Here is a 111,489-nt window from a genome sequence, read left to right on the forward strand (position 1 = left end):
TGCTTGCGCCCACCCGTTCGGGACGCGGCAGGGCGGCATGGGCCGCATGCAGGGCGGTCACCTTGGCCAGCACCTCGCTTGGCATCGGCGCCACGCGCGGTCCCGATTGATCCACATGCAGGGTCAGTGCCTCACCAGTGGCGGCAAGCCACCCATCCTCGTGCCAGATTTCCTGATAGGAATGAAATCGTTTGGCATCAAAATCAATCAGTTGAAAGGTGACGTTGACGGGGTCGTTCACATGCAATTCGCGCAGGTAGGCCACATGAAACTCCGCCACATAGGTCGTGTTGCCAGTGGCCTTGTGGTAATCTGGGCCAAAGCCCATCTGCTCATAAATCTCATCCGCGCACAGATCAAAAAGCACGTTGTAATATGCCATGTTCAGATGGCCGTTATAGTCGATCCACTCCGGTTTCACGGTCAGAGTCGAAGAACGAAAAGGCGCGGTCATGGGCAACTCCCTCAGCATGGTACCACCACGGTACGACAGGCGATGGGCGCGCGAAAGGGACGGATGTCGATTGCGCAGCCGAGCGGGGATGATACCCTGCACCCCGTTGCGCATTCGAAAGACCGCCCCATGACCCAATCCGATGTCCAGGCCCAATACGAGGCCTACCCATACCCCGAGCGCAAGCCCACCGACGAGCGCAAGCGCCTGATCTCCGGCTCCCCCTCGCTGCCCGTTGAAATGGATCACTGGCTGTGGGGGGGCGCGCGCGACTGGTCCCAACCCTTGCACGCGCTGATCGCAGGCGGCGGCACCGGTGACGGGCTGATGCAACTGGCCCAGACCCTCAAAGACGCAGGCCGCCCCTATAATATCACCTATCTCGACATGTCCACCGCCGCCCGGCGCATCGCCGAAAAACGGGCCGCGATCCGCAAGCTGAAAAACATCACCTTCGTCACCGGATCGCTCTTGGACGCAGGCCAATACGGCCCCTTCGACTACATCGACTGCTGCGGCGTGCTGCACCATCTGCCCGACCCGCAGGCGGGGTTCAACGCGCTGGCCCACGCGCTCAAGCCCCAGGGCGGCATCGGTCTCATGGTCTACGCGCCGCACGGGCGCTCCGGCGTCTACCCGCTGCAAGCGGCATTCAACCAGTTGCTGCAAGGGGTGGAGCCGCGCAAACGGCTCAAACGGGCCAAGGCAATCTTTGAGGGGCTGCCCGACGCCCACCCGTTCAAACGCAACACGCGGCTGGTGGACCACAAACAGGGGGACGCGGGGTTTTATGACCTGCTGCTGCACAGCTCTGACCGGCCCTACACGATCACCGAATTGATGGGCGCGCTGGACGGGGCAGGGCTGGAACACGTAGGCAGCCCCGAGCCCATGCTCTACGACCCCACCACGCTGGTGGGCGACGTGACCGGGATGGCGCAAACAGCACAAATGCAATTGGCCGAAAACCTGCGCGGCACGTTCAAAACCCATGTGGCCTATGCGCGGCTCAGGGGGCAGGTAGTCGCCCCCAAGGGCGATGCGCACGCAATCCCCCACCTGCGCATGGTGGCCGCCGCCGACCTCGCGGCCCATGTCAGCAAACGGGGGCAGATTACCATCGACACGGCGGCAGAGGCGTTCACCTTCCCGGTCGATCCTCAGGCCGCCCCCCTGATCGCCCACATCAACGGGCGAAATTCACTGGAGGCGATCCAGCAGACGGCAGAGCAGGACACAACCACATTCGCCCCCCTCTGGACCCAAATCGAAACCGCCCTCTGCGGCGCAGGGATGATGCACTATTCCGGGCTATTGTCGGGGTAGGGATCAGTCCGACAAAGCCTCCAGATCGGCCAGGATAGCGTCGCGCACGCGGGTGGTTTCGACATACTCGAAAGACATGTGCTCCGGGTCAAAAACCTCCAATGCGCGGTTCGCCGCTGCACAGGCGGAGGTCAAATCAGTATGCGGATACGACGCATCAATCCTTGACGCCCGCGAATGTAGCGCAATGGAGAGGTTTTTCTGCGTCATGGCCCACTGCACGGGATGGTCTTCGCGGGTGCGCACCTCAAGCGCCGCGCGATAAGCTGCGACCGCCTCTGTTGACAGTGTTGCCCCTTGCGGCCCGTCGGTGCGGATCGCTTGGTTTTGAAGAGCGTTGCCCAGGTTGTTTTGCGTCATCGCCCAATTTACTGAATGGTCCGCGCGGGAATAAATCTCTAACGCTGCGCGAAAGACGTGTACCGCTTCGGCCAGCAACTTGGCGCCTGTCGGCCCGGTGGTGCTATTGCCTTGGTCTCCAAGGGTGATGCCAAGGTTGTTTTGCGTCATCGCCCAATCCAGCGGATGGTCTGAGCGGGTGCAGATTTCAAGAGCCTCGCGATATGCGTCCACGGCTTCTGAAAAAAGCTGCGCGCCTCTGGGGCCATCGGTGCGGATACCTTGGTTTCTAAGAGCGATGCCAAGGTTGTTTTGCGTTATCGCCCAATCCACCGGGTAATCTGAGCGCGTCAAAACTTGAAGCGCGGCGCGATAAGCGCTCACCGCCTCCGCGAGCCGAGTAGCCCCTTGCGGCCCGTTGGTGCGGTTGCCTTTGTTTTGTAGCGCCAAAGCAAGGTTGTTTTGCCCAACTGCCCATAGCTTCGCATCTTGTTCGCGCAAATCAACAGTGAGAACTTGTTGGATGATTTCTGCCGATTTTGTTAGGCCGTCTCCACCATAACGCAGCCCATGGTCATAAAGCATCGGAAATGCTTTGTTCGCAGCTTGAATACGCCGTCGTGCAGGCTCCAGTGGGTCCACACTCCCAAAACTGTCTGCCGCGGCACACAGAATGCGAAAGGCCTGATTCACCCGCCCGCGCAACAATGCATTGTTGGCCCGCAACTCGGCGGTCTTTGCTGCCTCCTCTAACTCGACCTCCTGTACGCGGCTCAGCAATTCCTCAACCTCGTCGAGATCAACACGCGCTATGGCATCTTGTGCGGCGGCTTTCAGATTCGACAACCGCTTCAACCGATCGTCAATCGAATCCACTTCGGCCTTGAGGACGCGATGCTCATCCGCTTTCAGTGTCAGCAACCGACGCAACTCATCGTCCGGCAAAGAAAACGCACCCTCCAACTCAAACCGCGCCCCAAGGTTCTGCAATTCCTCCCGGCTCAGTGCCGGAATGTTTGCCAACTGCTCCGCAGCAGGCCGCGCTTGCCGGATGTGCTCCGTCTCAGCCGCTGAAATCGCCAATGCGTCACAGAGCTTTTGGATCGTCGCCTCTTGCGGCGTCACCCGGCCATTCTCGATCCGCGAAATATCCGCCTTGCGCGTGGAATCACCAAACACATCGCCCGCCAGCGTTTCCTGCGTCAACCGGGCCTCGCCCCGTTTGCGTTTGATCAGCGCGCCAAAGGCGACCGGGTCCAACAACTTTCCACAACTCCGAACAACTTGGGCCAACGGCCGTTCCGCATCTTTCCCACAACGAAATGTGCAGTCGAATACGGCACCTTATCCCTGCGCATCACAGTAACCACGTCGGGCCCGACGCTCAATCTGAAAGGGAAACAATGTTTGAGCGTTTGAAGAAAGCCATGAAATTCTGCGTCTGTCATCACGGCCTTTACGGAGGGCTCTGTGCCAGCCACAGTTGGGCGGCTTGGGCCACGCAAAAACCCGAAGTCTATCTGCCGATGGTGCTGCTTTATGCGGTGCTTGCGTGGCGGGGGTAAATGAGTAAACGCGGGCAGGGGTTACGCAAAAGTAAACCTGCCCACTCAAACATTAACGCCGCCCGAAAGTTAACGGATCATGACCTGCGCCGACCGGCTCAAAATGTACATTTTGACCGCCAAACCGTACGTTTGCTCCATAAGGCCCGAAAGTCAGCAGTTTGGCGGCCCCTCAAAATGTACATTTTGAGCGCGTAACTGCACGGTTTCGCCAAAACGTCCCACCGAACGCCCCATTAACGGGGGCGCTTTAACCCAGCCCCAGCTTCGCCGCCACCAACGCATTCACCGCCTTGGGGTTCGCCTTGCCGCCCGTCGCTTTCATCACCTGACCTACGAACCAACCCGCCAGTTTCGGATTGGCCTGCGCCTTCTCCACCTGTGCCGGATTGGCGGCGATGATCTCGTCCACAGCCGCCTCGATCGCGCCGGTATCCGTGACCTGTTTCATGCCTTCGGTCTCGACAATCTCGGCCGGGTCGCGCCCGGTTGTGTAAGCGATTTCAAAGACTTCCTTGGCGATCTTGCCCGAGATGGCATCCGAGGCGATCAGGTCCACGATCCCGCCCAGTTGCGCGGGCGTCACCGGGCTGTCGGTGATATCGCGGTCGTCCTTTTTCAACCGGCCAAACAGCTCATTGATGACCCAGTTCGCCGCCTGTTTGCCATCACGCCCCGCCGCCACATCCTCAAAATAGGCCGCCGTGTCCACATCCGCTGTCAGCACGCTCGCATCATATCCGGTCAACCCGAAGTCTTTGATAAAGCGCGCCTTTTTCGCATCCGGCAGCTCCGGCAAAGAGGCGGCAATGTCGTCAACCCAGCCCTGTTCAATCTCCAAAGGCAGCAAATCAGGGTCCGGGAAATAGCGGTAATCATGCGCCTCTTCCTTGCTGCGCATCGACCGCGTTTCACCCTTGTCCGGATCGTACAAACGCGTCTCCTGCTCGACTTCACCGCCGCCTTCAACGATGGCAATCTGACGCCGCGCCTCGACCTCGATCGCCTGCTGGATAAAGCGCATGGAGTTCATATTCTTGATCTCGCAGCGGGTGCCCAGATGGGAAAAATCCTGTGTTTCCTGATACTTCTCGTATTGGCCGGGCAGGCAAATCGACACGTTCACATCCGCCCGCATCGCGCCCGATTGCATGTCTCCATTGCAGGTGCCGAGGTAGCGCAGGATCTGGCGCAGCTTGGTCAGATAAGCCGCCGCCTCCTCAGGCCCGCGAATGTCGGGGCGGCTGACGATTTCCATCAGCGCCACGCCGGTGCGGTTCAGATCGACAAAGGACATGTTCGGATCCATGTCATGGATCGATTTGCCCGCGTCCTGCTCCATGTGAATCCGTTCGATCCGGACAAGGCGCGCCTGGTCGTTCGGCATCTCGACCAGTACTTCGCCTTCGCCCACAATCGGTTGATAAAGCTGGGAAATCTGGTAACCCTGCGGCAGGTCGGGATAGAAATAATTCTTGCGGTCAAAGGCCGATGTCAGGTTGATCGCGGCCTTTAATCCCAACCCCGTGCGCACCGCCTGTTCCACGCAAAACTCGTTGATCACAGGCAGCATCCCAGGCATCGCCGCATCCACAAAGGCCACGTTGGAATTGGGTTCTGCCCCAAAGGTCGTGGAGGCGCCAGAAAACAGTTTCGCGTTCGAGCTGATCTGCGCATGCACTTCCATCCCGATGACCAATTCCCAGTCATGTTTCGCGCCAGCAATCGTTTTGGGCGTCGGGGTCTCGTATGTCAGATCAAGCATTGTCTCACCGCGTCAGTTGGGGCCGGTTTGGGGTGTAGTTCAGGTGGGGGTGCCCCGCAAGAGGGCGCGGCGTTCAGGCCCCTTGGTTTTGCGGGCAAGGCGTGCAAACTGGGCAGATGATCATCGACGAACGCCCGGTGCCCGAGGGCACGCTCATCGCCCCCTTTGCTGTGGCCGAGGGGCATCATGTCGATTGTTTTGAGTGTGCCGTTTCGGCGCCAGTATCGTTACCCGCGTTCATCACCGCCTTCTACACCCAGCCGCTGTTCCGGGCCGAGCGTTTGGTGCTTCGCGTGCTGGCCCGCGCGCCCTCGACCGATGCGGATGTGGCCGCGCTTGCTGCGGGGCAGGCAGACCGCTTTGCCGTGTGGCAGGTTGCGGGGCGCACAGGGGCCGAACTGCTGATGGGCGACCAAAACGGGCGCACGCTGTCGTGGTTGCAGGCAGAGGGGGGGACGCTGCGCTTTGGGTCCGTTGTGGTGCCGGTGCGTGGGCGGCGCGGGAAGCTGACGCTGGGCCCGGTGTTCCTTAGCTTGCTGGGCGCGCACAAAGTCTATTCCCGGGCCCTGTTGTCCGGGGCGGCGCGGCGTCTGAGATAGACGGCAAAAACCCTGACGATGCCATTTCTGCACCGTCAGGGCCAAATTTTCCCGTCGGATCAGGATCTTGCGGGTGCCTCAACACCCGACCATTCCTGCACCATCTCGGGCATCCGTGCGCCCTTGACGGTGATGGCGGCCACGGCGGCGTTCAACTCGGCCAACTCTTCCGGAGTGAAACGCACCGCCGTCGCGCCCGCATTCTGCAGCATATGCGGCATCTGCGTGGTGCCGGGGATCGGCACGACCGAGGGGCCTTGGGCCATCAACCAGGCCAGAGCGATCTGACCGGGGGCGACGTTCTTGCGGGTGCCCCAGGATTTTGCCAGCTCCACCAACGCCATGTTGGCCTCGCGGTTTTCTGGGTCCATCCGCGAGGTATTTGCGCGGAAATCACCGGGGGCAAAGCTGGTGCCCATGTCAATTGCACCGGTCAGAAAGCCGTAGCCCAACGGGCTGAAGGGGACAAAGCCGATACCCAACTCTTCGCAAAGTGCGAGCAAGCCATTCTCGGGCCCGCGCCACAGCATCGAATACTCGTTCTGCACCGCAGCCACGGGCAATTCTGCATGGGCGCGGCGCAAAGTCTCCGGCCCCATTTCGGACAGGCCCCAATGCAGCACCTTGCCCTCATCCATCAGGTCACGCACGGCGCCCGCCACCTCCTCGATTGGCACAGTGGGGTCTACCCGGTGCTGATAGAGCAGCTCGACCCGGTCGGTCCGCAAACGACGCAGCGAGCCTTCGACCGCCTTCTTGATATGGGCGGGGCGACTGATCAATCCCGGTTGCCAGGCCCCGGTTTCGAGGTTGACGTTAAAGCCGAACTTGGTCGCGATCTGCATCTTGTCGCGGATGCCTTGGGACGCCTCGCCCAGAATACGCTCGGACTCGTGCGGGCCATAAACCTCGGCCGTGTCGATGAAGGTCACGCCCTCATCCACTGCGGCGCGGATGATCCTGTGCATCTCGGCCCGGTTGGGGATGGTGGTCTGGAACGTGCGGCTGTGATTCTGCACGCCGAGACCGATGGCGGACACATTGAGCCCGCCCAACATGCGGCGGCCTTCGACCGTCGCCGCCGCGGTGGATTGGGCAGCAGCCCGCTTGGGCGTGACACTGCCCAAGGCAAGGGCGGCGGCCCCTGCAGTCAGAATCGAACGGCGGGTTGGGTTAAGTTGATTGGTCATATCAGTACTCCGATTTTTTCACGTAAAGTCAGATGTGTGGGTTAGCTGCCTGGGGTGTTGCGGACAAAATCGTTGCCCCGCTCTGCCGTGGCGGTAAAGGTCATGGCGTTAACCATCCAACCGGCCTCTGTTTGGGAAAAGCCGTGCACATAGGTGCCCCAGACTTCCCACATGGCATCGCCACCATTTTCCTCCAATGCGCCGCGTTCCATCCGGTTCCAGGCATAGCCGTGCGAGTACATCGTGGCGCTGCCATCATCCTCGAAAGTCACGCGGTGATTGCCGCGCAGGTGGAAGGACGCCTTTTCCGCGGTCAGATTGGCGGACCACCCCGCGATAAGCGCATCGGCCGGGATTGTGGCCGGATCACCGCCAACCAATGAGGTGAAATCCACGTCGATCATGTCGGTGAAAAAGCTGCGGGCCAGCGTCCAGTCCTTGGCATCGACCGCTGCATCCAGCGCATCGGCAATGCGGATCATTTCAGCCTGTGCCACAAGGGTCTCGGCGGTTATCGGCGTGCCGGCCTTGGGGGCCTCGGCCTGCGCGGCAAAGGGCAGGGAAAGTGCTGTGGCGAGCAGGGTGCCGGTCAGTCTGCGTTTCATCGTAGCCTCCATCGTGTTGCTGTGATGGGACTAATCTGGCGATGTCATCGCATAATTAAAAATTCTAATAAGATATGAAGGTGATACCTTCTAGGCATCAATGTCGGCAACCACATTGCGCAGCCGTTCTGTCAGCTTTCCAGGCGTCTTGCCTGTGACAAAGAGAAACTCAATCGGCACCGAGAGCCCGGCCACCCGACGAAACTGCACCTGTTTCGGGGGGCGAGCCATATTGGCCGAGTTGACAAAGGCACAGCCGACGCCTGCGGACACCAGGCTGAGAATCGTGGTTTCGTTTTCCGCCTCTTGCACCACAAGCGGATCAAATCCGATGTGGGCCAAGGCGCCAAACAAGGCGTCATGATAGGCCGGTGCGACGCGGCGCGGAAAGGCCACGACGGGCAGGCCGTCAATGTCGTCGAGGTCCAGCGGCCCGTCCTTGTCAAAGTCCAGATCAGTGGAGGCGGCCAGCACCACATCGTCCACCCGAAGGGACAGGATGTTCAATGTATCCTCGACCAGATTGTCCTGGCGATAGACAAAGGCCGCGTCCAACTCATCCGCCAATAGGGCATCAATCTGGTCAACCGAGCCCATGGGTCGCACGTCGAGCCGGACATTGGGATAGGCGCGGGCATATCGGCTGAGGGCCTGCGGCATGTGCCCGGCCCAAGAGGCACTTTCCAACAGGCCGATCCTCAGGTGGCCTGCCTCGCCCTTGTCGATGCGCCGCGCTTCATCCGCAGCCTTGGTTGAAGCGGCCAGAATTGCGCGCGCCCGGTTGGAAAAGGCGCGACCCGCATCCGTCAGCACCACCCGCCGTCCCTCGCGCAAAAGAAGGTCAACGCCCAATTCCGCCTCGAGGTCGCGGATCTGACGCGACACCGCAGGCTGGGCGATCCGCAAGCGTTCAGCCGCATGGCTGATGCCACCATGATCGGCGACGGCCACGAAATAGCGCAGGTGGCGAAGCTCCATAATCCATGCCTCATGAGTATTGGTTTGGGTATTTATTAGCATTGGAGAGTATCAGTTCAAGGCTTCAATCTAGGGCGACCCTTGGATGGAGACCGAAATGACCCTGAAACATCTGACTGGACCCCTGTTAGGGTTTGCCACGATCCTGTGTTGGTCCAGCTACAATGTTGCCGCGAAACATGGCATCGACACCGGTATTTCGCCTCAGGCGCTAACCTTTTTGCGCTTTGCGGTTCCGGGGGTGATCGCGGTTCCACTGCTGTTGGTCCTGTGGCTGCGGGGGCGGTCTTTGGGCATCACACTGCGGCGCTTGGCTGTACTGGTGCTGCTCGGCGGTCCAGTTTTTGGCCTCGTGGCGGTCAGCGGTTATGTTCACGCGCCTTTGTCCCACGGGCTATTATTTGCGCCGGTGGCGGTCTTTGTCACCACCAGCGTTCTGGGCCGCATCCTGTTGGCGGAACCGCTACGCGCTCGGCGGCTGGCTGGGGCAGGCATTATGTTTACGGGCCTCGGGGTGCTGGTCGGTTTTGGCCTTGGCGATCTGGGGGCAGATTGGGGGCAGGGCGTCGTGCTGTTTGTTGCGGCGGGGGCCATGTGGGGCGGTTATACCGTGTTGCTGCGCCACTGGCGCGTGCCCATGATCCAGGGGACGGTGGCTGTGGCCGCAGGATCGGCCCTGACGGCCATTCCAGCCTTGGGGTGGGTCGCGGCCGAAAGTTTGCTCAGCGCGCCGACCGGGGCTTTGATCCTTCAAGCGGTGATGCAAGGGCTGGTCGGTGGCGTTATCAGCGTCGTCGCCCTGATCGGGGCCGTGCGTCTGATGCCGGTGCAGGTGGCGGGCCTTTTACCGATATTTACGCCCGTGGTGGCACTCGCCCTTGCGGCAGCAGCCTTTGGCACAATGCCCACCGGGGCAGAGATCATCGGCGTGACGATCATCGCTGCGGGCTTTTTGTTCAGCTTTGGCGTCAGGCTGAGCCAGCCATTTTCGTGGTCCCAAACCGGGTCAAAATCGCGCAGACTGCGCTCATGACGACCGCTGACACTGATCCGTTTGCCGCAGAATCTGCGGCGCGCTTGATCCGGGCCGAGCAAAATGGCCTGCGTCTGGCCATCGCCTGCCGGACGCTGGTTACCGGGCTTGCTTTTGCTTGGTATGTGGGCGCACCGATCCTCTTTGACGGGTTTGAACCGCGTCTGGCCGCTGTACTTGTCTTGTTGCTCTTTACCGCCGTGGGGGTGGCGCATTTGGCGGTGATCGGCACGCGCTTTGATCGGTCCTGGATGAAATATGCCGTGTACGCCCTTGATACTCTGTCCATCTGTGCGACTTTTGCTCTGATCCCGATCAGTCGGGCGGACGACGTGCCCCAGATCATCGCCTTTCGGGCCTACGGCATTTACTACCTCTTTCCGCTTGTCGCGATTGCCTGCCTCAGCCTGTCATGGCGTCTGGTGCTGTGGACCGGTGCGCTTTGTGTTGCAGGGTGGTGGGCGGCGTTTGGGTGGGTGATCACGGGGATGCAAACCTACCTGTCTTGGGCCGATATCCCGGCCAATGCCACACGCGCCGATTACGAGCGTGTGTTCTTGTCCATCGACTTTGTCGGGCGGGGCAACCGGATCGAAGAAACCGCGATGCTGATGTTTGGCGCAATGATCCTGGCGGTGGCCGTGTACCGGGCGCGGGGCGTCTTCTTTGCCCAAGTGGCCTCGGACCTTGCAGAGCGACGCGAACGCGATGCGCGCCAGAAAGTCAGCGCGCTCTTGGGAAAATACGTGCCGGCCGAGATTGCGCAAAGGCTGATTGCGAATGATGGCCCGATGCGGCCGCAACGAACGGCGGGCACCGCCCTTGTCATGGATATCGCTGGCTTTACCGCCTTTTCCGCCCAGAATGCGCCGGAACATGTCATCCGCGTTTTGGATGCCTTTTTGTCCGATGCCACGGATGTAGTATCAAAGCATGGCGGCATCGTGATGTCCTATCTTGGGGATGGATTTCTGGTGACGTTCAACGCGCCTATTGGCATTCCGAACCCCGAGCAGGCGGCGATGCAGGCGGCCCGCGCCCTTTTGGGCATTGGGCAGGGACACGGTTTTGACATTCGGGTGGGAATTGCCAGCGGCGATCTGGTCACGGGGACAATCGGCTCGTCTGAACGCCAGTCCTTTACGGTTTATGGGGACGCTGTGAACCTGGCTGCCCGCCTTGAAGGGCAGTGCAAGATCTTGGGCGTATCGGTGTTGGTCGATGCGGCGACGCAAGCGGCCGTGACGGACATCGAACTGGAGGCCTGCGGCGCTCAAAACATCGCAGGGCTTGCATCCCAAGTGCCCGTCTACTGCCTGAGTGGGGAAGGCTGAGCCTGCGTCATACCGCGTGCGTTTCGGCCCCGTTTTCGGTAAAGACCACCCGCTTGCCCGCCGCCAGTTCGCGACGGAAGAGATCCGTCAGATAACGCAGCGCGTCCGCATAGCCCGAGGCGGCAAAACGGTCGGCACAGCGCACCTTGAGCGCATTATCAAACCCGCGTGCGGCATGGGCCCACAACATCGGATGCAACTCGGTCAGGTGGTCCTTGACCACCCATGCCGCGGCAGAGGCGATCTGTGCACGGATGTAATCCGCCTCGTCATGACCCGTGGGCGTGGCGCCCATGGTATTGGCGCAATAGGCCGCGATCAGGTTCACGGTGTACTGGTCCGGCGAGACGCGCAGGATGTCGCGCAATCCGTCGAGGAAAAAGTCGAGGTCAAGGCGGGCGCAGGCCTCCGTATCGGCGGAAATGGCGTCGAACATGACCCACGCATAGGCCCCGGCCCCCCAGACATCGTGGGTCCGCCCGGCGGCACGGCGGGCCTCAAGCTCAAGCCGGTCGTAATCGCCATGCCAGCGGGGCAGCAGGTGGCCACCCAAAGCGCGCAGGGCGCGGGGGTCACGGGGATCAATGTCGATCCAGGCCTCGTAATCAGCAACGATCTTGCGGGCGGGGCCGCCGATGCCACCGATGAGCGCGCACCGGGCTGACGCGAGCAGTGTCAGAGTGTGGTGCTTGGTGTCAAATGCAGCGACAATATCGGCGGCCCGGTCGAAATGGGCGGCGAAGGCTTCGCGGTTGCGCGCGGGTACTTCGATGTCCCAGGCGGTCCCGCGCCAGGCCCAGCCGATGTCCATATGCGCCTTGGCCACGATGGCGGCAATGACCGGATCCTCGGGGTGGTCGGCCAGAACCTCTTCGAGCGCTTCGATACCCGCCAAGAGTGGGGCATCGCGGTCGGGACGGCCCGACAAGAGGGCGTGTTCGGCAGCGCCAACAACATCGGCGCGTGCGCCATAGGCCATGAGTTCGGAGATGGGCATGCCGCCCTGCGTCTTGAGCCGTGCGGCATCCGCCTCTGCGATTGCCTTTGACAGGCCTGCCCAATCTTCTTGCCGGGCCAATCGGAGGCCCCGCAATTGCTGGGCATCGCGGTCGCGGTCTTCGGCCGTGGGGTCGGGGCAGGGGATCGTCAGCGCGCTTTCCAGCGCAGTTGCCATCTGCCTGCGGTTAAACTTCGGTTTCGGTTTCGGCGCAGTTTGCAGAACGCCGTCTAATGCCATGTCGCCAAAAGGGTCCCGCAGTTTGCTGCGGAATTGCGCCAAAGGCGCTAGAATGCGTTCTGCAAATGCCATCGTAAAAACAATCCGTCACTGGTTACTGAGCACGTTGTGGCAGGGAATTGAGACGCAAACAGGGCAGGCTGGCGTCAACAAAGGGCAATTGCCGCGAAGAATTTTTGCACTTACCCGCAGGTGGCGAAACAATGCAATCTGGGGTCGTGGATTGTCCTGATTTGAGCAGGGAATGCCACAGGGCCCGCCAGATTCTATCGTGGACAGCGCGGGCAAGACCCCGCCATATTCGCGGTCATGTTACGTGTTTTGAGCCTTGTTTGCCTGTTCTGGTCTGTTGTGGCCTCTGCCGAAGTGGCAAGCCCCGAACCGGTGCGCCCTGTGGCGCGCGAGGGGGCCTTGCCCCACACCCGCTGGACCCACCAACCGGGACATGCGGTGTGGAACCGTGCGGCGATTTCTGCCCTCAAGACACATGGTCGTGCGCTGGTTGAGATGGTGCCCGGTGACATATCAAACTGGTGCCCGGCATATGATGGCGCGGATGGGGCGGGACGTCGTGCGTTTTGGGTCGGATTTTTGTCGGCTCTGGCCAAACACGAAAGCACGTACCGGCCCGCGGCGATCGGGGGGGGCGGCAAATGGTATGGCCTGCTGCAAATCCTGCCCGCCACGGCCCGGGGATATAAGTGTAACGTCGGTACGGGTGAGGCGCTCAAGAACGGCGCTGCGAACCTCAGCTGTGCCGTGCGTATCATGGCCGTCACTGTGCCCCGTGACGGTGTGATCCACGGCCGTGATCGCAAATGGCGCGGGGTAAGTGCGGATTGGGGCCCCATGCGCTCGCGCGCCAAGCGCGCCGACATTGCAGGCTGGTTGCGCCGCCAGCCCTATTGTCAGGCTTTGGCCCAGACCCGACCCGTCGCCCGTCCGGCTCTATCGGATTGAGCGCCTTTCGGCGCGCACGATGTTTTGCATCTGCCTCCGGCAACTGCGTTTTGTGGGGGCCAGCCCCCACACCCCCGGGATATTTATAGCCAAAAGAAGAACGGGAGTGCCGCGTCAGCCCATGAGCGAGAAGTGGTGTCTTTCGACTTTGATACCGCGCTCGGTCAGTTCGGTCTCAAACAGGTCCGCGGGCGGGGTGGTTTCCAGCGGCAATCTTATTTTACGGCCCGTGATCAGTACCACCGTTGTACGGATCGACAGGTCGAGCCGCGTGTCGAGCCGTAGGTGGCTGATCTGATCCCAGGTGATCGTCCCTTTGCGTCGGCCAGAGAAAAAACTGAGCCCGTCACTGCCCAGCCGCAGCCCGGACCTGCGCGCGCTGATCAGGTCGTAGAGTGCCGGTAGGGTGAAAAGGCCCAAAACCCCCATCAGCCAAGGCGCCGCCTCGAGTTGGGTGACCGCCAGAATAAGCGCCCCCCAGACCAGGATCAGCGTGATCAGGGTGGCCCGGTTTCGGCCAGTGGTTTCAAAAGAATAGGGTTTCATGCCCTCTAGCGCCCACCTGTAACATCCAGCGCGGAACCGGTGATATAGCTCGCCTTGGCGGAGGCGAGCCAGAGGATGGCTTCAGCGACTTCCTCGGCCGTGCCCGCCCGTTTCATGGGCACCATCGGCCCAAGCCGTTCGGCCCTGTCAGGTTGACCGCCCTTGCCGTGAATGTCCGTCAGGATGATTCCGGGGCGCACGGACATGACCCTGATGTTGTCCGGGGCGACCTCGTCCGACAGCCCTTTGGTGAAGGTGTCAATGGCCCCTTTGGAGGCGGCATAGTCCAGGTATTGATTGCCTGATCCCAACCGGGCGGCGGCGGATGACAGATTGATGATTGCACCACCGTCGCCCTGAGCCTGCATGCGGATCACGGCTTCTTTGGCGACCAGTATGGCGCCGATGACGTTGACGTTCATCATCCGCGTCAGACGGGCATGGCCGATCTGAGTCAGAGGGGCGGCATCGGCCACGATCCCTGCATTGTTGATCAGCACGTCGATGCGGCCAAAGCTGTCGTCTGCTGCCTTAAAGATGGTTTGGATATCGTCCGGGTTTGCGACGTCCCCTTGCACGATGACACATTTCGCGCCAGCGGCCTCGACGTCCTTCTGGACCGCTTCGGCATCGGATCGCGAAGCGCGGTAATTCAGCACGAGGTCGTAATCCGGGGCAGCCAGGCGCGCGCAGGCAGCGCCGATCCCGGCAGAACCGCCGGTGATGAGGCAAACGGGGCGTTGGGTCATTTCGGGGCCTTTTTTGATGTCGGTATTTGGTCGGTATAGCGTCGGTGCAAATGTCAGTGTGATACGGTGCCGCGCTGGGCAAAATTTGTGCCGGGACTGTAGACATGAAACCCGTCAAGGTCCCCTTTGCCCACATTTGCTCCTGCGGCGCGCAGCGTGGCATAGCCGAGCGTCAAATGGAACTGCGCGTTGGGAAGAGCATAGAGCAATGCGTAATCCTGGCCTGTCTGCGTCAGTTCGGCCTCGCCCGCGACATGAGTGATCTCACGGGCTTCGGCCCCCTCGAAATTCAATGGCGTGAGAGAGCCGAGCAGAAAGTGCATGTCCTGGGCCAGTGCCACGATGGCCCCCGCCGATGGGTCGAAAGGCAAGTCAGGTACGTCGTCGCCTTGCAGCGGCATGACGGTGCGGGCCACATAGCCTAAAGCGACGCAGAAGTGTTCCCCACCAGTGAAGCCGTCCTCGGCCAGGCGGTGCCCCAAAGGACCCTCATCGTCGAGTTTTCTGATCAGGCGGGGGATGGCCTGGGTCAGCCGTTTCAGCGGGGGGACTGTGACGTCAAAAAGGGTCATGATCTGGCTTTGCTTGAGAGGGTGGGAGCAGGGCAGCAGCCCCGCACCCGCCCCGGGATTTTTTTCGAACAGAGAACAAAGGCGCGCTAGGCTTCTCTGATCCGCGTGATCATTTCGGTAGTGTCGCGGCTCAGGCCCGGGGTGTTTGCAATCCGTTCCAATTCCTTTTGGATCATCGACTGGCGAATGCCATCATAGCGTCGCCAGGTCTGGAATGCCGCGCACATGCGCGCCGTCGTTTGCGGGTTCACCGGGTCAAGCGTGATCAGCCAGTCGGCCAGCAAGGCATAGCCGGAGCCGTCCTTGGCGTGAAAGCCCGCGTGATGCCCGGCCAGTGCGCCCAGAGTGGCCCGGAAGCGATTGGGGTTTTTCCAGTTGAACGCCTTGAGCTTGGTCAGCGCCTTGGCGGTGTCGGCTGCATCGTCAGGGTCGGCGGTGGACACTTGCAGGCCAAACCATTTGTCCATCACCAGCCGGTCGTCTTTCCACTGTGCCTCGAATTGCGACAGGGCCGCGTCGCCGCGCCCGGCACGGATCAAGTTGGCCAGCGCGCTGAGTTGAAGCGTCATGTTGTCGGCGTTGTCATATTGCGCCTGAGCCTGATCGCCGCCGTCCTGCCGGGTCAGCAAGGTCAAAAGGGTACTGCCAAGCGCGCGCATTCCGGATTGGGCGGCGTCGGGCGCGTAGGCCTCTTGGACCTGATTGGCAGCATAGAGAGCGGGCAGGTCATCGGCCATCAAGTCCGAAAGTGCGTATTTCAGCGCGTGCCCTGCGTCCCAGATTGCATCCGGGTCAGGCGTGTGCCCGGTGCGGTGCAATTCGGCGGCCAAGGCCGACTGGCTTGGCAGGTCCAGCATGAGCGACCGATAGGCCGGGTCGAGCGTGTCGTCAGCCAAGAGTTTAGCGATGCCGCTCAACCACGCCTCGTCCGGTGCCTTGCCCTTGGTGATCGTCGAGATCAACGAGGCTCGCGCGAGGTTTTGCGCGGCCTCCCACCGGTTGAACGGGTCCGTATCATGGGCAAGCAGGAACGCGTGATCGGCGGCGTGATCCAGCACCACCGGGGCCGAGAACCCGCGCAGGATCGAGGGCACGGGTTTTGCCGCCATGCCCGGGAACGTGAAGGTTTGGCTCGCATCCGTCAGTTCCAGGATTTGGGTGCCCATCGCCTCGGTTCCGTCCGGGGCAAGCAGGCCCACGGCCAAGGGGATCACTTGCGGTTTTGGGTCGGGCGTTGTGGCGCTGGGCGGCAGGGATTGGGTCACCGTCAGGGTGTAGGTTCCATCCGCGAACCCATCTGTGACGCTGACCGTTGGCGTGCCCGCCTGGCTATACCATCGTTTGAATTGTGTGAGGTCGCGGCCGGTGCTGTCCTCAAACACCCTGAGCCAGTCCTCGATCGTGCAAGCTTGCCCGTCGTGCCGGTCGAAATAGAGGTCCACGGCCTTGGAATATGCATCAGCCCCCACGAGCGTTTGCAGCATCCGGATGACCTCGGCCCCTTTTTCATAGACCGTGGCAGTGTAGAAGTTGTTGATCTCCTGAAAGCTTTCGGGGCGCACCGGGTGCGAGAGCGGCCCTTGATCTTCGGGGAATTGCCGCCCGCGCAGGTCGATCACGTCCGAAATCCGTTTCACCGGCGCGCTGCGCATGTCAGCGGTGAACTGGCTGTCGCGGAAGACCGTCAGCCCTTCCTTGAGGCACAGCTGAAACCAGTCGCGGCAGGTGATCCGGTTGCCCGTCCAGTTGTGGAAATACTCATGCGCGATGATCGCCTCGATCCGCTCAAAGTTCATATCGGTGGAGGTTTCGGGCGAGGCGAGCACCGCAGAGGCGTTGAAGATGTTCAGCCCCTTGTTCTCCATCGCCCCCATGTTGAAATCATCCACTGCCACGATGTTGAACACATCCAGATCATAGGCCCGGCCATAGACCTTTTCGTCCCAGATCATGCTGTCTTTGAGGGCCTGCATGCCAAAGGCACATTTGCCTTCATCGCCGGGGCGGACATAGAGGGCGAGGTCGACCTTGCGCCCCTCGTTCGTGGTAAAGGTGTCGCGGTGGGCGACGAGTTCGCCGGCTACGAGCGCAAAGAGGTAGGCGGGCTTGGGCCATGGGTCATGCCATTCAGCCCAGCCGTCGCCCGAAGCCACGGGGTTGCCGTTGGACAGCAGTGTGCCGTGCGGTCCGTTGATCCGCACGGTGAAGGTGCTCATCACATCCGGACGGTCGGGGTAATAGGTGATCTTGCGAAAGCCCTCGGCCTCGCATTGCGTGCAGTACATACCTCCCGAAAGGTACAACCCTTCCAGCGCCGTATTGGCCTCCGGGTCGATCTGGACCTCGCATTCCCAGGTGAAGGGGATGGAGGGGACGTCACAGGTCAGCCCTTCGGGCGACACGTTGGGCGAAACCGCCTCTCCATCGATCTTGGCGCTGATCAAGGACAGATTCTCACCGTGCAGAAAAAACGTCTGGTCCGTGGCTTGCGCGTTCGGGGCAAAGCGGATCCGGGATGTGACCCGCGTGGCCGACGGGGCCAGATCAAAGGTCAGGTGCACCTCTTCGATCCGAAAGCCGAAGGGGGTGTAGTCAGCAAGAAAGATCGTCTGTGGGCTCGCGTCGCGCATGTGGGAAATACCGCCATTGGGGAAATCAGTTGGGCAGACGTTAGGCGGATGGCTGTCGGGCTGCAAGATCGCTGCGGATGGCTGGCGCGCAGGCGCCTGCGCCCTAGATCGGTCGTTATGACAACGGTTGTTTGGTTCAAACGGGATTTGCGTGTGACAGATCATGCGGCGCTGGCGCGGGCGGCGGCGCTGGGCGACGTCGTGCCGCTCTATATATATGAGCCGGACTATTGGGCACTGCCGGATGTGTCGGGGAGACAGTTCGACTTTGTCGCTGAAAGCGTGGCGGCGTTGGACACGGCATTACAAGGCCTGGGGCTTGGGTTGAGCGTGCGGGTGGGCCGCGTTGTTGACGTGCTGGCCGAATTGCGTCGCGATATCGGATTTGACCGGATGACCAGTCACGAGGAAACCGGCAACGGCTGGACCTATGCCCGCGACCTTGAGGTGGGCGACTGGTGTCGGGCCAATGGGGTCATCTGGGAAGAGTTGGCACAATCGGGCGTCGTGCGCCGCTTGAACGGGCGCGATGGCTGGGCGGTGCAACGCAATGCATTCATGCGCCAGGCGCAGATAGAAATGCCCGGCGCGCTGAGTGGCCCAATCATGACCTCAGACCCGGTCCCGCGCCTGGTCGCGGATGACCCCTGCACTGCGCGGCAGTTCGGTGGGCGGCCCATGGCGCTGTCCCTTCTGGGTAGTTTCCTGACCGAGCGGGGCAAGACCTATCGCCGCGACATGTCCTCGCCTCTGACCGGAGAGCGGGCCTGTTCCCGGTTGTCACCTTACTTGGCCTTTGGGTGCCTGAGCGGGCGCGAGGCGGCCCAAGCCGCAGCGGCGCGCCAGCGCGAGGTCAAAGGCACGCGCGAGGACTGGGGCGGGTCGCTGAAGTCCTTTCAGGCGCGTCTCGCTTGGCGGGACCATTTCATGCAAAAGCTGGAGGATCAGCCGAGCCTTGAGCATCAATGCCTGCATTCCGCCTATGAAGGGCTGCGACCGCTGGACCCGGACGCAGCGCGGCTGGCGGCTTGGGAAAAGGGCGAGACGGGGCTGCCCTTTGTGGATTCATGCATGCGCTATCTGAACGCGACGGGCTGGTTGAATTTTCGGATGCGGTCGATGGTGATGGCGGTGGCATCCTATCACCTTTGGCTGGACTGGCGGGTAACGGGGTTGCATCTGGCGCGGCAATTCACGGATTTTGAGCCGGGCATCCACTGGCCGCAGGTGCAGATGCAATCGGGTACGACCGGGATGAACACCGTGCGGATCTACAACCCGGTCAAACAGGGGCGGGATCAGGACCCGGATGGGGTGTTCACGCGGGCGTGGCTGCCCGAGCTGGCGGCGGTGCCAGATGAGTACCTGCAGGAACCGTGGCGCTGGGCGGGGGCAGGGCAGGTGCTGGGCCGCGTTTATCCTGCACCGATCGTGGATGTGACGGCGGCGGCGCGTGCGGCACGGGACAAGGTTTGGGCCGTGCGCAAGGGCGGGGCGTTCCGGGCCGAGGCGTCGCGGGTGATCGAAAAACATGCCAGCCGCAAAGACCCGCAGCGGCATTTCCTAAACGACCGCGCGCCCAGGCCCCGTAAGGCGGGGGTGTCCGCCGCTCGCGACACCCGCCAGATGGGATTTGATTTCTGATGGGGCGGATGCGGCGCAAGGCAGACCTGCCGCAAAAGATGTGTCCGGTCTGTGCCCGGCCTTTCACTTGGCGGAAAAAGTGGGACAAGGTCTGGGACGAGATCAAATACTGTTCTGACCGCTGCCGTCGCGACGCAAAATCCAGCCGTTAGGCATGGCGCACCAATAGGTACGCCTTACGGGGATTTTGCCGGACTTTGATCGCAAAAATTGAATCGCGTCGAAATCTCATCATTTTGGTAATATTTTCGGACCAATGCTGTTTACGATAGGAAACAGCGGCACTAGGTATGCCCGCGTATACCAAGGACTGGGCGAGGGGCCGACCATGACAAATTACGTTGAACGCGCTGAATTGCAGGTGGCCGATGCCCTTGCAGAGTTCATTGAAACGCGCGCGCTGCCGGGTACGGGTATTGATGTCGCTGACTTCTGGGCCGGGTTTTCCGGCATCGTCCATGATCTTGGTCCCAAGAACCGGGCCCTGTTGGCGGAACGCGCGAGCATGCAGGCAAAGATTGACGCCTGGCATGTGGCCCACCGGGCCGAAGACTTCGACGCCGTTGCCTACCGTGCCTTTCTGAGCGAGATCGGGTATTTGGTGCCGGAGGGGCCGGATTTCGAGATCGAAACCGCCAATGTGGACCCCGAGATCGCGCAAATCCCCGGGCCGCAATTGGTTGTGCCGATCATGAATGCCCGCTTTGCCCTGAATGCGGCCAATGCCCGGTGGGGCAGCCTTTATGATGCTGTGTATGGCACCGATGTGCTGGGCGACCTGCCTGCGGGCAAGGGCTATGACACGGCACGCGGCGCGCGCGTTGTGGCTTGGGCCAAATCGTTCATGGACGATGCTATGCCACTGAGCGGTGCCAAATGGGCCGATGTGGACGGCATTGATCTGGACGGTGACGCGTTGACTTTGACCGCGGGCGGTAATTCGGTCCATTTGGTGGACCCAGCCCAATATGCAGGCCATGCCACCAGCGACGCTGGGCAATGCTATCTCTTTAAACGCAACGGCCTGGGTATCGAGGTGGTGGTGAACCCAAGTGACACCATCGGCGCGACCGACCCGGCTGGTATCGCCACGATCAACCTTGAATCGGCCTTGTCGACGATCATGGATTGCGAAGACAGCGTGGCGGCTGTCGATGCCGAGGACAAAGTTCTGGCTTATGGCAATTGGCTTGGCCTGATGAAGGGCGATCTGAGCGAGACCTTTGAAAAGGGTGGCAAAACGATCACCCGCCAGATGCGTGCAGATGCACCCTATACCGGCCCTGACGGTGCGCCATTTGACGTCAAGGGGCGCAGCCTGATGTTGGTCCGCAATGTGGGCCATCTGATGACCAACCCCGCCATACTGGACCGCGATGGCCTGGAAGTGGGCGAGGGATTGATGGATGCGATGTGCACCACGCTGATCGCCATGCATGATCTGCAAAAAACGGGTGGACTGCGTAACTCCGTCACCCGCTCGGTCTATGTGGTCAAGCCCAAGATGCATGGGCCGACCGAGGTCGCCTTTGCTGACGAGATTTTCACCCGCGTGGAAACTGTGCTGGGCCTGCCTGCCAATACTGTGAAACTGGGGATCATGGATGAGGAACGGCGCACAAGCGCCAACCTAAAGGAATGCATTCGCGCGGCGAAATCCCGCGTCGCCTTTATCAACACCGGTTTCCTGGACCGGACCGGCGATGAAATCCACACCTCTATGGAAGCCGGGCCCATGGTGCCAAAGGGCGAGATGAAAGGGGCTGCCTGGATCGCGTCCTATGAGGATCGCAATGTCGATATCGGTCTGGCCTGTGGCTTGCAGGGGCGCGCACAGATCGGCAAGGGCATGTGGGCCATGCCCGACCTGATGGCCGAGATGCTGGAGGCCAAGATCGGCCATCCCAAATCAGGCGCAAACTGCGCCTGGGTGCCATCGCCCACTGCAGCCACCTTGCACGCCACGCATTATCACCATGTCGACGTGCTGGCCCGGCAGGCCGAGCTGAAGGCTGGGGGGGCGCGCGGCACGCTGGACGATCTGTTGACTATCCCGGTGGCTTTGGGTCGCAATTTCTCGGATCAGGAAATTGCCCGCGAGTTGGAGAACAACGCCCAGGGCATTCTGGGCTATGTGGTGCGTTGGGTCGATCAAGGGGTCGGATGTTCGAAAGTGCCTGACATCAATGATGTGGCCCTCATGGAAGACCGCGCCACCTGCCGCATCAGTGCGCAGGCCATGGCCAACTGGTTGCATCACGGAGTTGTCTCCGAGCAGCAGGTTATGGCGGCGCTGAAAAAGATGGCTGCGGTTGTGGATCAGCAGAATGCAGGTGATGGGGCCTATGTGCCAATGGCGCCGGGCTTTGACGGTGTTGCCTTTCAGGCAGCCTGTGATCTGGTGTTGAAAGGTCGCGTGCAGCCCTCGGGTTACACCGAGCCTGTTCTTCATGCCCGCCGGTTGGAGTTCAAAGCCGCCGGTTGAGTAGGTCGCTCCGTTGGACCGGGGGCAGCCCCCGGACTCCGGGATATATTTGGCCGAGAGAAATGGGGCGCGAGAAGCGCTTGAGGGAAGGAAATAATATGTCGATTTCATTGGAACAGGCGCGGATCATGATTGCGCAGGCTTTGGCAAAAGGCGCTGAGATGGGCCTTAAACCCCTGTCGGTGGTGGTGCTGGACGCTGGCGGTCACTGCAAAGCGTTTGAACGTCAGGACGGCGCGGCCCCCGGTCGGTTCGGGATTGCTCAGGGTAAGGCCTATGGCTCTGTCATGCTGGGCATGGCGGGCACGGCGCAACTGGCCCGGGCTGAACAACAGGGGTTTTTCATGGCGGCCGTCAACGGCGTTTATGGCGGTCAGGTTGTGCCGGTGCCCGGTGGCGTTTTGGTGCGCGACCAGGCGGGTGAGATCGTCGGCGCCGTGGGCGTAACAGGCGACACCTCGGACAATGACGCGGCTGTGGCGGCATTTGGTATCGCTCAGGCGGGGTTTGTGGCGGAAATTTAGGCGATTTGTTCAGTTGCGGCTTTGCGCACAGGCACTTGCGCGCGGGTCGCTCTGTTCACAAATGGCAGCTTTGACTATATCTGCGTCACGCGCAAATTAAGAGGTTGTTCATGGCAAGGCCCATCATCGGCATCATCGCAAATCACCATGTCATCAATGAAGAGTATTGTGTGCAAGCGGCGGGAATGATCAACACCTCCGCTGTTGCGGATGTGGCTGAAGGCCTGCCGCTGCTTGTACCTGCCGAGCCTGACAAAGTGCGCATCGCCGACCTTTTGGAGCATTGTGCAGGCTTTGTCTTTACAGGCGGGCGCGCAAACGTGCATCCCGAGGAATATGGTGAAGAACCGACCGACGCCCACGGGGATTTTGACCGCGCGCGCGATCAGGTCACCTTGCCCTTGATCCGGGCCCTGGTCGAACGCGGCCAGCCTTTTCTGGGCATCTGCCGCGGTTTTCAGGAGGTCAACGTGGCCATGGGCGGTTCGCTCTATCCCGAGATCCGCGAATTGCCGGGCCGCGACAATCACCGGATGCCGCCTGACGGGACGTTGGACGAGAAATTTGCCCTCCGCCATGACGTGACCTTTTCCGAAGGGGGCGTGTTTCACAGGTTGATGGGGCGCCAGTCGGTGCCCACGAACACCTTGCACGGGCAGGGGATCAAGACGGCGGGCCCTCGTGTTGTTGTCGACGGTCATGCCCCGGATGGGACGCCCGAGGCGATCTATATTGACGGCGCGCCGGGCTTTACCCTTTCGGTGCAGTGGCACCCGGAATGGAATGCAAAGGCAGACCCCGTGTCGCGCCCCCTATTCGAGGCTTTTGGTGCGGCGTGCCGCGATTGGTCTAACGGCAAACACGCGCACCCGGTGTTGCGAAGTGCCTGAGATGCGGCTGCGTTAAACAGCGATTAACCTTGGCCCGTTTAGCGTGGGTCCATGCCCAGCTACAATCGCACCGGCCGCGCAGGCGGCCTATATTTTTTCACTGTTCGGTTGGCCGATCACCGGTCTAGCCTGTTGGTGCGCGAAGTCGCGCAGTTGCGTCAGGTGACGCGCCAGACCCGCGATCGCATGCCGTTCGAGATTGTCGACATTGTCGTTCTGCCTGCGGTGATTCACACGATTTGGAAGCTGCCTGTGGACGATTCTGATTTCTCGACCCGCTGGCGGATGTTGAAATCCCTGTTTTCGCGCGGCTTGCCTGCGCCAGAAGTGAGAGAAGGGGTGCGCTTGCGCCCCGGCGAAAAGGGAATCTGGCAGCGTCGGTTTTGGGAGCATGTGATCCGGGATGCGGACGATCTGGCGGCGCACCGCCACATGATCCATAGCGCGCCAGTGCAGGCGGGTTTGGTGAACCGGATGCAGGATTGGCCCTGGTCGTCGGTGCACAGGGCGATTGCGCGGGGCGAAGTGCCGTCGACAAGTCCAATCGGCGACGGATATCACCCCTTGCCACCCGGGTGGCGCACCACAGGTACACCTTACGGGGATGTGGCAAGGGCGCGCCCGGAGCGGCGACAGGCGTAATCCTTGACGCAGTTGTGACATCGCGCCTGAGCTGGCCCTCGGACGTATCCCCGTAAGGCGGAGGTGTCCTCCGCCTCGCGCTATCCATCCTTTACACCGTTTGCCCGCCAGAGATCTGGATGCTTTGTCCGTTGATGCTTTGAGAGCCGGGGCCAACCAGCCAGAGGGCTGCGGCAGCGACCTCTTCCACCTCTAGCAAACGCTTGTGGCGGTTTGCCTCTACCATGACCTGGCGTGCGGCTTCGGCGCTCATGCCTGTGCGCGCGGCGATGGCTGTCTGGTTGCGATCTACAATGGGCGTGTCCACATAGCCCGGGCACAGTGCGTTGAACGTATAGGGCTGGCTCATGTAATCCTCGCTCAGCGACCGGACCAACCCGATCAGCCCGTGTTTTGAGGCCGCATATGCGGCAGCACCCGGCAGGCCCCGCAGCCCCGCGATTGAAGAGACTGCAATGACCCGCCCCCAATCGGTCTGGCGCATACCGCTTAGGCATTCGCGGATCGTCAGGAACGCCCCATCGAGGTTGGTGGCCATCATGTCACGCCAAAATGCCATGTCGGTCTTGTGCAGGCTGCGCCCTTCGGCAACGCCCGCATTGGGCACGCAAATCTGCACCGGGCCGCGCGCCGCCACGGCCGCCGCGATCACATCACAGACAGAGCTTTCGTCGCGCACGTCCATGGCCGCGCCGAACATCCTGTCACCGGCCACCTCGTCCAGCACCGACTGCCGCCGTCCCGTGATGGTGACTTGCGCCCCTTGAGCCGCAAGCGCCTGGGCAATGGCCAGACCAATGCCCGTACCGCCGCCAGTGACCAAAGCGTGTGTGCCGGTAAGTGTCTGTTCCTGAGCCATCGGGCGTTCCTCTGTGTGATGCCATTGAGAGTTGAGCATGGGCTTGCACCGCCCAAGGATCAACCACATCCACGCGGCAGGCCGCCATGTCTGCGCGCAAGGCGTTGACAAAGCGTCAAAATCCCCGTCACCATGCCCGCACCACGGGAACACATATGAAAAGTATTTTGGACATACCGCCGCTTTGGCTGCTGTTTGCGATCCTGATCGCTTGGGTTCAGGCGCGGTTTGCGCCAATGGGGCTGAGCCTTGCGTCCGGGGCGACAGACCTGATGGCAGGCGTTTTCATCGGTGGCGGAGTGCTGTTGATCGCCTTGGCCGCCTTGGAGTTTCGCAGAGCGCGCACAACGATCCTGCCGCATCAGGTTCCGGCCAAGTTGATCACCAGCGGGATTTTCGCGCGCAGCCGCAACCCCATCTATCTAGGCGATGCGTTCATTTTGCTTGGCTTTGTCCTGCGCTTTGATGCGGTGCTGTCTCTGGTCCTGGTGCCGATCTTCATCTGGTGGATCGAACGGCATTTCATCATCCCCGAAGAAGACCGGATGCGTCGTACTTTTCGGTCAGAATTTGCGCGCTATGAACAAAAAGTGCGTCGCTGGGTGTAAATCTTTGCATTAATGTCGCGGTGCGCGCGGCCCCACTCCTTGTAACTCTTCGACGAGGGCGATAGTGGATTTCTGCGCAGCGTGCGCCAAGTTGATCGTTTGGCTTGCCATTCATGACTTTTTAAAGACGGGGGATCTGTTCCCATGAAGATCGGAACACCAAAAGAGACATTTGCCGGAGAGCGCCGCGTCGCAATGACGCCTGAAAGCGCCTTGGCTCTGCAAAAGCTGGGCCATGAATGCCTGGTCGAGACGGGTGCGGGGCTTGAGGCCGGATTTGACGACGCGTCCTACAAGGCTGCAGGCGTCGAGGTGGTCAAGACCGCTGCCGCCCTTTGGAAGGCTGCCGATGTGGTCGCCAAGGTGCGCGCGCCGGACGCGACAGAGATGAAGCGCCTGCGTGACGGTCAAACACTGATCTCGTTCTTCAGCCCCGTTGCGGACGAAGACAAGATGGGCCAGGCCGCCAAGAAGGGTGCCACCGTTGTCGCGATGGAGATGATCCCCCGGATCAGCCGCGCCCAGAAGATGGACGCCCTGTCGTCGATGGCCAATATCGCGGGCTACCGCGCCGTAATTGAGGCGGGCAACAACTTTGGCCGCTTCTTTACCGGTCAGATCACCGCTGCGGGCAAGGTGCCCCCGGCCAAGGTTCTGGTCGTGGGCGCGGGTGTTGCGGGTCTTGCCGCCATCGGCACATCGACCAGCCTGGGTGCCATCACCTACGCCTTTGACGTAAGGCCCGAAGTGGCTGAGCAGGTCGAATCCATGGGCGCCGAGTTTGTCTATCTCGATTTTGAAGAAGAGCAGACAGATGGGGCCGCTACGGGTGGCTATGCTTCGGTCTCGTCGCCCGAGTTCCGCGAGGCACAGCTGGCCAAGTTCCGCGAACTGGCCCCCGAAGTTGATATCGTCATCACCACAGCCCTGATCCCCAACCGCGAAGCGCCCGAGCTTTGGACCGAGGACATGGTTGCCTCGATGAAGCCCGGGTCTGTCATTGTTGACCTGGCGGCTGAAAAGGGTGGCAACTGCAAATTGACCGTCGCGGACGAGAAAATCGTGACCGAGAATGGCGTGACCATCATCGGCTATACGGATTTCCCGAGCCGGATGGCGACGCAAGCCTCGAGCCTTTATGCCACAAATATCCGCCATCTGATGACGGATCTGACACCGGAAAAAGACGGCGTGATCAATCACAACATGGAAGATGACGTGATCCGGGGCGCGACCATTACGCATGCGACCGAAGTCACCTTCCCGCCGCCACCACCCAAGGTGGCCGCGATTGCGGCAGCACCCAAAAAAGAAGCGCCCAAAGAGCTGACGGCCGAGGAAAAACGCGCCAAAGAGGACGCCGCTTTCAAGGCTCAGACGCGCAATCAGTTCACCCTGTTGGGTGTTGGCGGTGCCTTGGTTCTGGGTGTCGGACTGATCCCTGGCATGCCCGCCAGCTTCATGCAGCACTTCATCGTCTTTGTTCTGAGCGTCTTTATCGGGTTCCAGGTGATCTGGAACGTGGCGCACTCGCTGCACACGCCACTGATGGCGGTGACCAACGCGATTTCGTCGATCATCATTCTGGGTGCGTTGATCCAGATCGGATCGACAAGCATGTTGATCACCTTGCTGGGCGCATTGGGTATTTTCATGGCCTCCGTCAACATCTTCGGCGGCTTCCTCGTGACACGGCGCATGCTCGCCATGTTCCAGAAATCTTAAGAGGGCGGGGACAATGGAAAACGCATTCACCATCGCGGCCTATGTGGTCGCAGCCATTCTGTTCATCCTGTCGCTGGGCGGCCTTTCGGGGCAGGAAAGCGCCAAGCGGGCTGTCTGGTACGGCATCGTGGGCATGGGTATCGCCGTTCTGGCGACGCTCGTGGGCCCCGGTTCCGGCCTCTGGTTTGCCTCGCTGGTTCTGATCTCGGGCGGCGCGGCTGTGGGTTATCAGCTGGCCACCAAGGTCGAGATGACGCAGATGCCCGAACTTGTGGCCATCATGCACTCGCTTGTGGGTCTGGCGGCTGTCTTTGTTGGCTTTAACGCCGATCTGATGATCAATTACATCGCTGACATTTATGCAGCCGAAGGGCTCGTGATGGGCGCTGTGGGCATTGATGGCGTGACGGCCGTTGGCCTGCCCAAAGAGGTCTATGATGGTCTGTCGGCCTTTGGTCAGCTGATCGCCAAGAAGTCCAGCGTGGAGATCGGGATTTTGCGGGTTGAACTGGTGCTGGGTATCTGGATCGGCGCGGTCACCTTTACCGGCTCCGTCATCGCCTATGCCAAGCTGGCGGGCGGGTCGTCCAAACTGCCGTTCGAGATTGATACAGGCGCCAAGAAACTGCCCGGCGGGCATTTCCTGAACGCGGCGGCGGCGGGCTTGTCGGTCCTGCTTTTGATCCTCTATCTGAGCGGCAGCGGCTCTTGGGCGCTGGTGCTGTTGACGCTGGCGGGTCTGTTCATCGGCTATCACCTGATCATGGGGATCGGCGGCGCGGACATGCCTGTGGTTGTGTCCATGCTGAACAGCTATTCAGGCTGGGCTGCGGCGGCCATCGGCTTCTCGCTTGGCAATGATCTGTTGATCGTGGTGGGCGCGCTTGTGGGCTCCTCCGGTGCGATCCTGTCTTACATCATGTGTAAGGCGATGAACCGGTCGTTCGTATCTGTGATCCTGGGCGGATTTGGCGGCCCAGCGGGGGAGCAGATGGCGGTTGAAGGCGAACAGATAGCGATCGAGGCCGACGGCGTTGCCACGGCCCTGAATGAGGCGGACAGCATCGTGATCATCCCGGGCTACGGCATGGCGGTGGCGCAGGCACAGCAGGGTGTGGCCGAGTTGACGCGCAAATTGCGCGCGGCGGGCAAAACAGTTCGTTTTGCGATCCACCCCGTTGCGGGGCGTTTGCCAGGGCACATGAACGTGCTCTTGGCCGAGGCCAAAGTGCCTTACGACATCGTGCTGGAGATGGATGAGATCAACGATGACTTCCCGGATACGGATGTGGCCATCGTCATCGGCTCGAACGACATCGTGAACCCGGCGGCACAAGACGATCCGAACTCTCCCATTGCCGGTATGCCGGTTCTGGAATGCTGGAAGGCCAAACAGGTTTTCGTGTCCAAGCGAGGGCAAGGGACCGGCTACTCCGGCATCGAGAACCCGCTGTTCTTCAAGGACAACACACGGATGTTCTATGGCGATGCCAAAGCGTCGATCGACAAGCTCTTGCCCATGATCGACTGACCTTTGGTTGGATATGGAATTTCGGAAGGGCGGGCCAACCAGGTCCGCCCTTTTGCATTGTGATGCGGGCAATGGCGCGCACGGAAGTGTGCCTTGCGCAGATGCGAATGCGGCACGCGGCAATGATCCCTGTAAGCCCAAACTGTCCTGCGTCACGCGCGAAGCTGCTGATTTGCTTGTGACTTTGCTCAATCCACGTCGCTCAAGACGTTCGGCATACCATTGCATTCTTTTAACACGTTGAAATACATGTGAAATTTTGTTTGCTTTGCAAATGTGTTGCGTTATGTCTGTCCCATCAGGCACGGAGCAGATCATGGCCCCCATCGAAGACCACCCGCTGCGTTATAAGCTGGCCAATGAGTTGCACGCGCGCCCTTTCCCGTCCATGCGCGCGCCCTGTGCCGCGGCTTATGTAGCGTTCAAACAGCCCGAAATGGCAGCGAACCGGGACAGGGATGCTGATGTGCAGCACTTGTTTCAACTGCTCGACCGCCACGGTGCGCCACATCCGCAACCCGGTGCCACCCATTATTATGGCCAGATCGGGCGCCATTGGCTCAAGTGGGAGCAGCACACCGAATTCGTAACCTACACGATCTTTTCGGAAGGGGTGCAGGACACTCCTTTTGATCCGCGCGCCTTTGATCCCTTTCCCCAAGACTGGCTGGAAACGGCCCCGGGGCAGCGCATCACCTCGATCCTGTTGCGGGTGGAGGAGCGTCCCAAGGTTGACGCGATTCGCGCCAAACTCCGCGACTGGTTTGTGCCCGAAAGCCTCGCTGTCAGTGCGGTGCTGGATGATGCTGCGGTAATGGCGGGCGATTTTCGGATCGATCAGAACGGGCACATGCGCTTTGCCGTTTTTGCCTCTGAGACGACGGGCCAGCGTCGGGTTGGACGCATCGTGCAGCGTCTGTGCGAGATCGAGACCTATAAATCCATGTCCATGCTTGGCTTTGCCCGGGTGCGCGGGATGGGGTCGCAACTGGGCTCGCTGGACACGCGGTTGACCGAACTGGTCGGCATGATGTCAGAGCCGGGTTCCAAGGCGGAGGAAACGCTGGAATCCCTCCTCGCGATCTCGGCTGAGTTGGAGACGCTTTCGGCGCAATCCTCGTTTCGCTTTGGGGCTACGTGGGCCTATGAGGCGCTGGTGAACCAGCGCATCACCTCGCTGCGCGAGGAACGCTATGACGGCCGCCAAAGCTTTGGTGAGTTCATGATGCGCCGCTACCAACCCGCCATGCGAACGGTTAAATCGGCCCAAGAGCGTCTGGATGCGATGTCGAGCCGGGGCGTGCGCGCGGCGAATTTGCTGCGGACCCGCGTCGACGTGGAACGTTCTGCCGAGAACCAGGCGCTGCTGGAAAGCATGGACCGCCGGTCGGACCTGCAACTGCGCTTGCAGCGCACCGTTGAGGGCCTGTCGGTCGTGGCGATCAGCTACTATGCGGTCTCGCTTGCGGGCTACCTGATCTATCCGCTTGAGGCCCCCACTGGCCTGTCCAAGAACTACCTCACGGCGCTTGTGACCCTGCCGGTGGTCTTTGCCGTGTGGTGGCTCGTCCGGCGCCTACGCCAGTCGGTCGAGAAATAGGGTAGGGCGCGGGCGTACCAACAGGTACGCCTTACGGGGGTTTTTGAAACGTCAGTCTCTTGCCCGTAAGGCGGATCTTGATCCGCCACCACGCCTCAGCGACCGCGGATACGGGGATCAAGAGCGTCGCGCAGGCCGTCGCCAAGGTAGTTCACACCAAGCACCGTCAGCGAGATCAGGATACCGGGCAGAACGACACGCTCGGGATACTGCTCCATCCGTTGCACGGCATCCGCCAGCAGTTTGCCCCATGTTGGGAAGTCCGAGGGAAAGCCCACACCCAAAAAGCTGAGCGCGCTTTCGGTGATGATCGCGGTGGCGAGGCCCAAAGTGGCCGACACCATGATGGGAGATACGACGTTGGGCAGCAGGTGCCGAGCGATGATCTTGCCCGGCGTGGTTCCGATGGACCGCGCGGCAAGGATGAACTCGCGTTCTTTCAGCGCCAGAATATCGCCGCGCACGATCCGTGCCGTCTGCATCCAACTGGTGAGGCCTATGACGCTGACGATCAGGACAAACATGCCGCCCTCAGGCCCGAACGCCTCGTTCAGCGGTTGCCGGAACAGGGTGACAGCCACCAGCAGCAAGGGCAGGATCGGCAGCGACAAGACCAGATCGGTAAAGCGCATCAGCCAGAAGTCGGCTTTCTTGAAATAGCCAGAGACGACACCGACGCCCGCGCCAATGACCAACGCCAGGACCATCGCGGCCCAGCCCACAGCCATGGAGGCGCGGCCGCCTGCGATCAACTGTGCGAGAATATCGCGCCCAAGTTGGTCCGAGCCCAGCGGCTTGTTCCAGCCCACTTTGGCCGAACTGTCCCAAAGTCCCACATAGATCGGGCGCATGTCCTTGTTGCGGATGTCGATCTGGGTCGCGTCCACGGTATAAATGTAGGGACCAAAGAGCACCGCGAGGGTGATGAAAATCAGGAACCCACCGCCGAACATCGCACCCTTGTGGTGCTTGAGTTGATCCCACACGTCGATCCATTGGGATCGGGGCGGCTTGGACGGTTCCTTGTCCTGCAGGGCGGCGAGCGGATCTGTCACTTGATCAGTCATAGCGGATCCTTGGGTCGAGGACGCCGTAGAGGACGTCGGCAATCAGGTTGAAAAACACGATCAGGATCGCAAAGATGAAGGTTAGCGTCATGACCATTGGAATGTCGCTGGCAAATAGCGCCGTTAGCAAAAGTTGCCCGATCCCGTTCACCTTGAACACGTTCTCGGTGATGATCGCGCCGCCAAAGATTGCGGGCACGCCCAGAGCAATGACAGTGATCACCGGGATCATCGAGTTGCGCAGGACGTGCTGCATGACCACGACACCCTCGCGCAGGCCTTTGGCGCGGGCGGTGCGTACATAATCCTGGCCCAGATTGTCGAGCATCGAGGACCGCATGTAGCGGCTGAGCTGGGCAGTGGTTTGCAGGGCCAGCACCATCACGGGCATGATCATCTGCATGAACTGGACTTTGAAGCTGGCCCAATCGGTGACAACGTGGGTGGTGTCATAGATCGACGGGAACCAGCCCAGTTGGACCGAAAAGATCACGATCAACAACGGCCCGGTGAAGAAGGGGGGGATCGAAAATCCGATCATCGTGATGAACGTGCCCGACTGATCAAAGACGGAATATTGCCGATAGGCGGAGTAAATCCCGATGGGCAGGGCGATCAGGATGCCGACCACATAGGACAGGCCCACCACCCAGAGAGTCTGGGGAATACGCTGCACTACGATGTCCATGACGGGGCTGCGGGTCTGCCAGGAGATCACGCGTTGCTTGCCTTCGGCAAAGCTGGTGCCGAACCAGTGGTCAATCAGCACCTGCGGCTCGATCCAGAAGAACTGCACCATCCACTTGTAATATTGAACCATGATGGGTTCGCCCAGGCCAAGCGCTTCGCGCATCTTCTCTTTGACTTCGGGCGGGACTGTCAGTGGCACCTGGCTCATGGGGTCGCCAGGGGCCAGCTGCAACAGCATGAAAATGGCAAAACTAATGAACAAAAGCGTCGGAATGGAGAGGACCAATCGTCGGATGATATAGGTCTGCATCGACACCTCGGGGCATTGGTTTCAGGACAAGTAAAGGGTGGTCAGGCACATGCGCGCACGCGCCTGACCGGAAATGAAAAGGGCGACAGGATTACTCCTGCCGCCGCGTCATCAGTTCGACTTGATGCGATACCAGTCTGCGATGTTCCACAGTTCGGAATCCCAGACGTTCAGGTCCACACCGCCCAGCGTGACGGCATGGGCCGCGTTCCGACCACGGTGCGTCAGCGGGATGATGACATATTCCTGCATCAGGATGTCGTTCATCGCCTTGGCCAGCTCAGCGCGCTTTTCAAGCTCGCCTGTGACGGCCATTTCAGCAATCAGCGCCTCGTATTCCTCCGAGCAGAAGCGCATCATGTTGGTGCCCTGCCATTGTGTTTCAGGACGTGGCCGCTTGTCACAAGCCCAACCTGCCATATACGATTCAGGGTCGGTGCCATCGAAGTTGTTGGTGTACATTTCAACGTCGGCATAGAACTTCTGGAACGTGTCAGGCGAACCGGGGTCAGAGCCAAAGAAGACCGACGCGTCGATGTTGCGCAATTCGGTTTCGATGCCGATCTGGCTCCACCAGTCTTTGACAAGCGCCTGATAGTCCTGACGGACGGCGTTGGTCGATGTTTGGTACAGAACCGACAATTCGATGCCGTCCTTTTCGCGGATGCCGTCGCCGTTGCTGTCAACCCAACCGGCAGCGTCCAGCACCGCGTTGGCACCTGCGATGTCCTGGGTTTTGCAGCTTTCGTTCGCCGTGGACGCGTAGATCGCCGGCGCAGGCAGCACGTTGCAGGTCAGTCGGCCAAAATCGCCATAGCCGATCTCTGTCAGCAGAGCCACGTCAATGGCCATCGACATTGCTTGGCGGACCGCCTTGTCGGTCAGGAAGGGATGCGGATGCGCAATTGTCGCGCGCTCGCCTTCGGGCAAGTCGGGCGATGGGTTGGTCAGGTTGATGTGAATACGCTCGACCGATGTGCCAAAGGACACAACGTTCTTGCCACGGCCTGCTTCTTCCATGCGGGTCAGTACGTCAGGCGCGAGTTGCAGGTTCCAGGCATAATCGTACTCGCCCGTTTCATGCACGGCGCGGCCTGCTGCTGCGGCATCGCCACCACCTTTGAAGGTCACGGTCGCAAAGGCGGGTTTGCTTGGATCGCGGTAGTTTTCGTTGGCCGCGAAGGTGATCACGTCATTTGGACGGAATTCCGTTACGGTGAAGGGGCCTGTGCCGATCGGGCCAAAGTTGGCCTCGGTGCACTCGGGCGCCTTGGGTCCGAGGCATTCGGCAAACTGCGCTTTTTGGATGATCGGCGCCTGGGCACCGACAAATGGGCCGTAGGGGAAGGGCTTGGGTACGCCAAAGGTCACGACAACTGTCTGTGCGTCCGGCGTGTCCACAGAAACCACGTCGTTGTATTTTTCGGCCTGGGCACAACCGCCGCCTTCAGCGGTGCAGTACTCCCACGAGAACTTGACGTCTTCGGATGTCACCGGCGTGCCATCGGACCACAGTAGCCCATCGGACAGAACCCATGTGATCTGTGTCAGGTCTTCGCTCACGCCGCCGTTTTCGACGGTGGGCACTTCGTCAACCAGCCAAGGTACAAGTGCACCTTCGGTGTCGTAGCGTGCCAGGGGCTCGATCACGAGGCTGGATGATTCCAGTTCCTTGGTGCCGCCGGACAGATACGGGTTCAAAATGGATGGCGCTTGCCAATAAATGATCTTCAGCTCGCCATCGCGGCCACGGTCGCCGGAATGACCATCGGCATAGGCGAACGGCGCACATGCGACGCTTGCGGCTGCGCCGAGCAGCAGGGTTTTCAGTTTCATGTTTCACTCCTTGTTGGACGCCAGGCCAAGGCCTGATGCCGGTCTTGCGCCGCATTCACTGCGATCGCGTTTCGTTTCCGGCGGGATCGTGAGCGCACTCTTGCCGCGTAAACCTGTGGTTTCACTTCGGTTTTCAAACAGTCCCCCGGATGAACACCTGCCATCGAAACAGAACTTGATGAAAATGCAAGCCTCGGTTGCTCGAATTACTAAGAAAACCGTATGCGGGGTTTGACAGTGCTGCAAGCTTGGCCATAGCCTCAATCAACGGCCCTCGCGGGGCCCTTTCGGGGATAGTTCAGAATGCTTGACGAGACGGGTAGCACGCCCATTGCAGATATCCGTGGCCTGCGGGTCGAATTCCAGACCAAGGATGGCCCGGTTGTCGGCGTCGAGGATGTGTCATTCACCGTCAACGCAGGCGAAACCGTTTGTATTGTTGGCGAATCCGGGTCGGGCAAGTCGGTATCTTCGCTATCGCTGATGCGTTTGGTCGAGTTTGGCGGGGGCGAAATCGCGGGCGGCCAACTGATCTTTGACCGCAAGGATGCCGATAACATCGACCTCGCCCAGACCGATCAGGACCTGATGCGCACTATTCGCGGCAACGAGATTGGGATGATCTTTCAAGAGCCGATGACCGCCCTGAACCCCGTCTTTACCGTGGGGCGCCAACTCACCGAAGGGTTGCGCTTGCATCGCGGTATGTCCAAGGCGCAGGCCGAGGAACGCGCGCTTGAACTGATGAACCAGGTCCGCATCCCCGAGCCTGAGCGCCGCTTGGTTCAGTACCCGCACGAGTTGTCAGGCGGCATGCGTCAGCGTGTAGTCATTGCCATGGCGCTGGCGTGCAAACCGCGGCTTTTGATTGCGGACGAACCTACCACCGCCTTGGATGTGACCATCCAGGCCGAGATTCTGGCGTTGATGGACCGCCTCAAGCGTGAAACGGGCACGGCCGTGATGTTCATCACCCACGACATGGCCGTCGTTGCCCAGATGGCGGACCGCGTCGTTGTCATGTTCCGCGGCAAAAAGGTCGAGGAAGGCCCCGTCGCCGAGATTTTCGAGAACCCTCAGCACCCCTACACCAAGGCGCTGCTGGCCGCCGTCCCCAAATTGGGCGAGATGAGCGGCAAGGCCTATCCTGAACCGATGAAGCTGATGGGCCGCGACCAAAAGGCCATTATGCCGATCCCCGGCACCGAAGAACCGCTCTTGGTGGTCAAGGGTCTGACAACGCGCTTTCCGGTCAAGGGCGGCTTTTTCCGCCGTCTGGTGGCCAATGTGCATGCGGTCGAGGATCTGTCCTTTACCATCAACAAGGGCCAGACCCTGAGTCTGGTGGGCGAAAGTGGTTGCGGCAAATCCACGGCAGGTCGGTCGATCCTGCGCCTTGTAGACCCTCAAGAGGGTCAGATCATGCTGGACGGCAAGGACATCATGGCGCTCAGCGATCGTGATCTGCGCACCGCGCGGTTGGACATGCAAATGATCTTTCAAGATCCCTTTGCCTCGCTGAACCCCCAGATGCAGTTGGCCGATCAGGTGGCCGAACCGATGCATAACTATGGCATGTTCAAAGGGGAGGAAGGGCGAAAACGGGTCGAAATGCTTTTTGACCGGGTTGAGCTGCCGCGCAGTTTCATGCGCCGTTTTCCCCATGAATTGTCGGGTGGGCAGCGTCAGCGGGTGGCCATCGCACGCGCACTTGCGTTGAACCCCAAGCTGATCATCGCGGACGAGGCTGTATCAGCCCTCGACGTGTCGGTGCAGGCGCAGGTATTGAACCTTATGATGGAGTTGCAGGCCGAAATGGGGCTGTCCTTCCTGTTTATCAGCCACGATATGGCGGTGGTCGAAAGGGTCAGCCATCATGTGGGCGTCATGTATCTGGGCCGCATCGTGGAGCTGGGCCCGCGCGCCCGCGTCTTCGAAAACCCGCAACACCCCTATACCCAAGCCTTGATGAAGGCGGTGCCCATTGCCGACCCGCGCAGGCGCAAGGAAGAAAAAGATCTGAATTTCAAGCCGATCCCGTCGCCGATTCACCCCGCAGGCTATGATCCGGCCCCGTCAGAATATGACGAGGTCGAGCCGGGCCATTTCGTGCTCACCACTGATAGCGGTTATTGAGGCGGCGCTGGCCGTGACGCAACCGCATGCGCAAAAGGTGGCCCTGATCACCGGTGCGGCCCGGGGGATCGGGCGAGCCATGGCTTTGGACATGTCCCGGGACCACGGCGTCGCGATCACCTATCGAAATACGCTGCCAGATGGGCTCAGTGACGATATTCTTGCAGTACACTGCGATCTGACGGACGCCGCGCACCCGGCGGCGGTTGTAGAGGCAGTTATAGATCATTTTGGCCGGATTGACGTGCTGATCAACAACGCAGGCAGTGCTGTGGCCTCGCCGGTTGATACCTTTGACATGACAGGTGCCCGCGCCATGATGGACGTGAATGTGCTCGCCCCTCATGGCCTGTTGGTCGCGGCCCTGCCGCATTTGCAGGCAGGTGCCGCCGTGATCAACATTTCATCCGTCAATGCCGTCTTGCCGCCCGGCGGTGCCAGCCTATTTGGCGCCAGCAAGGCGGCACTAGAGCTGTGGACGCGTGGCATTGCCAAGGAATTGGGGCCGCGCGGCATTCGCGTGAATGCCATTGCCCCCGGGGCCATAGACGTCGAGGATGCAGACCGCCCCGAGGCGCTGCGCCAACTCTTTATCGACGCCACCGCCCTGGGCCGCCTTGGCACGCCCAAAGACATCGCCGCCACTGTCCGCTTTCTGGCCAGTGAACATGCGGCCTTTATCACCGGTGAAGTTCTCACCGTGTCCGGAGGATACAGACTGTGACTGCCCGCCTTACCCCGCTTGAGCTGATGACCAAGCTGATCAGCTTTCCCACGGTGAGCCGCGATACGAATCTGCCCTTGGTGGAGTGGGTTGAAGACTACCTGAACAGCCACGGCATCACATCGCATCGCTATCCGCATCCCGATCAACCCAAAGCAGCGCTGTTTGCTCATGTGGGGCCTGAGGTCGAGGGGGCGGTTGTCCTTTCGGGGCACACGGACGTGGTGCCGGTGGATGGCCAACCTTGGGATACGGACCCGTTTGTGGTGACCGAACGGGATGGCAAATATTTCGGGCGCGGAACCTGCGACATGAAAGGGTTTGATGCGCTGGCCCTTTGGGCGCTGGTCGAGGCACATTATGCAGGCGTGTCCAAACCCTTGCAGCTGGCGTTCAGCTTTGACGAGGAAATCGGCTGTCTGGGCGCCCCGCCCATGATTGCCGCCATGCAGGGGGTGGTTCCCAAGGGTGGCCCGGTAATCGTGGGCGAGCCGTCGATGATGCAGGCCGTGACCGGGCACAAAGGCGGGCAGGGGTTTGACACGCGAGTTGTGGGTTTCGAGGTGCACTCCTCGATAATGCACACCGGCGTCAGCGCCATCCTCGAAGGGGTGAAGATCATCGATTTTGCCAATCAGCGCAATGCCGCGGTCTTTGCCTCGGAGCCGACGACGCTGGGGGCGATGTTTGATCCGCCCTATACCACATGGCATGTCGGCCAGGTCTCGGGTGGGACGGCGCATAATATCACGGCCAAAGAGTGTAGGTTTTCCATGGACTTCCGCGCGGTGCCTGGGGACAACACCGAAGCACTCAAAAAGGCGTATCTGGATCACGTTTCGGCCATTGAGGCAAACATGCAGGCCGTGCACCCGGATACGCGGGTGGAGATCGACATTCGCTTTGCCGTACCGCCACTGGAGCCGGAAGAAAACGGCGTTGCCGAAGCCTTGGTGCGCCAGATTACCGGTGATAACGCGAGCCATGTTGTAAGCTACGGTACAGAGGCGGGGCAGTTCCAGCAGGCGGGTTATTCTGCCGTTGTTTGCGGGCCTGGTGATATTGCGCAGGCGCACCAACCCAATGAGTTTATCACGGTTGCGCAGTTCGAGGCAGGGCATGCCTTTATGCGTGATCTGGTTGGACGGCTTGCCTGAGAAAGCGTTTTCCGACACGGAAAACGGGCCGGAAAACGGCTCATTTTCCGATGGCGCCCAGCGGTGGTGGTGGCGCGTGACCTCTGTCGCTCGCGCCATTTTCTGCGTGGGGAAATGGGCCAAAGACCGCGTCGGTCTCCGATGAGCTTCCCGATTTCCAATACCTCGCCCGTGACCTATCCAGGTGCGCCACCGCCCGAGACCGATGTGGTCGTTATAGGTGGTGGCGTCATCGGGGTTTGCACGGCCCTTTATCTCGCCCGCGCGGGTCGTCGCGTCGTCCTTTTGGAAAAGGGGCGTATAGCCGGGGAACAATCCAGCCGAAACTGGGGCTGGATCCGTCAAACGGGCCGCGATCCGGATGAACTGCCGATTATGGTCGAGGCGAACCACCTTTGGCGGGCATTGGCGGATGAAACCAATGTTGACATTGGTTTGCGGCAAAGTGGCGTCACCTATCTTGCCCGAACGGAAGCAGAGTTGGCAGGTTACGCCGGTTGGTTGCCCCATGCTCAGGCACTGAACATCGATAGCTGCCTTCTCAGCCGAAGAGAAACGGCGCACCTCATCCCTGCCATGTCTCAAAGCTATGCCGGTGCCTTGCACACGCCGAGTGACATGCGCGCCGAACCTTGGGTCGCCGTTCCGGCCCTGGCGGGGATCGCCACCCGGGCGGGCGCGCAAATTGTCGAAAACTGTGCCGCCCGGACGTTGGACATACAAGACGGGCGCGTCGCAGGTGTTGTAACCGAGGCAGGCCGCATTGCTGCTGGGGAGGTTGTTGTGGCAGGCGGTGCCTGGTCGGCGCTGTTCCTGCGCCGCCATGGTGTAGCATTGCCGCAATTGTCCGTGCGCGCCACAGTGGCCGCAACAGCGCCCATGCCCAAGGTCCATCTCGGTGCAGCTGCCGACAGCCGTATTGCCTTTCGTCGTCGGCAGGATGGCGGCTACACCCTCGCTGCAGGTGGCTTTCACGAGCTTTTTGTCGGACCCGATGCCTTTCGCGCATTTCCCAAATTTATCGCACAGCTCAGGGCTGATCCATTTGGCACGCGATTTCTGCCCGCAGCACCTGCCGGCTACCCCGATGCATGGGGCACGCCACGCCACTGGGCTGCAGATCAAGAATCGCCCTTTGAGCGGATGCGGGTGCTGGACCCGACACCCAATCGGGGCAAGCTCAAGGCGCTGGCCCGCGACTTTGGCGCATTGTTTCCCGGTCTTGGGCCGGTGCAAATTGCCAGCGCGTGGGCAGGGATGATCGACACGATGCCCGATACCGTTCCAGTGGTGGACCGTGTGACCGCCCTTCCGGGTCTGTCCATTGGCACGGGGATGAGCGGTCACGGCTTTGGCATCGGCCCAGGCATGGGCCGGGTGCTGGCCGCTCTGGTCACCGGCGGCGATGTGGGTCATGATCTGACGCGGTTCCGTCTGAGCCGATTTTCCGATGGAACTGCCGTTCACATCGGCCCCTCTCTCTGAGCGACCAAAAGGAGTGCGCTGATGCCGATCAAGAACCGCCTGGCCGAGACCCATGCCGAGATTACCGGCTGGCGTCATCATCTGCATGCGCATCCCGAACTGGACTTTGATGTGCATGAAACAGCGGCCTTTGTCGTGGACAAGCTGCGAGCGATGGGCGTCGATGACATCACCACCGGCATCGGCCGAACCGGCGTGGTCGCCGTGATCAAGGGGCGAACGGACACCAAGGGCCGGGTCATTGGCCTGCGGGCGGATATGGACGCGCTGCCGATCATGGAGGCGTCAGGCGTCGAATTTGCCTCGACCGTTCCCGGCAAGATGCATGCGTGCGGCCATGACGGGCATACCTCGATGTTGTTGGGAGCGGCCCAATACCTCGCTGAGACCCGCAATTTCGACGGCACTGCCGTGATGATCTTTCAACCCGCCGAAGAGGGCGGCGGCGGTGGCCGCGAAATGGTCAATGACGGCATGCTAGACCGCTGGAACATCCAAGAGGTTTACGGACTGCACAATATGCCCGGCCTGCCCACCGGGCAATTCGCGATCCGGCCCGGGCCCATCATGGCCGCAGCCGATGAGTTCGAGATTACTGTCACGGGCCTTGGCGGCCATGCCGCGGCGCCCCACACCGCAATCGACCCAAACGTGGCGGCGGCCCATATTATCCTCGGATTGCAAAGTATCGCCAGCCGCAACGTGGACCCGTTAGAGGCGTCGGTTGTGTCGGTGTGCGCGCTGCATTCGGATGTGGACACACACAATATCATCCCGCAAACGACGCGGATGACGGGTACGGTGCGCGCCCTCAAACCCGAGATCCGCGACCAGGTCGAGGCGCGGGTGATCAAGATCGCGACAGCCACGGCAGAGGCCTATGATTGCGTGGCGGAGGTAGAATACCGTCTTGGCTATCCCGTGACCATCAATGACGACACACATACCGATTATGCAGCGGCGGCCGCGCGGGCGGTTGCTGGGGATGTGATCACCGACATGCCGCCCATTATGGCGGCGGAAGATTTTTCCTTTATGCTGAACGAGCGCCCCGGGGCCTATATCATGCTGGGCAACGGTGAAGGTGCGACGCTGCATCACCCCGAATACCGCTTTGATGATGATGCAATACCGGCCGGATGCAGCTGGTTTGTCGAAGTGATCGAACAACGGATGCCCGCACAATAATTGCCCGCGCGCCAGACAAAGGAACAGTTTATGCCGATCAAGAACCGATTTGCCGAAATGCAGGCCGATATCACCGCCTGGCGCCGCGACATTCACCAACATCCCGAGATCTTGTTCGAAACCCATCGTACCAGCGCATTGGTGGCGGATAAGCTGCGGGAATTTGGCTGTGATGAGGTGGTCGAAGGCATCGGACGCACGGGCGTTGTCGGTTTGATCAAGGGCCGGACGGATGCGTCGGGAAAGGTGATTGGGCTCCGCGCGGATATGGACGCACTGCCGATCCACGAGGAAACCGGTGTGGACTATGCCTCCAAAACCGACGGGGCAATGCATGCCTGCGGGCATGACGGGCATACGGCGATGCTGCTGGGCGCTGCGCGTTATCTGGCGGAGACGCGGAATTTCGACGGTACGGCGGTGGTAATCTTTCAACCCGCCGAAGAGGGCGGCGGCGGCGGTCGCGAGATGTGCGACGATGGCATGATGGACCGTTGGAACATCGACGAGGTCTATGGCATGCACAATTGGCCGGGGATGCCAGTGGGTACTTTTTCGATCCGCCCGGGCGTGTTTTTTGCGGCGACCGACCTTTTGAAAATCGAATTTGAGGGTTTGGGCGGGCACGCAGCCAAACCGCATGAGACGGTAGATACGACCCTGATGGCGGCCCATGCGGTTACCGCTCTGCAAAGTATCGTCAGCCGCAACGCAGACCCCATCGAGCGGATTGTGGTATCGATCACCGCGTTCGAAACTTCGTCCAAAGCCTTCAACGTGATCCCGCAAAAGGTACAAATCATGGGCACCGTGCGTACTATGTCGCCGGAGATTCGGGACTTGGCCGAAAAGCGGGTCACCGAGATTTGCGAAGGCACGGCCGCCATGTTCGGTGGTGTGGCCCGTGTCGATTACAATCGGAACTACCCTGCGATGGTCAATCATGACGAGCAGACAGCCTTTGCGGCGGATGTGGCCCGCTCGATTTCAGGGCAATGCGATGAAGCGCCTTTGGTCATGGGCGGCGAGGATTTCGCCTTTATGCTCGAAGAACGGCCCGGGGCCTATATTCTGGTCGGGAATGGCGACACGGCGATGGTACATCATCCAAAGTATAACTTTAATGACGAGGCGATCCCGGCAGGCTGTTCCTGGTGGGCAGAGATAGTCGAGCAGCGTCTGCCTGCGGCATCCTGACTTCGTTTGGGGCGGCGGGTGACGCTCCTGCCATTCGGCAGGTCGCCCCACCCACCGTCCCTCAGGCGCTCCGCAATTGCAGGTAAATCGCCGTGATCGCGTCCGCTTCCTGCTGCAATTGGAAATTCTGCACCATGTGCTTGCGCGCGTTGTCGGACCATTGGGCCAACATCTCTGGGTTTGAGAGGATGGCATCGGCGGCCTCTGCCATCTGGGTCACATCGCCTGCGTCGATCAACGTGCCTGTTTTGCCGTCCACGATTAATTCTTCGAACGCGCCGACGCGCGTTGCGATGCTGGGCGCGCCACAAGCCATCGCCTCAAGCGGGGTTAACCCGAACCCTTCCCAGCGTTGCGGCGCGATATACAGATCAAGCGCCTGGTAGAAACGCGGCGTCTCCCAAACCGGCACTTCTGGCAAAAAGAGAATCCGGTCGCCGAGACCCGCTGCGGAGACCCGTTTTTTGAGGTCGTCCAGAAAGCCCTGGTCCTTGTCCACCGCGCGCCCCATGACAATGCCAGTCACAGTGGGATGTCGCGGCAATAGCGCAATCATCGCCTCCACAAACACATCCGTGCCCTTTTGTGCGCGGATCCGTCCGAAACAGCCTATGAGCGCCCCTTGGGGCAAGCCAAGTTCGGCGCGCAGCGCAGTCTTGTCGGGATGGGGCGCAAAGGTTTCGGTGTCTATCCCATGGTGAATGACGGTCGAGGTCCGTTCGAGGTATCCTGCCGTTTTGGCAGAGGTCGAAATCACCGCGTCCATCCGCGCAATGAGCGCTTTGGTCAGGCCCGAATGGTGCCGCTGGCTGGCAGAGGTGAAAAGCAGTTTGAGCTGTTTGCCCAAGAGCCATTTGAGCGCGAGACCCGCGATCATTTCCACATTGCGGCGGGCATGCCAGACTCGTGCTCCCGAGGGACCCTTGCGCGACATGGTCAAAAGCTTGATCCAACCCACGTTGGGCACGTGCTCGGGCATGTCCGGTGCGCAGGCGGTGATCGCGATGGATCGTGCTTGCAAGGGCACCAGCCGGATCACGGTCGACGTCACTCCGGACAGACGCCGTTTGAAATTGGGCGCGATCACGTCGATGTCGTTGAGGTCAGCCATGCGTCTCTTTGGCCTCAATGCCTGCCAGAGACAAGAGTTGGTCACTGATGTCAGCCAATGCCGCATCTCCGGCCTGTGCCAAGGGGCGCGCATTGGCGGCCAGTTGTGCGGCGCGGCTGGGATGGATTAACAGGGTGTCGATTTCAGATGCCAGGGCTGTCGCATCGGCCACTTCCACGCTTGCATCTTTTAAGCGGAAAACGGCGTATGCTTCGGAAAAGTTGACGTATTTCGGGCCGTGCAGGATGGCGGAATGGGCGGCGGCCGGCTCAAAGGGCGTGTGGCCGCCTACTGCGCTCCACGAGCCGCCAAGAAAGACGATCGGGCTGAGCGCATACCACAAATCAGTCTCGCCCATTGTGTCGGCCAGATAGACTTGTGCCTTGTCTGACAGTGTACCGCCAGTGCTGCGCTGCGCGACGCTCAGGTCCTTGCCCTCGATCAGGCCCATCACCTCCGGGGCGCGCTCGGGATGGCGTGGCACCAGTATCAGGCACAGGTTCGGGTGATCTTGCAACAGGCGCTTGTGCGCATCCAAAACCCCCTCTTCTTCGCCCGGATGGGTCGAGGCGGCGACCCAAACAGAGCGCCCGCCGAGTTCGGTATGTGCCGTATCCAGAGCCTTGGGACCAAGTGTCGATGGACCAGGCATCGCCTTGAGGTTCTGGCCCTGCTCGGCGATGTCCAGGCCCATTTCGCGGAGGTGATCACGGCTGCGCCGATCCTGGCAATGGGCAAATCGGACGCCACGCAGAACATAGCGCGCGGTGCCCGCAAACCGTTTCCAGCCTTGTGCGCTTTTGTCCGACAGCCGCGCGTTCAGCAAAGCCACCGGCAGGTCGCGCCGTGCGCAGGCGTCAAGCAGGTTCGGCCAAAGCTCTGATTCGACCAACACACACAAATCCGGCCGCCAATGATCCAGAAATCGGTTCAGCGGTCCGACGCCATCCAACGGGCTGAACTGGTGCACAGCATCTTGGGGCAGTCGGCTTGCCACGGCTTGGGCCGAGGTGGCCGTGCCAGACGTTAGCAAGAGCCGCAGTTCGGGATGGGCTTGGGCCATATAGGCCATCAAAGGAAGGACCGATTTCGCCTCACCGACGCTTGCCCCATGCAGCCAGATCAGGGGGCCAAGCCTGCGCGATTCCGTTGCATGGCCAAGACGCTCATGGGCGCGCTCAACGGGCACGCCTGCGCCGCGCAGCTTAGACACGGCGCTGCGTGCGGCAAAGGGCAGGGCCAAGGCCGACAGCGCACGATAGAGCACAAACAGGGCCGTGGGCCGCACGAGGCTCAGCCGCCCGTGTGGCTCATATGGCGTGGCATCTGGCCGTCCAGCCGCTGGCGGGAGTAGTCAAAGTCGTGCCCCTTGGGTTTGAGGTTGATGGCCGCGCGAATTGCGTCCTCCAACGGGCCGTCCGACTCAGATGAGCGCAACGGGGCGCGCAGGTCAGCCATGTCTTCTTGGCCCAGACACATGTAAATCTCACCGGTGCAGGTCACGCGGACGCGGTTGCAGCTTTCGCAGAAATTGTGGCTGAGCGGGGTGATGAACCCGATCTTTTGCCCGGTTTCCTCAAGGCGGACATAGCGGGCGGGTCCGCCGGTGCGTTCGTCCAGTTGAGTGACACTGAAATGGTTCGCATAAGCCGCCTCCACCTCTTTCAAGGACCAGTATTGGCCAAGCCGGTCCTCATTGCCGATGTCGCCCATGGGCATGACTTCGATCCAGGTCAGGTCCATCCCACGCTCGGCGCACCATTGGGTAATGGTGGGCAATTCGTCCTCGTTGAAGCCTTTGAGGGCGACAGCGTTGATTTTGACTTTGAGACCTGCGGCAAGGGCGGCGTCGACACCGCGCAACACCTGGGGCAAGCGGCCCCAACGCGTGATATCGGCGAATTTCTGTTCGTCCAGCGTGTCGAGGGAAATGTTCACCCTGCGCACGCCCGCCGCATAAAGATCGGTGGCAAATCGTTCCAGCTGGCTGCCATTTGTTGTCAGTGTCAGCTCTTTGAGCGCGCCGCTCTCCAGATGCCGTCCCATGGAGTTGAAGAACGTCATGATATCCCGGCGTACCAACGGCTCGCCGCCGGTGATCCGCAGTTTTTCCACGCCCAAGCGAACAAAAGTGGAGCACATGCGATCCAGCTCTTCGAGCGTCAAAAGCTCTTTTTTGGGCAGAAAAGTCATGTTTTCGGACATGCAATAGACGCAACGGAAATCGCAGCGGTCTGTCACAGAGACGCGCAGGTACGTGATGGCGCGTTGAAACGGGTCAATCAAAGGGGCTGTCATGGTTCAATTGGTAGGCATGCGCGGGGCGCACCGCAAGGGGCATTGCGTGTCAAATCGGGTGCACTATGCTGCCGTCATGCGTTGGATGATGATCACGGCTGTAAGTTTGACGGGTTGCGGGTTGGTGCCTGAGCGGTGGACGGCGGACCCTGCAGATCCGGTGGGCGAAGCACGCGGCGGCGTCAGTGCAGACGTATTGGTGCGCCCACAAGCACGTCCGGCGGTGCCGCCTGTTGCGCCAGTGTTGGCGGATGGCGCCTTGGGACGCACCATTGCAACCTTGGGCAATGCAGGTGAGCCGGGCCTGTGGTTGCGGACCCCATTGGTGCCTGTTGAAAGTGCGGGGCGAGTAAAGGATGCAGGGACGGGGGCGGAAGTCTCTGTCACGCTGATCCCGATTGATGGGCCTGCCACGGCGGGCAGTCGGATGTCATTGCAGGCCATGCAGGCGCTTGGCGTGGGCTTGACCGATCTTGTTGAAATCGATGTATTTGTGGACAGCTAGAGCCGCTTTCCGATCCCCGCCCTTGGCAAAGAGACCGGAACGTCGCCACTGGCGCGCCGCGCTTTTCTTTTCGGAAGTCAGTTGAATATCGGATCGATATCCGACACCCCTCAAGGCTTTGACAGATATTTTGCCGCCACTTTGGCTGCAAAAGGTTTCATTGCCGCCCCATAAGTCTTTAGAAACGCCTGCGCACGATCCGCATCATGTTTGCTGAGGTCGCGCACCCACCAGGCGATGGCTTTTTGAATAAACCACTGCTTATCGTCCACATAAGTGGCCGCCCAGCCCAGTACACGTTCGCGTACCGCCTCTTCTTCGGGTTTGGGAAAGTTCTGTTTCGTCCAGGGCAGAGTGATGACCAACGCCGCGCGCCGCGTCCACATGTGCTCCGATCTGGTCCAGGCCTCGACCGTCTCCAGACGCGACGGGTCAGTGATCAAGCGCTTTTGCCCTGCAATACAGGCGTGATCGGCGATGGCCCAACTGTCGAAATCAGGCACCCAGGACGTGATCAACTCCCAGACTTCGACGTCGGGGCGCATCCGGGCCTGGGTCAACAATTTGGCCGCCGCCAGTCGCGCCTCAAAAATATCGCTGTCCCAAAGTGCGCGCGCCAAGGTGACGCGTGCCGAGACGTCAAGGTTCTGGCGCCAGGTCTTGGCCAGATCGTTAAGGATGGGGTTCGCGACGCCGAGGTGAACACGGTTTGACTTGTGATAGGCCTTGGCCCCAAGCGCGCGCTCTGGATCGGCATGGGCTTGGATCGCCTCTAGTGCGGCTTCGGGCTTCATGATGAGCAGCAGAACGATGGCGTGGGCATCCGCACTTATTCCACCGTCACAGACTTGGCCAGGTTGCGCGGCTGATCCACATCCGTGCCTTTGGCAACTGCGGTGTGATAGGCCAGCAATTGGGCGGGCACAGCATAAAGTATCGGGGCAACGATGTCCGGACAAACCGGCATTTCAATCTGTTCCCAGACACCATCACCGGCCTCTGACAGGCCCGCCGCATCAGAGATCAAGACGACCTTGCCCTTGCGCGCCATCACCTCCTGCATGTTCGACACGGTTTTTTCAAACAGCGGGTCCTTGGGAGCCATGACAACCACAGGCACGTGCTTGTCGATCAGTGCAATGGGACCATGCTTTAGCTCACCTGATGCATAAGCTTCGGCATGTATATAACTGATTTCCTTTAATTTTAACGCCCCTTCATGGGCTAGCGGATACATGATCCCGCGCCCCAGAAACAGGATATCACGCGCTTCCGCGAGCTTGCGTGCCGTGCGTTGCATCGCGCCGCTCTGCTCGATCCCGAGGTTTATCAAGGCGGGTACGCTGCGCACGGCAGAAACGTGATCGGCCATCGTGTCCGCATTGATCACGCCACGCGTGGAAGCCGCGCGCAACGCCAGCATCAACAAGACCGTCAATTGACAGGTGAACGCTTTGGTCGAGGCGACGCCGACCTCAACGCCCGCGTAGATCGGCAAAACCAGATCGCTTTCGCGGGCGATGGAGCTTTCGGGAACATTCACTACCGATACGATCTTGTCCGCCTTTCCCTGGCAATAGCGCAGGGCGGCGAGGGTATCGGCTGTCTCGCCCGATTGGCTGACAAAGATGGCCAGGGTGCGCGTCGGAATGGGCGGCTCACGGTAGCGGAATTCCGAGGCCACGTCGATTTCAACGGGCAGGCGCGCGATCTGTTCGAACCAGTACTTGGCGGTCATGCATGCATAAAATGCCGTACCGCAGGCAACCATTGTGACCCGGTCGAAGGCGGTGAAATCGATGCCCAGGTCGGGCAGGTTGATCTGACCGTCAACGCCCAGATAGTGCGTCAATGTGTTGCCCAGCACGGCGGGCTGCTCTGCAATTTCCTTGGCCATGAAGTGCTTGTGGCCTGCCTTGTCGACACGGGTCGCATCGATCTGGATCTGGCGTATAGCGCGGTTTGCCAGAGACCCGTTGGCATCAGTGATCACGACGCTTTGGCGGGTCACAACCGCGCGGTCGCCTTCTTCAAGATAGGTGATCCGGTCTGTGAGCGGTGCCAGAGCAATCGCATCAGAGCCGACGAACATCTCGCCATCTCCATGCCCGATGGCGAGGGGGGAGCCCTTGCGCGCGGCAACGATCAGATCGTCCTCTCCGTGAAACAGAAAGGCGAGCGCAAAGGCTCCGTGTAGCCGGTCAAGCGTAGCATAGGCCGCATCGACCGGTGCCTGACCCTGGTTCATATGGTGTTGGGTCAGCAGGGCGACGGTTTCGGTATCAGTCTCGGTCTGAAAGTTGATCCCAGCAGCCGCCAGTTCGGCACGCAATTCGCGGAAGTTTTCGATAATTCCGTTATGGACCACTGCCACCGGCCCTGCCTGATGCGGGTGGGCGTTGGTTTCGGTTGGGGCACCATGGGTGGCCCAGCGGGTGTGACCGATGCCAGCTTTGCCTGCCAGCGGTTCGTGAACCAGTCGGTCACTGAGATTTGCCAGTTTGCCAACGGCACGCCTGCGGTCCAGGACACCACCATTTACTGTGGCGATGCCCGCGCTGTCGTAACCGCGATATTCCAGCCGTTTGAGGGCTTCAACAAGGATCGGCGCGGCTTCATGATTGCCCAGCACCCCTACAATTCCGCACATTTTAACTGCCTCTGCTCTGTCTGGCCTTTTTGGCCTTTAACATTTCGAACAATTTGCGGGCCATGCCCGGTTTTTCGACTTGTGGAGCGCGGGCCAGGGCCAAGGCGCCTGCATCCACGTCTGATGTGATGACAGAGCCAGAGCCCGTCATTGCCTCGTCCCCCACGGAAACCGGGGCGACGAGCATTGTGTTTGATCCGATGAATGCCCGCGCCCCAATCTCGGTCCGATGCTTCATCACGCCATCATAGTTGCAGGTGATGGTGCCCGCGCCGATGTTGCTGGCCTCGCCGATCGATGCGTCCCCGATATAGCTGAGGTGGTTAACTTTGGCCCCCGCCGCCAGGGTTGCATTTTTGATCTCGACAAAGTTGCCGACGCGTACGTCTTCGGCCAGTTCGGTGCCCGGGCGCAGGCGCGCATAGGGGCCAATGATTGCACCCTGTGACACATGGCAGCCCTCCAGATGGGAAAAGGCGCGAATGGTGGCGCCCGATTCGACCGTGACACCGGGGCCAAAGACGACGTTGGGTTCAATCAGTGCATCGCGCCCGATGATGGTGTCGAGTGACAGATAGACACTGTCAGGTGCCATCATGGTTACCCCATCCTCCATCATCTGGATGCGCGCGCTGCGTTGAAACTGGGCGTCGGCCGCGGCCAGTTCGGCGCGCGAGTTGATGCCGAGTGTTTCCGCCTCGTCGCACTGGACAACCGTGACGCTCAGGTCGCGGGCGCGGGCAAGGCGGGGCAGGTCGGTGAGGTAGTATTCGCCTTGCGCGTTGTCATTATCCAGCGCATCGATCAGGTCGAACATGAGCGGAGCCGGAGCCGCCACGACACCTGAGTTGCAAAGTGTGATGGCCCGCTCTGCCTCAGAGGCATCCTTGAACTCGACGATCCGGGCCAACTGATCCGCTTCCATCACCAAGCGGCCATATCGGCCAGGGTCAGCGGCCTCGAAGCCCAGAACGGTGACGTCCGCGGTGCTAGCTGCGATGGCCTCAAGTGTCTCCGGCCGCAAGAAAGGTGTGTCGCCGAAAAGGACGATAGCCAGACCGTCAAAACCTTTCAGTGCATCCTTGGCCTGTGCCGTAGCATGGCCTGTGCCCAACTGTTCTTTTTGCAGAACGACCCTCGCCGTAGGGTCAAACGCATTGGCCGAGGCGGTCACCAGGTCTGCGCCAAACCCTGCAACGACAACCACATGGGCAGGGTCCAAAACGGTGCCGGTGGCCATGGCGTGGTGCAGCATGGGCGCGCCTGCGATGGGGTGTAAAACCTTGGGAAGGTCGGAGTTCATCCGGGTGCCTTTGCCTGCGGCCAGGATGATAAGTGCGACGCTCATGCTGTTTCTCTTTGTTTTTTGCTTCTGCCCTGTTTATCCGCTGGGAAACCACGCGCAAGCGGGCGGCACATCAAACAAAATTGCGGGTTGCAACACGGATCGGCGGTTCATCGCCTTTGCGCACCCGGTCAGAGGCAGGGCATGACGGCAGTAATTTTCGACCTGGATGGAACTTTGGCGGACACCAGCGGTGACTTGCTGGCCGCGGCGAACCATTGTTTTCGCGATATGGGCTTGGGCGATGTCTTGGGTCCAGCGGATGCGGGGGTCGCCTTGCGGGGCGGGCGGGCGATGCTGCGAGCCGGGCTCGCGCGGGTGGACCAAATGGATGAGGCCATTGTGGATCGCTATTACGGTGTGCTGCTTGAGGCATATGGTGCTGCCATTTCTGTCCATACGCGGATGTATGACGGGGCCATGGATGCGGTCGAAGTGCTGAAGTCACAAGGCTACGGTGTGGGCATCTGCACCAACAAGCCCGAAGGTCTGGCCGAGCAATTGTTGCGCAACCTGGGTGTGCGCGATGCTTTTGGTAGCCTTGTCGGCGCAGATACACTGCCTGTGCGCAAACCGGACCCCGAACCGCTGTTCGAGGCAACGCGCCGTTTGGGACATGACCCGCGCGCCTGCATCCTGATTGGTGACAGCGACACGGATCGTAACACCGCCAGGGCGGCAGGCGTGCCGTCGGTTCTGGTAACCTTTGGCCCGGCAGGGGGCGACATGGCAGCGTTGGAGCCCGAGGCGCTGCTCGATGATTTTGCGGCCTTGCCATCGGTGGCCGCAACGCTTTTGCCCCGCTGATCGGCAAAGACCCGATTTCGAGTTGTGGAATGGGTGCGCTCCATCTTGACGTGATGCAGGCGGGACACCACAACTTTGCCCATGACAGAGACTTTTACCGGCAGCTTCACCCAGCAAGACCCGATCCCTGAAACCGGGATCGAAGCCGCATTGGCCGTTTTGCGCCACGGCCGCTTGCACCGCTATAACACCGCCCCCGGCGAGGTGTCGGAAACGGCCCTGCTGGAGCAGGAGTTTGCCGCAAGCGTCGGCGCGCAATATTGCCTTGCGGTTGCCTCTGGCGGGTATGCGATGGCTACGGCATTGCGGGCTGTAGGCGTGAAACCGGGCGATCACGTGCTCAGCAACGCCTTTACCCTGGCCCCTGTGCCAGGAGCGATTGCAGCGGTGGGGGCGGTTCCGGTCTTTGTCGGCGTGACCGAAAGCCTGACAATTGATCTGGATGATCTTGAGGCCAAGCTGGATCAGGCCCGCGTTTTGCTGCTCAGCCATATGCGTGGGCATATCTGCGATATGGATCGGTTGATGGCGATGTGCGATGCGGCGAGCGTCACCGTAATCGAGGATTGCGCACATACGATGGGGGCCGCCTGGAACGGAGTGCCTTCGGGGCGGCATGGGGCCATCGGTTGCTATTCCTGCCAGACCTATAAACATGTGAATTCGGGCGAGGGCGGCTTTCTGGTCACGGACGATCCGCATCTGGCGGCGAAATCCGTGATGCTGTCGGGCAGCTATATGCTGTTTGAGCGGCACTTGGCGGCCCCGCCCAAAGAGGCCTTTGCCGATCTGAAATACGACACGCCCAACATCTCGGGCCGGATGGATAACCTGCGCGCGGCGATCCTGCGCCCGCAAGTGGCGGATCTGGCGGCGCAATGCGCCCGTTGGAACGAACGGTATTATGCGCTTGAGGCTGGGTTGCGCGATACGCCCGGCCTGAAGGTCATTGACCGCCCTGCCCAGGAAACGATTGTGGGGTCGTCCATCCAATTCCTGCTGCTCGATTGGACGGCTGCGGCCGTTCAGGAGGTGATCAAGCGGTGCCTTGCCCGCGGGGTCGAGCTGAAATGGTTTGGCGCTGCTGAACCGGTTGCCTTCACCAGTCGCTATGACAGCTGGCGGTATGCGCCGTCCACGCCTATGGCCGCGAGCGACCGCATTCTGGCAGGCGTGGTCGACATGCGCGTACCCCTGACTTTCAGCCTGGACGACTGCGCACTGATCGCGCGGATCATCCGGGGCGAGGTATCGGCGGTCTATCAGGCGACGGCCTAGCGGGCAGAGCCCTCCTTGCGTTTCTTTTTCGCGGGCTTCAGCGACACGTGATCGACGAACAGTCCGATCTGGGTGAGGAAGAAGACAAGGATTATGACCGGCATCACTACGGTCTCGAATATCACCCAGACCGTTTCGGATTGCGTGCGCCAAACCAGTTCGTTTGCACCTGCGGACAGAAAAAACAGAAGCGTCACGCGCTTGGTCAGGATCATCCAACCCTTGCGCTTGAGTGGTATCATGTCCTCCATAATGTATTTCAGCCAGGATTGCCCGCGCAACAGCCCGATGGACAGCAGGATCGCGAGGGTCAGGTAAATCGCGGTCGGCTTCACCTTGAACAGCCGGGGATCGTTGAGCCAGACGCTGAGACCGCCAAAGACGAGCACCATCGCCGCCGTTGCCACCTGGATCCGGGCGATCTGCCCTGTCAGATACCCGAGCGTCGCAATGGCGATTACAAAGACGGGGAGAAACGCGGCTATGACGACGACCAAACCGGAATACTCCGTGTTCGCCACAACAAAGCTGTCATTGCGAAAAACCAGATAGGCCAGGACAAAGCCTATGATCGGGCCGAACTCCAACACAGTCTTGAGCCCCGCGCGCAACGGTTTTGATGTCATTGTTTGGGTCTTACCTTCGTGGCTGATCTCTCAAGCGTCCATGTAGCGCACCCATCAAGGTTTGCCGAGCATATCCGCGATGTCGCTGACGGCGCCTTTGCGGTTGATCTAGATACTGGACAGACTGCGCAGTATTCCATATAAATTGAACAAGCGTTCATTAAATCGGGGAGGCGCGCCATGTTCACTCAATCCATGCAGTTTGATTTGGGCGAGGACGTCAATGCATTGCGGGATATGGTGCATCGTTGGGCGCAAGAACGGGTCAAGCCGATGGCGGCCGAGATTGACGCCAGCAACAGCTTCCCGCCCGAACTCTGGCCCGAAATGGGCGAACTGGGCCTTTTGGGCATTACCGTTGAGGAAGAGTTTGGCGGGTCGGGCTTGTCCTACCTTGCCCACACCGTCGCGGTTGAGGAACTCGCGCGCGCCAGCGCATCTGTCTCGCTGTCTTATGGCGCGCATTCGAACCTGTGCGTAAACCAGATCAAACTGAACGGAACCCCCGAACAAAAGGCGAAATACCTGCCCGGTTTGGTCAGTGGTCAGCATGTGGGCGCGCTGGCCATGTCCGAAGCGGGCGCCGGGTCTGACGTGGTGTCGATGAAGCTGTCGGCTGAAAAACGCAACGATCGGTATATTCTGAACGGCAACAAATACTGGATCACCAATGGCCCTGACGCCGACACGCTGGTGGTTTATGCCAAGACGGACGCCGACGCGGGTTCCAAGGGCATCACGGCCTTCCTCATTGAAAAGTCCATGAAAGGTTTCACCACGTCACCCCATTTCGACAAGCTTGGGATGCGGGGGTCGAACACGGCTGAGCTGATCTTTGACGACGTTGAGGTGCCTTTCGAGAACGTGCTGGGCGAGGAAGGACGCGGTGTTGCGGTCCTGATGTCGGGACTGGATTACGAGCGCGTCGTGCTGGCGGGCATTGGCCTAGGGATCATGGCCGCCTGCCTGGACGAGATCATGCCCTACATGGCCGAGCGCCGCCAATTCGGCCAACCCATCGGGTCGTTCCAACTGATGCAGGGCAAAATTGCGGATATGTATACCGCTATGAACTCCGCCCGCGCCTACGTCTACGAAGTCGCGAAGGCCTGTGATCGGGGCGATGTGACGCGGCAGGACGCGGCGGCCTGCTGTCTTTATGCCTCCGAGGAGGCGATGAAGCAGGCGCATCAGGCGGTGCAAGCGATGGGAGGTGCCGGGTTCCTGAACGACGCCCCAGTGGCCCGCATATTCCGCGACGCCAAACTGATGGAAATCGGTGCCGGCACGTCGGAAATCCGGCGCATGCTTGTGGGCCGCGAATTGGTTACGGCGATGGGCTGATGCCACGCTCCGTGCTCATCACCACCTCGACACTGGTTCTTTTGGCGGCTCTTGGCGGCTATTGGCTGGGCCAACGACAGCTCACGCTGGAGGCCAGCGGTGTGATCGAAGCTGTGGCAACACTTCATGCCCAGATGCACGGTGTGGACACCGCAGACTGTGCCGGTTGGCCGGGCGAGGGCGGCGCCGTGTTTCAAGTGCGCTGTGGCGTGACCTTGTATCAAGTGGACAGGATGGGCCGTACTTCGGTGGTTGAGGATGGCGGGATATGAAGCTTCCACGTCCATGGCAGTCCACCGTACCGCAACAGGTGCAGCCATGAACATGGCCGCCCAAGCACTCGATCATCCCGCTGACCAGACTGCGATTATCGATCTGTCAAGCGGCGCACGTCGTGACGTGACCTACGGCGATCTATCCGAAAAAGTTGACAGTTTGGCCCGGTTTTTGCGGACCAAAGTGGCAGCAGGTGACCGCGTCGGTGTGCTGTTGGGTCAAACGACCTGGTGTGCAGCGGCACATCTTGCGATCTGGAAAATTGGTGCGATTTCAGTACCTTTGTTCAAACTCTTCAAGCATGATGCATTGGCCTCGCGGATCGGTGACGCGGGGATCACATTCGTGCTGACGGACGAGGATGGGGTGGATTTGGTGGGCGATCTGGCAAAGCCTTTGCGGGCTGATCAGCTAGGTATTTCGGGCGACCCGCTGCCGTTCACGTCGGCGACCTCGCAAACGCCTGCTGTGCTGATCTACACGTCTGGTACCACCGGGACGCCCAAGGGCGCGCTGCATGGCCATGGGGTTCTCGGCGGGCACCTTCCGGGCGTCGTGCTGAGTCATGATGATCTGGGCCGACCGGGCGATTGTCTCTGGACGCCTGCGGATTGGGCGTGGATCGGCGGGCTCTTTGATGTGCTGATGCCGGGTCTTGCCTTGGGCGTACCTGTCGTGGCGGCGCGGATGCCGAAGTTTAGCGTCGAGAATTGCGTGAAAATCATCGCACAAGGCAATGTAAAAAATGTATTTTTTCCACCAACAGCCTTGCGGATGCTCAAGGCGGCGGATGCCCGGATCGACGGCTTGCGATCTGTCGCCAGCGGTGGTGAGCCTCTGGGGGCCGAGATGCTGGCCTGGGGGCGCGACGCATTGGGTCTAACGATCAACGAATTCTACGGCCAGACCGAATGCAACATGGTGGTGTCGAGCTGCGGGGCCAGGTTCGCGGCGCGGCCCGGGTTTATGGGGCGGCCAGTGCCCGGCTTTGACGTGCAAGTCATTGATTCCGAAGGACACGTGACCATGGACGAAGGCGATATTGCAGTGCGTCGTGGCGCACCCTCCATGATGTTGGGGTATTGGCAGCGGCCCGATGAAACGGCTGCGAAATTCCGCGGAGACTGGATGCTGACCGGCGATCGGGGGCAACGCGATGGGCAGGACATCCGCTTTTTTGGCCGAGAGGATGATGTGATCACATCCGCTGGCTACCGTATCGGGCCGGCCGAGATTGAGGATTGCCTGATGACTCATCCGGATGTGGCCACGGTGGGGGTTGTAGGTAAGCCAGACCCGCTGCGCACGCAGATTGTCAAAGCCTATGTTGTCCGTAAACCGGAGGCGACAGCGACGGTTGAGGAACTTAAGGTATATGTTCAGGAACGTCTCGCAACGTATTCATATCCTAGAGAAATAGAGTTCTTGAACGAATTGCCGATGACCGTACCGGGCAAGGTAATCCGCAAGGCACTAAAAGCCCGCGCCGAAGAAGAAATCGGAGAGAGTACATGAAACTGACATCTCAGGCCCTGATCGGATCCGAGAGCTTTCGCGCCAATCGGTTGGCCCATCTTGATGCGCTGGCTCAAGTGCGAGCGGCGGCTGAGCTGGCAGCGCATGGCGGCGGGGAACGATCGCGTGCGCGCCATGTTAGCCGCGGCAAAATGTTGCCGCGTGACAGGGTGGCAAATTTGCTTGACCCCGGCTCGTCCTTTCTTGAGGTGGGCGCGACCGCTGCGCATGGCTTGTATGATGGCGCAGCCCCTTGCGCAGGCGTCATTGCGGGCATTGGGCAGGTGATGGGCCATGACGTTATGGTCATTTGCAATGACGCCACAGTCAAAGGCGGCACCTACTACCCGATGACCGTCAAAAAGCATCTGCGCGCTCAGGAGATCGCCGAACAGAACCACCTGCCATGCATCTATCTTGTGGACAGCGGTGGGGCGAACTTGCCCAACCAGGACGAAGTGTTCCCCGACCGCGATCACTTTGGCCGCATCTTCTTCAACCAGGCGCAAATGAGCGCAAAGGGCATTCCGCAGATTGCCGTTGTCATGGGGTCTTGTACGGCAGGCGGGGCCTATGTGCCTGCGATGTCGGATGTGACGATTATCGTTAAAGAACAAGGCACTATCTTTCTTGCGGGTCCCCCTTTGGTCAAGGCAGCCACGGGTGAGGTGGTCAGCGCCGAGGACCTCGGCGGCGGCGATGTGCACACCCGCCTGTCTGGCGTGGCGGATTATCTGGCTCGGGATGATGCACATGCTTTGGCCTTGGCACGCAGAAGTGTCGCAAACCTTAACCTTTGCAAACCCAGTACTGTCACTTTGCAAAGTTCCGAAGAGCCGGCCTTTGACCCTGACGAAATCCTGGGCGTCGTTCCGGCTGATTTGCGCACCCCTTACGACATTCACGAGGTCATCGCCCGCATCGTTGACGGGTCACGTTTCGACGCGTTCAAGGCCCGCTTTGGCGAAACGCTGGTTTGCGGGTTTGCGCATATCAAGGGGTGTCCAGTGGGCATCATCGCCAACAATGGCGTGCTTTTCTCCGAAGCCGCCCAGAAGGGCGCGCATTTTATCGAATTGTGCAGTCAACGCCGTATCCCATTGGTTTTCCTGCAAAACATTACTGGTTTTATGGTGGGGCGCAAATACGAGAATGAGGGTATCGCGCGGCATGGCGCCAAGATGGTGACGGCCGTCGCGACGACGTCCGTGCCCAAGGTTACGATGCTCGTCGGCGGATCTTTTGGCGCTGGCAATTACGGCATGGCCGGTCGGGCCTACAGCCCCCGTTTTTTGTGGTCCTGGCCAAACTCTCGGATCAGCGTGATGGGGGGCGCGCAAGCGGCTGGCGTTTTGGCAACGGTCAAACGCGACGGGATTGAGCGGGCGGGCGGCACGTGGTCGGCCGAGGAAGAGGCCGCCTTCAAGCAGCCAACCATCGACATGTTCGAAGAACAGGCCCATCCACTCTATGCATCGGCCCGATTGTGGGACGATGGTGTCATCGACCCGCGCAAGGCGCGCGACGTGCTGCATTTGAGCCTGAGTGCCGCCCTGAATGCCCCGATTGAGGAGACACGCTTTGGCGTGTTTCGGATGTGAAAATGGCCTGTCTGTATCACGTCGGTTTTTTGTCGGTATTGCGTCGGTGTTTGCGCCGCCCCAGCGAGGTCGCCCATGTTTGACACTATTCTGATCGCCAACCGGGGCGAAATTGCCTGCCGGGTCATGCAAACCGCCCAAGCCATGGGGGTGAGATGCGTCGCCGTCTATTCGGATGCCGATGCGCAAGCCAAACATGTCGCGATGGCCGATGCGGCGGTTCATATCGGCGGATCGGCCCCTGCCGACAGTTACTTGCGCGGCGATGTGATCGTTCAGGCGGCCCTTGATACGGGTGCGCAGGCGATCCATCCGGGCTATGGATTTCTGTCCGAAAACCCGGACTTTGTCGACGTGGTCACGGGGGCGGGTTTGACATTCATCGGCCCGTCAGCCAACGCGATCCGCGCCATGGGCCTCAAGGATGCCGCCAAGGCGCTCATGGTCGAGGCCGGCGTGCCGGTTGTGCCAGGCTATCACGGGTCGGATCAGTCGGATGATCTGTTGGCCGCCGAGGCGGACAAGATCGGGTATCCGGTGCTGATCAAGGCCGTGGCAGGTGGCGGCGGCAAGGGCATGCGCCTGGTCGAAGACGCCGCCGGTTTTGCCGCAGCACTGGACAGCGCCCGCAGCGAGGCGCGCACAGCGTTCGGCAATGCCGATGTGCTGGTTGAAAAATTCGTGAGCCAACCGCGCCATATCGAGGTGCAGGTCTTTGGCGATGGCACCCGCGCTGTGCATCTGTTTGAACGCGACTGTTCCCTGCAACGGCGCCACCAAAAGGTGATCGAAGAAGCCCCGGCACCTGGAATGACCGACCAGATGCGCGCAGCGATGGGCGACGCCGCGGTCAAGGCGGCGCAAGCTATCGGCTATGCAGGGGCAGGGACTGTAGAGTTCATCGTGGATGGCTCGGGCCCGCTGCGCCCCGACGGTTTTTTCTTCATGGAGATGAACACGCGGTTGCAGGTCGAACACCCGGTGACCGAAGCGATCACCGGCGTCGATCTGGTCGAATGGCAATTGCGGGTGGCGGCAGGCGAAGCATTGCCCGCAACTCAGGACGATCTGTCCATCACCGGCCATGCGTTTGAGGCGCGGCTTTACGCCGAAGATGTGCCCGCGGGCTTTTTGCCCGCCACTGGCACGCTGAGCCATCTGCATTTTCCCGCCTTTGCGCGGGCCGATAGCGGTGTGCGTGCAGGTGACGAGATCAGTCCATTTTATGACCCCATGATTGCCAAAGTGATCGTGCACGGGCCTACGCGGGCGGTTGCCCTTTCGCGCCTGTCTCAGGCCCTCGTGGGCACGCAAGTGGCAGGCACTGTGACCAATTTGGCGTTTCTCGGGGCGCTGGCGGAGCATGATGGTTTTAGCAAGGGTCACGTCGATACCGGGCTGATCGCGCGCGATCTTGAAGTGTTGACAACACCCGCACCCGTCTTGCCGCGCCATGCGGTTGCGGCGGCGATGGCTGTCGCGGGCTTGACGACGACTGCACCCCTGTCGGGCTTTCATCTTTGGCAACCCTTGCGCCGCGCGGTGCCATTGGCGCGCGAGGGCGAAGCGCTTGATATTGTCGTCGAAGTGCTGGCGCCTGATCAACACTGCTGGACTGTGGACGGGGATCAAGTATCGGCTGAATGCCGTCAGGGTCGTTGGTTGATTGATGGGGTGCCCGCGTCGGACGTCGCGGTTGCGGGTGGGGTCGTAACCGTCTTTGACGGCTATGGCATCCGCTTTGACGTCGTGGACCCGCTGGATGTGGCCGCCGGGGCCGTAGGCGATGGCAATGTCATCGAAGCGCCCATGCCGGGCCTCGTCAAAGCGATGTTTGCAAACCCGGGCGACACAGTTTGCAAAGGGGATCGGTTGGCCATTCTGGAAGCCATGAAGATGGAGCACGCCTTGCTGGCCGCCCGTGACGGGATCGTGGCCGAAGTCATGGCGCAAGAGGGGGATCAGGTGAGCGCAGGCGCGGCCCTTGTTCGGCTCGAAGATTCAGGGGACGGGGCATGATCAGGCTGCATCATTGTCCGCAATCACGCTCTATGCGGACGCTTTGGCTGCTGCACGAGCTGGACGTCGATTTCCGCGTTGTCATACACCCGTTCGACAAGTCCCTCCGCCGTCCCGAATACCTGAGCCTTAGTCCTGCGGGGCGTGTGCCCGCTCTTGAGATCGAGGGCGAGCGGATGTTCGAGACCGGTGCAATCACCGAATATCTTTGCGAAAGGTTTAGCCCCGACCGGTTGGGCCGCAGCACTGGCAGCCCGGACCGGATGGCCTGGCTGGTCTGGGTGCATTTTGCCGAAACCATCAGCCAACACGCCGCAGCCCTGACCCAGCAACATGTGGTCCTTTACACGGATGAAATGCGCAGCCCGACGGTGATGAAGCTGGAAGCCGCACGCCTCGCCAAATGCTATGATGCGCTGGAGGCGCGGCTGTCGACGCCGGTGGAAAACCGGGATTATTTGCTGACGTCGGGGTTTTCTGCTGCGGATGTCTCAGTGGGGCAGGCAGTCTATATGGCGCGTCATTTTCGCGGGTTGGACGGCCACCCGGAGGTCGCCAAATGGTACACCCGCATCACCGAACGGCCGGCCTTTCAGGCCAGTTTGCCGATGGACAGCGAGCGCCTTTATGCCCAAGACTTCTATCCAGCATGGGAGGATTGAATGGCAGGTGCAGTCGAGATTTTCGAAGTGGGTCCGCGCGACGGCCTGCAAAACGAGCCGGGTGAGATATCGGTGGCCGACAAGGTTGCGCTTGTCGATGTGCTGAGCGATGCGGGTTTTGGCCGGATCGAATGTGCCAGTTTCGTGAACCCCAAACGGGTGCCCCAGATGGCAGGCAGCGCAGAGGTGCTGGCGGGTATCACACGTGCGCCCGGCGTGCGCTATGCCGCTCTGACGCCCAATATGCGCGGGTTCGAGGACGCGCGGGCGGCTGGAGCGGATGAGATTTCCGTCTTTGGATCCGCGAGCGAAGGGTTTTCCAAGGCCAATATCAACGCCTCCATCGAGGAATCGCTTGAGCGGTTTGCGCCCGTGATCGAAGCGGCGCGGGCCATTGATCTGCCGGTGCGGGGCTATGTGTCTTGCGTGGTCGAGTGTCCCTATGACGGGGTCGTTGATCCGACAGCCGTTGCGCGGGTGGCAGACAGGCTCTTTGCCATGGGATGCTACGAGATCAGTCTGGGTGACACGCTGGGACGCGGAACACCTGATGCTATCGCACGGATGCTGTTGGCCGTGCGCGACGTGGTACCTGTTGGACGGTTGGCGGGCCATTACCATGACACCGATGGCAGAGCCCTAGATAATATAGATGCCTCGCTCAGCCTTGGTATGCGGGTGTTTGACGCCGCTGTGGGCGGTCTGGGCGGATGCCCGTTTGCGCCGGGAGCTGCGGGCAATGTGGCGACCGAGGCGGTTGACGAACATTTGACGCGGCTGGGCTATGAGACGGGCCTCTCACCGGAAAAGATCGCGAAGGCCGCTGATATAGCGCGGGCGCTACGACACTGAGCGGGCGGAAACCGACACGGTTTCCGGGCCGATTTCCGCGCCGGAAATCGCCACCGCCCGCAGGAAAGGGAGCGTTATGTTCGACACGATTTCTATCTCGACCGATGCACGTGGCGTGGCGACGCTCACTTTGAATCGCCCTGAAAAACACAATGCGCTCAGCGCCCAGATGTTGGCAGAGCTGACCCAGGCCGCCGCTGATCTGGGGGCGAATGATGGTGTGCGCGTTGTGGTTCTGACAGGGGCGGGCAAAAGTTTTTGCGCCGGTGGCGATCTGGGTTGGATGCGCGAACAGATGCATGCGGATGCAGAGACCCGCGCCCGCGAGGCGGCAAAACTGGCCCATATGCTGCAAGCCCTCAACACAATGCCCAAGCCGCTGATCGGGGCACTACAAGGCAACGCCTTTGGCGGTGGTGTCGGCATGGCCTCGATTTGCGACGTGGCCATTGGCGTGGATCATCTGCGCATGGGTCTGACCGAAACGCGACTGGGCATCATCCCGGCAACCATTGGCCCCTACGTCTTGGCCCGAATGGGCGAGGGACGCGCGCGCCGGATCTTCATGTCGGCCCGCTTGTTCGATGCGTCAGAGGCTGTCGATCTGGGCCTCTTGGCCCGTTCCGTGCCCGGCGACGCGTTGGCCGAGGCGATCGAGGCAGAGGTTGCGCCCTATCTGACCTGCGCGCCCGGTGCCGTGGCAGCCGCCAAGGCTTTGGCCCGCCAGTTGGGTCCGCGCATAGATGCTGAAACGATTGAAATGACAATTCAGGCCCTCAAATCCCGCTGGGAAACAGAAGAGGCCGCCGAGGGCATCGGCGCGTTTTTTGACAAACGCAAAGCGGCTTGGATGCCCTAATCCCCCAGAAACGCAGGCCGCATTGACCGCATCGCCGTCCACACAAAATCTGTGAAGGCTGCAATGCGTGGAACATGCCGCATGTCGGAATGGGTCAGAATCCAGATCGGCGTATAGGGCTGTAGTGGAATGCCCGGCACGCGGATCAGCTCGGAGTCGCTATCCCCCAAAAAACAAGGCAGGCGAGACGCCCCGATGCCCGCCCGCAGCGCACCGAGCATCGCCACCATATCGTCAAGATGCATTGCGATACGCATGTTGGGATAGGCCGCTTCGACCGCAGCACCTGGCCTTTGCCAATGCAGGAACCGAATCCATTCCAACCTTTGATCAGGATCTGCCTGCAACTGTGCGACATAGCTATGACTTGCATAAACGGCCGCGCGCTGTTCAGCGACCTTGCGGCCAAAAAGGTCCGGGTCGGGATCGTTTGAAATGCGAATGGCCACATCTGCTTCGCGGTGGGCCAGGTTCAACGGCGCGTTTGCCCCAAGCGCGGTGACCTGCACATCCGGATAGGCGGCGGCAAAGTCGCGCAGGACAGGTGCGAGCGTATACTGAATCAGCAATTGCGGTGCCGTGATTGTCAACGGACCACTGATCATGGCGTCACGTGCGGCGATGGCGCGGGTCAGGGCGGCGTGACGCGCTTCGATATCTTCGGCGGCGCGGGCCGCGTCTTGGCCCGCCTCGGTCGGCACGTACCCGGTCAATCGGCGGTCAAAGAGCGGGGTGCCAAGGCTGTCTTCTGCGGCCGTAATCCGGCGCGCGACCGTAGCGTGGTTCACCCCCAAGGCCCGGGCCGCACCACTCAACCCGCCTTGGCGCACAGTTTCGAGCACATATCGCAGATCGTCCCAGTTCATTGCGTACCCTGATCGTTTTTGCACAGCCAGCCCGCATCTATCATCAGTTATCGCTCAGGGATAGAGCCAGTACATTTGCCTCAGCACGTCAGAAAGGACCCTGCGATGACCACTCATGCTGTTGTACTGCTCAAAGTGAGCAATCCCGAAACCCTTGCGCTGTATCGTGAAAAGGCCGCCGAAGCATTGGCCCGCCACGGTGGTTCGGTTGTGCAAGCCTCGCCAGAGCCAAGCGTGTTGGAAGGCACCGCGCCCACACCCGATATGATGGCGCTTTTGCAATTCCCGGACAGAGCGGCGGCGCAAGCCTGGAAGGCTGATCCGGATTTGCAGGATATCCATGCCTTGCGGATGGGGATCGGTGCGTCAGACATTTTGTTGCTTTGAGCCAGGCACACACTTCCCTGATGCGTCGTGCGAATGTCGTGCGGCGTTTTTTTGTGTCTGGATTCAACTTGTGGCGGGATATTTCGCTAAAATGAAAGGGCTTTGGTAATTTAATTTTGATTTTTGATCCCCTGGGGTTATTTTATTTCGTATATAATTTGTTTCTGTTTCTCAGTCGGTACAAACAGCGCGCTTTATGGGACCGGACGGATGACGCATTATTCAATTGATTTCAGCAATATGGCTGAGTTCTCAGCTCTTGCGCACTCGGTTCAGGCCGCATTGAATTGCAAAGGTTGCCTGATCAGCATCGTGCACGAGGATGCATTGGTCGCTCTGGGACGCCCGCCAGAGGTCAATACCGCCGCCAACCGCGCCGTATCGGCCCGCGACCTGATTTGTGCCCATACGGTCCGCCAAGGCGCGCCCGTGCGCGTGGCCGACATTGCAAAAGACCTCGCCCTGCGAAACACCCCCGCTGTCGCCGCGCTGGGGATCGGGGCCTATGTCGGTGTACCCTTGCGGCTGGAAAGTGGCGAGGTCGTGGGCGCGATGTGCGGCCTGTCTTCTGAGCCGCGATTGTGGACCCAGGGCGAGGTGGAATACATGCTGGCGGTTGCCGACCTGGCCGAAAGCAAGATCGAACGCCACATCCTGCGTTTCGAACAAAGGGCGCTCAGTGCGGCATTGGCTGAAACCGATGCGATATTGTCCGTGCTTGCGGAATTGCGCGACCGCGCGTTGACGGTACAAAATACAGATGGCGACCTGGTCTTTGCCAATCTGGCAGTGCGCAGCCAACTGGGCCTGAGTTACCTCGACGTTATGCGTTTGCCGCCGCGTGTCGCGGCTGTGCTGGAAGAGGGCCATCCAGAGGCCGAAATGACACTAACTGTGCCGGGACGGGGGGCAATCCGCGTGCTTGTACGGGTGTCGCCGGTCAAGAGCGGGTTGATATTGGCAGACTGGACTGTGCTCAATTCCTGAGCGGGTGACAAAGCTGCGTCAAAAACAACCATGTTTTTGCGTCACTTCCGGCCTTTGCCTTTATTGACCCTGCCGGGTCAGAGGCGTAAACCGGTGCGCAGTCAGCCTTGCCAGTTGACCGCATGCGCGGGCCTGCCGCGCAACACTGAAGGAGCCATCATGGAAGAGATGCTGCGGGAGTACCTCCCCATTCTCGTTTTTCTGGCCGTCGCCATCGGCCTCGGCCTTGTCCTGATCCTTGCCGCTGTGATCGTTGCGGTCCGCAATCCGGACCCCGAAAAAGTCAGCGCCTATGAATGCGGGTTCAACGCCTTTGACGATGCCCGGATGAAGTTTGATGTTCGGTTTTATCTGGTGTCGATCCTGTTCATCATCTTTGACCTCGAAATTGCTTTCCTGTTCCCTTGGGCCGTCGCCTTTCAGGACATCAGCATGGTTGGGTTCTGGTCGATGATGGTCTTTCTTGGGGTCCTGACCATCGGCTTTGCCTATGAGTGGAAGAAGGGGGCACTGGAATGGCAGTAACAGACGCAGGGTCCTTTGGTCCCGCCGTTGCAGGCGGTGACAAGGACCACGCCACGCAGGCCCTGAATGCGGAGTTGCAGGACAAGGGTTTCCTGCTGACCTCGACCGATGACATCATCAACTGGGCGCGCACAGGGTCGCTGCACTGGATGACCTTTGGTCTGGCCTGCTGCGCGGTCGAAATGATGCACACCGCCATGCCCCGCTATGACATGGAGCGGTTCGGCACAGCGCCCCGCGCCTCCCCCCGTCAGTCCGACCTGATGATTGTTGCGGGCACGCTGACCAACAAAATGGCGCCCGCCCTGCGCAAGGTCTACGACCAGATGCCGGAGCCGCGCTACGTGATCTCGATGGGGTCCTGCGCCAATGGCGGCGGGTACTATCACTACAGCTATTCCGTGGTGCGCGGCTGCGACCGCATCGTGCCGGTGGACGTCTATGTGCCGGGTTGCCCGCCCACGGCCGAGGCGCTGCTTTATGGCATCATGCAATTGCAGCGCAAAATGCGCCGGACCGGGACGATTGTCCGTTAAGCGCCGCGCGCAAGAATAGTCCTACAAGGAGCGACTATGACCGAAGCACTAAACGAACTCGGCACTTACGTCGAAGCCAAGCGCCCCGATTGCGTGCTGGCCTGGGATGTGAGTCAAGGCGAGCTGAACGTGGATGTGGCGCCTTCCAGCATCACGGGGCTGGTTGAGTTTTTGAAGACGGACGCGACCTGCAAATTCTCGACCCTCGTGGATATCACGGCGGTGGACTACACCGGCCGGGCCAAGCGCTTTGACGTCGTTTACCATTTCCTGTCGATGTACCAGAACCATCGCATCCGCCTGCGTGTGTCGATCCGCGAGGATGAAATGGTGCCCTCGATCACCGACGTACACCCTTCGGCCAACTGGTTTGAGCGGGAAGTGTTCGATATGTTCGGCATCCTGTTTTCCGGTCACCCGGACCTGCGCCGCATCCTCACCGATTACGGCTTTCGCGGCCATCCGCTGCGCAAGGATTTCCCGACCACGGGCTATACCGAAGTGCGCTATGACGAGGTGGAAAAGCGGGTGGTTTATGAACCCGTTTCGCTGGTCCAGGAATACCGCCAGTTCGACTTCATGTCTCCCTGGGAAGGGGCCGAATATATCCTGCCCGGCGATGAGAAAGACGCGGGGAAAAGCTGATGGACGGTGTGCTTTGGTGGGTTTTGATCGCAGCAGCGAGCATCATCCCGATGTTCAAGCTGTTACCGCATTTCGGGTTCCACAAGTATTACGCAGTGTTCTGCATTCTGCCGGTCGGGACGATCATTCTGCTGTGGCTCATGGCGATCAAGCTGCAAGAGATGGAGAAGCGGTGATGCCTGGTTTCGCCAATTTCCCGACAGCGTTTTTCGATGGTTTTTACGCGGCTGAAGCATGGATTCTGATGTTCTTGGCCGTTGGAGCTTTATTTGCTTTGGCGCACTTCTGTGATGAACGCTATTCAAAAGGGACCCGCCTAAAGTGTCGGCTCTGGGGTTATGGTTTGTTGGGTTTGATCAGCATGACGAGCATCTCAAAGGGCGGCCCTCTGCAACTCAACGAAGTCTCTGCCGGTTTTTTGATGTCCCCAATCGCATACGTTATGGGTGTGGCTCTTGTCGGCTGCGCAATCGCTTATTGCGGGGGGATGCTCATGCGATCAATACTCTCCAACTTTCCGCCCGAAGCCGAACGAAACGACTCTGACGGCATACCGTGTGCCGGTCTCACAACGAAGAAGTGGAGAAGCTAATGGACGGTTCCAAAGGTTTCGAAGACGCCCTGACGGGCGAACAGAAAATCCGCAACTTTAACATCAACTTTGGCCCGCAACACCCTGCGGCGCATGGGGTTTTGCGGCTGGTGCTAGAGCTTGACGGCGAGATCGTGGAACGCTGCGACCCGCATATCGGCCTGTTGCACCGTGGCACCGAAAAGCTGATGGAAAGCCGGACGTATCTGCAAAACCTGCCCTATTTCGACCGGCTCGACTACGTTGCCCCGATGAACCAGGAACATGCCTGGTGTCTGGCCATTGAAAAGCTGACAGGCGTGCAAGTGCCCCGCCGCGCCTCACTGATCCGCGTGCTCTACTGCGAAATCGGGCGCATTCTGAACCACATTCTGAACGTGACCACGCAGGCCCTCGATGTGGGCGCGCTGACCCCGCCGCTCTGGGGCTTTGAAGAGCGTGAAAAGCTGATGATCTTTTACGAGCGGGCCTGCGGTGCGCGTCTGCACGCGGCGTATTTCCGCCCCGGTGGCGTGCATCAGGACCTGCCGGATGACCTGATCGACGATATCGAACAATGGGCCCACGAGTTTCCGAACGTGCTGGCCGATATCGACGGGCTGCTGACCGAAAACCGCATCTTTAAACAGCGTAACGCCGACATCGGCGTGGTGACCGAGGAAGACATTCAAAACTATGCCTTCTCTGGTGTGATGGTGCGCGGATCGGGCCTGGCCTGGGACTTGCGCCGTGCGCAACCCTATGAATGCTATGACGAATTCGACTTCCAGATCCCTGTGGGCAAGAATGGCGACTGCTATGACCGCTACCTGTGCCGCATGGAAGAAATGCGCCAATCGGTGAGCATCATCAAACAGGCCATTGCCAAGCTGCGCGATTGTCCTGGTGACGTTCTGGCCCGGGGCAAGATCACGCCGCCGTCGCGCTCGGACATGAAAACCTCGATGGAAAGCCTAATCCACCACTTCAAGCTTTATACCGAAGGGTTCCACGTGCCTGCGGGCGAGGTCTATGTCGCTGTCGAGGCCCCCAAGGGTGAGTTCGGTGTCTATCTGGTGGCGGACGGGTCGAACAAACCCTACCGCTGTAAGATCCGTGCCCCCGGCTTCCCGCATTTGCAAGCCATGGACTACATCAGCACCGGCCACCAACTGGCTGATGTTGCTGCCATTATCGGCACCATGGACGTTGTCTTCGGGGAGATTGACCGGTGAAACGGTTGACAGCATCCTTGGTGGTTCTTTTGGCTGGCACCGTGCACGCGGCTGCCAGTGAACCGGCTTGCGGTCCGTCCCCGTTTTCTGACGAATACCGCGCCTATTCCGCCTGCACGATCGACAGCGATTGCGACGCCTCTGCGAAATACCCGGTCATCGACGCCCGCAATGCGTTCTTGCGTGCGCAGGCCACAGCCGTCTTGTGCACCTTGTTCGATGGGCAAGAGCGCCGGTTCGACGACATGGTCGGGGATTTGCAGCGCAGCGTGACCGAATGTCGGAAAGACGAGGCGCTCAACACTCTGATACCATTGACCTATTCCTATCTGGGATTGAGGGCGTTGTCCGTTGAAGACCGCAGGTTTGAGCGCAGAAACGGGCTTGTTGGTCTGGGTGAGCGCACGGACCGTCTGGAACGCCGATGCTGATCCTGCGCGCCAAACATACATACTTCCAAGAGGCGGGACATTGGCACGCCTCACCAAAAGGGTTCAACTGATCCATGCTACGTCGACTTCACGCTGAACAACCCGACAGCTTTGCCTTTACCCCCGCCAACCAGGCCTGGGCCGAAGCGCAGATCACCAAATATCCCGAAGGCCGTCAGGCGTCGGCCATCATCCCGCTGCTGTGGCGTGCCCAAGAGCAGGAGGGGTGGTTGACACGCCCGGCAATCGAGGCCGTTTGCACCATGCTCGATATGGCGTTCATCCGGGGCCTTGAGGTGGCGTCTTTCTACTTCATGTTCCAACTGCAACCTGTTGGCTCTGTTGCCCATATTCAGGTCTGTGGAACCACGTCCTGCATGATCTGCGGGGCCGAAGATCTGGTGGCCGTCTGCAAGGAAAAGATCGCCAAGAAGCCGCATCAGTTGAGCGCAGATGGCAAGTTCAGCTGGGAAGAAGTGGAGTGCCTGGGGTCTTGCACCAACGCGCCCATGGCCCAGATCGGCAAGGATTATTATGAAGATCTGACCGCTGCGCGCATGGGCGAGCTGATCGATGCGCTTGCTGCTGGCGAGGTGCCGACGCCGGGGCCTCAGAATGGCCGGTATGCGGCGGAGCCTTTGGGCGGTCTGACGACCCTCAAGGATTTCGACAGCGGGCACACGAAATATAACGCCTCCGTCCAACTGGCGACGGATATTGGCGACACGGTCAAGCGCATCGACGGCACCGAAGTGCCCCTGATCGCGCCATGGCAGGGCAAAGCTGCCAATGCATCGGCCAAGCCCAAAGCCTCTGCAAAAAGCAAAAAGCCGGTCAACAAGACACCCCCGACTGATGCGGTTTCCGCAGCCAAACCAGACACCCCTGTGGTTGCCGACGGGCCGGGCACCAAGCCTGAGACTCTGGACGCGGCCCGCGGTGGCAAGGCGGATGATCTCAAGATGATCAAAGGCGTCGGCCCCAAGATGGAAAACCTGCTGCATGAACTTGGCTTTTTCCACTTTGATCAGGTCGCGGCCTGGACGGCGGACGAAGTTGCATGGGTCGATCAGAACCTCAAAGGTTTCAAGGGGCGCGTCAGCCGTGACAATTGGGTCACGCAGGCCAAGGCCCTCGCCACCGGTGCCGAGACAGAATTTTCCAAACGTGCGAAAAAAGACGGTATGTATGACGAGTAAGTGATCGTGAACACGGGAGAGGGACACGAGATGGACAACAATCAAGGAATGATGAGCTGCGCAATCGGCACCTGGGCCGTGGCATTGCTCGCGGGCGTGTTGGCGGCGGTGTTGCTGATGGTGCTTGGCGGCTGGAGCTTTATGCAGGCGGCGTTCATCGGCGCGGTTCTTTTCGTCGTTGCAGGTGCTCTGATCAGTTTCATCCTGTGTCGTCCCTTGCCCCCGATCGGTACGGCAACCATTGGCACGGCTGAGGAGGAAACACCCGCGCCGAAGCCTGCCGCAGCAAAGCCAGCGGCGGCGTCCGCACCGGCCGTCACAGAGGCCGAAGTCAAACCGTCCAAACCGCTACCCGGGCAAGAGGACCTTGCCGCGCGCAAAGGCGAGTGGAAATACGAGGGTGAGGCTGCAACACCGGCCCCAGCCAAGAAACCACCTGCGAAAAAGGCACCCGCCAAATCGGCCGCACCTGCGCCTGCAGCCGAAGGCCCCGGCACCAAGCCCGAAACACTGAGCGCGGCCCGTGACGGTGGCCCGGACGATCTGAAACAGATCAAGGGCGTGGGGCCCAAGCTTGAGGCGCTGTTGCATTCGATGGGTTTTTACCACTTTGATCAGGTCGGCAACTGGGGTGCGGACGAGGTCGCGTGGGTCGATCAGAACCTGCAAGGCTTCAAGGGCCGCGTGAGCCGCGACAACTGGGTCGAACAGGCGAAAATTCTGGCCGAAGGCGGAACCACCGAGTTCTCGTCCAAGGTCAAGAAAGGCGGCGTTTACTAACGCCGACACATGATGACGCAAGATCCGGGTTCATCCAACAAGGCAGGCCAGCGACTGGCGCTGGTCATTGCCGGGGTTGGGCTGCTCTGGGTTTGTGCGAATATTGCGGGGTCTTATCTGGGCTGGTCCAATCGGACGCGCGCCCTGTTTGATCTTGCGGCCCTGGCCGGTTTCGCCTGGGCGTTTTGGATTGCAATTGGGATCTGGCGGGACCGCCAGAGTGACAAGGATTAAGTGCGCATGCTTGCTGACAAGGATCGGATCTTTACCAACCTTTATGGGATGCACGACCGGACGCTGAAGGGCGCCCAGGCCCGTGGCCATTGGGATGGCACCGACAAGTTGATCCAGAAGGGCCGCGATTGGGTCGTTCAGGAGATGAAAGACAGCGGGCTGCGTGGCCGTGGCGGCGCGGGCTTTCCCACTGGTCTGAAGTGGTCTTTCATGCCCAAGGAAAGCGATGGGCGTCCTGCGTATCTCGTTGTGAATGCCGACGAATCGGAGCCGGGCACCTGCAAGGATCGCGAGATCATGCGCCACGATCCCCATACACTGATCGAGGGGTGCCTGATTGCGTCCTTCGCGATGAATGCGCATGCCTGCTACATCTACATTCGTGGCGAATACATCCGCGAGAAAGAGGCGCTGCAGGCGGCCATCGACGAGGCCTATGATGCCGGTCTGGTTGGCCCGAATGCGGCTGGTTCCGGCTGGGATTTCGACATCTACCTGCACCACGGGGCAGGGGCCTATATCTGCGGTGAAGAGACGGCGTTGCTAGAATCGCTTGAGGGCAAAAAAGGCATGCCTCGGATGAAGCCGCCGTTTCCGGCGGGCGCGGGCCTTTATGGCTGCCCGACCACAGTGAACAATGTGGAATCCATTGCTGTCGTCCCTACGATCCTGCGGCGCGGTGCGTCCTGGTTTTCCGGCTTTGGCCGTCCGAACAATGCGGGCACGAAACTCTTTGCCGTCTCGGGTCATGTGAACAACCCGTGTGTCGTCGAAGAGGCCATGTCGATTTCCTTTGAAGAGCTGATCGACAAGCATTGTGGCGGAATCAGGGGCGGTTGGGATAACCTCAAGGCCGTGATCCCCGGCGGATCGTCGGTGCCTTGTGTGACGGGCGAGAACATGCGCGACGCGATCATGGATTTCGATGCGTTGAAGGAAAAAGGGTCAAGCCTCGGCACCGCCGCGGTCATCGTGATGGACGAAAGCACCGACATCATCAAAGCGATCTGGCGGTTGTCCAAGTTCTACAAGCACGAGTCTTGCGGTCAATGTACGCCTTGCCGCGAGGGCACAGGCTGGATGATGCGCGTGATGGACCGTCTGGTGCGCGGCGAGGCAGAGGTCGAGGAGATCGACATGCTGCTGGACGTCACCAAGCAGGTCGAAGGGCATACAATCTGTGCTTTGGGCGATGCGGCCGCCTGGCCAATCCAGGGTTTGATCAAGAATTTCCGGGGCGAGATCGAGGATCGGATCAGGCACAAGCGGATCGCTGCGGAGTAAACGTTGGTTTCCAAAGCACCGATGCCGCCGCACCATGGAACATGTTCCATCTGTGGGCACGAAAACGGTCTGACCTTTGGCGAGGCTGTGCGGTGTGCGCGATGCAAGGTGTCTTTCCGTGCGGACGGGTCTGTTAAACCGGACCCTCGACCTGCGACCGTTCCGTTTGTGATGTCGATTGTTTTGCTTGCGATTGCTGCGATCACTCTTTTGACGTTTCTCGATCTAAAAGGCCTCCTTTAGTGTGACGCCCTCAGTTTCGATCCGGGAGAATGCAATTGGATAGCTTTTACCTCCTTGCCACCGCTATTCTGTTTGGCCTGTCCCTCTATACCCTTGCGCGCGCGGATGGGTGGGGCAAGGCTGCCAGCATCGGTCTGGCGATTTGCGTATTCGCGTTGCCCGCATTTATCCTGATCTTGTTCTTTCGCTTTGGGGTGTCGGGCTTTGTTGCGCAAACGCTGCTGGGGGTCGCCTCTATTGGCGTCATGGTTGTGCTCTTTGCGCTGGCTAAATCCGTGGCCAACAGGCTGCGCACGAAAGACGACGTTTGATGCCCCTCGCTGAATTCAACATCGGCACCCTGAAATACGACTGGGACGATCCGCGGGTGGCGGACTTTCAGAACAACCTTGATCGCGTCTATGACATTGCGCGCCGCAGCCCCGGTTACATCTGGCATATGGAAACCGAGGATATGGAGGCGGCGCAGCTTGATCTGGGTGGCCCGTTGGGAGGCAATCCTCGCACCGCCTCGACTTTGTCAGTCTGGCAGGATGTCGCCAGCTTTCGCCACTTTGTCTTTCAGACCGTGCACAAGCAGTTTTATGATCGCAAGGCCGAGTGGTACGATCTGGACCAGCAAGGCACGCGGCTGGTGATGTGGTGGGTGCCGAAGGGGCATATCCCAACTGTGGCTGAGGCGATGGAGCGCTTTCATCATCTTGGGAACCATGGCAATAGTGACCACGCCTTTGGCTGGGCCCACTTGCAAGATGCGCCGAACTGACGCATCCAAGGGCCACGCGGCGCAAGAACGGCGGTGGAGAAGACCAAGATGACCAAGACCAAATCCCTCACCCTGAACGACGCGCGGCCGGCCTTGCTGACCGGCGCGTTGCTGATCGCGGCCCTGCTGCTGACCGCCTGTGCCGAACGGCGGGCGGACAAGGTGGCCTTTGACGGGGTGTTCTTCCGCTCGACCGCAAGCAAGGTGGACAAGCAGCGCGACGTGTTCGAGGTGACGGTGTCACCCGCGTCTTCTTCCATCGAAGGCGCGCGCGAGGCGGGTCGCTATGAGGCGACGCGCTACTGTATCGAGAACTTCGGAACCTCCGCCGTGGACTGGACTGAAGGGCCTGATGCCGAGGATGGAACCCTGCGCATCGCCAATGATCGCCTGATTTTGACCGGCACCTGCACCCCCTGACCTGAACACGATGTGCAATCGCGGCATTTTGGTGCTGGCGTGCCCGGGAACGGCTTGATATTGCATATCAGAACAATGCTTTCCCACATAACGCGGCAATGGCGTACAAGGTGGAGAGATGTGATGCGCGCAATGACTATGGCAATTCTTCTTGGCATGACGGCAGGGGCAGCCCTGGCCAAACCGCATTTGCGGGATGTGCCCGAGATTGACGGCACCATTTTGGCTGTCGGCATCGCGGACGAAATCCGCAACAATTGCCCCAGCATATCGGCCCGGATGGTCAAGGCGGTACTGTTGGTCAACGGCCTCAAGGGGCGTGCCCGTGATCTGGGTTATTCCGACGACGAGATAGACGCTTACCGCAAATCCGATGTGGAAAAGAGCCGCCTTTTGGCCAAGCGTGCCGCCTATTTGGCGGCTGCGGGTGTGCAAAGTGACGCGCCCGAAACCTATTGCTTGCTTGGCCAGGCAGAGATTGAAAAAGAGAGCCAGATTGGCGCTTTATTGAGGATGAACTGACGCAATGAGCAACACCCGCAAGATCATCATCGACGACAAAGAGGTAGAGGTCGATCCGGCCCTGACCCTGATCCAGGCTTGTGAAGAAGCCGGGATCGAAATCCCGCGCTTTTGCTATCACGAGCGTCTGTCGATTGCGGGTAACTGCCGTATGTGTCTGGTCGAGGTTGTGGGCGGTCCGCCAAAACCCGCCGCCTCGTGCGCCATGCAGGTCAAGGATTTGCGCCCCGGTCCCGAGGGCGCGCCCCCGGTTGTCAAAACGAACTCGCCCATGGTCAAAAAGGCCCGTGAGGGGGTCATGGAATTCCTGCTCATCAACCACCCGCTGGATTGCCCGATTTGCGATCAGGGCGGCGAATGTGACTTGCAGGATCAGGCAATGGCCTACGGGGTGGATTTCTCGCGCTTCCGCGAGCCCAAACGCGCCGTGGATGATCTGGACCTTGGCCCCCTTGTCGAGACCCACATGACCCGCTGCATCTCCTGCACCCGTTGTGTGCGCTTCACGACCGAAGTCGCAGGGATCACACAGATGGGCCAGACCGGTCGGGGTGAAGACAGCGAGATCACGTCCTACTTGGGTGAAACCCTCGATTCGAACCTGCAAGGCAACATCATTGATCTTTGCCCGGTGGGTGCGCTGGTGTCGAAACCCTATGCTTTCACGGCCCGTCCGTGGGAGCTGACCAAGACCGAAAGCGTGGATGTGATGGATGCCCTTGGCTCCTCCATCCGCGTGGACACCAAGGGCCGCGAAGTCATGCGGTTCCTGCCGCTGAACCATGACGGCACCAACGAGGAATGGATTTCGGACAAGACCCGGTTCGTCTGGGACGGCTTGCGCCGCCAGCGTCTGGACAAGCCCTATGTCCGCGAAAATGGCAAGCTGCGCCCCGCCACATGGCCCGAAGCTTTGGGCAAGGCGGCGGAGGCTATCAAAGGTGCGTCGAACCTGGCCGGTCTCGTTGGCGATCTGGCCCCGGTCGAGGCCGCCTTTGCACTGAAGCAACTGATCGAAGGGCAGGGCGGGATCGTCGAGTGCCGGACCGATGGGGCCAAACTGCCGTCGGGCAACCGCGCGGCCTACGTCGGCACGGCGGCAATTGAAGATATCGACACCGCCGAGGCCATCATGCTGATTGGCTCCAATCCTCGCGTCGAAGCGCCCGTGTTGAACGCCCGCATCCGCAAGGCATGGACGCAAGGGGCGAATGTGGGCGTGATCGGCGAGGCGGTCGACCTGACTTATGAGTACAACCACATCGGCACTGGCAGCGACACGATCACCGAGCTGTTGGGCCGTGACCATTCTGCCGTGGCGGAAAAGCCGTCGCTGATCATCGTCGGCCAGGGCGCATTGACGCGTGGCGACGGCGCCGCCGTGCTGGCCGCGGCACAGGCGCTGGCCGAAAGCACCAAGTCGGGGCTGTTGATCCTGCACACCGCTGCGGGCCGCGTGGGCGCGATGGATGTGGGGGCCACAAACCCAGATGCGATGGCAGCCGTGGATGGCGCTGACGTCATATATAACCTCGGCGCAGACGAGATTGACATCGCGGCGGGCGCTTTCGTGATCTACCAGGGCAGCCATGGCGACCGTGGCGCGCACCGCGCCGACGTGATCCTGCCTGGGGCCGCCTATACCGAAGAGCCTGGCCTGTTCGTCAACACCGAAGGACGTCCGCAGCTGGCTGCCCGTGCCAGCTTTGCCCCCGGCGAGGCCAAGGAAAACTGGGCCATCCTGCGCGCGCTGTCGGGTGAAATGGGCGCGACATTGCCTTTCGACAATATCGGCGCGTTGCGCAGTGCCATTGTGGCAGCACACCCCCATCTGGGCGATATCGATATCGTGGCGGAAAATGCGGGCGAAGCGCTGGAGCAGGGCAAGATGGAAGGCGGCACGCTGACCACCACCATCACAGACTTTTATCTGACCAACCCCATCGCGCGGTCCAGCGAACTTATGGCCGAACTGAGTGCTGGCGTCAAAGCACGCGCAAACGGAGCCTTGGCCGCTGAATGAAGGCCGCATGGCTCATAACCTGCATGCCTTTGATGGCCTGTGAACCTGTGCCCACGGCAGAGCAGTTCATCCCCGATTACCGAGGCGTGGATACCACGTTGCTGTCTGACGATCTGGTGCAGTTCAACGTGGAAATGACCAATGCGCTCAGTGCGCAGGACGTGTCGAATTATGCGGAATGTGCCGCAGCAGGCTACACCCTGATCCGGGGGTGGGGATTTGCGCGTCATTTGCGCACAAATGTAGACGAAGAGGCTGGCGTGTGGAAAGCAGATGCTGTTTACACCATCTCGCCAGCCCTGCCGCGTGGATTGCGGACCATTGACGCCGAAGTCGTGGCCGCAGCCTGTGCGGAGAAGGGAATACCGACGGTGTGAGGACTTATGGCTGATTTCTTTACCACTCCTGGCGGCATTGCCGTCCTGATCCTCGCCCAGGTGCTCGCGGTTGTGGCGTTTGTCATGATTTCGCTGCTGTTCCTGGTCTATGGCGATCGCAAAATCTGGGCCGCTGTGCAGATGCGCCGGGGCCCCAACGTGGTGGGCACCTTTGGCCTGCTGCAAACCGTAGCGGACGCTCTGAAATATGTGGTCAAAGAGGTGGTGGTGCCCGCAGGCGCTGACAAGACCGTCTTTATGCTCGCGCCCATGACCAGTTTCGTGCTGGCGATGGTCGCCTGGGCCGTGATCCCCTTCAACGAAGGCTGGGTCCTTTCGGACATTAACGTGGCCATTCTGTACGTTTTCGCCATTTCCTCGCTTGAGGTTTACGGCGTGATCATGGGCGGATGGGCCTCGAACTCCAAATATCCGTTCCTTGGGTCTTTGCGCTCCGCTGCGCAAATGATCTCCTATGAGGTCAGCATTGGCTTGATCATCATCGGTGTTATCCTGTCCACAGGGTCCATGAATTTTGGTGCCATCGTGAATGCCCAAGACACCGGATACGGGTTCTTTGGCTGGTATTGGCTGCCGCATCTGCCGATGGTCTTCTTGTTCTTTATCAGTGCCTTGGCGGAAACCAACCGGCCCCCGTTCGACTTGCCAGAGGCGGAGAGCGAACTGGTGGCGGGTTATCAGGTCGAATATTCCTCCACGCCCTTCCTGCTGTTCATGGCCGGTGAATATATTGCCATCTTCCTGATGTGTGCGCTGATGAGCCTGTTGTTCTTTGGTGGCTGGCTGTCGCCTATCCCGGGCCTGCCTGACGGCGTGCTTTGGATGGTGGCCAAGATGGCGTTCTTCTTCTTCCTCTTTGCGATGGTGAAGGCGATCACGCCCCGCTACCGCTATGACCAGCTTATGCGTCTGGGGTGGAAAGTGTTCTTGCCCTTCTCGCTCTTCTGGGTCGTGTTCGTGGCCTTTGCGGCCAAGTTCGACTGGTTCGGTGGCATCTATGCCCGTTGGGCGTTGGGGGGCTGAGATGAAACTGGCCGACGCTATCAAAACGACAAGCGCCCACGATCTGGCGGATCTGACGGCCTTTGTGGTGTCTGAATGCGAGATGGTCACCCAGGACACTGATGGCAAAATGGTCGACATCAATAATGACGACGTGGTGCGGGCGATCAAGGCCTGGGCCTATATGAACCTCAATGATGGCAAGCAGGGGGACTGACATGACACAGATCGACTATGGACGTGCCGCGAAATATTTTCTGCTTCATGACTTCTGGGTCGGGATGAAGCTGGGGATGAAATATTTCTTTGCCCCCAAGGCCACGTTGAACTACCCCCATGAAAAGGGGCCTTTGTCGCCACGCTTTCGCGGTGAACACGCGCTTCGCCGGTATCCCAATGGTGAAGAGCGGTGCATCGCATGCAAGCTGTGCGAAGCGGTCTGCCCGGCGCAGGCCATCACCATCGATGCCGAACCCCGCGAGGACGGCAGCCGCCGCACCACGCGCTATGACATTGATATGACCAAGTGCATCTATTGCGGCTTCTGCCAGGAGGCGTGTCCGGTAGATGCGATCGTGGAAGGTCCGAATTTCGAATTCAGCACCGAGACCCGCGAAGAGTTGTATTACGATAAAGATAAACTGCTGGCCAATGGCGAGCGATGGGAAGCCGAGATTGCGCGCAATCTCGAAATTGATGCCCCGTATCGGTAAGGGCAGGGAACCAAGGCAATGGGCGCGAGTGGCGTAGGCATATTTGAGGACGATAGCTGTCTCGACTGGATCGAGGAAGACTATGCGACAGGCGGCGTAGAAGCAGTGCGCAGCGCGTTGTCGGATGCGGCTGACGCCTCTGCGGGTGACTATATCGAAGTTGACCAGGGCGGAGCCGCCCGCGCGGCGGCCGAAGTCGTCGCCACCAGCTTTGATGCGGGTCCCGAGTTGGACGAGGATGACCTTGATCGCTTGCGCGAACATGCTGAAGATGTGGAGCAAGACCGCGATCTGATCCCACTTGCCTTGAAAGCCGTGCGTCGGATCAGCGCCGAAAATTCCGAAATTGCCGAGCTTTGGGCCGAAAATCCCGATTTCGGGGGCTTGTGGTCTGCTGAAATGGACGGACTTGAAACCCGTTTGAGGGGGCTTTTGTGACTGACACGCCGCAAAACCCCTTTGCCGCCATGATGGCCCAGATGCAGGAGCAGATGCAGGAAATGGCCAAGGCCTTTCCGCAGATGGCGGCTTTTGATCCGGCCAAGGGCTTTGACCCCAAGGCGATGGAGGCCATGTGGCCGACCATGCCCAAGGAGATCATGGAAGCCTGGTTCGGCAACGCACTGAATGAAAACGGGCTGGACGCCAAGACGCGTCTATTGATCACGCTGGCGGGTTTGACCATGCAGGGCGCGCAGGCCGACAGTGCCGTGCGCCAGACCGTGCGTCACGCCCGTGCGGCAGGAGCCACCGATCAACAAATTTCCGAGACTTTGGGCATGATGGCGATGTTCGCCGGCGTGCCCGCCATGACCCGCGCCATGGAATTGGCCCAAGAGGTCATGAATGATGCTGACGAGGACAAGACATGACCGTATTTGCCTTCTACCTGTTTGCCATATCCGTGATCACAGGGGGCCTGTTCACAGTGATCAGCCGTAACCCGGTCCACTCGGTTCTGTGGTTGATCCTGTCCTTCTTGTCGGCGGCGGGCCTGTTCGTGTTGCTGGGCGCGGAATTCGTCGCGATGCTGTTGATCATCGTCTATGTGGGCGCGGTTGCAGTGCTGTTTCTGTTTGTCGTGATGATGCTGGATGTGGATTTTGCGGAACTCAAGGCTGAGATGGCCAAGTATCTGCCCCTTGCCCTGCTGATTGCTGTTGTGATCCTGATGCAATTCGTGATGGCCTTTGGGGCATGGGAAAGCGCGTCGGCAGCCGAGGGCCTGCGTGCGCAGGTCATCCCGGTAGATCGCCACAATACCGAAGCCTTGGGAATGGTCCTCTATGACCAGTATTTCCTGCTGTTCCAGCTGTCGGGTCTGATTCTGCTGGTTGCGATGGTGGGTGCCATCGTGCTGACCCTGCGCCACCGTTCGGATGTGAAGCGTCAGGACGTGGTTGCGCAAATGATGCGCGATCCAGCAGTGGCGATGGAGCTGAAAGACGTCAAACCGGGGCAGGGCCTCTGATGTCGTTTTCTTACAAAGAAAACGGCTCGGAATTTTTGAAAAATTCCGCCTGCACGCTGGTGGCAGCGATGGTTCTATCCGGGCCTGTTTCGGCAGTGACCCTGACAGATTGTGACCGCACCACGCATATTTCTCATGGGGGCGAGGCTGATCATGTGGATATGGGCGAAGGCCGTGTGATGTGGCGCGATTGGTGGAGCCAGGAAGGCACGTCGACCTCGTTCACTCTGGTGGATTGTGCGCCGGGCACCGCGCTGCGCTTTCGCAGCCAGGAAGAGAACATGAGCGCGCGTTTGCCTTTTGATCGGACCAAAAAGGCGTTGGCCATCATCGACCGTCACGAGGCGGGTGCCCGCACCTTTGCCACTTTTGATCGTATTGCCGCCGATCTGGACGGCATCGCCAAAGATATCGAACTGACCACCCTGACGGCAGAGCCTTGTGCTTGCGCCGCACTCTACCCCGACGCACGGGGCGACAAGACAGAATTCGTGTTGGGCGGCTAACGCCCGGCATCAGACCAAGAAACGGGGGTACACCCCCGGAGGGACGACATGATTGGACTTGAGCATTATCTGACGGTGGCAGCGACGCTGTTCGTGATTGGCATCTTTGGCCTCTTTCTCAACCGCAAGAACATCATCATCCTGCTGATGAGCATCGAGTTGATGCTGCTGGCGGTGAATATCAATCTGGTGGCCTTCTCAAGCTTTCTGGGTGATCTGGTTGGGCAGGTGTTTACCCTCTTTGTCCTGACTGTTGCGGCGGCAGAGGCGGCTATCGGTCTGGCCATTCTGGTCTGTTTCTTCCGTAATCGCGGCACCATCGCCGTCGAAGACGTCAACGTGATGAAGGGCTAAGGCACATGGAAACTATCATCCTCTTTGCCCCACTGGTTGGCGCGCTGCTCTGTGGCTTTGGCTGGCGCATCTTTGGCGAGACGGCGGCCATGTGGATCGCCACCGGCATGCTGTTCCTAAGCGCGGCACTGTCCTGGATCGTGTTCCTGACCTTTGACGGCACGACCCAGAGCATTCAGATCCTGCGTTGGATAGAAAGTGGTAGCCTGTCCACCGATTGGGCCATCCGCCTGGATCGTCTGACGGCCATCATGCTGATCGTGATCACCACCGTGTCGGCCCTCGTGCACCTCTATTCCTTTGGCTACATGGACAAAGACCCGCAGTGGAAAGAGGGTGAAACGTATAAGCCCCGTTTCTTTGCTTACCTGTCCTTCTTCACCTTTGCGATGCTGATGCTGGTGACCGCCGACAACCTGGTTCAGATGTTCTTTGGTTGGGAAGGGGTCGGCGTTGCCTCTTACCTCTTGATCGGCTTCTATTACCGCAAACCAAGCGCCAATGCGGCGGCCATCAAGGCTTTTGTGGTCAACCGGGTGGGCGACTTCGGCTTTGCCCTGGGCATATTTGCCCTGTTTTTCCTCACGGACAGCATCCGCTTTGACGACATCTTTGCCGCTGTGCCGACGATTGCCGAGACGCAATTGACCTTTCTGTGGGCCGAGTGGAATGCGGCCAACCTGATTGCCATTCTGCTCTTTATCGGGGCCATGGGGAAATCAGCGCAGTTGATCCTGCACACCTGGTTGCCGGACGCGATGGAAGGGCCGACGCCCGTATCCGCCCTGATCCATGCAGCGACCATGGTCACCGCCGGTGTGTTCCTGGTGTGCCGCATGTCACCGTTGATGGAGTTTGCACCTGAGGCGACGGCATTCATCACCATTTTGGGTGCGGCCACAGCCTTTTTTGCCGCGACCGTGGGGTTGGTCCAGACCGACATCAAGCGCGTCATCGCCTATTCGACCTGTTCGCAACTGGGTTACATGTTCGTGGCCGCAGGCGTGGGTGTCTATTCTGTCGCGATGTTCCACCTGTTCACGCACGCGTTCTTCAAGGCGATGCTGTTTCTGGGTGCCGGTTCGGTCATTCACGCGATGCACCATGAGCAGGACATGATGAATTACGGTGGTCTGCGCAAAAAAATCCCCTACACCTTCTGGGCCATGATGATAGGCACGCTTGCGATCACAGGCGTGGGGATTCCGCTGACCGGCTGGATCGGCTTTGCCGGCTTTGCATCCAAGGACGCCGTGATCGAAAGCGCCTTTGCATCGGGCAACGGGTTTGCCTTCTGGGCGCTGGTGATTGCGGCCCTGTTCACGTCCTTCTATTCGTGGCGGCTGATGTTCCTGACCTTCTACGGCACGCCGCGCGGCGACAAACATACCCATGAGCACGCGCATGAAAGCCCGATGGTCATGCTGATCCCGCTGGGCGTTCTTTCGCTTGGCGCCGTATTTGCCGGTGCGATCTGGTATTCGTCTTTCTTTGGCAAGACCAACGAGGTGATCAAATTCTTTGGTGGTCATTATGAGGCCCCGGCAGAAGAGTTGAAGAAGGCCGTCGCCGAGCGCAGCCCGAAAGCCTCAGAGCTGAAATACGTGATGGAAGATGGACCAGGTGAGGCGGGTATCTATATCGCGCCCGAAAACACGATCCTGCACGAGGCGCATTACGTGCCGACCTGGGTCAAGCTGTCGCCCTTTGTCGCAATGCTGATCGGGTTCATCGTGGCCTTCTGGTTCTATATCAAAAACCCCTCGCTGCCCGGTCGTTTGGCCGAAAATCAGCGGCCCTTGTATTTGTTCCTCAAGAACAAGTGGTACTTTGACGAGCTCTATGACGTCATATTCGTCAAACCGGCCATGTGGATCGGCAAGCAGCTTTGGAAAAAGGGCGATGGCAACGTCATTGATGGGTCGCTGAACGGGGTGGCCATGGGCATCGTGCCCTTTATCACCCGGCTCGCGGGACGGGCGCAGTCCGGTTATATCTTTACCTACGCCTTTGCCATGGTGATCGGGATCGCTGTTCTGGTCACGTGGATGACGCTTTCCGGAGGGGCAAACTGATGCTTGCGGCGCTTCCGTTTGAGTTCTGGCTTTTGACAGGCGCGTGCGTGTTGCTCATGGCCGCTGCGGCCTTTTTTCTCGGCGCGCCGCACTGGTGGCAGCGTGGCCTGGCGCGATCTGCGCTTGTGATCGGGGGCGGAGGTCTCTTTGTATGCACGACGGCCTACCTGTCCGTTTTTGTGGCCATTTTGATCACAGTGTTGCCCTTCGTACTCGTCATCGCCTTCTTCACTGACTTTTTCGGGGGACTGTTCTGATGGACAACCTTCTTTCCATCGTCACCTTCATCCCCGCACTGGCAGCCCTGATCCTGGGTGTATTCCTGCGAGGCGAGGATGAGGCGGCACAGCGCAATGCCAAATGGGTAGCGATGTTTGCCACATCTGCAACTTTCCTGGTGTCGCTCTTTATTCTGTTTGAGTTCGATCCCAACAACACCGGTTTCCAGTTCGTGGAAGAGACCGAGTGGCTGTTGGGCCTGCAATATAAAATGGGCGTGGACGGGATTTCGGTTCTGTTTGTGATGCTGACCACCTTCATGATGCCGCTGGTGATCGCCGCGTCGTGGAACGTGACGGACCGCGTCAAGGAATACATGATTGCCTTCCTGCTCTTGGAAACGCTCATGCTGGGCGTGTTCATGGCGTTGGATCTGGTGCTGTTTTACCTCTTCTTTGAGGCGGGCCTGATCCCGATGTTCCTGATCATCGGAATCTGGGGCGGGGCGAATCGCATTTATGCGAGCTTCAAGTTCTTCCTCTATACCTTCCTCGGGTCGGTCCTGATGCTGGTGGCCATGGTCGGCATGTTTGCCGATGCGGGCACCACCGATATCGAGCAGTTGTTGACCCACAATTTCGCGTCCGAGACATTCAGCTTGCTCGGTGTGCAGATCATTGGTGGAATGCAGACGCTTCTCTTCATCGCGTTCTTTGCCAGCTTTGCGGTCAAGATGCCGATGTGGCCAGTACACACCTGGTTGCCTGATGCACACGTACAAGCCCCCACGGCCGGTTCTGTGGTGCTGGCGGCGATCCTGTTGAAAATGGGCGGCTATGGCTTTTTGCGCTTCTCGATCCCGATGTTCCCTGTGGGGTCCGAGGTTCTGACGCCACTGGTGCTTTGGATGTCGGCGATTGCGATTGTTTATACCTCGCTTGTGGCGCTGGTGCAGGAGGACATGAAAAAGCTGATTGCCTATAGTTCCGTCGCTCACATGGGCTTTGTGACAATGGGGATCTTCGCGGCGAACCAGCAGGGCATTGACGGGGCGATCTTCCAGATGCTGTCGCACGGCTTTATCTCGGGCGCGCTCTTCCTTTGTGTGGGCGTGATCTATGACCGGATGCACACGCGGGATATTGACGCCTATGGCGGTCTCGTAACCCGAATGCCGGCCTATGCGCTGATCTTTATGCTCTTCACCATGGCCAATGTGGGATTGCCGGGAACCTCTGGGTTTGTGGGTGAGTTCCTGACGCTGATGGCGGTCTTCCAGGTTAACACCTGGGTTGCGGCTGTGGCCACAACGGGCGTGATTTTCTCCGCCGCTTATGCGCTGTGGCTTTACCGTCGGGTCGTGATGGGTGATCTGATCAAGGAAAGCCTGAAGTCGATCACAGACATGAGCCGCCGCGAGCGTGCGATCTTTGCCCCTCTGGTGGTTATGACGATCCTGTTGGGCGTGTATCCCGCCCTGATCCTCGACATCATCGGGCCGTCGGTCGCCGCCCTTGTAACACAATACGATACGGCCCTGGCCGCGGCAGAGGCCGCGACCCAGTTGGCTGCGAATTAAGGACCTGAACCATGGCTGCTGATCTTACAATCATCCTGCCGGAAATCCTGCTGGCGATCTTTGCCATGCTGGGCCTTTTGGGCGCGGTCTATACGGCGAAGGACGGGCTGGCGTCAGCCTTGCTTTGGTCGACGGCGGCGGTGTTCATTGCTTTGGCGGCCTGGATCGGGCTCACGGGAGAGGGGACCAACATCGCCTTCAATGGCATGTTCGTCGATGACGGGTTTTCCCGCTTTGCCAAGGTTGTGATCCTGCTGTCTGCCGCCGCTGTGCTGTTGATGAGCGAAGGGTATATGCAGGCGCGAGGGCTGTTGCGTTTTGAATATCCGATGCTTGTAGCACTGAGCGCTGTGGGCATGATGATGATGGTATCGGCGGGCGACCTGATGGCGCTTTACATGGGGCTTGAGCTGCAATCGCTAGCTTTGTATGTCGTCGCCTCGCTGCGACGCGACAGTGTCAAATCGACCGAAGCAGGTTTGAAATACTTTGTTCTGGGTGCATTGTCGTCCGGTCTTCTGCTCTACGGCGCATCGCTGGTTTATGGCTATGCGGGCACGACGCTGTTCTCAGGTATTGTGCAGGTGGCCCAAGACGACATGTCGCTAGGGCTGCTGTTTGGCCTAGTGTTCCTTATGTCTGGCTTTGCCTTCAAGGTCTCGGCCGTGCCTTTCCACATGTGGACGCCAGACGTTTATGAAGGTTCGCCCACACCGGTTACCGCCTTTTTCGCGACAGCGCCCAAGGTTGCGGCCATGGCGCTTTTTGCACGCGTGATGCATGACGCCTTTGGCGATGCAGTGTCGAACTGGCAGCAGGTCATGGCTCTGCTTTCGGTCCTGTCCATGTTCCTTGGCGCCTTTGCCGCCATCGGTCAAAGCAATATCAAACGTCTGATGGCGTTCTCGTCCATTGCCCATATGGGCTATGCCCTGATGGGTCTTGCGGCGGGCACCGTGTTGGGCGTGCAGGCGATGCTGGTCTATATGGCGATTTATGTGACGATGAACGTCGGCACCTTTGCGTTCATCCTGATGATGGAGAAGGATGGCCAGCCCGTGGTCGAAATTTCGTCGCTCAACATGTATGCCAAGCGTGAGCCGGGCAAAGCCCTGGCGATGCTCGTACTGCTGTTCTCGCTGGCGGGCGTGCCCCCCATGCTGGGCTTTTTCGGCAAGTTCTATGTGTTGCGGGCCGCCTACGAAGGCGGTTTGGCCTGGCTTGCTGTAGCCGGTGTGATCGCGTCGGTGATTGGGGCCTATTACTATCTGCGTATCGTCTTCTTCATGTATTTTGGCGATGCCAAGGAAGAAGGGCTGAACGGTGGCAAGTCACCCGTGCTCTGGGCCTTCCTAATGGGATCGGCTGTGATCATGGTTCTGGGCATCGTGAACATGTTCGGTGTGGAGGGCGCGGCGGCGGCAGCGGCGGCAGCGCTGGTGCTCTGAGCAGCGCCGCTTCGACCACGTCGGCACGCCGTCATGCATGAGCTGGGAAAAACCGATTTCGACCAGCCTTGGCCGCAGGCTTATGATTGCATTGTGCTGGACGAGGTCGACAGCACGATGGACGAGGCCCGCAGACGTTTGCCTGAATTGACAAGGCCCACGTGGATTTTCGCGCGAAATCAGTCAGCGCCGCGTGGGCGGCGTGGTCGTGTGTGGCACATGCCAGAGGGTAACTTTTCCGCAACCCTGGTGATGCGACCGGACGAACCCATCGCCCATGCGGCCTTGCGCGCATTTACTGCTGGACTTGCGATGTTATCCGCGCTGTCGCCTTATTCTGCGGTAGGCGAGTTTGCGTTGAAATGGCCGAACGACGTATTGCTGTACAAAAGGAAAATTGCGGGCATTTTGCTGGAAAGCGAGAGCCTGAAGGACAAATGCCAGTGGTTGAGCATTGGATTCGGTGCAAACCTGCGCGGCGCCCCCGCGTCGTCTGACCTTGAGCCGCAAGCCATACCCGCCACAAGTTTGCGCCAAGACGGTCACACCGTGCCGCGCCCCGAAGATGTGTTGCATCGTCTTGCCTGTTCGTTTGCGGATTGGGAACGTATTTTCCGGGACTACGGCTTTGAAAGCGTGGGCAAGATGTGGATCGGCTACGCCTATGGCCTGGATCAGCCCGTGGTGGCGCGGATGGGCAAGCGTGAAGTGCGCGGGATATTCCGCACCATTGATCTCGACGGCAACTTGATTCTGAAAATGGACGACGGGTCGTTCGAACGGATCGCTGCGGCGGACCTGTTTTTCTGACGAGGAGGGCAATGCATGCTTTTGGCGATTGATTGCGGCAACACCAACACCGTGTTTTCCATCTGGGACGGTGAGGGGTTCATCGGCACCTGGCGCACCTCGACCGAATGGCAGCGCACGGCGGACCAGTACTATGTCTGGCTGTCCACGCTTATGAAGTTCCAGAATATCGACGTGACCATCACCGACATGATCATTTCGTCCACTGTGCCGCGGGTTGTGTTCAATCTGCGCGTACTGGCGGATCGTTATTTCAACACGCGACCTTACGTGGTGGGCAAGGCTGATTGCATGTTGCCTGTTGGCGTGCGCGTGGATGAGGGGACCCAAGTCGGCCCTGACCGGTTGGTGAACACAGTTGCGGGCTTTGACCTTTATGGCGGTGACCTGATCATGGTGGATTTTGGGACCGCCACCACCTTTGACGTGGTGGACACGGATGGGGCCTATATCGGCGGTGTCATCGCGCCGGGCGTGAACCTGAGCCTTGAGGCGCTGCACAATGCCGCTGCGGCCTTGCCTCATGTGGACATCACCAAACCGCAGGCGGTCATCGGCACCAATACTGTGGCCTGTATGCAATCTGGCGTCTTTTGGGGTTACGTGGGCCTCGTCCGTGAGATATGTGCCCGGATTAAGGCGGAACGCGCCCGCGACATGCGCGTGATCTCGACCGGTGGACTGGCACCTTTGTTCCAGCAGACCGAGAGACTTTTTGACGACTATCAAGACGATTTGACGATGCATGGCCTGACGGTCATCTATCGCTATAACAAGGAAAATAACTGATCTCATGAGCAGTGAACGATTGATCTATCTGCCCCTTGGTGGGGCGGGTGAAATTGGCATGAATGCCTATGTGTATGGCTATGGCGCCCCGGATCAGGAACGCCTGATCGTGGTGGACCTTGGCGTGACCTTTCCCGATATGGACGGCTCGCCCGGGGTGGACCTGATCCTGCCCGACATCACATGGCTGGCAGAGCGCAAAGACCGCATTGACGGGGTGTTTATCACCCACGCCCACGAGGACCATGTGGGGGCCGTGTCGCACACCTATGAACAATTGGGCGCGCCGGTTTATGCGCGGCCGTTCACGGCCAATATCGCGCGGCGCAAGCTGAGCGAATATGGCCATCCGGACAAGGCAGTGACCGTTGCAGGCACCTGGCCCGAAACCGTGACGGCGGGGCCCTTTACCGTGGGCTTTTTGCCCATGTCCCACTCGATCCCCGAAAGTGCGGCCCTGATCATCGACACCCCTGAGGGCCGCGTGATCCATTCCGGGGATTTCAAGCTGGACGAGACACCGCTTGTCGGTGAACCCTTTGACCCCGACCTTTGGGCTGATGTCAGCAAGGATGGCGTCAAGGCGCTGGTCTGCGACAGCACCAACATCTTTTCGCCCCATGCCGGCCGGTCCGAGGCGACCCTTGGCCCGGAGATTGAAAAGCTGATCCGGGGCCATACCGAAGGGGTGGTGGTTGCGACCACGTTTGCGTCGAACGTGGCGCGGGTGAAAACCCTGGCCGAGGCGGGCGAGCGGGCAGGGCGGTCGATTGTCTTGCTGGGTAGGGCCATGCGCCGGATGATCGAGGCATCGATCGAGACGGGCGTGTTGAAAGACTTCCCGCCAGTGATCAGCCCTGAGGATGCGCGCAATGTTCCGCGCGAAAACCTGATGCTTCTGGTCACGGGTTCGCAGGGCGAGCGTCGCGCTGCGTCCGCCCAACTGGCCAATGGCAAGTATATGGGGCTTGAGTTGAAAGAGGGTGATCTGTTCCTGTTTTCCTCAAAAACCATCCCCGGTAACGAGCGTGGTGTGATCCGCATCATGAATCAACTGTCTGAAAAAGGTGTCGATGTGGTTGATGATTCCTCAGGTCTCTATCATGTGTCGGGCCATGCCAACCGCCCCGATCTGGAGCGGTTACAGGATATCGTGAACCCGCAGATCGTGGTGCCCATGCACGGCGAACACCGTCACCTGCGCGAGCATGTGAAGCTGACAGAGGCCAAGGGCCGTCGCGGAGTGTTGGCAGTCAACGGGATGATGATTGACCTGTCGGGCAACGCGCCCACAGTTGCGGAGTATATCGAGACAGGGCGCACGTACCTGGACGGCTCGGTGCAGATCGGAGCGCTGGACGGTGTCGTGCGTGATCGGATCCGCATGGCGCTGAACGGGCATGTTCTGGTCACGCTGATCCTGGACGAGGCGGATGAGCCGCTGGGGGAGCCGTGGTGTGAAACCATGGGTCTGCCCGAAACTGGCCGGTCCAAGGCAGCGCTGGTCGAAGTGCTGGAGGCGGATCTCAGCCAGTTTCTCGGTCGGGCCGATGCCAAGACATTGCGCGACGATGGCCCGCTGGAGGAAGCGTTGCGCCGGATCGTGCGCAAGACGGGCCAGGACGAGATTGGAAAGAAACCCGAAGTAACGGTTGTGATCAGCCGGATGCACTAAGGTTCCGGTGTTATGAAATGAAAAAGGCGGGCCATGGCCCGCCTTTTTTGTATCTCACAACAGGTCCTTAGCTGGCCCGCCGCTCCTCGAAGCTGAGTTCGATAAAGCTGGGCGTGTGATCGCCCAGGCCCACGACCTTGTTGCCGCCACGTTCATCTCGGCTGGAGGAAGACCGGCTCCGACTGGACGAGGAAGACCGGCTCCGGCTGGATGTGGATTTGGGTTTTTCGGCGACAGGCTCAGGCGCTGTCGTGGTTTCTGCGGGTGCAGGCTCCGCCTTGGGGGTGCGGGGGGCACGTGGTGCGCGCGTCGCCTTTGGCTTTTCCTCGGCGGCGTCCTTGGGGGCCTCTGCGGCCTCCGATCTGCCCTTGGCCAGCGGATTGTCGATGCGCGGAATAGCCTTTTGGATCAGCTTTTCGATGTCCTCAAAATTCCGCTCGTCCCGGGGCACGCAGATCATGATTGCTTTGCCATCGCGCCCGGCGCGACCGGTGCGGCCAATGCGGTGCACATAGTCTTCGGCGTGGCTGGGCACATCGAAGTTGAACACGTGGCTGACCGACGGCACGTCCAGACCGCGTGCCGCCACATCAGAAGCCACAAGGAAGCGCAAATCGCCATTACGGAACCCTTCGAGGGTGCGCGTCCGTTGGGACTGGTCCAGATCGCCGTGGATAGGGGCCGCATCATATTTGTATTTTGTCAAAGACTTAGCGACGATGTCCACATCGGTCTTGCGGTTGCAAAAGATGATCGCGTTGGTACATTTCTCGCCTTCGGCGTCGATCAGCATGCGCAGCACTTTACGCTTTTCCGATGCTTCACGATCCTTGCGCGATCCTTTGAACATGACAACGCCCTGTTCGATGGTCTCGGAGGCCGTGGCTTGACGCGCCACCTCAATCCGCTCGGGATTGCTGAGGAAGGTGTTGGTGATCCGCTCGATCTCTGGCGCCATGGTGGCAGAGAAGAAGAGGGTCTGGCGGGTGAAAGGTGTGAGGCCGAAAATCCGTTCAATATCAGGGATAAAGCCCATATCGAGCATCCGGTCCGCTTCATCCACGACCATGACTTTTACATCATTCAGGATCAGCTTGCCACGCTCGAAATGGTCGAGCAGGCGACCGGGTGTGGCGATGAGGACGTCGACGCCCTTGTCGATCAGGATATCCTGTTCCTTGAACGAAACGCCGCCGATCAGCAATGCTTTGGTCAGCTTCACATGCTTGGCATAGGTGTCGAAGTTTTCGGCGACCTGGGCGGCCAGTTCGCGTGTGGGGCACAGCACAAGGCTGCGCGGCATCCGGGCGCGCGCACGACCACGGGCGAGCATGGTGATGAGGGGCAGGGTGAAGCTGGCGGTTTTGCCGGTGCCGGTCTGGGCGATACCCAAAACGTCACGCCCCTCAAGGGCGGGGGGAATCGCGCCTGCCTGGATCGGAGTGGGGGTTTCGTACCCCGCCTCTTCGATCGCTTTGAGGACTTTGGAATTCAGATTCAGATCAGAGAATTTTGTCATGTATATCCGTGGGTTGCGGACACTGACTTGGCCCGCGGCGTCTGCTCATGTCGGCCCGACTGGCCCAAGAGGGGGCACCGTGCCCCAACATGTTGCGCGTCCATAACAAAGGCGCTGCTTGGCGTCAAACGAACGCGTCCGGGAAGTGTTTTTGGGCCACAGTGTCGAGGTCCAGATCGACCTCTCGCAACAGGCCGTGTTTGTCGAGACGGGCGCGCATGTCGGGGCTGTCCCCGACCACTTCGTCGTAGAAATGGCGCAGCCCTTCTTCTCCCGCATCGGCTATGATCGCGAGAAACAGATCATGCAGGTTCATGCCCCCCTTTTCCGGGGCTTTGACGCCTTTCAACTCCGCCCGGTACGAGCCTTTGTCCAACCGGTAGTCAAAGGAGGCGCGCCATGCTTCCCACGACTTGGCGTGACAATGGGCAAGGTCGATCTGTGTCAATTCGGCCGCGTCCGGGATCATGACGTTGGCTTGAAACGCGTTGTGAATTCTGACGGTGATATCCGGTAATCCACTGCGCACAAAGAGTTTTCCCGCAAGGTGGCTGAGAAACCCGCCGCGAATGTGCATGCCGAAATTGGGATAGATCTGTTCCACAATGCCCTGCCGTTTGCTGTTGGCGGGAACGAACCCCTTGAAGGCGGTGGTTGACCCGCCCAACAACTCCATCGGGCGAACACGAGCCGAGGTCTGGTTCGCAGGCAATGCTGCCAGAACCTCGGAGATGGGCTGTTGCGGCACTAGGAATTCGTCGACGTCCATGTGGATCAGCCAATCGACCTCGGCCCGCCGGTTATAGGCGTGTGTGGCGTTATAGGTCTGGCGTACCTGGTGGCGTTTCGGGCGCGGGCAGCCCAGTTTTTGCCAATGCGCGCTGTCGCAGGTCTGTACCCGAATTTTTGGGTGGGCTTTCAACGGCTTGAACGCTTCCGCGTTGTCCTCATCCAGGAAAATATAGAGCCGATGTGCGCCCTGTTCGAGGTGATAGGCCGCAAAGCGCAGGATGTCGCTTGCGGGCGCAAGGATCGTCGCAGTCAGGCCCCAACGTGTCATTCATTTCCCTTCGATGTCGCCGAAATGGCGGGCGACCTTGGCATCCAGATCAAGTGTCGCGGTGACCAGCATGTCATGGGCGTCCAGCAGGTCAAGGCGTTCGGGGCTCGCCACGGACATCTCGGTGTGGAAGTGGCGCAAGGCCGGGATGCCTCCATCCTCCAGCAGGGTTTTTATCAGACCGCCCAATGGGTTAAATCGCCCCTTGCGGTTGCGATAACTGCCCTTGTCCAGACGGTACATGATGTGGCGGTGGAAGGTTTCCCAGTCGGGGGCGTGGGCGTGGCCGATCTCCAGCCCTGGAACGTGCGTGCCGGTGTTCACGACTTTGCCGTGATGGCGCAAAGCATGTATGCCAAGACGGACACCATCGAGGCCCGTGCGGGCGATGTTCTTGGGGCTTTGCGTGCTGATGAAGCCACCCGCGACATGCTCACCATAGGTGGGATAGATCTGGCGCAGGGCGGCCTTGGGTCCTGTGCGTTTGAAGTGGTGAGGGTCGCCTGCAGTATCGAGCATTTCAACAGGCGCCATGGCGATGTGGGTGGCACTGGGGTCAGCTGCGGCGAGTAGGGGCTTTATCGGGCCGGGCGCCAGAACGAATTCATCGACATCAATATGGGCGAGCCAGTCCAGGGTGCTGATCCGGTAGATGCGAGTTGCATTAAAAGCTTGACGTAACTGATGGCTTTCCCTCAGCTTCTCCGGTTTACCCGCCCAATAGGCATCGTTGCATTGATGCACGCGCACGCGGGGATGCGAGAGCCGTTCGGCCAGTGCCGGATCGGGCAAATCCAGATGCAGATGGACCCGGTGCGCACCCATATCAAGGTAAAATGCTGCGAAACGTGCCACCTGTTCCAGCGGTGCCTTTACCGTCGAAACAATGCCCCAGCGCAGTTTGTCGGGGTCGGTTTGCACCGGTCCGGGCACGGCCAAGGCGACGCCACCCGCCACGGCCTAGACCATCATTTCCTTGGTCGCCGTCAGCTTTACGTCCGGGTAGTCGCGGTCGACGCGGTCGATATCCCATTGCAGCCGGGTGAGGTAGACAACGTCGCCATCATGATCATGGGCGATGTGCTGTTTGTTGGCTTCGGTAAACTTATCAACGGCTTGTCGGTCGCCATTCACCCAGCGGGCCGAGGTGAATTGTGAGGCTTCGAACCGTACGGGCAACCCGTATTCCAGTTCGATCCTGCTTGCCAATACCTCAAACTGCAATGCGCCCACGACGCCCACGATGAACCCCGAGCCGATGGAGGGTTTGAAGACTTTCGCGGCGCCTTCCTCCGCAAATTGCATCAGCGCTTTTTCCAGATGTTTCGCCTTAAGCGGATCACCGGCCCGCACCCCTTGCAGCAACTCGGGGGCAAAGGAGGGAATACCGGTCACGCGCAGCGCTTCGCCTTCGGTCAACGTGTCACCGATGCGCAGTTGGCCGTGGTTCGGGATGCCGATAATGTCGCCGGCCCAAGCTTCTTCAGCCAATTCACGGTCAGAGGCGAGGAACATGACCGGGTTGGAAATCGCCATCGGTTTTTTCGTGCGCACATGGGTCAGTTTCATGCCGCGTTTGAAGTGGCCGGAGGCCATGCGGACAAAGGCGACACGGTCGCGGTGCTTGGGATCCATGTTGGCCTGAACCTTGAAAACAAAGCCAGAGACCTTTGTTTCTTCTGGTAAAATCTGGCGTGGCTGCGCTTTTTGTACCTGCGGTTCGGGGCCATAGGTCGCGATGCCATCCATCAGTTCCTTGACCCCGAAGGAGTTGATGGCAGAACCAAACCAGATGGGTGTCAGCGACCCTTCGGCCATCAGTGCCGGGTCCAGCGGCGGCATCAGCTCGCGCACCATCTCCAGGTCTTCTTGCAGCTTCTCCAGCAGTTCAGCCGGCACATATTTTGCCAACTGTGGATCGTCCAAGCCATTGATTTCGATGGACTCCGCAACCTTGTTGCGATCCGCTCGGTCCATCAGTTCAAGCCGGTCGCGCAAGATGTCGTAGCAGCCAATGAAATCACGGCCGACGCCGATCGGCCAGGAGGCGGGGGTCACGTCGATGGCCAGGTTTTCTTGAATTTCGTCAATGATCTCAAAGACGTCGCGGCTTTCGCGGTCCATCTTATTGCAAAAGGTCAGGATCGGCAGGTCGCGCATACGGCAGACCTCGAACAGCTTTTGGGTCTGGCTTTCGACGCCCTTGGCACCATCGATTACCATGATTGCCGCGTCAACGGCCGTAAGGGTCCGGTAGGTGTCTTCTGAGAAGTCGGAGTGACCGGGTGTATCCACAAGGTTAAAGCGGAACGTGTTGGCTTTGCTGGTAAAATCAAAGGACATGGCCGATGCCGAGACAGAGATACCTCTGTCTTTCTCCATTGCCATAAAGTCGGAACGGGTGCGCCGTGCCTCGCCCTTGGCGCGGACTTGACCAGCCATTTGAATGGCCCCGCCAAAGAGCAGGAATTTCTCGGTCAGTGTCGTCTTGCCCGCATCGGGGTGCGAAATGATCGCAAAGGTGCGGCGACGGGCGATTTCGGGGGGCAGTTCGGGGCGATTGTCCAGCATTCCTGCCCTATAACTCTGCCGCCGCGAGGGGGCAAGGCGGACTGGGACAAGGTATTGCGCCGGTTGCGCAATGCACAAAGTTCGATGCGATGCCGCAAGAGACGTCCTGACAAAAATTGACATGAGTGCCGGTTAGCCATGGACTATCAAACCAAGCGAGGACGCTGATATGACTTTGAATGAAATTGCCAACGAATTGGTTGCAGGATGCCGTTCGGACCAGACCTTTGCGAACCTGGACAAGCTTTATGCCCCCGACGCTGTATCGGTCGAGCCGATTGATCATGGCGAGGGTCGTGAGGCGGTGGGCCTGGATGCGATCAAGGCCAAGCATGAGTGGTGGGACAGCACGTTTGAAATGCTGGGCGGCGAGATTTCCGACCCTATGCCACATGGCGACGACCGTTTCGCAGTGATCTTCGAGGTCAAGGCCAAGATGATCGCCACCGGCGAAGTGAGCGACATGAAAGAAGTCGCGGTGTATCACGTGGCCGATGGCAAGATCACCCGCGAGGAGTTCTTCTACTCTGAATAGGTTATCGTGTGGAGGCCCGGCGCAGCAACTCGGCGGCGTCGGGTCGGTCCAGCAGCGTTTCCTTGACGTCGAGGCCAGAAAGTCCGGCATCCGTTCCTTCGGTCAAACGCGCGCTGACCTCATCGGGTACAACCGGTTTGGTGCGCGTGTCGATCAGCATGGATTCCGCCGCAATCCCTTCGGCATAGATGATCTGATGCGTGTCAAAGAGCAGTTCGAAATAGTCGACAAATCCGCCATCCTGGACCGTCACGCTGTCACCGTTGACCAGATGCCGTGCCTTGACCAGCAGTTCGGAGCGTCCGGCGCCAAGCCGGTCCTCGCGCTGATAGATGAACAGTCGGTGGTCGGGCGACACGATCAGGTCGTGCAGATTGTTGAGGGTTCCAGCCCGAATGCGGATAGGGGCGAAGTCGCCGACGGCGCGCACAGTGGATTGGCCAATCCAACGCACTTCCTGGACCCCGTCATTGCGGGTCAGGACACGGTCGCCAACGCGCAGCTTTTCGATCGGGGTCTGCAAGCCGGAAGCCATGGTTATGTGCGTGCCCCGCGTGAAACGGGCGCAAGACAGGTGCGCAAACTTGGCCCGCGCACCCTCGCGGTCAATCCCGACCAGAGCATAGGGCGCGCGTGGCAAAAGCCCTGCCAAAGGCAGCAGATAGATGGCGTCGATATCGCCTGCGCCGTCCACTTCGACCAAGACCAGCGCATCGGTGATCTGCCCATCAGGCGACATCAGCGTCAGGGCGCAATCGAGGTGAATGGCGGCCCCCGTCGTGCCAAGCGCGCTGCCCTCAGCCACGGTCAGATGCGTTTCGTCTGTGGCGTGCAGGGTGAGCCGTTCGGGCACAGCCGCAGGCGTCAGTTGATAGACATCGTCCAACATCAGCTCGGCCGCATAGGACAAGGGATCGCCCAGGTTGGCGCCTTGTGTCACCACAAAGCTGTCTGCGGCATAGACAGGCAAGCTTTGGGCGGGGCTGTTGTTTGGTGCGTGTTTCATGGTCCGATGCGCCTGGGAATGCCAAGGCAGTAGCGTAGAATTGTGGCAGGTTGGGGTCAACGGTTCGGTCTTTTGCTGGCGCAAGTCGTGATGGACCGTTACCTCTGGGCCAAGCAACATGAGAGAGGGAGATTTGGAATGGATCTGGGAATTGCAGGGAAACGGGCGGTGGTTTGTGCCTCATCCAAGGGGTTGGGGCTGGGCTGTGCCGAGGCGTTGGCAGAGGCCGGGTGCAATCTGGTGATGAACGCGCGTGGTGCGGAGGCGCTAGAGGCGTCGGCGTCAGCCCTTCGGGCCAAATACAGCGTGGATGTGGTCACCGTAGCCGCCGATGTCTCCACGGCCGAAGGGCAGGCGCAGCTTGTGGAGGCGGCGGGTGACGCGGATATTCTGGTCAACAACGCGGGAGGCCCCCCGCCGGGCATGTGGACCGATTGGGACCGCGACGATTTCATCAAGGCACTGGATGCCAATATGCTGGCCCCCATTGCGCTGATCAAAGCGTTGGTGCCCGGCATGATGGAGCGTGGGTGGGGCCGGGTGGTCAACATCACCTCGCAATCCGTCAAAGCCCCGATCCCTGTGCTTGGGCTGTCGAATTCGGCGCGTACGGGGCTGACCGGGTATGTTGCGGGCACCTCGCGGCAGGTGGCAGGTAAGGGCGTGACCATCAACAACCTGCTGCCCGGCATTCATGCAACCGACCGTGCCGATGCGTTGGATGGCGGTGTCGTCAAGGCGCAGGGCATCACGATTGAAGAGGCTCGTGCAAGCCGCGCGGCGACGATTCCGGCAGGCCGCTATGGCACGCGCGAAGAGTTCGGCGCGGCCTGTGCTTTCCTGTGCTCGACCCATGCAGGCTTTATCGTGGGGCAGAACCTGCTTTTGGACGGCGGCGCCACGGTGGCAACAATCTGATGGCCAAAGCAGCCCCCACATTTTCATTGAAAGATCAGCTCTTTAACGCCGATTCTCTTGGGGATTTGGCGGGTGAATATGCGGGGGCTGTGCCAGGTTTCGACCGGGACGCGTTTCACCGCGCCGCTTTGGGCGGCGTGGCGGAGCGTTCGTTGCTGGAGTGTCTGGATTGGTTTGCCGACTGTCTGGAGCCTTATCTGGCCTCGGATTTTCCGGCCATGGCGGAGCAGATCGAGGCGGCGATGCCCGCGCCACTGGACCCGACGCTGCGCGATGACGACTTTGGCCGCTTCATCCATGCAGTGCCGGGGGTTCTGGCGGTGCGCCATGGGCTGGAGGCTCACCGGGACCGGGCGTTGGACCTTTTGCATGCGGCCACGCAGCGCTTTTCGATGGAGTTTTACATCCGCCCGTTCTTGAACCGGTGGCCGAAGGAGACCCTGGCCCGGTTGGAAGCTTGGGCTGGCGACGACAATTACCATGTGCGACGCTTGGTGAGCGAGGGGACAAGGCCTAAACTGCCTTGGGCCCGCAAAGTGGATTTGACCTTGGCGCAGACTTTGCCTTTGCTGGACCGGTTGCAAGGGGATAGCACGCGTTTTGTGACCCGCTCGGTCGCCAATCACCTCAATGACATTGCCAAGACGGACCCGGAAGCGGTTTTGGGCCGGTTGGCGGCCTGGTCGGGGGGGACACAAACAGCCAAAGAGCATGAGTGGATGCGCCGCCACGCGTTGCGCACCTTGATCAAGGACGGACATCCGGGTGCGATGGAGATGTTGGGCTATGCTGCAGATGCGGAGGTGGATGTATGCGTGGACGTGGACCGCGCCGTCATCGCGATGGGCGAACCCCTTGAATTTGAGGTGAGGGTCGAGGGTGCGGCCCCGGTGATTGTGGATTACCGTATCCTGTTTGCGCGACCGGGCGGCAAGCGAGGCGAAAAGGTGTTCAAGCTGAAGGCGGGCAGGGTGAGCCGGGTCAAGCCGCTGATCCTCAAGAAGGTGCACAAGCTGAAGGCAAACGCGACCACTTTTCAGCTTTATCCCGGGATCCATGGCCTGATCGTGCAGGTCAATGGTGTAGACCGGGCGAGGACGACGTTTGCAATCGTTTGATCGGTGGGCGGGACTGTTTTGACGCTGCGCTTTCAAAATGCGCCCACCCACCGACCCATGTTGGCGCACTTGATGACGGGTCTTCACGAAGCTGTGCAGCTGGTGGAGCGAACAGGATCGCACTGTTAATCCTCGCGGAAATTCTTTGCGGAAAGACCTGCCATGACGCCCCTGACCTTCATCGCCCTCTTTGCAATCGTGATTGGGGCCAGCGTTCTGGCTGCCCCACGCAGGGCCACGGTCGAGGGGTTCTTTGGCGGTAAGACCGCAGGTGCCGCGCCGGGGTTGTGGACACTGGTTCTGAGCCAGGTGACCACGTGGATCTTTGCTCGCAGCTTGATGAACGCGGCGATTCTTGGCTACTTTTACGGCATCGCAGGCACGCTGGCCTATGCCGCTTATTACGGCAGCTTTTTGACCGGTGCTTTCATCATTGCTCATCTGCGTCATGCTGATGCCGGGTCGGTGCAGGATTGGTTGAACGCGCGTTTCGGGTCGGTGGGCACGGGGGCCTATAACCTGGTGGTGGCGCTACGCCTTTTGTCCGAAGTCTTTGCCAATCTGCTCGTTGTCGGCCTGATTGCGGGGGCTGTATCTGAGGGCAATGGGACGGCGGCGATCCTTGTGGTCGCTGTGGTGGGGCTGGCCTATTCCGCCTGGGGCGGTTTGAGTGCCGCACTTCGCACGGATGTGGTACAGATGGCGCTGTTTCTGGCCGTTTTTATTGTGGCATTCGCCTATCTGATCCTGAGCCCGGGGTTTTCCTGGGTCGCCGTTCTGACGGCACCGGGGACGGCGGGATCCTATAACGGTTGGGTTTTGATGGCCGTTGCCTTGCTTCAGGTGTTCTCATATCCCGCCCATGATCCGGTGATGATGGATCGCGGATTTTTAGCCGACGTGCGCACCACGCGGGCCTCGTTTTTACATGCGTTCTGGCTTTCGACCTTATGCATCGTCGGGTTCGGATTTTTTGGGATTCAGGCGAGCCTCGTGGGCGCGGATTATGAACGCGAGTTGATTGGCACCTGGGGGATGATGTTTCCGCCTTGGGTTTTCGCACTCTTGATTTTGTCGCTGTTGGTGTCGGCCCTGTCGACGCTTGATTCCGCCCTGTCGTCCGCGGCACGGTTGGTGGTGGAGGAGCTTGCTTGGGCGCCGCGTTCATTGAGCGGGGGGCGGATGGTGATGGTTGTGTTCATGACGCTTGGTGCGCTCTTGACGCTATGGGGCAATGCGACGCTGTTTGATGCCGTGGCGGTCAGCGGGACGGCGTCGATGTTCCTGGCTCCGGTTTTAGTCGTGGGATTGGTGCGCGGCCGACGCGTGGCGCTATGGGCTTTTCTGGTGGCCTTTGCCACGGCTGTTCTTGGGGCGGTGACCTATTTCGGGCGCGGTTGGTCCAGTGTGGCGGCGATCCTGCCAGAGGGGCACAAATACGAACAGCTTTTGGTGATATGTGTTGTCGTTCTGGGCGTTGGCTTTGCCGCGGTGCTTGCGGGTTCGCGGCGGGCCTGATACCTCCCGACTGTTTTGATCGGGAATATGCGGCGTGACGGCACCAAGGCTGGAAATTCGGAACCTTGTGCGCAGCTTTGGCGGGCGCACTGTCGTGGACGGCGTGAGCCTGAGCATTCAGCCGGGGCAGGTGACCTGCCTTTTGGGGCCCTCGGGTTGTGGCAAGTCGACCACCTTGCGGATGATCGCAGGCGTGGAGATGCAGGACAGCGGCGAGATTTATGTCGACGGCAGCCTGATTTGCGACACGGTGTTTCGCGTGCCGCCCGAACGCCGCGAGATTGGCCTGATGTTTCAGGACTTTGCGCTCTTTCCACACCTCAGCGTGGCTGGGAACGTGGCCTATGGGCTGTCCGGGCCCAAGGACGAACGCCGTGTCCGTGTTGAAGAGATGCTGGAGCGGGTCCACATGAGCCGGTTCATCGACATGTTTCCCCATCAGCTGTCGGGGGGCGAACAACAGCGTGTGGCGCTGGCCCGTGCGCTTGCCCCACGTCCCCGCATCATGCTGATGGATGAGCCCTTTTCCGGTTTGGACAACCGTCTGCGCGACGGTATCCGCGACGAGACCCTCGCGATTTTGAAACAGGAAGACACCGGCGTCTTGCTCGTCACCCATGAACCGGATGAAGCGATGCGCATGGCCGATGAGATTGCGTTGATGCGCGATGGTCGGATCGTGCAGCGGGGCGCGCCCTATAACGTCTATACCCGGCCAGTGGATCGTGCATCGGTCGCGTTCTTCAGTGATGCCAACCGGTTGCGCGCCACGGTCGAGGGTGCATTGGCCATGACCCCCTTTGGGCGCTTTTTAGCGCCGGGTGTGCCGGATGGGACAGATGTGGATATTGTCTTTCGCCCGCAACATGTGCGCATTGACTTTGACCGGGCGGGTGTGGGGCCGGGGCCGACTGCGGCCGAGGGCACAGCCGCAAAGGCGATGGTGACCCGTGCACGGTTCATGGGCAATGAGAGCTTGGTCGAGTTCCGCCTGGATCACGATGGGTCGATCATGAAAGTAACAGTGCCGGGTGTGTTTTTGCCGCAGTCCGGGACGGCCATGTGGCTGCGCATTCGGCGCGACAAGTGTTTTGTATTTCCAGCGGAGGTGAGCGCATGAGCGGTCCGATGATTGTGGAATTTGGTCTAGGAACGTCCTTGCGTCGGGGCAGCTATACCGAGGCCGCCGCGCGCGCGGTGCGCGCCGCGCTGTGGCGCAATTCCATCAACTTGGCGGAATATATGGGCGTGAGCAAAGAGGATATGCGCATTGAAGTGAGCATTGGTTGCGCCAAGCCTGAGGTGGTAGATGTTGCCGTTCTGGCTGAGGTGTTTCCCTATGGCGAGGCGTCTTTTGTTGTGGAGCATGGCGGGCTGGATGTGGCCCGTCCGGAAGGGGTTGGTAATCCGACCGTGATGGCACAGGCGGCCCTGGTTGTGTCGGTGGAGGTGCCGTCATGAACGAGCAACGTTTGATCATCGAGATGGCCCAAGGGGTCGACCTGCATGGCCGTGACGACACCAAGGCCGCGCGGCGGGCCGTTGAGCAGGCGCTGCAGGGCGCGTCTTTGCCGATCTTTGACACTTTGGGGCAGGAACGGGACGTGATGCGTGTTGTTGTGCACATCGGAGTGCCCCGGCCGGAGGCTGTGGATGTGTCAGTTATTTCGGCGTTGCTGCCTTATGGGACTGTCGAGGTTGTGGTCGAGAAGGGTGGGCTGGATGTGCCTGTGGCGGGTGACGTGGCTCTGATGGCGGTTGCTGCACTTGAGGTGTTCCTGCCGGTTCGTTCAGAATAGCCCCGTATGATCACAGATGGCGTATGCCGTCGGGCGGCTCTGTTTGCTGGCGCAAAGGCGCCCGCCCGCCGCCCCCGGCGATTTTCACAAGTTTGGATCGTAGTCGCGCAGCCGTTTGCCGGGTTCATCTACGAACATCTCTGGCAAGGCCTCGGCCGATTGGATCAGGTCGACCCGGAACACTCTGAAACCGTTTCGTAATTCGCACCAGGTCGTCAGCGTCCAGACCCGCCCCCAATATTCCATGTGCAGGGGACGAACCGTGCGGCTGGTGATGCGGTCGCCTTTGGAATGATAGGTCAGCCGCAGTTTCTGTTTGGCCCGTATCGCGGCGCGCAGGATCGGCATCTGGCCAAAGCCGCGAACCGCATCGGCAAAGGGGTAGACCGCGAATTTCCATTTGTCTGCCTCAGCCACGGTCCGTTCAGGCAGCACTGCGTCGATCTTGTCCGCAAGGCTGCGGGCGGCGGATTTGAGCGTGTCGTCGGCGGCCTCGGCCACAATTGCCATGCCGAGATTGAGTGCCTCAAGCTCTTCGGTTGTGAGCGTCAAGGGTGGCAGACTGATTGCCTCGGTGATCATATAACCCACGCCGCGTTCGCCCTGGACCGGCACGCCGGACGCGACCAGCGTGTCCATATCCCGGTAGATGGTGCGCACCGACACCTCACAAGTATCCGCAATCTCCTGCGCAGTGTGCAATTTGGCGTCGCGCAGGATCTGGATGATATCAAAGAGGCGGTCGGTGCGACGCATGTTACTCCTGTTGCATTTGGACGGCGGCGTAACGCAGATTGACACCGTCTTCTTTCATGAAGGCCAAAAAGGGCTTCGCTTCGGGTTGGTCGAACATCAGTTGCGAGGCGCGTGTTGCCCCGGCTTGGGAAGACCACAGGATGTGATCCGTCCACACGCCCGTCTCGTCTACAGACAGCGTGCGGCTCACAAAGTCATCATTGCTGCGCAAAAACGGACCAAGGGCATTGGCGGCTTTGACAAAGGCGACCGGGTCCGCGCCGTCGATCAAGCGGAAGGTCACGATTTCGGCCACAGGTGGTACATGACCTGTGCCTTCGGCGGCGGTGCTTTGCGCTAGGGTCAGTGCAAAGAGGGCAGTTGTCAGGGGTCGCATCAGGATACTCCTTTTATTGAACGATGGATGTGACCCGTTTAGCCATCTTCAACTGACACTAACCTGTCAGTTGATCGCAAGCCAAACGAAAAAATCATAGGAAAGACAGAGCTGGATGGCCTGGACTCTGCCATCGGCCTTTTCGCAAACGCAGCAAGGGCGTAGAACATCACCCGACAGACGGGCACCGGTCCGTCCACTTTTTGGGAGAAACACCATGTTGAACAATATTGGCCTGCCCGGCATCCTTTTGATCGCGGTTGTGGTCCTTGTCCTGTTTGGACGCGGCAAAATCTCGAGCCTGATGGGTGAGGTCGGCAAAGGTATCACCAGCTTCAAGAAGGGTGTGAGCGAAGGCCAGAAAGAGCTGGAAGAGGCGTCCGCCGAAGAGGCCAAGGACGTCACACCCGCAGCCGAGACCCCCAAAGACAAGGTCTGATCCATGCTGGACCTCGGCTGGACCGAGCTGCTGGTGATTGGGATTGTGGCGTTGATCGTCGTGGGCCCCAAGGACCTGCCCGTGCTGTTTCGCAATGTCGGCAAGTTTGTCGGCAAGGCCAAGGGAATGGCGCGTGAATTTTCCAGCGCCATGAACCAAGCCGCCGACGATGTGGGCGTCAAAGACATACAAAAGACGTTGAACACGGCGACCAATCCGGTTGGGTCCGCGATGGACGGGTTCAAGGATGCGGCCAAAGACGTGACATCGAGCCTGACCGATCTGGACCCCGAAAGCGAGACCGGCAAGATGGCTGCGGAAAAGGCCGAACGCGCCAAGAATGCGGCCAAGATTCACGCGGCCACCGCCCGCGCGGCAGCTGAGCGCAAGGCTCGCGAGGCCGAAGAAGCCCTCAAGAAGGCCGAAGAGTACGAGGCGGCACTCGCCCCTGATCCGACAAAAGAAAGCTGACATGAGCCAAACCGATAATGTGGACGACAGCACTGCGCCGCTGATCGAACATCTGGCCGAGCTGCGCACGCGGCTGATCCGGGCGGTGCTGGCCTTTCTGGTTGGCATCATCCTGGCGTTCACCGTGGCCGAACCGATCTTGCAGTTCCTGCTGGGCCCGATCGAGGAAACCCTGCGCGAGCTGGGTGATCCGTCGCCCACGATGCAATACACCAGCCCTCAGGAATACCTGTTCACGCTCTTTCGGATTTCGATGGTCTTTGGCTTTGCGTTGGCTTTTCCGGTCATCGGCTTTCAGCTGTGGCGGTTCGTGGCGCCTGGCCTATACAAGCAGGAAAAGAACGCGTTCCTGCCCTTTCTGATCGCCTCACCGGTGATGTTCTTCCTCGGTGCGTCTTTTGCCCATTTCGTGGTGACGCCTCTGGCCATGGCCTTTTTCCTAGGCTTTGCTGATGTGCCGTCGATCATTGCAGGCCTCATGAGCGGATTTGTCAGCGGTGATGTTCCGGTTGAGGCGGTGACGGGCACCGAAACTGACAGCGGTATTCGCATCACCTTTTTCGGCAAGGTCAATGAGAGCCTTGATATCACTTTGAAATTCATCATGGCCTTTGGCCTGTGCTTCCAACTGCCCGTACTGTTGACCCTGATGGGCAAGGCCGGATTGGTCAGTGCCGAGGGGCTGAGCAACGTGCGCAAATACGCGATGGTGGGTATTTTGGTGCTGGCCGCTTTGGTCACACCCCCCGATGTCATCACACAAGGTATCCTCTTTGTGGTCGTCTATGGCCTTTACGAGGTGTCGATTTTCCTGGTCCGCCGGGTCGAGACCAAGCGCGAGGCGAAGCTGCGTGCCGAAGGGTATTATGACGATGAGGACGATCTGGGTGATGTGCCCGAGGATGAGCCCAAGTAACAGACCCTGATCCGGGAGCGCGTATAGATGATTGACGACCCAATGGACCGCATCGCGGCGGCGCTGGAACGTATGTCTCCAGCCCCCCTTGCAGCCCCTGACTTTGGTGCAGCCGGAGCATTTGTCTGGCAAACCGGCCCCGACCGCCTGGAGCTTGTGCACAACGTGGCTCGCGTTCCGCTGGATCTGCTTTTGGGGGTAGAGCGGTCGCGCGATACGCTTTTGGCCAATACCCGCCAATTTGCTCAAGGCCTGGCCGCGAATAACGCGCTGCTTTGGGGTGCACGAGGCATGGGAAAATCAAGCCTTGTCAAGGCAATACATGGCGCACTTCATCCAGAATTTCCTGATTTAAAGATCGTGGAGTTGCACCGGGAGGATCTGCCTTCGGTGGGCCGCTTGCTGAACGTTTTGCGGCAGGCGGACACCGCCCGCTTTGTCCTATATTGCGATGATCTGTCGTTCAGCCATGATGATCAGCACTATAAGTCTCTCAAGGCGGTGCTGGATGGCGGGATTGAGGGACGGCCAGAGAATGTGATTCTGTATGCCACGTCGAACCGCCGCCATCTGATGCCCCGAGACATGATCGAGAACGAGCGCGGCAGCGCCATCAACCCGTCAGAGGCAGTCGAAGAAAAGGTGTCGCTGTCGGATCGCTTTGGTTTGTGGCTGGGCTTTCATGCCTGCGATCAGGACCAATATCTGGCGATGATCCGTGGCTATTGCGGGGCATATGGCGTCGAAATAGACGATGATACCCTGTGGGCCGAGGCGATTGAGTGGCAGGCAACCCGCGGGTCGCGGTCGGGTCGGGTCGCGTGGCAGTATTTCTGTGATTTGGCCGGGCGGCGCGGCGTCCGCCTTTAGGCTGCGAGCAGGCGCGCCTCGAAACTGCGCAGCCGTGGTGCGGCAGTGGGGCCATAGCTGCTGAGATCGGGCAAGAGAGCCTCGATCTCTGCCATGGCTGCGGGGCCGACCGCTCCCATTGCGACGGAACCAGGATAGAGCGTCTCGCTCCAGATCCCGTGGGCCGACACAACCTGATGCTTTTCCATCAGGATATGGCAGTAGGTGACCATGCCGCCTGTGTGGCGGTAAACCCCGTCCATGTTCAGCAGGTCCACGGCGCGCACCAGCACTTCGTCCTGACCGTAAAGCAACTCTGCGCGCCAATCACTGAGCAAGATGCAATGCTGGGGGGAGACAACCAAATCGGTGTCATTGCCCAGGGTTCCTGCCGTGATGATAATCGGGGCGGCATCGCCTTGAGCCGCGACAGTCGTTGCACCTGCCCACTGAACCGGTTGCGGGCCGTCATGCGCGGTCAGCACCAGATCGCCGGAGGCGAGGTGTTCCACCGGGACAGGGCCATCGGGCGTGTCGATCTGGCTGCCTGCGGCAAAACATACAACCGTCGCGCCGAGGCCCACATGTGGTGTGCTGTCATCATTTTCGACAATGCCGCCGGTGGTCAGGTCCGTGTTGGGCGGGGGCAGACCGTCAGGAAAGACAAGAAAGAACCCATCCTCGCTTTGGCCGCCGACCGTGTCGTTGAGATCGTTGTCGTTGTTCAGATCCACATCAATGACGCCGATGCGCCAAGTGTTCGTGCCATCAGTGACGGTAAAGGTATAGTCCCAGATGATCTGACGCTCGACCCCGTCGACAAAGGCCGTCTGTTCCCAGGCTCCTCCGAACCGTTCATTGGTATCTACAAATTCGTTAACGTCACCGTCGCCGTTGAAGACGGTCGCGCCATCGTTCTCTTCGACCACAAAATAGGTGGTATCGCCGCTATAGCTCCAGGTGCCGTTGGGGGCAAAAGCATAGTCAACAGGCGCGCCGTTGATCGTCGTTTGTGTGCCCTGGAGGGCAAAGGTGTAGGCATAAAATACAGCCATCTTCGGAAACCAATCCACATCATGTCGTTGGATTGTTTCTGAATGCGCAAGAGGGCGCAGTTAGGGCCATACGGTGCCGTTTTAGTTAAATTCGAGGTCATTTTTCGGCAATTGCGGCAGGTTTACCCTTCAAGGTAAGCGAAATGCCCCAATTGCCCGCGCTTTGCCTTATTCGAGATAAGGGCTTGGATCGACACTGTCGAACCCATCGCGCACCTCAAAATGGACATAGGCCTCGTCCGCACTGTCGCGCAGGCGCGCGATGGCTTGGCCGCGCCGCACACTGTCGCCTTTGGCGACCTGCACCTGATCTACATTGGCGTAGACCGTCAGCAGATTGCCGGGATGGCGCACCACGATAATGGGCACCCCGTCGGCGCTTTTCGTGATGGCAGCAACAGTACCTGCCGTAGCGGCCTTGACCGGTGTGCCGGGCGCCGCCTTGATGTCGATGCCCTCGTTGCGGCCCTTGGCATAGCCGCGAATGATGCTGCCCTGGACGGGCAACGCCATCTCGGTGGTTTTGGCGGGGGCCGTTGTTTCGCCCACATCGGCGACGGGTTTATCAGAAGGTGGTGGTGCGGGCGGGTTGGCGGTGTCGTCCTCGGGCAAGGGCCGCGTAGCGCTGGGAGGCGTCGGGGTCGGGGATCCGGCACCCGGTTGCGTGGTGTTTGTGCTGTCGCGGCGCGGTGCGGCCACACGCGCCACAGGGATCAGCAAGAACTGTCCTTCACGCACAGAAAAGTCAGCGCCTAGCCCATTCCATTCAGCCAATGACTTGGCGGGAACCTGATAAAGCCGCGCGATGGTAAAGGCGGTTTCACCCCGTTCCACCTGGTGGCGGATCGGTTCCTGGCCCGTTTGCGGCAATGGCGTTCGGGGGGCGGATGCCACGGGCGTGGGTGCGGCGTTGTTGATGGCGTTGCCTGCCAGCGTCGTCACATCCACGGCTGAAGGTTGGATGGGCCCTGTACCAATGGCCCCGGTCGAAGGCGAAGGTTCGGCCACGCGGCGGGGAAGGGCGATCACCTCGCCCTGACGCAAGGGCACATCCGTTTCAATCCCGTTAAAGCTGGCGAGATCGGCAGCAGGCAGACCGATCCGGTTTGCCACATCCGCGAGCGTATCGCCCCGCTCGGCCACGGCCACCTGATAGCTGGGATAGGAAATCACGCCCCGACTGTCGGGGCGAGGCCTGTCCGCAGTGGCGGTTTGCGCGGCCTGGGATGTGGTAAATCCGCCGCCCAGACCACGCAGGTCAAAATCAAGCGGGTCATCGCACCCTGCGAGCACTGCCATGCCACACGTGGCCAGAATAAGCGGCGCGCGCCGCGCGTTTTGCGTCAGGATCATCTGCATCGTCCTCTGCCGAACCCCTCTGAGCGGGGGCATTGTCGGGATGGCAGAGTTTTACACCACTTTTACTCTTTACCCAAGCCTTCGAGCAGGGGGACAAAGCGCACATCGCGCATTTCGTCATATTCGAGGCCGGTTTCGGTTTTGTGCACGCGGATCAGGCTTTGCACCGTGTCGGATTGGCCCACAGGCAGAACCATGATGCCCCCCACTTTGAGCTGTTTCAGCAATGGGCCAGGGGGGTCTTCGGCCGCAGCCGTCACGATGATCCGGTCAAAAGGGGCCTGATCCGGCAAGCCGAACGAGCCATCGCCAGTGATCGCCGTAATCGTGTGCAGGCCCAGTTCGTCAAAGATCGCGCGCGCCTCGTGCACCAGCCTGCGGTGTCGGTCAACGGTGTAGACGCGCCGCGCCAGTTTCGCCAGGATCGCCGCCTGATAGCCCGAGCCTGTGCCCACTTCGAGAACCTTGTCGCGGGGGCTGAGATTCAGCGCTTGTGTCATCAACCCCACCACCGATGGCTGGCTGATCGTCTGCCCGCAGGCAATAGGCAAAGGCATGTCCTCATAGGCGCGTTCGGCGAAAAGCCCACGAATAAAGGGGCCTCGGTCGATTTCTTCCATCGCTTGCAGTACCCGTTTGTCCGTCACCCCTTTGGAGCGCAGGGAATAAAGGAACTGCATCTTGCGGGTGGCGAGATCGTCGTCGTCGCTCATATGGCAATCGCGCTCAACTGATCGAGCATGTCATGCGCCGTGAAATCCGCGCGCATGGGCGTGACCGATATGTATCCATCCAGGTTGACCGCTGCATCCGTGCCCGGCGCGGTCGGGCGTTGCTGGTCGCCGCCCTTGATCCAAAGGAACTGCCGACCTGATGGGGCAGTGGCAGCCTCAGTGTGAAAGCCAAGACCGGGGCGCAGGCCCTGGGGCACGATCTTGACCCCTTTGACCTCGGCGGCGGGCACAGGCGGGACGTTGACATTGTAAAACAGCCCATAGCCGTCACTGGCGGTGGGCGTGGCGGCGACAATCCGCTCAATCACTGCTTTGATGTGCTCTTGGGAGGCTTCGAAGGTGTTGTCGAGGTCGCGATTGCGCGGGCCATAGTATTGCGAGATCGCGATTGAGAGAACGCCTTGCAATGCCCCTTCGATCGCGGCCCCCAGCGTGCCGGAATAGAGTGCGTTTTCTGCCGAGTTGTTGCCCCGGTTCACGCCAGAAAGGATCAGGTCGGGTTTTTCGTCATGTAGAACATCGTGCAGGCCAGCCAGGACGCAGTCGGCAGGGCTGCCTTCGACTGCAAAGCGTTTGTCGTCGAGTTTCTGGATCATCATGGGCCGCGTGTAGCTGATGCAATGGCCGACACCCGATTGCTCGAACGCGGGGGCTACTGTCCAGACCTCGCCATGGGGGCCTGCAAGATCGCGGGCGATCTGGTCCAGCACGGCCAGGCCCGGTGCCGAGATGCCGTCGTCATTGGTGATGAGAATGCGCATGTGTCGCCCCTTTGCGCCTTATTAGGCCAGCCGCGTGACAGTGGGCAACCGGAGGAGCCTCCGGCGCGGACTTTTTTGGAACACAGATGTGGGACCGTTGCGTCGGGGGCGCAGTTCAGAGCGGGCGGCGGGCGGTGTAGCCACAAGAGACACGCGCAGGCGGGCCACCGGGGAAGCGGTGAGGGGTGATGTCCTGCAAGCCTGCCGCGCGCAGCATCTGCGTGGCTTGGGTGGGCGTGTAGGCGGCATTGCCCCAACGCCAGCGGACCAGTGCGGTGCACCAATGGGGTCGCGACATGGCCAGTACCAGAGTGCCGCCTGGCGTGAGCCGGTCGAATAGCCACGTGAGTGCCAAAGATGGATCATCCAGATGTTCGATCACATGGGCGCATAGGACCACATCTTGGGGCGGGGTTTGTACTTTGTCCCCCAAGGCGTTGGCCTGCGTGTCGGCATATGGCAAACGCGCGGCTGCTATGTCGAGCATGGCGGGCGAGATATCCATCAAAGTGAGGTGCTTGGGCTGTCCGTGATGCGCGGTCCAGGCAGTGGCAAAAGCGCCCGTACCAGTGCCGACATCCAGCACCCGCTGTGCGGGACGCGCCAGGTCCACCTGTGCCATCAGATGATCATAGGCCGCGAGAAAGCCAAGCTGCGCGATACCGTCCTGCCAGCCAGAGGCCGCCCGGTCATAGACCCGCTGCATGACGCCCGTGGCAGCGGTGCGGGGGCGGTCAAAGCGAGCGAGGCGGTGCAGCATCGGATCTAGGCGTCGCGCCCAAGCTCGGCCAGGATCCGTTTGGCTTGGCTCGTTGGGTCGGCCAACGGCGCGCGGTCTTCGCCGGGGAAGAAGCGGGCGCGCGTCGCGGTGGGCATCGGATCGGGCGTTGCGATATGGACTTTCGGGCCGGTCTTGGCGGTTTCGGACTGCCAGCTGCGCGCAAGTGCGATTTGGGCGGCCTTGGTGGCCCCGTAGCTGCCAAAAAACGGCTGCCCTGCGCGGAGGTCGTCCAAGAACAGCGCGGTACCCGACTGGCCCAGAAGCGGTGCGATATAGGTGATGAGCGTGCCAGTGGCCGTCACATTCGTCGCCACCGATTTGCTCATGTCCTTGGTGTCAATCATGTTCGCCGGCGCCAAGGGGGGCGCGTGTACGGCGGCATGAACCCAAAGATCAAGGTTGCCCCAACGTTCAAAGATGCCACGGCAGAGCGTGGCCATTGCCGCCTCAGTTGTGATGTCCATAGGGGCGAGCGTGGCAGCCCCGCCAAGCGCCGTGATCTGATCGTCCAGCTCTTCCAATGCGCCAGTGGTCTTGGCCACGGCGATGATGTGATGGGTGGGCGCCAGTTCCAGCGCCAGCGCCGCGCCAAGGCCGCGCGAGGCGCCGGTGATGAGTGCAGTTTGTGTCATGTCGCTCTGATGCCTGCGCGCACGCCGGGCGTCAAGCGGCGGCGGCGGGGCGCGGGGCCTCTGGGATCGTCAGCCGCGTCGGGCCGCGTGTGCCGTCGATCATCACCGCATCCTCGGAAATGGCTGTGATTGTGCCGCGCCCGAGCGTGTCGCCCACACTCAGCGTCTCGATGTCGCCGCCTGCGTGGCGGATCAGGGCGCGGCGCTCATCTGGGGTGCCCACGATGCCGATCAGGGCCAGTTTGTTCAGGCGCAGGGCGCTGCGTATGGTAGCGAGGTCTGCGGTGATCAGGTTGGTTTCAATGCTCATGGTTGCCTTCGATTTTCTTGGTCGAAAGCTTGCGCTAGCATGTGGGTGATGCGCCTGCCATGCGCGGTTTTGGCATCGGCGGTCGGGTGCCGATTGCCCTTTGGTCAACGGGCCGCCGCCTGCCTGGCTCTGTGATAGGTGAAGGTGAGATAAGCCAGTTGCCAGATGGCATCCGCGTGGTCTTGATCCAGCGCAAGCCGTATCTCGCGCCGACCGTCCGTGGGAATTTCGGGAAATCGCGTCTGCATTTGTTGGGCCAGATTGGTTTTACAATCCACGAAAGCGATCAGCGATTTTGGGGAGCCCTCGGACCAGTGGAGCCGCAACGTGCTGCCCATACGCGCGCGTCTTGGACGCCAAGCGGGGTGGCCCCATTTCAAACTTTCATCAAGTGGCCCGACATCTGCGGCTTGGGCCACATCGTGGAACATGGCGCGCATGGATTGAAGACGTATTTGCGCCGGATCAGGCCAGCGGCTGATGCGGTCAAGGAGGGGGGCGGGCATCGGGTCCATGACGTCATGTTGCCCCGACCTGCTGACAGTTTCCGGCCAGAGCCGCTATTCTGCCGCCTTCATCTCAAAACCCTTTTCGATCATGTCGGCAGGTTCCACCGGGTATTCGCCGCTAAAGCAGGCGTCGCAATATTGCGGTTGCTTTGCGTTGCGCCCCTTGGCCTCTCCGACAGCACGATAGAGCCCGTCGAGCGATATGAACTTGAGGCTGTCGACGCCCAGGTGATCGCGCATTTCTTCCTCTGACATGGTGGCGGCGAGCAGCTTTTCGCGCTGCGGCGTGTCCACGCCGTAGAAACAGGGCCATGCGGTGGGCGGCGAGGCGATGCGAAAATGGACCTCTGCCGCACCGGCGTCCAGGATCATCTCTTTGATCTTGCGGCTTGTCGTGCCGCGCACGACGGAATCGTCCACCAAGATCACCCGCTTGCCCTTGATCAGGGCACGGTTCACGTTGAGCTTGAGGCGCACACCCATGTTGCGGATGCTTTCCGTCGGTTCAATGAATGTGCGGCCCATATACTGGTTGCGGATGATACCCATTGCGTAGGGAATGCCCGATTGCAGCGAAAACCCAATGGCGGCAGGTGTGCCACTGTCTGGAACGGGGCAGACCAGATCGGCATCGATCGGCGCCTCTTTGGCCAACTCGCGCCCGATGTTTTCTCGTGTTTCATATACGGAACGACCGCCCAGTATACTGTCGGGGCGGCTGAAATAGACGTGTTCAAAGATACAGAAACGGGATTTCTTCGGACGGAAGGGGAAGCGGCTGTCGACGCCTTTGTCTGTGATGACGACCATCTCGCCCGGTTCAATCTCGCGCACGAACTCGGCCCCGATGATGTCGAGGGCACAGGTTTCGGAGCT

117 protein-coding genes (2 of these 117 running past the window's edge) are annotated in these 111,489 nt (G+C 60.1%); 78 read left to right on the forward strand and 39 right to left on the reverse strand.

The window, feature by feature from the left end:
• Positions 1 to 454: the 5' portion of a thioesterase family protein gene (locus Q1A44_RS12630; RefSeq protein WP_299625399.1), read on the reverse strand. Its footprint begins 20 nt before the window's first position; 454 of the gene's 474 nt are visible here — the first part of the coding sequence; the start codon lies at positions 452 to 454; its stop codon lies off the left edge, out of view.
• Between the two features lie 129 nt (positions 455 to 583).
• Between Q1A44_RS12630 and Q1A44_RS12635 the strand changes: the two genes are divergently transcribed.
• A complete protein-coding gene (locus Q1A44_RS12635; RefSeq protein WP_299625402.1) occupies positions 584 to 1,780 on the forward strand; it encodes a class I SAM-dependent methyltransferase in 1,197 nt (398 codons plus the stop codon).
• Between the two features lie 3 nt (positions 1,781 to 1,783).
• Here Q1A44_RS12635 and Q1A44_RS12640 read toward each other — a convergent pair whose 3' ends face one another.
• On the reverse strand, positions 1,784 to 3,382 hold the full coding sequence (locus tag Q1A44_RS12640; RefSeq protein ID WP_299625405.1) for a helix-turn-helix domain-containing protein: 1,599 nt from the start codon (positions 3,380 to 3,382) through the stop codon (positions 1,784 to 1,786).
• A 164-nt stretch (positions 3,383 to 3,546) separates the two neighbouring features.
• Here Q1A44_RS12640 and Q1A44_RS12645 point away from each other — a divergent pair, with 164 nt between their 5' ends.
• Positions 3,547 to 3,684: a hypothetical protein gene (locus Q1A44_RS12645; RefSeq protein ID WP_299625408.1), complete on the forward strand. Its 138-nt coding sequence runs from the start codon at positions 3,547 to 3,549 to the stop codon at positions 3,682 to 3,684.
• Between the two features lie 250 nt (positions 3,685 to 3,934).
• On the opposite strand, the gene gatB is transcribed toward Q1A44_RS12645, so the two are convergent.
• Positions 3,935 to 5,449 carry an Asp-tRNA(Asn)/Glu-tRNA(Gln) amidotransferase subunit GatB gene (gene gatB / locus Q1A44_RS12650; RefSeq protein WP_299625411.1) on the reverse strand — a complete coding sequence of 505 codons (1,515 nt, stop codon included), beginning with the start codon at positions 5,447 to 5,449 and terminating at the stop codon, positions 3,935 to 3,937.
• Between the two features lie 116 nt (positions 5,450 to 5,565).
• On the opposite strand from gatB, the gene Q1A44_RS12655 reads away from it, so the two are divergent.
• Positions 5,566 to 6,048 carry a hypothetical protein gene (locus Q1A44_RS12655; protein WP_299625415.1) on the forward strand — a complete coding sequence of 161 codons (483 nt, stop codon included), beginning with the start codon at positions 5,566 to 5,568 and terminating at the stop codon, positions 6,046 to 6,048.
• A 59-nt stretch (positions 6,049 to 6,107) separates the two neighbouring features.
• On the opposite strand, the gene Q1A44_RS12660 is transcribed toward Q1A44_RS12655, so the two are convergent.
• From Q1A44_RS12660 to Q1A44_RS12670, 3 genes are all read right to left on the reverse strand, one after another.
• Entirely contained in the window at positions 6,108 to 7,238 is a 1,131-nt protein-coding gene (locus tag Q1A44_RS12660; protein ID WP_299625418.1) for an aldo/keto reductase, read from the reverse strand.
• Between the two features lie 41 nt (positions 7,239 to 7,279).
• Entirely contained in the window at positions 7,280 to 7,843 is a 564-nt protein-coding gene (locus Q1A44_RS12665; RefSeq protein WP_299625421.1) for a nuclear transport factor 2 family protein, read from the reverse strand.
• A 90-nt stretch (positions 7,844 to 7,933) separates the two neighbouring features.
• On the reverse strand, positions 7,934 to 8,821 hold the full coding sequence (locus Q1A44_RS12670; RefSeq protein ID WP_299625424.1) for a LysR family transcriptional regulator: 888 nt from the start codon (positions 8,819 to 8,821) through the stop codon (positions 7,934 to 7,936).
• A gap of 97 nt (positions 8,822 to 8,918) precedes the next feature.
• Between Q1A44_RS12670 and Q1A44_RS12675 the strand changes: the two genes are divergently transcribed.
• Positions 8,919 to 9,854: a DMT family transporter gene (locus Q1A44_RS12675; RefSeq protein ID WP_299625427.1), complete on the forward strand. Its 936-nt coding sequence runs from the start codon at positions 8,919 to 8,921 to the stop codon at positions 9,852 to 9,854.
• Positions 9,851 to 11,188 carry an adenylate/guanylate cyclase domain-containing protein gene (locus Q1A44_RS12680; protein WP_299625430.1) on the forward strand — a complete coding sequence of 446 codons (1,338 nt, stop codon included), beginning with the start codon at positions 9,851 to 9,853 and terminating at the stop codon, positions 11,186 to 11,188. The genes Q1A44_RS12675 and Q1A44_RS12680 overlap by 4 nt, the downstream gene beginning before the upstream one ends.
• 7 nt (positions 11,189 to 11,195) lie before the next feature.
• Here the strand turns inward: Q1A44_RS12680 and Q1A44_RS12685 are convergent, their stop codons facing one another.
• On the reverse strand, positions 11,196 to 12,362 hold the full coding sequence (locus Q1A44_RS12685; RefSeq protein ID WP_299625433.1) for a hypothetical protein: 1,167 nt from the start codon (positions 12,360 to 12,362) through the stop codon (positions 11,196 to 11,198).
• Positions 12,363 to 12,734: 372 nt separating this feature from the next.
• On the opposite strand from Q1A44_RS12685, the gene Q1A44_RS12690 reads away from it, so the two are divergent.
• The gene (locus Q1A44_RS12690; protein ID WP_299625436.1) at positions 12,735 to 13,385 is read left to right on the forward strand and encodes a transglycosylase SLT domain-containing protein; all 651 of its coding nucleotides are present in this window, start codon (positions 12,735 to 12,737) and stop codon (positions 13,383 to 13,385) included.
• A gap of 114 nt (positions 13,386 to 13,499) precedes the next feature.
• On the opposite strand, the gene Q1A44_RS12695 is transcribed toward Q1A44_RS12690, so the two are convergent.
• From Q1A44_RS12695 to pepN, 4 genes are all read right to left on the reverse strand, one after another.
• Positions 13,500 to 13,931, reverse strand: a complete 432-nt coding sequence (locus Q1A44_RS12695; RefSeq protein WP_299625439.1) for a hypothetical protein — start codon at positions 13,929 to 13,931, stop codon at positions 13,500 to 13,502.
• Positions 13,932 to 13,936: 5 nt separating this feature from the next.
• Positions 13,937 to 14,680 (reverse strand): SDR family oxidoreductase, encoded by a 744-nt coding sequence (locus Q1A44_RS12700; protein ID WP_299625443.1) that lies wholly within the window; start codon positions 14,678 to 14,680, stop codon positions 13,937 to 13,939.
• 53 nt (positions 14,681 to 14,733) lie between these two features.
• The gene (locus tag Q1A44_RS12705; RefSeq protein ID WP_299625446.1) at positions 14,734 to 15,252 is read right to left on the reverse strand and encodes a DUF1993 family protein; all 519 of its coding nucleotides are present in this window, start codon (positions 15,250 to 15,252) and stop codon (positions 14,734 to 14,736) included.
• An 86-nt stretch (positions 15,253 to 15,338) separates the two neighbouring features.
• Positions 15,339 to 17,882: an aminopeptidase N gene (gene pepN, locus Q1A44_RS12710; RefSeq protein ID WP_299625450.1), complete on the reverse strand. Its 2,544-nt coding sequence runs from the start codon at positions 17,880 to 17,882 to the stop codon at positions 15,339 to 15,341.
• Between the two features lie 117 nt (positions 17,883 to 17,999).
• Here pepN and Q1A44_RS12715 point away from each other — a divergent pair, with 117 nt between their 5' ends.
• The 6 genes from Q1A44_RS12715 to Q1A44_RS12740 all read left to right on the forward strand — a co-directional run bounded on the left by Q1A44_RS12715 (position 18,000) and on the right by Q1A44_RS12740 (position 24,067).
• Complete coding sequence (locus Q1A44_RS12715) at positions 18,000 to 19,526, forward strand: cryptochrome/deoxyribodipyrimidine photo-lyase family protein (protein ID WP_299625453.1); 1,527 nt, start codon at positions 18,000 to 18,002, stop codon at positions 19,524 to 19,526.
• On the forward strand, positions 19,526 to 19,678 hold the full coding sequence (locus Q1A44_RS12720; RefSeq protein WP_299625456.1) for a DUF2256 domain-containing protein: 153 nt from the start codon (positions 19,526 to 19,528) through the stop codon (positions 19,676 to 19,678). The genes Q1A44_RS12715 and Q1A44_RS12720 overlap by 1 nt, the downstream gene beginning before the upstream one ends.
• Before the next feature lie 176 nt (positions 19,679 to 19,854).
• Positions 19,855 to 22,011, forward strand: a complete 2,157-nt coding sequence (locus tag Q1A44_RS12725) for a malate synthase G (protein ID WP_299625459.1) — start codon at positions 19,855 to 19,857, stop codon at positions 22,009 to 22,011.
• 98 nt (positions 22,012 to 22,109) lie between these two features.
• Positions 22,110 to 22,535: a heme-binding protein gene (locus Q1A44_RS12730; protein WP_299625462.1), complete on the forward strand. Its 426-nt coding sequence runs from the start codon at positions 22,110 to 22,112 to the stop codon at positions 22,533 to 22,535.
• Positions 22,536 to 22,645: 110 nt separating this feature from the next.
• Positions 22,646 to 23,425, forward strand: coding sequence for a gamma-glutamyl-gamma-aminobutyrate hydrolase family protein (locus Q1A44_RS12735; protein WP_299625465.1), 780 nt, complete (start codon positions 22,646 to 22,648; stop codon positions 23,423 to 23,425).
• A gap of 51 nt (positions 23,426 to 23,476) precedes the next feature.
• Positions 23,477 to 24,067, forward strand: coding sequence for a transposase (locus Q1A44_RS12740; protein ID WP_299625468.1), 591 nt, complete (start codon positions 23,477 to 23,479; stop codon positions 24,065 to 24,067).
• A 91-nt stretch (positions 24,068 to 24,158) separates the two neighbouring features.
• Here the strand turns inward: Q1A44_RS12740 and Q1A44_RS12745 are convergent, their stop codons facing one another.
• The gene (locus Q1A44_RS12745; RefSeq protein ID WP_299625471.1) at positions 24,159 to 24,926 is read right to left on the reverse strand and encodes an SDR family NAD(P)-dependent oxidoreductase; all 768 of its coding nucleotides are present in this window, start codon (positions 24,924 to 24,926) and stop codon (positions 24,159 to 24,161) included.
• Between the two features lie 155 nt (positions 24,927 to 25,081).
• Between Q1A44_RS12745 and Q1A44_RS12750 the strand changes: the two genes are divergently transcribed.
• From Q1A44_RS12750 to Q1A44_RS12765, 4 genes are all read left to right on the forward strand, one after another.
• Positions 25,082 to 25,534 (forward strand): isoprenylcysteine carboxylmethyltransferase family protein, encoded by a 453-nt coding sequence (locus Q1A44_RS12750; protein WP_299625474.1) that lies wholly within the window; start codon positions 25,082 to 25,084, stop codon positions 25,532 to 25,534.
• 144 nt (positions 25,535 to 25,678) lie between these two features.
• A complete protein-coding gene (locus Q1A44_RS12755) occupies positions 25,679 to 27,259 on the forward strand; it encodes a Re/Si-specific NAD(P)(+) transhydrogenase subunit alpha (protein ID WP_299625477.1) in 1,581 nt (526 codons plus the stop codon).
• A gap of 13 nt (positions 27,260 to 27,272) precedes the next feature.
• The gene (locus Q1A44_RS12760) at positions 27,273 to 28,790 is read left to right on the forward strand and encodes an NAD(P)(+) transhydrogenase (Re/Si-specific) subunit beta (RefSeq protein ID WP_299625480.1); all 1,518 of its coding nucleotides are present in this window, start codon (positions 27,273 to 27,275) and stop codon (positions 28,788 to 28,790) included.
• A 316-nt stretch (positions 28,791 to 29,106) separates the two neighbouring features.
• Positions 29,107 to 30,390, forward strand: a complete 1,284-nt coding sequence (locus Q1A44_RS12765) for a DUF3422 family protein (RefSeq protein ID WP_299626155.1) — start codon at positions 29,107 to 29,109, stop codon at positions 30,388 to 30,390.
• A gap of 95 nt (positions 30,391 to 30,485) precedes the next feature.
• Here Q1A44_RS12765 and Q1A44_RS12770 read toward each other — a convergent pair whose 3' ends face one another.
• From Q1A44_RS12770 to Q1A44_RS12780, 3 genes are all read right to left on the reverse strand, one after another.
• A complete protein-coding gene (locus Q1A44_RS12770) occupies positions 30,486 to 31,457 on the reverse strand; it encodes an ABC transporter permease (protein ID WP_299625483.1) in 972 nt (323 codons plus the stop codon).
• Positions 31,450 to 32,457 carry an ABC transporter permease gene (locus Q1A44_RS12775; RefSeq protein WP_299625486.1) on the reverse strand — a complete coding sequence of 336 codons (1,008 nt, stop codon included), beginning with the start codon at positions 32,455 to 32,457 and terminating at the stop codon, positions 31,450 to 31,452. The genes Q1A44_RS12770 and Q1A44_RS12775 overlap by 8 nt, the downstream gene beginning before the upstream one ends.
• A gap of 111 nt (positions 32,458 to 32,568) precedes the next feature.
• Entirely contained in the window at positions 32,569 to 34,293 is a 1,725-nt protein-coding gene (locus tag Q1A44_RS12780; protein ID WP_299625489.1) for a peptide ABC transporter substrate-binding protein, read from the reverse strand.
• A 303-nt stretch (positions 34,294 to 34,596) separates the two neighbouring features.
• Here Q1A44_RS12780 and Q1A44_RS12785 point away from each other — a divergent pair, with 303 nt between their 5' ends.
• The 6 genes from Q1A44_RS12785 to Q1A44_RS12810 all read left to right on the forward strand — a co-directional run bounded on the left by Q1A44_RS12785 (position 34,597) and on the right by Q1A44_RS12810 (position 42,180).
• Entirely contained in the window at positions 34,597 to 36,429 is a 1,833-nt protein-coding gene (locus Q1A44_RS12785; RefSeq protein ID WP_299625492.1) for an ABC transporter ATP-binding protein, read from the forward strand.
• 13 nt (positions 36,430 to 36,442) lie between these two features.
• A complete protein-coding gene (locus Q1A44_RS12790) occupies positions 36,443 to 37,153 on the forward strand; it encodes an SDR family oxidoreductase (RefSeq protein WP_299625495.1) in 711 nt (236 codons plus the stop codon).
• Entirely contained in the window at positions 37,150 to 38,310 is a 1,161-nt protein-coding gene (argE, locus tag Q1A44_RS12795) for an acetylornithine deacetylase (protein WP_299625498.1), read from the forward strand. Before Q1A44_RS12790 ends, argE begins: the two co-directional genes overlap by 4 nt.
• A gap of 141 nt (positions 38,311 to 38,451) precedes the next feature.
• On the forward strand, positions 38,452 to 39,795 hold the full coding sequence (locus Q1A44_RS12800) for an FAD-binding oxidoreductase (protein WP_299625500.1): 1,344 nt from the start codon (positions 38,452 to 38,454) through the stop codon (positions 39,793 to 39,795).
• 21 nt (positions 39,796 to 39,816) lie between these two features.
• Positions 39,817 to 40,983 carry a M20 aminoacylase family protein gene (locus tag Q1A44_RS12805; protein WP_299625503.1) on the forward strand — a complete coding sequence of 389 codons (1,167 nt, stop codon included), beginning with the start codon at positions 39,817 to 39,819 and terminating at the stop codon, positions 40,981 to 40,983.
• 30 nt (positions 40,984 to 41,013) lie between these two features.
• Positions 41,014 to 42,180 (forward strand): M20 aminoacylase family protein, encoded by a 1,167-nt coding sequence (locus tag Q1A44_RS12810; RefSeq protein ID WP_299625506.1) that lies wholly within the window; start codon positions 41,014 to 41,016, stop codon positions 42,178 to 42,180.
• Positions 42,181 to 42,241: 61 nt separating this feature from the next.
• On the opposite strand, the gene Q1A44_RS12815 is transcribed toward Q1A44_RS12810, so the two are convergent.
• From Q1A44_RS12815 to moaA, 3 genes are read right to left on the reverse strand one after another with little or no spacing between them, the layout of a single operon-like run.
• Positions 42,242 to 43,291 carry a glycosyltransferase family 4 protein gene (locus Q1A44_RS12815; RefSeq protein WP_299625509.1) on the reverse strand — a complete coding sequence of 350 codons (1,050 nt, stop codon included), beginning with the start codon at positions 43,289 to 43,291 and terminating at the stop codon, positions 42,242 to 42,244.
• Positions 43,284 to 44,579, reverse strand: a complete 1,296-nt coding sequence (locus Q1A44_RS12820; RefSeq protein ID WP_299625512.1) for a 3-deoxy-D-manno-octulosonic acid transferase — start codon at positions 44,577 to 44,579, stop codon at positions 43,284 to 43,286. The genes Q1A44_RS12815 and Q1A44_RS12820 overlap by 8 nt, the downstream gene beginning before the upstream one ends.
• 5 nt (positions 44,580 to 44,584) lie before the next feature.
• Complete coding sequence (gene moaA / locus Q1A44_RS12825; RefSeq protein ID WP_299625515.1) at positions 44,585 to 45,589, reverse strand: GTP 3',8-cyclase MoaA; 1,005 nt, start codon at positions 45,587 to 45,589, stop codon at positions 44,585 to 44,587.
• Between moaA and Q1A44_RS12830 the strand changes: the two genes are divergently transcribed.
• Positions 45,588 to 46,094, forward strand: a complete 507-nt coding sequence (locus Q1A44_RS12830; protein WP_299625518.1) for a hypothetical protein — start codon at positions 45,588 to 45,590, stop codon at positions 46,092 to 46,094. The genes moaA and Q1A44_RS12830 overlap by 2 nt on opposite strands.
• Before the next feature lie 110 nt (positions 46,095 to 46,204).
• Here the strand turns inward: Q1A44_RS12830 and Q1A44_RS12835 are convergent, their stop codons facing one another.
• The 3 genes from Q1A44_RS12835 to glmU are packed head-to-tail and all read right to left on the reverse strand — an operon-like array spanning position 46,205 to position 50,092.
• Positions 46,205 to 46,888: a DNA alkylation repair protein gene (locus Q1A44_RS12835; protein ID WP_299625522.1), complete on the reverse strand. Its 684-nt coding sequence runs from the start codon at positions 46,886 to 46,888 to the stop codon at positions 46,205 to 46,207.
• Between the two features lie 35 nt (positions 46,889 to 46,923).
• Positions 46,924 to 48,744: a glutamine--fructose-6-phosphate transaminase (isomerizing) gene (gene glmS / locus Q1A44_RS12840; RefSeq protein WP_299625525.1), complete on the reverse strand. Its 1,821-nt coding sequence runs from the start codon at positions 48,742 to 48,744 to the stop codon at positions 46,924 to 46,926.
• Position 48,745: 1 nt separating this feature from the next.
• Positions 48,746 to 50,092: a bifunctional UDP-N-acetylglucosamine diphosphorylase/glucosamine-1-phosphate N-acetyltransferase GlmU gene (gene glmU, locus Q1A44_RS12845; RefSeq protein ID WP_299625528.1), complete on the reverse strand. Its 1,347-nt coding sequence runs from the start codon at positions 50,090 to 50,092 to the stop codon at positions 48,746 to 48,748.
• Positions 50,093 to 50,233: 141 nt separating this feature from the next.
• On the opposite strand from glmU, the gene Q1A44_RS12850 reads away from it, so the two are divergent.
• Together Q1A44_RS12850 and Q1A44_RS12855 are read left to right on the forward strand one after the other, a co-directional pair.
• Positions 50,234 to 50,896, forward strand: coding sequence for an HAD-IA family hydrolase (locus Q1A44_RS12850; RefSeq protein ID WP_299625531.1), 663 nt, complete (start codon positions 50,234 to 50,236; stop codon positions 50,894 to 50,896).
• A gap of 81 nt (positions 50,897 to 50,977) precedes the next feature.
• Positions 50,978 to 52,174, forward strand: a complete 1,197-nt coding sequence (locus tag Q1A44_RS12855; RefSeq protein WP_299625534.1) for an aminotransferase class I/II-fold pyridoxal phosphate-dependent enzyme — start codon at positions 50,978 to 50,980, stop codon at positions 52,172 to 52,174.
• On the opposite strand, the gene Q1A44_RS12860 is transcribed toward Q1A44_RS12855, so the two are convergent.
• Entirely contained in the window at positions 52,171 to 52,800 is a 630-nt protein-coding gene (locus tag Q1A44_RS12860; protein ID WP_299625537.1) for a septation protein IspZ, read from the reverse strand. The genes Q1A44_RS12855 and Q1A44_RS12860 overlap by 4 nt on opposite strands.
• 180 nt (positions 52,801 to 52,980) lie before the next feature.
• Here Q1A44_RS12860 and Q1A44_RS12865 point away from each other — a divergent pair, with 180 nt between their 5' ends.
• The 8 genes from Q1A44_RS12865 (at position 52,981) to Q1A44_RS12900 (ending at position 61,928) form a co-directional block, all read left to right on the forward strand.
• The gene (locus tag Q1A44_RS12865; RefSeq protein ID WP_299625539.1) at positions 52,981 to 54,144 is read left to right on the forward strand and encodes an isovaleryl-CoA dehydrogenase; all 1,164 of its coding nucleotides are present in this window, start codon (positions 52,981 to 52,983) and stop codon (positions 54,142 to 54,144) included.
• Positions 54,144 to 54,416 (forward strand): hypothetical protein, encoded by a 273-nt coding sequence (locus Q1A44_RS12870; protein ID WP_299625541.1) that lies wholly within the window; start codon positions 54,144 to 54,146, stop codon positions 54,414 to 54,416. The genes Q1A44_RS12865 and Q1A44_RS12870 overlap by 1 nt, the downstream gene beginning before the upstream one ends.
• A 13-nt stretch (positions 54,417 to 54,429) precedes the next feature.
• A complete protein-coding gene (locus Q1A44_RS12875) occupies positions 54,430 to 55,935 on the forward strand; it encodes an AMP-binding protein (protein ID WP_299625543.1) in 1,506 nt (501 codons plus the stop codon).
• Positions 55,932 to 57,536: a carboxyl transferase domain-containing protein gene (locus tag Q1A44_RS12880; protein WP_299625546.1), complete on the forward strand. Its 1,605-nt coding sequence runs from the start codon at positions 55,932 to 55,934 to the stop codon at positions 57,534 to 57,536. Before Q1A44_RS12875 ends, Q1A44_RS12880 begins: the two co-directional genes overlap by 4 nt.
• Positions 57,537 to 57,611: 75 nt before the next feature.
• Positions 57,612 to 59,555: an acetyl/propionyl/methylcrotonyl-CoA carboxylase subunit alpha gene (locus tag Q1A44_RS12885; protein WP_299625549.1), complete on the forward strand. Its 1,944-nt coding sequence runs from the start codon at positions 57,612 to 57,614 to the stop codon at positions 59,553 to 59,555.
• Positions 59,552 to 60,217 (forward strand): glutathione S-transferase family protein, encoded by a 666-nt coding sequence (locus Q1A44_RS12890; RefSeq protein ID WP_299625552.1) that lies wholly within the window; start codon positions 59,552 to 59,554, stop codon positions 60,215 to 60,217. The genes Q1A44_RS12885 and Q1A44_RS12890 overlap by 4 nt, the downstream gene beginning before the upstream one ends.
• Positions 60,218 to 61,069, forward strand: a complete 852-nt coding sequence (locus tag Q1A44_RS12895; RefSeq protein ID WP_299625555.1) for a hydroxymethylglutaryl-CoA lyase — start codon at positions 60,218 to 60,220, stop codon at positions 61,067 to 61,069.
• A gap of 76 nt (positions 61,070 to 61,145) precedes the next feature.
• Positions 61,146 to 61,928, forward strand: a complete 783-nt coding sequence (locus Q1A44_RS12900; protein WP_299625558.1) for a crotonase/enoyl-CoA hydratase family protein — start codon at positions 61,146 to 61,148, stop codon at positions 61,926 to 61,928.
• Here the strand turns inward: Q1A44_RS12900 and Q1A44_RS12905 are convergent.
• The gene (locus tag Q1A44_RS12905; RefSeq protein ID WP_299625561.1) at positions 61,925 to 62,794 is read right to left on the reverse strand and encodes a LysR family transcriptional regulator; all 870 of its coding nucleotides are present in this window, start codon (positions 62,792 to 62,794) and stop codon (positions 61,925 to 61,927) included. The genes Q1A44_RS12900 and Q1A44_RS12905 overlap by 4 nt on opposite strands.
• 105 nt (positions 62,795 to 62,899) lie before the next feature.
• On the opposite strand from Q1A44_RS12905, the gene Q1A44_RS12910 reads away from it, so the two are divergent.
• The 34 genes from Q1A44_RS12910 to Q1A44_RS13075 all read left to right on the forward strand — a co-directional run bounded on the left by Q1A44_RS12910 (position 62,900) and on the right by Q1A44_RS13075 (position 88,621).
• Positions 62,900 to 63,181: a DUF1330 domain-containing protein gene (locus Q1A44_RS12910; protein ID WP_299625564.1), complete on the forward strand. Its 282-nt coding sequence runs from the start codon at positions 62,900 to 62,902 to the stop codon at positions 63,179 to 63,181.
• A gap of 240 nt (positions 63,182 to 63,421) precedes the next feature.
• A complete protein-coding gene (locus Q1A44_RS12915; protein WP_299625567.1) occupies positions 63,422 to 64,168 on the forward strand; it encodes a GAF domain-containing protein in 747 nt (248 codons plus the stop codon).
• Between the two features lie 159 nt (positions 64,169 to 64,327).
• Positions 64,328 to 64,693, forward strand: a complete 366-nt coding sequence (locus tag Q1A44_RS12920) for an NADH-quinone oxidoreductase subunit A (RefSeq protein ID WP_299625570.1) — start codon at positions 64,328 to 64,330, stop codon at positions 64,691 to 64,693.
• The gene (locus Q1A44_RS12925; protein WP_299625573.1) at positions 64,684 to 65,229 is read left to right on the forward strand and encodes an NADH-quinone oxidoreductase subunit B family protein; all 546 of its coding nucleotides are present in this window, start codon (positions 64,684 to 64,686) and stop codon (positions 65,227 to 65,229) included. Before Q1A44_RS12920 ends, Q1A44_RS12925 begins: the two co-directional genes overlap by 10 nt.
• Before the next feature lie 36 nt (positions 65,230 to 65,265).
• Positions 65,266 to 65,874 carry an NADH-quinone oxidoreductase subunit C gene (locus tag Q1A44_RS12930; RefSeq protein ID WP_299625576.1) on the forward strand — a complete coding sequence of 203 codons (609 nt, stop codon included), beginning with the start codon at positions 65,266 to 65,268 and terminating at the stop codon, positions 65,872 to 65,874.
• A complete protein-coding gene (locus Q1A44_RS12935) occupies positions 65,874 to 66,050 on the forward strand; it encodes a hypothetical protein (protein ID WP_299625579.1) in 177 nt (58 codons plus the stop codon). The genes Q1A44_RS12930 and Q1A44_RS12935 overlap by 1 nt, the downstream gene beginning before the upstream one ends.
• Positions 66,050 to 66,466, forward strand: coding sequence for a hypothetical protein (locus tag Q1A44_RS12940; protein ID WP_299625582.1), 417 nt, complete (start codon positions 66,050 to 66,052; stop codon positions 66,464 to 66,466). The genes Q1A44_RS12935 and Q1A44_RS12940 overlap by 1 nt, the downstream gene beginning before the upstream one ends.
• Positions 66,466 to 67,680, forward strand: a complete 1,215-nt coding sequence (locus Q1A44_RS12945) for an NADH-quinone oxidoreductase subunit D (protein ID WP_299625585.1) — start codon at positions 66,466 to 66,468, stop codon at positions 67,678 to 67,680. The genes Q1A44_RS12940 and Q1A44_RS12945 overlap by 1 nt, the downstream gene beginning before the upstream one ends.
• Positions 67,677 to 68,111, forward strand: a complete 435-nt coding sequence (locus tag Q1A44_RS12950; RefSeq protein ID WP_299625587.1) for a hypothetical protein — start codon at positions 67,677 to 67,679, stop codon at positions 68,109 to 68,111. The genes Q1A44_RS12945 and Q1A44_RS12950 overlap by 4 nt, the downstream gene beginning before the upstream one ends.
• A 74-nt stretch (positions 68,112 to 68,185) precedes the next feature.
• Positions 68,186 to 69,310 (forward strand): NADH-quinone oxidoreductase subunit NuoE, encoded by a 1,125-nt coding sequence (nuoE, locus tag Q1A44_RS12955; RefSeq protein ID WP_299625590.1) that lies wholly within the window; start codon positions 68,186 to 68,188, stop codon positions 69,308 to 69,310.
• Between the two features lie 48 nt (positions 69,311 to 69,358).
• Positions 69,359 to 70,090: a hypothetical protein gene (locus tag Q1A44_RS12960; protein WP_299625593.1), complete on the forward strand. Its 732-nt coding sequence runs from the start codon at positions 69,359 to 69,361 to the stop codon at positions 70,088 to 70,090.
• Positions 70,091 to 70,099: 9 nt separating this feature from the next.
• Positions 70,100 to 70,324 carry a DUF5337 domain-containing protein gene (locus Q1A44_RS12965; protein WP_299625596.1) on the forward strand — a complete coding sequence of 75 codons (225 nt, stop codon included), beginning with the start codon at positions 70,100 to 70,102 and terminating at the stop codon, positions 70,322 to 70,324.
• Between the two features lie 6 nt (positions 70,325 to 70,330).
• Positions 70,331 to 71,608, forward strand: coding sequence for an NADH-quinone oxidoreductase subunit NuoF (gene nuoF, locus Q1A44_RS12970; protein ID WP_299625599.1), 1,278 nt, complete (start codon positions 70,331 to 70,333; stop codon positions 71,606 to 71,608).
• A 278-nt stretch (positions 71,609 to 71,886) separates the two neighbouring features.
• Positions 71,887 to 72,162, forward strand: coding sequence for a hypothetical protein (locus tag Q1A44_RS12975; protein ID WP_299625602.1), 276 nt, complete (start codon positions 71,887 to 71,889; stop codon positions 72,160 to 72,162).
• Positions 72,162 to 72,617, forward strand: coding sequence for a DUF3291 domain-containing protein (locus tag Q1A44_RS12980; RefSeq protein ID WP_299625605.1), 456 nt, complete (start codon positions 72,162 to 72,164; stop codon positions 72,615 to 72,617). Before Q1A44_RS12975 ends, Q1A44_RS12980 begins: the two co-directional genes overlap by 1 nt.
• Positions 72,618 to 72,665: 48 nt before the next feature.
• Positions 72,666 to 73,037: a hypothetical protein gene (locus Q1A44_RS12985; protein ID WP_299625608.1), complete on the forward strand. Its 372-nt coding sequence runs from the start codon at positions 72,666 to 72,668 to the stop codon at positions 73,035 to 73,037.
• A gap of 123 nt (positions 73,038 to 73,160) precedes the next feature.
• Positions 73,161 to 73,559 (forward strand): DUF5333 domain-containing protein, encoded by a 399-nt coding sequence (locus Q1A44_RS12990; RefSeq protein ID WP_299625611.1) that lies wholly within the window; start codon positions 73,161 to 73,163, stop codon positions 73,557 to 73,559.
• Positions 73,560 to 73,563: 4 nt separating this feature from the next.
• Positions 73,564 to 75,582, forward strand: a complete 2,019-nt coding sequence (gene nuoG / locus Q1A44_RS12995; protein WP_299625614.1) for an NADH-quinone oxidoreductase subunit NuoG — start codon at positions 73,564 to 73,566, stop codon at positions 75,580 to 75,582.
• Between the two features lie 32 nt (positions 75,583 to 75,614).
• Positions 75,615 to 75,959, forward strand: coding sequence for a hypothetical protein (locus Q1A44_RS13000; protein WP_299625617.1), 345 nt, complete (start codon positions 75,615 to 75,617; stop codon positions 75,957 to 75,959).
• Between the two features lie 6 nt (positions 75,960 to 75,965).
• Positions 75,966 to 77,003 (forward strand): NADH-quinone oxidoreductase subunit NuoH, encoded by a 1,038-nt coding sequence (nuoH, locus tag Q1A44_RS13005; protein ID WP_299625620.1) that lies wholly within the window; start codon positions 75,966 to 75,968, stop codon positions 77,001 to 77,003.
• Between the two features lies 1 nt (position 77,004).
• Complete coding sequence (locus Q1A44_RS13010) at positions 77,005 to 77,199, forward strand: hypothetical protein (protein WP_299625622.1); 195 nt, start codon at positions 77,005 to 77,007, stop codon at positions 77,197 to 77,199.
• A 1-nt stretch (position 77,200) separates the two neighbouring features.
• Positions 77,201 to 77,695, forward strand: coding sequence for an NADH-quinone oxidoreductase subunit NuoI (nuoI, locus tag Q1A44_RS13015; protein ID WP_299625625.1), 495 nt, complete (start codon positions 77,201 to 77,203; stop codon positions 77,693 to 77,695).
• 18 nt (positions 77,696 to 77,713) lie between these two features.
• Positions 77,714 to 78,133 (forward strand): DUF4259 domain-containing protein, encoded by a 420-nt coding sequence (locus tag Q1A44_RS13020; protein WP_299625628.1) that lies wholly within the window; start codon positions 77,714 to 77,716, stop codon positions 78,131 to 78,133.
• Complete coding sequence (locus Q1A44_RS13025; RefSeq protein WP_299625631.1) at positions 78,130 to 78,567, forward strand: carboxymuconolactone decarboxylase family protein; 438 nt, start codon at positions 78,130 to 78,132, stop codon at positions 78,565 to 78,567. Before Q1A44_RS13020 ends, Q1A44_RS13025 begins: the two co-directional genes overlap by 4 nt.
• Positions 78,564 to 79,166: an NADH-quinone oxidoreductase subunit J gene (locus Q1A44_RS13030; protein WP_299625634.1), complete on the forward strand. Its 603-nt coding sequence runs from the start codon at positions 78,564 to 78,566 to the stop codon at positions 79,164 to 79,166. The genes Q1A44_RS13025 and Q1A44_RS13030 overlap by 4 nt, the downstream gene beginning before the upstream one ends.
• Positions 79,166 to 79,672 carry a hypothetical protein gene (locus Q1A44_RS13035; RefSeq protein WP_299625637.1) on the forward strand — a complete coding sequence of 169 codons (507 nt, stop codon included), beginning with the start codon at positions 79,166 to 79,168 and terminating at the stop codon, positions 79,670 to 79,672. Before Q1A44_RS13030 ends, Q1A44_RS13035 begins: the two co-directional genes overlap by 1 nt.
• 48 nt (positions 79,673 to 79,720) lie before the next feature.
• Positions 79,721 to 80,026 (forward strand): NADH-quinone oxidoreductase subunit NuoK, encoded by a 306-nt coding sequence (gene nuoK / locus Q1A44_RS13040; RefSeq protein WP_187428658.1) that lies wholly within the window; start codon positions 79,721 to 79,723, stop codon positions 80,024 to 80,026.
• A gap of 5 nt (positions 80,027 to 80,031) precedes the next feature.
• On the forward strand, positions 80,032 to 82,101 hold the full coding sequence (nuoL, locus tag Q1A44_RS13045; RefSeq protein ID WP_299625640.1) for an NADH-quinone oxidoreductase subunit L: 2,070 nt from the start codon (positions 80,032 to 80,034) through the stop codon (positions 82,099 to 82,101).
• A 56-nt stretch (positions 82,102 to 82,157) separates the two neighbouring features.
• Complete coding sequence (locus Q1A44_RS13050) at positions 82,158 to 82,358, forward strand: hypothetical protein (RefSeq protein ID WP_299625643.1); 201 nt, start codon at positions 82,158 to 82,160, stop codon at positions 82,356 to 82,358.
• Positions 82,358 to 83,899, forward strand: coding sequence for an NADH-quinone oxidoreductase subunit M (locus Q1A44_RS13055; protein ID WP_299625646.1), 1,542 nt, complete (start codon positions 82,358 to 82,360; stop codon positions 83,897 to 83,899). Before Q1A44_RS13050 ends, Q1A44_RS13055 begins: the two co-directional genes overlap by 1 nt.
• A gap of 11 nt (positions 83,900 to 83,910) precedes the next feature.
• Complete coding sequence (gene nuoN / locus Q1A44_RS13060; protein WP_299625649.1) at positions 83,911 to 85,347, forward strand: NADH-quinone oxidoreductase subunit NuoN; 1,437 nt, start codon at positions 83,911 to 83,913, stop codon at positions 85,345 to 85,347.
• 33 nt (positions 85,348 to 85,380) lie between these two features.
• Complete coding sequence (locus Q1A44_RS13065; protein ID WP_299625652.1) at positions 85,381 to 86,157, forward strand: biotin--[acetyl-CoA-carboxylase] ligase; 777 nt, start codon at positions 85,381 to 85,383, stop codon at positions 86,155 to 86,157.
• Positions 86,158 to 86,172: 15 nt separating this feature from the next.
• A complete protein-coding gene (locus tag Q1A44_RS13070) occupies positions 86,173 to 86,946 on the forward strand; it encodes a type III pantothenate kinase (protein WP_299625655.1) in 774 nt (257 codons plus the stop codon).
• A 4-nt stretch (positions 86,947 to 86,950) separates the two neighbouring features.
• The gene (locus Q1A44_RS13075; RefSeq protein WP_299625658.1) at positions 86,951 to 88,621 is read left to right on the forward strand and encodes a ribonuclease J; all 1,671 of its coding nucleotides are present in this window, start codon (positions 86,951 to 86,953) and stop codon (positions 88,619 to 88,621) included.
• Between the two features lie 67 nt (positions 88,622 to 88,688).
• Here Q1A44_RS13075 and Q1A44_RS13080 read toward each other — a convergent pair whose 3' ends face one another.
• The 4 genes from Q1A44_RS13080 to Q1A44_RS13095 all read right to left on the reverse strand — a co-directional run bounded on the left by Q1A44_RS13080 (position 88,689) and on the right by Q1A44_RS13095 (position 93,771).
• Positions 88,689 to 90,140: a DEAD/DEAH box helicase gene (locus Q1A44_RS13080; RefSeq protein ID WP_299625661.1), complete on the reverse strand. Its 1,452-nt coding sequence runs from the start codon at positions 90,138 to 90,140 to the stop codon at positions 88,689 to 88,691.
• Between the two features lie 124 nt (positions 90,141 to 90,264).
• On the reverse strand, positions 90,265 to 91,200 hold the full coding sequence (locus Q1A44_RS13085; RefSeq protein ID WP_299625664.1) for a glycosyltransferase family 2 protein: 936 nt from the start codon (positions 91,198 to 91,200) through the stop codon (positions 90,265 to 90,267).
• Positions 91,201 to 92,157 (reverse strand): glycosyltransferase family 2 protein, encoded by a 957-nt coding sequence (locus Q1A44_RS13090; protein WP_299625667.1) that lies wholly within the window; start codon positions 92,155 to 92,157, stop codon positions 91,201 to 91,203.
• Positions 92,158 to 92,160: 3 nt separating this feature from the next.
• Entirely contained in the window at positions 92,161 to 93,771 is a 1,611-nt protein-coding gene (locus Q1A44_RS13095; RefSeq protein WP_299625670.1) for a peptide chain release factor 3, read from the reverse strand.
• Between the two features lie 169 nt (positions 93,772 to 93,940).
• On the opposite strand from Q1A44_RS13095, the gene Q1A44_RS13100 reads away from it, so the two are divergent.
• Positions 93,941 to 94,306, forward strand: coding sequence for a nuclear transport factor 2 family protein (locus tag Q1A44_RS13100; RefSeq protein ID WP_299625673.1), 366 nt, complete (start codon positions 93,941 to 93,943; stop codon positions 94,304 to 94,306).
• A 1-nt stretch (position 94,307) separates the two neighbouring features.
• Here Q1A44_RS13100 and Q1A44_RS13105 read toward each other — a convergent pair whose 3' ends face one another.
• Entirely contained in the window at positions 94,308 to 95,312 is a 1,005-nt protein-coding gene (locus tag Q1A44_RS13105) for a Hint domain-containing protein (RefSeq protein WP_299625676.1), read from the reverse strand.
• 138 nt (positions 95,313 to 95,450) lie between these two features.
• On the opposite strand from Q1A44_RS13105, the gene Q1A44_RS13110 reads away from it, so the two are divergent.
• From Q1A44_RS13110 to Q1A44_RS13135, 6 genes are all read left to right on the forward strand, one after another.
• Positions 95,451 to 96,230, forward strand: coding sequence for an SDR family oxidoreductase (locus Q1A44_RS13110; protein ID WP_299625700.1), 780 nt, complete (start codon positions 95,451 to 95,453; stop codon positions 96,228 to 96,230).
• Positions 96,230 to 97,348 (forward strand): DNA alkylation repair protein, encoded by a 1,119-nt coding sequence (locus Q1A44_RS13115; RefSeq protein WP_299625703.1) that lies wholly within the window; start codon positions 96,230 to 96,232, stop codon positions 97,346 to 97,348. Before Q1A44_RS13110 ends, Q1A44_RS13115 begins: the two co-directional genes overlap by 1 nt.
• A gap of 162 nt (positions 97,349 to 97,510) precedes the next feature.
• Positions 97,511 to 98,866 carry a sodium:proline symporter gene (locus Q1A44_RS13120; protein ID WP_299625706.1) on the forward strand — a complete coding sequence of 452 codons (1,356 nt, stop codon included), beginning with the start codon at positions 97,511 to 97,513 and terminating at the stop codon, positions 98,864 to 98,866.
• 34 nt (positions 98,867 to 98,900) lie between these two features.
• A complete protein-coding gene (locus Q1A44_RS13125; protein WP_299625709.1) occupies positions 98,901 to 99,986 on the forward strand; it encodes an ABC transporter ATP-binding protein in 1,086 nt (361 codons plus the stop codon).
• Complete coding sequence (locus Q1A44_RS13130; protein WP_299625711.1) at positions 99,983 to 100,327, forward strand: Lin0512 family protein; 345 nt, start codon at positions 99,983 to 99,985, stop codon at positions 100,325 to 100,327. The genes Q1A44_RS13125 and Q1A44_RS13130 overlap by 4 nt, the downstream gene beginning before the upstream one ends.
• Complete coding sequence (locus Q1A44_RS13135; RefSeq protein ID WP_299625714.1) at positions 100,324 to 100,665, forward strand: Lin0512 family protein; 342 nt, start codon at positions 100,324 to 100,326, stop codon at positions 100,663 to 100,665. The genes Q1A44_RS13130 and Q1A44_RS13135 overlap by 4 nt, the downstream gene beginning before the upstream one ends.
• 84 nt (positions 100,666 to 100,749) lie before the next feature.
• On the opposite strand, the gene Q1A44_RS13140 is transcribed toward Q1A44_RS13135, so the two are convergent.
• A complete protein-coding gene (locus tag Q1A44_RS13140; RefSeq protein ID WP_299625717.1) occupies positions 100,750 to 101,421 on the reverse strand; it encodes a YafY family protein in 672 nt (223 codons plus the stop codon).
• A gap of 1 nt (position 101,422) precedes the next feature.
• Positions 101,423 to 101,797, reverse strand: a complete 375-nt coding sequence (locus Q1A44_RS13145; protein WP_299625720.1) for a hypothetical protein — start codon at positions 101,795 to 101,797, stop codon at positions 101,423 to 101,425.
• Positions 101,798 to 102,014: 217 nt separating this feature from the next.
• Here Q1A44_RS13145 and Q1A44_RS13150 point away from each other — a divergent pair, with 217 nt between their 5' ends.
• From Q1A44_RS13150 to Q1A44_RS13165, 4 genes are read left to right on the forward strand one after another with little or no spacing between them, the layout of a single operon-like run.
• Complete coding sequence (locus Q1A44_RS13150) at positions 102,015 to 102,236, forward strand: twin-arginine translocase TatA/TatE family subunit (protein WP_299625723.1); 222 nt, start codon at positions 102,015 to 102,017, stop codon at positions 102,234 to 102,236.
• 3 nt (positions 102,237 to 102,239) lie between these two features.
• A complete protein-coding gene (tatB, locus tag Q1A44_RS13155) occupies positions 102,240 to 102,707 on the forward strand; it encodes a Sec-independent protein translocase protein TatB (protein ID WP_299625726.1) in 468 nt (155 codons plus the stop codon).
• Position 102,708: 1 nt separating this feature from the next.
• Positions 102,709 to 103,623, forward strand: coding sequence for a twin-arginine translocase subunit TatC (locus Q1A44_RS13160; protein ID WP_299625731.1), 915 nt, complete (start codon positions 102,709 to 102,711; stop codon positions 103,621 to 103,623).
• Positions 103,624 to 103,650: 27 nt separating this feature from the next.
• Positions 103,651 to 104,493, forward strand: coding sequence for an ATP-binding protein (locus tag Q1A44_RS13165; protein WP_299625734.1), 843 nt, complete (start codon positions 103,651 to 103,653; stop codon positions 104,491 to 104,493).
• On the opposite strand, the gene Q1A44_RS13170 is transcribed toward Q1A44_RS13165, so the two are convergent.
• The 9 genes from Q1A44_RS13170 to purF all read right to left on the reverse strand — a co-directional run.
• Complete coding sequence (locus Q1A44_RS13170; RefSeq protein ID WP_299625737.1) at positions 104,490 to 105,527, reverse strand: Hint domain-containing protein; 1,038 nt, start codon at positions 105,525 to 105,527, stop codon at positions 104,490 to 104,492. The two genes, Q1A44_RS13165 and Q1A44_RS13170, sit on opposite strands and share 4 nt — an antisense overlap.
• A 168-nt stretch (positions 105,528 to 105,695) precedes the next feature.
• Complete coding sequence (locus tag Q1A44_RS13175) at positions 105,696 to 106,880, reverse strand: peptidoglycan DD-metalloendopeptidase family protein (protein WP_299625740.1); 1,185 nt, start codon at positions 106,878 to 106,880, stop codon at positions 105,696 to 105,698.
• Positions 106,881 to 106,948: 68 nt separating this feature from the next.
• Entirely contained in the window at positions 106,949 to 107,599 is a 651-nt protein-coding gene (locus Q1A44_RS13180) for a protein-L-isoaspartate(D-aspartate) O-methyltransferase (RefSeq protein WP_299625742.1), read from the reverse strand.
• Entirely contained in the window at positions 107,596 to 108,381 is a 786-nt protein-coding gene (gene surE / locus Q1A44_RS13185; RefSeq protein ID WP_299625744.1) for a 5'/3'-nucleotidase SurE, read from the reverse strand. The genes Q1A44_RS13180 and surE overlap by 4 nt, the downstream gene beginning before the upstream one ends.
• 115 nt (positions 108,382 to 108,496) lie before the next feature.
• On the reverse strand, positions 108,497 to 109,141 hold the full coding sequence (locus tag Q1A44_RS13190; RefSeq protein ID WP_299625746.1) for a methyltransferase domain-containing protein: 645 nt from the start codon (positions 109,139 to 109,141) through the stop codon (positions 108,497 to 108,499).
• A 5-nt stretch (positions 109,142 to 109,146) separates the two neighbouring features.
• Positions 109,147 to 109,794, reverse strand: coding sequence for an SDR family NAD(P)-dependent oxidoreductase (locus Q1A44_RS13195; protein ID WP_299625749.1), 648 nt, complete (start codon positions 109,792 to 109,794; stop codon positions 109,147 to 109,149).
• Between the two features lie 31 nt (positions 109,795 to 109,825).
• Positions 109,826 to 110,104, reverse strand: coding sequence for a hypothetical protein (locus Q1A44_RS13200; RefSeq protein WP_299625752.1), 279 nt, complete (start codon positions 110,102 to 110,104; stop codon positions 109,826 to 109,828).
• Between the two features lie 104 nt (positions 110,105 to 110,208).
• Entirely contained in the window at positions 110,209 to 110,610 is a 402-nt protein-coding gene (locus tag Q1A44_RS13205; protein ID WP_299625755.1) for a hypothetical protein, read from the reverse strand.
• Between the two features lie 54 nt (positions 110,611 to 110,664).
• Positions 110,665 to 111,489, reverse strand: the 3' portion of a protein-coding gene (purF, locus tag Q1A44_RS13210) for an amidophosphoribosyltransferase (protein WP_299625758.1). The gene runs 663 nt beyond the window's last position; 825 of the gene's 1,488 nt are visible here — the last part of the coding sequence; its start codon lies off the right edge, out of view; its stop codon occupies positions 110,665 to 110,667.

Origin of the sequence: uncultured Tateyamaria sp. (assembly GCF_947503705.1) — a bacterium.
Classification (GTDB): domain Bacteria; phylum Pseudomonadota; class Alphaproteobacteria; order Rhodobacterales; family Rhodobacteraceae; genus Tateyamaria.

Coding starts and splice junctions, on each gene's coding strand:
- Q1A44_RS12635 (WP_299625402.1), top strand. CDS start 584: ATGACCCAATCCGATGTCCAGGCCCAATACGAGGCCTACCCATACCCC.
- Q1A44_RS12645 (WP_299625408.1), top strand. CDS start 3,547: ATGAAATTCTGCGTCTGTCATCACGGCCTTTACGGAGGGCTCTGTGCC.
- gatB (WP_299625411.1), bottom strand. CDS start 5,449: ATGCTTGATCTGACATACGAGACCCCGACGCCCAAAACGATTGCTGGC.
- Q1A44_RS12655 (WP_299625415.1), top strand. CDS start 5,566: ATGATCATCGACGAACGCCCGGTGCCCGAGGGCACGCTCATCGCCCCC.
- Q1A44_RS12660 (WP_299625418.1), bottom strand. CDS start 7,238: ATGACCAATCAACTTAACCCAACCCGCCGTTCGATTCTGACTGCAGGG.
- Q1A44_RS12665 (WP_299625421.1), bottom strand. CDS start 7,843: ATGAAACGCAGACTGACCGGCACCCTGCTCGCCACAGCACTTTCCCTG.
- Q1A44_RS12670 (WP_299625424.1), bottom strand. CDS start 8,821: ATGGAGCTTCGCCACCTGCGCTATTTCGTGGCCGTCGCCGATCATGGT.
- Q1A44_RS12675 (WP_299625427.1), top strand. CDS start 8,919: ATGACCCTGAAACATCTGACTGGACCCCTGTTAGGGTTTGCCACGATC.
- Q1A44_RS12680 (WP_299625430.1), top strand. CDS start 9,851: ATGACGACCGCTGACACTGATCCGTTTGCCGCAGAATCTGCGGCGCGC.
- Q1A44_RS12685 (WP_299625433.1), bottom strand. CDS start 12,362: ATGGCAACTGCGCTGGAAAGCGCGCTGACGATCCCCTGCCCCGACCCC.
- Q1A44_RS12690 (WP_299625436.1), top strand. CDS start 12,735: ATGTTACGTGTTTTGAGCCTTGTTTGCCTGTTCTGGTCTGTTGTGGCC.
- Q1A44_RS12695 (WP_299625439.1), bottom strand. CDS start 13,931: ATGAAACCCTATTCTTTTGAAACCACTGGCCGAAACCGGGCCACCCTG.
- Q1A44_RS12700 (WP_299625443.1), bottom strand. CDS start 14,680: ATGACCCAACGCCCCGTTTGCCTCATCACCGGCGGTTCTGCCGGGATC.
- Q1A44_RS12705 (WP_299625446.1), bottom strand. CDS start 15,252: ATGACCCTTTTTGACGTCACAGTCCCCCCGCTGAAACGGCTGACCCAG.
- pepN (WP_299625450.1), bottom strand. CDS start 17,882: ATGCGCGACGCGAGCCCACAGACGATCTTTCTTGCTGACTACACCCCC.
- Q1A44_RS12715 (WP_299625453.1), top strand. CDS start 18,000: ATGACAACGGTTGTTTGGTTCAAACGGGATTTGCGTGTGACAGATCAT.
- Q1A44_RS12720 (WP_299625456.1), top strand. CDS start 19,526: ATGGGGCGGATGCGGCGCAAGGCAGACCTGCCGCAAAAGATGTGTCCG.
- Q1A44_RS12725 (WP_299625459.1), top strand. CDS start 19,855: ATGACAAATTACGTTGAACGCGCTGAATTGCAGGTGGCCGATGCCCTT.
- Q1A44_RS12730 (WP_299625462.1), top strand. CDS start 22,110: ATGTCGATTTCATTGGAACAGGCGCGGATCATGATTGCGCAGGCTTTG.
- Q1A44_RS12735 (WP_299625465.1), top strand. CDS start 22,646: ATGGCAAGGCCCATCATCGGCATCATCGCAAATCACCATGTCATCAAT.
- Q1A44_RS12740 (WP_299625468.1), top strand. CDS start 23,477: ATGCCCAGCTACAATCGCACCGGCCGCGCAGGCGGCCTATATTTTTTC.
- Q1A44_RS12745 (WP_299625471.1), bottom strand. CDS start 24,926: ATGGCTCAGGAACAGACACTTACCGGCACACACGCTTTGGTCACTGGC.
- Q1A44_RS12750 (WP_299625474.1), top strand. CDS start 25,082: ATGAAAAGTATTTTGGACATACCGCCGCTTTGGCTGCTGTTTGCGATC.
- Q1A44_RS12755 (WP_299625477.1), top strand. CDS start 25,679: ATGAAGATCGGAACACCAAAAGAGACATTTGCCGGAGAGCGCCGCGTC.
- Q1A44_RS12760 (WP_299625480.1), top strand. CDS start 27,273: ATGGAAAACGCATTCACCATCGCGGCCTATGTGGTCGCAGCCATTCTG.
- Q1A44_RS12765 (WP_299626155.1), top strand. CDS start 29,107: ATGGCCCCCATCGAAGACCACCCGCTGCGTTATAAGCTGGCCAATGAG.
- Q1A44_RS12770 (WP_299625483.1), bottom strand. CDS start 31,457: ATGACTGATCAAGTGACAGATCCGCTCGCCGCCCTGCAGGACAAGGAA.
- Q1A44_RS12775 (WP_299625486.1), bottom strand. CDS start 32,457: ATGCAGACCTATATCATCCGACGATTGGTCCTCTCCATTCCGACGCTT.
- Q1A44_RS12780 (WP_299625489.1), bottom strand. CDS start 34,293: ATGAAACTGAAAACCCTGCTGCTCGGCGCAGCCGCAAGCGTCGCATGT.
- Q1A44_RS12785 (WP_299625492.1), top strand. CDS start 34,597: ATGCTTGACGAGACGGGTAGCACGCCCATTGCAGATATCCGTGGCCTG.
- Q1A44_RS12800 (WP_299625500.1), top strand. CDS start 38,452: ATGAGCTTCCCGATTTCCAATACCTCGCCCGTGACCTATCCAGGTGCG.
- Q1A44_RS12805 (WP_299625503.1), top strand. CDS start 39,817: ATGCCGATCAAGAACCGCCTGGCCGAGACCCATGCCGAGATTACCGGC.
- Q1A44_RS12810 (WP_299625506.1), top strand. CDS start 41,014: ATGCCGATCAAGAACCGATTTGCCGAAATGCAGGCCGATATCACCGCC.
- Q1A44_RS12815 (WP_299625509.1), bottom strand. CDS start 43,291: ATGGCTGACCTCAACGACATCGACGTGATCGCGCCCAATTTCAAACGG.
- Q1A44_RS12830 (WP_299625518.1), top strand. CDS start 45,588: ATGGTTCAATTGGTAGGCATGCGCGGGGCGCACCGCAAGGGGCATTGC.
- moaA (WP_299625515.1), bottom strand. CDS start 45,589: ATGACAGCCCCTTTGATTGACCCGTTTCAACGCGCCATCACGTACCTG.
- Q1A44_RS12835 (WP_299625522.1), bottom strand. CDS start 46,888: ATGAAGCCCGAAGCCGCACTAGAGGCGATCCAAGCCCATGCCGATCCA.
- glmS (WP_299625525.1), bottom strand. CDS start 48,744: ATGTGCGGAATTGTAGGGGTGCTGGGCAATCATGAAGCCGCGCCGATC.
- glmU (WP_299625528.1), bottom strand. CDS start 50,092: ATGAGCGTCGCACTTATCATCCTGGCCGCAGGCAAAGGCACCCGGATG.
- Q1A44_RS12850 (WP_299625531.1), top strand. CDS start 50,234: ATGACGGCAGTAATTTTCGACCTGGATGGAACTTTGGCGGACACCAGC.
- Q1A44_RS12855 (WP_299625534.1), top strand. CDS start 50,978: ATGACAGAGACTTTTACCGGCAGCTTCACCCAGCAAGACCCGATCCCT.
- Q1A44_RS12860 (WP_299625537.1), bottom strand. CDS start 52,800: ATGACATCAAAACCGTTGCGCGCGGGGCTCAAGACTGTGTTGGAGTTC.
- Q1A44_RS12865 (WP_299625539.1), top strand. CDS start 52,981: ATGTTCACTCAATCCATGCAGTTTGATTTGGGCGAGGACGTCAATGCA.
- Q1A44_RS12870 (WP_299625541.1), top strand. CDS start 54,144: ATGCCACGCTCCGTGCTCATCACCACCTCGACACTGGTTCTTTTGGCG.
- Q1A44_RS12875 (WP_299625543.1), top strand. CDS start 54,430: ATGGCAGTCCACCGTACCGCAACAGGTGCAGCCATGAACATGGCCGCC.
- Q1A44_RS12880 (WP_299625546.1), top strand. CDS start 55,932: ATGAAACTGACATCTCAGGCCCTGATCGGATCCGAGAGCTTTCGCGCC.
- Q1A44_RS12885 (WP_299625549.1), top strand. CDS start 57,612: ATGTTTGACACTATTCTGATCGCCAACCGGGGCGAAATTGCCTGCCGG.
- Q1A44_RS12890 (WP_299625552.1), top strand. CDS start 59,552: ATGATCAGGCTGCATCATTGTCCGCAATCACGCTCTATGCGGACGCTT.
- Q1A44_RS12895 (WP_299625555.1), top strand. CDS start 60,218: ATGGCAGGTGCAGTCGAGATTTTCGAAGTGGGTCCGCGCGACGGCCTG.
- Q1A44_RS12900 (WP_299625558.1), top strand. CDS start 61,146: ATGTTCGACACGATTTCTATCTCGACCGATGCACGTGGCGTGGCGACG.
- Q1A44_RS12905 (WP_299625561.1), bottom strand. CDS start 62,794: ATGAACTGGGACGATCTGCGATATGTGCTCGAAACTGTGCGCCAAGGC.
- Q1A44_RS12910 (WP_299625564.1), top strand. CDS start 62,900: ATGACCACTCATGCTGTTGTACTGCTCAAAGTGAGCAATCCCGAAACC.
- Q1A44_RS12915 (WP_299625567.1), top strand. CDS start 63,422: ATGGCTGAGTTCTCAGCTCTTGCGCACTCGGTTCAGGCCGCATTGAAT.
- Q1A44_RS12920 (WP_299625570.1), top strand. CDS start 64,328: ATGGAAGAGATGCTGCGGGAGTACCTCCCCATTCTCGTTTTTCTGGCC.
- Q1A44_RS12925 (WP_299625573.1), top strand. CDS start 64,684: ATGGCAGTAACAGACGCAGGGTCCTTTGGTCCCGCCGTTGCAGGCGGT.
- Q1A44_RS12930 (WP_299625576.1), top strand. CDS start 65,266: ATGACCGAAGCACTAAACGAACTCGGCACTTACGTCGAAGCCAAGCGC.
- Q1A44_RS12935 (WP_299625579.1), top strand. CDS start 65,874: ATGGACGGTGTGCTTTGGTGGGTTTTGATCGCAGCAGCGAGCATCATC.
- Q1A44_RS12940 (WP_299625582.1), top strand. CDS start 66,050: ATGCCTGGTTTCGCCAATTTCCCGACAGCGTTTTTCGATGGTTTTTAC.
- Q1A44_RS12945 (WP_299625585.1), top strand. CDS start 66,466: ATGGACGGTTCCAAAGGTTTCGAAGACGCCCTGACGGGCGAACAGAAA.
- nuoE (WP_299625590.1), top strand. CDS start 68,186: ATGCTACGTCGACTTCACGCTGAACAACCCGACAGCTTTGCCTTTACC.
- Q1A44_RS12960 (WP_299625593.1), top strand. CDS start 69,359: ATGATGAGCTGCGCAATCGGCACCTGGGCCGTGGCATTGCTCGCGGGC.
- Q1A44_RS12965 (WP_299625596.1), top strand. CDS start 70,100: ATGATGACGCAAGATCCGGGTTCATCCAACAAGGCAGGCCAGCGACTG.
- nuoF (WP_299625599.1), top strand. CDS start 70,331: ATGCTTGCTGACAAGGATCGGATCTTTACCAACCTTTATGGGATGCAC.
- Q1A44_RS12980 (WP_299625605.1), top strand. CDS start 72,162: ATGCCCCTCGCTGAATTCAACATCGGCACCCTGAAATACGACTGGGAC.
- Q1A44_RS12985 (WP_299625608.1), top strand. CDS start 72,666: ATGACCAAGACCAAATCCCTCACCCTGAACGACGCGCGGCCGGCCTTG.
- Q1A44_RS12990 (WP_299625611.1), top strand. CDS start 73,161: ATGCGCGCAATGACTATGGCAATTCTTCTTGGCATGACGGCAGGGGCA.
- nuoG (WP_299625614.1), top strand. CDS start 73,564: ATGAGCAACACCCGCAAGATCATCATCGACGACAAAGAGGTAGAGGTC.
- Q1A44_RS13000 (WP_299625617.1), top strand. CDS start 75,615: ATGGCCTGTGAACCTGTGCCCACGGCAGAGCAGTTCATCCCCGATTAC.
- nuoH (WP_299625620.1), top strand. CDS start 75,966: ATGGCTGATTTCTTTACCACTCCTGGCGGCATTGCCGTCCTGATCCTC.
- Q1A44_RS13010 (WP_299625622.1), top strand. CDS start 77,005: ATGAAACTGGCCGACGCTATCAAAACGACAAGCGCCCACGATCTGGCG.
- nuoI (WP_299625625.1), top strand. CDS start 77,201: ATGACACAGATCGACTATGGACGTGCCGCGAAATATTTTCTGCTTCAT.
- Q1A44_RS13020 (WP_299625628.1), top strand. CDS start 77,714: ATGGGCGCGAGTGGCGTAGGCATATTTGAGGACGATAGCTGTCTCGAC.
- Q1A44_RS13030 (WP_299625634.1), top strand. CDS start 78,564: ATGACCGTATTTGCCTTCTACCTGTTTGCCATATCCGTGATCACAGGG.
- Q1A44_RS13035 (WP_299625637.1), top strand. CDS start 79,166: ATGTCGTTTTCTTACAAAGAAAACGGCTCGGAATTTTTGAAAAATTCC.
- nuoK (WP_187428658.1), top strand. CDS start 79,721: ATGATTGGACTTGAGCATTATCTGACGGTGGCAGCGACGCTGTTCGTG.
- nuoL (WP_299625640.1), top strand. CDS start 80,032: ATGGAAACTATCATCCTCTTTGCCCCACTGGTTGGCGCGCTGCTCTGT.
- Q1A44_RS13050 (WP_299625643.1), top strand. CDS start 82,158: ATGGCCGCTGCGGCCTTTTTTCTCGGCGCGCCGCACTGGTGGCAGCGT.
- Q1A44_RS13055 (WP_299625646.1), top strand. CDS start 82,358: ATGGACAACCTTCTTTCCATCGTCACCTTCATCCCCGCACTGGCAGCC.
- nuoN (WP_299625649.1), top strand. CDS start 83,911: ATGGCTGCTGATCTTACAATCATCCTGCCGGAAATCCTGCTGGCGATC.
- Q1A44_RS13065 (WP_299625652.1), top strand. CDS start 85,381: ATGCATGAGCTGGGAAAAACCGATTTCGACCAGCCTTGGCCGCAGGCT.
- Q1A44_RS13070 (WP_299625655.1), top strand. CDS start 86,173: ATGCTTTTGGCGATTGATTGCGGCAACACCAACACCGTGTTTTCCATC.
- Q1A44_RS13075 (WP_299625658.1), top strand. CDS start 86,951: ATGAGCAGTGAACGATTGATCTATCTGCCCCTTGGTGGGGCGGGTGAA.
- Q1A44_RS13080 (WP_299625661.1), bottom strand. CDS start 90,140: ATGACAAAATTCTCTGATCTGAATCTGAATTCCAAAGTCCTCAAAGCG.
- Q1A44_RS13085 (WP_299625664.1), bottom strand. CDS start 91,200: ATGACACGTTGGGGCCTGACTGCGACGATCCTTGCGCCCGCAAGCGAC.
- Q1A44_RS13095 (WP_299625670.1), bottom strand. CDS start 93,771: ATGCTGGACAATCGCCCCGAACTGCCCCCCGAAATCGCCCGTCGCCGC.
- Q1A44_RS13100 (WP_299625673.1), top strand. CDS start 93,941: ATGACTTTGAATGAAATTGCCAACGAATTGGTTGCAGGATGCCGTTCG.
- Q1A44_RS13105 (WP_299625676.1), bottom strand. CDS start 95,312: ATGAAACACGCACCAAACAACAGCCCCGCCCAAAGCTTGCCTGTCTAT.
- Q1A44_RS13110 (WP_299625700.1), top strand. CDS start 95,451: ATGGATCTGGGAATTGCAGGGAAACGGGCGGTGGTTTGTGCCTCATCC.
- Q1A44_RS13115 (WP_299625703.1), top strand. CDS start 96,230: ATGGCCAAAGCAGCCCCCACATTTTCATTGAAAGATCAGCTCTTTAAC.
- Q1A44_RS13120 (WP_299625706.1), top strand. CDS start 97,511: ATGACGCCCCTGACCTTCATCGCCCTCTTTGCAATCGTGATTGGGGCC.
- Q1A44_RS13130 (WP_299625711.1), top strand. CDS start 99,983: ATGAGCGGTCCGATGATTGTGGAATTTGGTCTAGGAACGTCCTTGCGT.
- Q1A44_RS13135 (WP_299625714.1), top strand. CDS start 100,324: ATGAACGAGCAACGTTTGATCATCGAGATGGCCCAAGGGGTCGACCTG.
- Q1A44_RS13140 (WP_299625717.1), bottom strand. CDS start 101,421: ATGCGTCGCACCGACCGCCTCTTTGATATCATCCAGATCCTGCGCGAC.
- Q1A44_RS13145 (WP_299625720.1), bottom strand. CDS start 101,797: ATGCGACCCCTGACAACTGCCCTCTTTGCACTGACCCTAGCGCAAAGC.
- Q1A44_RS13150 (WP_299625723.1), top strand. CDS start 102,015: ATGTTGAACAATATTGGCCTGCCCGGCATCCTTTTGATCGCGGTTGTG.
- tatB (WP_299625726.1), top strand. CDS start 102,240: ATGCTGGACCTCGGCTGGACCGAGCTGCTGGTGATTGGGATTGTGGCG.
- Q1A44_RS13160 (WP_299625731.1), top strand. CDS start 102,709: ATGAGCCAAACCGATAATGTGGACGACAGCACTGCGCCGCTGATCGAA.
- Q1A44_RS13165 (WP_299625734.1), top strand. CDS start 103,651: ATGATTGACGACCCAATGGACCGCATCGCGGCGGCGCTGGAACGTATG.
- Q1A44_RS13170 (WP_299625737.1), bottom strand. CDS start 105,527: ATGGCTGTATTTTATGCCTACACCTTTGCCCTCCAGGGCACACAAACG.
- Q1A44_RS13175 (WP_299625740.1), bottom strand. CDS start 106,880: ATGATCCTGACGCAAAACGCGCGGCGCGCGCCGCTTATTCTGGCCACG.
- Q1A44_RS13180 (WP_299625742.1), bottom strand. CDS start 107,599: ATGAGCGACGACGACGATCTCGCCACCCGCAAGATGCAGTTCCTTTAT.
- surE (WP_299625744.1), bottom strand. CDS start 108,381: ATGCGCATTCTCATCACCAATGACGACGGCATCTCGGCACCGGGCCTG.
- Q1A44_RS13190 (WP_299625746.1), bottom strand. CDS start 109,141: ATGCTGCACCGCCTCGCTCGCTTTGACCGCCCCCGCACCGCTGCCACG.
- Q1A44_RS13195 (WP_299625749.1), bottom strand. CDS start 109,794: ATGACACAAACTGCACTCATCACCGGCGCCTCGCGCGGCCTTGGCGCG.
- Q1A44_RS13200 (WP_299625752.1), bottom strand. CDS start 110,104: ATGAGCATTGAAACCAACCTGATCACCGCAGACCTCGCTACCATACGC.
- Q1A44_RS13205 (WP_299625755.1), bottom strand. CDS start 110,610: ATGCCCGCCCCCCTCCTTGACCGCATCAGCCGCTGGCCTGATCCGGCG.